General features: G+C 47.3%; 114 protein-coding genes, 16 tRNA genes, 2 rRNA genes, 1 pseudogene and 1 riboswitch (1 of these 134 running past the window's edge). Of the genes and pseudogenes, 38 read left to right on the top strand and 95 right to left on the bottom strand.

Annotated features, from left to right (window positions below):
- A protein-coding gene (locus tag BR62_RS0112770) for an ABC transporter ATP-binding protein (RefSeq protein WP_007409231.1) crosses the window boundary here: on the bottom strand, window positions 1–444 show its beginning. The gene continues 453 nt to the left of window position 1, outside the view; the window shows 444 of its 897 coding nt (coding positions 1–444); the start codon lies at window positions 442–444; its stop codon lies beyond the left edge, outside the window.
- Window positions 445–549: 105 nt separating this feature from the next.
- Between BR62_RS0112770 and BR62_RS0112765 the strand changes: the two genes are divergently transcribed.
- Window positions 550–735 (top strand): YhzD family protein, encoded by a 186-nt coding sequence (locus tag BR62_RS0112765; RefSeq protein ID WP_032871098.1) that lies wholly within the window; start codon window positions 550–552, stop codon window positions 733–735.
- A gap of 24 nt (window positions 736–759) precedes the next feature.
- On the opposite strand, the gene BR62_RS0112760 is transcribed toward BR62_RS0112765, so the two are convergent.
- Window positions 760–1,527: an enoyl-CoA hydratase gene (locus tag BR62_RS0112760; RefSeq protein WP_032871096.1), complete on the bottom strand. Its 768-nt coding sequence runs from the start codon at window positions 1,525–1,527 to the stop codon at window positions 760–762.
- A gap of 183 nt (window positions 1,528–1,710) precedes the next feature.
- On the opposite strand from BR62_RS0112760, the gene BR62_RS0112755 reads away from it, so the two are divergent.
- Genes BR62_RS0112755 through BR62_RS0112745 form a run of 3 tightly spaced genes read left to right on the top strand, consistent with a single transcriptional unit; the run spans window position 1,711 to window position 3,811 of the window.
- Window positions 1,711–2,064, top strand: a complete 354-nt coding sequence (locus BR62_RS0112755; protein ID WP_032871095.1) for a hypothetical protein — start codon at window positions 1,711–1,713, stop codon at window positions 2,062–2,064.
- A 27-nt stretch (window positions 2,065–2,091) separates the two neighbouring features.
- Window positions 2,092–2,589, top strand: coding sequence for a cation:proton antiporter regulatory subunit (locus BR62_RS0112750; RefSeq protein WP_007409234.1), 498 nt, complete (start codon window positions 2,092–2,094; stop codon window positions 2,587–2,589).
- A 7-nt stretch (window positions 2,590–2,596) separates the two neighbouring features.
- A complete protein-coding gene (locus BR62_RS0112745) occupies window positions 2,597–3,811 on the top strand; it encodes a cation:proton antiporter (RefSeq protein WP_003155266.1) in 1,215 nt (404 codons plus the stop codon).
- Between the two features lie 25 nt (window positions 3,812–3,836).
- Here BR62_RS0112745 and BR62_RS0112740 read toward each other — a convergent pair whose 3' ends face one another.
- The 3 genes from BR62_RS0112740 to BR62_RS0112730 form a co-directional block, all read right to left on the bottom strand.
- Complete coding sequence (locus tag BR62_RS0112740; protein WP_032871092.1) at window positions 3,837–5,126, bottom strand: lysine N(6)-hydroxylase/L-ornithine N(5)-oxygenase family protein; 1,290 nt, start codon at window positions 5,124–5,126, stop codon at window positions 3,837–3,839.
- A 102-nt stretch (window positions 5,127–5,228) separates the two neighbouring features.
- Window positions 5,229–6,731 carry a coproporphyrinogen III oxidase gene (locus BR62_RS0112735; RefSeq protein WP_007409236.1) on the bottom strand — a complete coding sequence of 501 codons (1,503 nt, stop codon included), beginning with the start codon at window positions 6,729–6,731 and terminating at the stop codon, window positions 5,229–5,231.
- A 112-nt stretch (window positions 6,732–6,843) separates the two neighbouring features.
- Window positions 6,844–7,710 carry a Cof-type HAD-IIB family hydrolase gene (locus tag BR62_RS0112730; RefSeq protein WP_012117197.1) on the bottom strand — a complete coding sequence of 289 codons (867 nt, stop codon included), beginning with the start codon at window positions 7,708–7,710 and terminating at the stop codon, window positions 6,844–6,846.
- Window positions 7,711–8,093: 383 nt separating this feature from the next.
- Between BR62_RS0112730 and BR62_RS0112725 the strand changes: the two genes are divergently transcribed.
- Complete coding sequence (locus BR62_RS0112725) at window positions 8,094–9,233, top strand: DNA alkylation repair protein (protein WP_007409238.1); 1,140 nt, start codon at window positions 8,094–8,096, stop codon at window positions 9,231–9,233.
- Between the two features lie 39 nt (window positions 9,234–9,272).
- Here the strand turns inward: BR62_RS0112725 and BR62_RS0112720 are convergent, their stop codons facing one another.
- Both BR62_RS0112720 and BR62_RS0112715 read right to left on the bottom strand, forming a co-directional pair.
- Entirely contained in the window at window positions 9,273–9,623 is a 351-nt protein-coding gene (locus BR62_RS0112720) for a YlbF/YmcA family competence regulator (RefSeq protein WP_007409239.1), read from the bottom strand.
- 85 nt (window positions 9,624–9,708) lie between these two features.
- Window positions 9,709–10,842, bottom strand: a complete 1,134-nt coding sequence (locus tag BR62_RS0112715; RefSeq protein WP_032871089.1) for a DUF445 domain-containing protein — start codon at window positions 10,840–10,842, stop codon at window positions 9,709–9,711.
- Between the two features lie 237 nt (window positions 10,843–11,079).
- On the opposite strand from BR62_RS0112715, the gene BR62_RS0112710 reads away from it, so the two are divergent.
- The 6 genes from BR62_RS0112710 (at window position 11,080) to BR62_RS0112690 (ending at window position 15,123) form a co-directional block, all read left to right on the top strand.
- Window positions 11,080–12,171 (top strand): YheC/YheD family endospore coat-associated protein, encoded by a 1,092-nt coding sequence (locus tag BR62_RS0112710; RefSeq protein ID WP_012117192.1) that lies wholly within the window; start codon window positions 11,080–11,082, stop codon window positions 12,169–12,171.
- Window positions 12,161–13,519 (top strand): YheC/YheD family endospore coat-associated protein, encoded by a 1,359-nt coding sequence (locus BR62_RS0112705; RefSeq protein ID WP_015239497.1) that lies wholly within the window; start codon window positions 12,161–12,163, stop codon window positions 13,517–13,519. Before BR62_RS0112710 ends, BR62_RS0112705 begins: the two co-directional genes overlap by 11 nt.
- 82 nt (window positions 13,520–13,601) lie before the next feature.
- Complete coding sequence (locus BR62_RS0112700) at window positions 13,602–13,817, top strand: YheE family protein (protein WP_012117190.1); 216 nt, start codon at window positions 13,602–13,604, stop codon at window positions 13,815–13,817.
- Between the two features lie 223 nt (window positions 13,818–14,040).
- Entirely contained in the window at window positions 14,041–14,247 is a 207-nt protein-coding gene (locus tag BR62_RS0112695) for an alpha/beta-type small acid-soluble spore protein (protein WP_014417315.1), read from the top strand.
- A gap of 101 nt (window positions 14,248–14,348) precedes the next feature.
- A complete protein-coding gene (locus BR62_RS19880) occupies window positions 14,349–14,474 on the top strand; it encodes a hypothetical protein (protein WP_007610363.1) in 126 nt (41 codons plus the stop codon).
- Window positions 14,475–14,502: 28 nt separating this feature from the next.
- Window positions 14,503–15,123: an NAD(P)-dependent oxidoreductase gene (locus BR62_RS0112690; RefSeq protein ID WP_007409246.1), complete on the top strand. Its 621-nt coding sequence runs from the start codon at window positions 14,503–14,505 to the stop codon at window positions 15,121–15,123.
- Between the two features lie 39 nt (window positions 15,124–15,162).
- Here BR62_RS0112690 and BR62_RS0112685 read toward each other — a convergent pair whose 3' ends face one another.
- Entirely contained in the window at window positions 15,163–17,184 is a 2,022-nt protein-coding gene (locus BR62_RS0112685) for a multidrug resistance ABC transporter ATP-binding protein/permease BmrD (protein WP_032871087.1), read from the bottom strand.
- Complete coding sequence (locus BR62_RS0112680) at window positions 17,181–18,938, bottom strand: multidrug ABC transporter ATP-binding protein BmrC (protein ID WP_007409248.1); 1,758 nt, start codon at window positions 18,936–18,938, stop codon at window positions 17,181–17,183. The genes BR62_RS0112685 and BR62_RS0112680 overlap by 4 nt, the downstream gene beginning before the upstream one ends.
- 421 nt (window positions 18,939–19,359) lie before the next feature.
- Here BR62_RS0112680 and BR62_RS0112675 point away from each other — a divergent pair, with 421 nt between their 5' ends.
- Entirely contained in the window at window positions 19,360–19,860 is a 501-nt protein-coding gene (locus BR62_RS0112675) for a universal stress protein (RefSeq protein WP_015417134.1), read from the top strand.
- Between the two features lie 38 nt (window positions 19,861–19,898).
- Here BR62_RS0112675 and BR62_RS0112670 read toward each other — a convergent pair whose 3' ends face one another.
- On the bottom strand, window positions 19,899–20,450 hold the full coding sequence (locus BR62_RS0112670) for a hypothetical protein (protein ID WP_032871085.1): 552 nt from the start codon (window positions 20,448–20,450) through the stop codon (window positions 19,899–19,901).
- A gap of 108 nt (window positions 20,451–20,558) precedes the next feature.
- On the opposite strand from BR62_RS0112670, the gene BR62_RS0112665 reads away from it, so the two are divergent.
- A complete protein-coding gene (locus tag BR62_RS0112665; RefSeq protein WP_012117186.1) occupies window positions 20,559–21,143 on the top strand; it encodes a TetR/AcrR family transcriptional regulator in 585 nt (194 codons plus the stop codon).
- 41 nt (window positions 21,144–21,184) lie between these two features.
- Here BR62_RS0112665 and dat read toward each other — a convergent pair whose 3' ends face one another.
- Complete coding sequence (gene dat / locus BR62_RS0112660; RefSeq protein ID WP_014417308.1) at window positions 21,185–22,036, bottom strand: D-amino-acid transaminase; 852 nt, start codon at window positions 22,034–22,036, stop codon at window positions 21,185–21,187.
- A 256-nt stretch (window positions 22,037–22,292) separates the two neighbouring features.
- On the opposite strand from dat, the gene BR62_RS0112655 reads away from it, so the two are divergent.
- Window positions 22,293–23,141 carry a polysaccharide deacetylase family protein gene (locus BR62_RS0112655; protein WP_020955576.1) on the top strand — a complete coding sequence of 283 codons (849 nt, stop codon included), beginning with the start codon at window positions 22,293–22,295 and terminating at the stop codon, window positions 23,139–23,141.
- A gap of 32 nt (window positions 23,142–23,173) precedes the next feature.
- On the opposite strand, the gene BR62_RS0112650 is transcribed toward BR62_RS0112655, so the two are convergent.
- The 3 genes from BR62_RS0112650 to BR62_RS19580 all read right to left on the bottom strand — a co-directional run bounded on the left by BR62_RS0112650 (window position 23,174) and on the right by BR62_RS19580 (window position 25,352).
- Window positions 23,174–23,905: an NAD-dependent protein deacylase gene (locus tag BR62_RS0112650; protein WP_369878810.1), complete on the bottom strand. Its 732-nt coding sequence runs from the start codon at window positions 23,903–23,905 to the stop codon at window positions 23,174–23,176.
- Between the two features lie 63 nt (window positions 23,906–23,968).
- Window positions 23,969–25,084 (bottom strand): mechanosensitive ion channel family protein, encoded by a 1,116-nt coding sequence (locus BR62_RS0112645; protein WP_007409256.1) that lies wholly within the window; start codon window positions 25,082–25,084, stop codon window positions 23,969–23,971.
- A gap of 163 nt (window positions 25,085–25,247) precedes the next feature.
- On the bottom strand, window positions 25,248–25,352 hold the full coding sequence (locus BR62_RS19580; RefSeq protein WP_003155299.1) for a YhdX family protein: 105 nt from the start codon (window positions 25,350–25,352) through the stop codon (window positions 25,248–25,250).
- 169 nt (window positions 25,353–25,521) lie between these two features.
- On the opposite strand from BR62_RS19580, the gene BR62_RS0112640 reads away from it, so the two are divergent.
- From BR62_RS0112640 to crcB, 3 genes are read left to right on the top strand one after another with little or no spacing between them, the layout of a single operon-like run.
- Window positions 25,522–26,238, top strand: a complete 717-nt coding sequence (locus BR62_RS0112640) for a glycerophosphodiester phosphodiesterase (protein ID WP_007409257.1) — start codon at window positions 25,522–25,524, stop codon at window positions 26,236–26,238.
- Between the two features lies 1 nt (window position 26,239).
- The gene (locus BR62_RS0112635; protein ID WP_032871083.1) at window positions 26,240–26,635 is read left to right on the top strand and encodes a fluoride efflux transporter FluC; all 396 of its coding nucleotides are present in this window, start codon (window positions 26,240–26,242) and stop codon (window positions 26,633–26,635) included.
- A complete protein-coding gene (crcB, locus tag BR62_RS0112630) occupies window positions 26,632–26,991 on the top strand; it encodes a fluoride efflux transporter CrcB (protein ID WP_007409259.1) in 360 nt (119 codons plus the stop codon). Before BR62_RS0112635 ends, crcB begins: the two co-directional genes overlap by 4 nt.
- A 13-nt stretch (window positions 26,992–27,004) precedes the next feature.
- On the opposite strand, the gene BR62_RS0112625 is transcribed toward crcB, so the two are convergent.
- The 3 genes from BR62_RS0112625 to BR62_RS0112615 form a co-directional block, all read right to left on the bottom strand.
- Window positions 27,005–28,393, bottom strand: a complete 1,389-nt coding sequence (locus tag BR62_RS0112625) for a hemolysin family protein (RefSeq protein WP_032871080.1) — start codon at window positions 28,391–28,393, stop codon at window positions 27,005–27,007.
- A 229-nt stretch (window positions 28,394–28,622) separates the two neighbouring features.
- Window positions 28,623–29,867 (bottom strand): beta-ketoacyl synthase N-terminal-like domain-containing protein, encoded by a 1,245-nt coding sequence (locus BR62_RS0112620; protein ID WP_020955571.1) that lies wholly within the window; start codon window positions 29,865–29,867, stop codon window positions 28,623–28,625.
- A 32-nt stretch (window positions 29,868–29,899) separates the two neighbouring features.
- Window positions 29,900–31,084 (bottom strand): pyridoxal phosphate-dependent aminotransferase, encoded by a 1,185-nt coding sequence (locus BR62_RS0112615; RefSeq protein ID WP_015417125.1) that lies wholly within the window; start codon window positions 31,082–31,084, stop codon window positions 29,900–29,902.
- A gap of 179 nt (window positions 31,085–31,263) precedes the next feature.
- On the opposite strand from BR62_RS0112615, the gene BR62_RS0112610 reads away from it, so the two are divergent.
- A complete protein-coding gene (locus BR62_RS0112610; protein WP_007409263.1) occupies window positions 31,264–31,689 on the top strand; it encodes a MerR family transcriptional regulator in 426 nt (141 codons plus the stop codon).
- Between the two features lie 61 nt (window positions 31,690–31,750).
- Entirely contained in the window at window positions 31,751–33,085 is a 1,335-nt protein-coding gene (locus BR62_RS0112605) for a hemolysin family protein (protein ID WP_007409264.1), read from the top strand.
- 45 nt (window positions 33,086–33,130) lie between these two features.
- On the opposite strand, the gene BR62_RS0112600 is transcribed toward BR62_RS0112605, so the two are convergent.
- A complete protein-coding gene (locus BR62_RS0112600) occupies window positions 33,131–33,730 on the bottom strand; it encodes a lysophospholipid acyltransferase family protein (RefSeq protein WP_007409265.1) in 600 nt (199 codons plus the stop codon).
- A 240-nt stretch (window positions 33,731–33,970) separates the two neighbouring features.
- On the opposite strand from BR62_RS0112600, the gene sigM reads away from it, so the two are divergent.
- From sigM to BR62_RS0112585, 3 genes are read left to right on the top strand one after another with little or no spacing between them, the layout of a single operon-like run.
- Window positions 33,971–34,462 carry an RNA polymerase sigma factor SigM gene (gene sigM, locus BR62_RS0112595; RefSeq protein WP_003155312.1) on the top strand — a complete coding sequence of 164 codons (492 nt, stop codon included), beginning with the start codon at window positions 33,971–33,973 and terminating at the stop codon, window positions 34,460–34,462.
- On the top strand, window positions 34,455–35,528 hold the full coding sequence (locus BR62_RS0112590; protein ID WP_032866193.1) for an anti-sigma factor: 1,074 nt from the start codon (window positions 34,455–34,457) through the stop codon (window positions 35,526–35,528). The genes sigM and BR62_RS0112590 overlap by 8 nt, the downstream gene beginning before the upstream one ends.
- Window positions 35,516–35,806: an anti-sigma-M factor gene (locus BR62_RS0112585; RefSeq protein WP_003155315.1), complete on the top strand. Its 291-nt coding sequence runs from the start codon at window positions 35,516–35,518 to the stop codon at window positions 35,804–35,806. The genes BR62_RS0112590 and BR62_RS0112585 overlap by 13 nt, the downstream gene beginning before the upstream one ends.
- A 36-nt stretch (window positions 35,807–35,842) precedes the next feature.
- Here BR62_RS0112585 and BR62_RS0112580 read toward each other — a convergent pair whose 3' ends face one another.
- From BR62_RS0112580 to BR62_RS0112565, 4 genes are all read right to left on the bottom strand, one after another.
- Window positions 35,843–37,198: a sodium-dependent transporter gene (locus tag BR62_RS0112580; protein ID WP_032871078.1), complete on the bottom strand. Its 1,356-nt coding sequence runs from the start codon at window positions 37,196–37,198 to the stop codon at window positions 35,843–35,845.
- A gap of 114 nt (window positions 37,199–37,312) precedes the next feature.
- Window positions 37,313–38,716, bottom strand: coding sequence for a branched-chain amino acid transporter BcaP (locus BR62_RS0112575; RefSeq protein WP_012117176.1), 1,404 nt, complete (start codon window positions 38,714–38,716; stop codon window positions 37,313–37,315).
- Between the two features lie 333 nt (window positions 38,717–39,049).
- Entirely contained in the window at window positions 39,050–39,919 is an 870-nt protein-coding gene (locus BR62_RS0112570; protein ID WP_007409269.1) for an SDR family oxidoreductase, read from the bottom strand.
- Between the two features lie 79 nt (window positions 39,920–39,998).
- Window positions 39,999–41,102, bottom strand: a complete 1,104-nt coding sequence (locus BR62_RS0112565; protein ID WP_032865267.1) for a citrate synthase/methylcitrate synthase — start codon at window positions 41,100–41,102, stop codon at window positions 39,999–40,001.
- A gap of 109 nt (window positions 41,103–41,211) precedes the next feature.
- Between BR62_RS0112565 and BR62_RS0112560 the strand changes: the two genes are divergently transcribed.
- Window positions 41,212–42,087, top strand: coding sequence for a LysR family transcriptional regulator (locus BR62_RS0112560; RefSeq protein WP_007409271.1), 876 nt, complete (start codon window positions 41,212–41,214; stop codon window positions 42,085–42,087).
- Between the two features lie 68 nt (window positions 42,088–42,155).
- Here the strand turns inward: BR62_RS0112560 and BR62_RS0112555 are convergent, their stop codons facing one another.
- Window positions 42,156–42,980: a C40 family peptidase gene (locus BR62_RS0112555; RefSeq protein ID WP_007409272.1), complete on the bottom strand. Its 825-nt coding sequence runs from the start codon at window positions 42,978–42,980 to the stop codon at window positions 42,156–42,158.
- A 458-nt stretch (window positions 42,981–43,438) separates the two neighbouring features.
- Here BR62_RS0112555 and BR62_RS0112550 point away from each other — a divergent pair, with 458 nt between their 5' ends.
- On the top strand, window positions 43,439–44,818 hold the full coding sequence (locus BR62_RS0112550; protein ID WP_032871076.1) for an alkaline phosphatase: 1,380 nt from the start codon (window positions 43,439–43,441) through the stop codon (window positions 44,816–44,818).
- Between the two features lie 37 nt (window positions 44,819–44,855).
- On the opposite strand, the gene BR62_RS0112545 is transcribed toward BR62_RS0112550, so the two are convergent.
- Window positions 44,856–46,262 carry a SpoVR family protein gene (locus tag BR62_RS0112545; protein WP_015239476.1) on the bottom strand — a complete coding sequence of 469 codons (1,407 nt, stop codon included), beginning with the start codon at window positions 46,260–46,262 and terminating at the stop codon, window positions 44,856–44,858.
- Between the two features lie 169 nt (window positions 46,263–46,431).
- Between BR62_RS0112545 and BR62_RS0112540 the strand changes: the two genes are divergently transcribed.
- From BR62_RS0112540 to BR62_RS0112530, 3 genes are all read left to right on the top strand, one after another.
- Window positions 46,432–47,946, top strand: coding sequence for a mechanosensitive ion channel (locus BR62_RS0112540; RefSeq protein WP_032871073.1), 1,515 nt, complete (start codon window positions 46,432–46,434; stop codon window positions 47,944–47,946).
- Between the two features lie 132 nt (window positions 47,947–48,078).
- Window positions 48,079–48,513 (top strand): nitric oxide-sensing transcriptional repressor NsrR, encoded by a 435-nt coding sequence (gene nsrR, locus BR62_RS0112535; protein ID WP_007610306.1) that lies wholly within the window; start codon window positions 48,079–48,081, stop codon window positions 48,511–48,513.
- 179 nt (window positions 48,514–48,692) lie between these two features.
- Window positions 48,693–50,147 (top strand): peptidoglycan endopeptidase LytF, encoded by a 1,455-nt coding sequence (locus tag BR62_RS0112530; protein WP_015239474.1) that lies wholly within the window; start codon window positions 48,693–48,695, stop codon window positions 50,145–50,147.
- Between the two features lie 44 nt (window positions 50,148–50,191).
- Here the strand turns inward: BR62_RS0112530 and BR62_RS0112525 are convergent, their stop codons facing one another.
- Window positions 50,192–50,515, bottom strand: a complete 324-nt coding sequence (locus BR62_RS0112525) for a DUF3889 domain-containing protein (protein ID WP_007610300.1) — start codon at window positions 50,513–50,515, stop codon at window positions 50,192–50,194.
- Window positions 50,516–50,705: 190 nt separating this feature from the next.
- On the opposite strand from BR62_RS0112525, the gene BR62_RS0112520 reads away from it, so the two are divergent.
- Window positions 50,706–50,948 (top strand): YhdB family protein, encoded by a 243-nt coding sequence (locus BR62_RS0112520; RefSeq protein WP_003155335.1) that lies wholly within the window; start codon window positions 50,706–50,708, stop codon window positions 50,946–50,948.
- Window positions 50,949–50,961: 13 nt separating this feature from the next.
- Here BR62_RS0112520 and BR62_RS0112515 read toward each other — a convergent pair whose 3' ends face one another.
- The 13 genes from BR62_RS0112515 to BR62_RS0112455 form a co-directional block, all read right to left on the bottom strand.
- On the bottom strand, window positions 50,962–51,486 hold the full coding sequence (locus BR62_RS0112515) for an NADPH-dependent FMN reductase (protein ID WP_032871071.1): 525 nt from the start codon (window positions 51,484–51,486) through the stop codon (window positions 50,962–50,964).
- The gene (locus tag BR62_RS0112510; RefSeq protein WP_012117168.1) at window positions 51,486–52,130 is read right to left on the bottom strand and encodes a response regulator; all 645 of its coding nucleotides are present in this window, start codon (window positions 52,128–52,130) and stop codon (window positions 51,486–51,488) included. Before BR62_RS0112510 ends, BR62_RS0112515 begins: the two co-directional genes overlap by 1 nt.
- Window positions 52,130–53,257, bottom strand: coding sequence for a GAF domain-containing sensor histidine kinase (locus BR62_RS0112505; protein ID WP_032871069.1), 1,128 nt, complete (start codon window positions 53,255–53,257; stop codon window positions 52,130–52,132). Before BR62_RS0112505 ends, BR62_RS0112510 begins: the two co-directional genes overlap by 1 nt.
- A gap of 145 nt (window positions 53,258–53,402) precedes the next feature.
- Window positions 53,403–55,145, bottom strand: coding sequence for a phospho-sugar mutase (locus BR62_RS0112500; RefSeq protein ID WP_032871067.1), 1,743 nt, complete (start codon window positions 55,143–55,145; stop codon window positions 53,403–53,405).
- A gap of 139 nt (window positions 55,146–55,284) precedes the next feature.
- Window positions 55,285–56,952 carry a glycerol-3-phosphate dehydrogenase gene (glpD, locus tag BR62_RS0112495; RefSeq protein WP_003155341.1) on the bottom strand — a complete coding sequence of 556 codons (1,668 nt, stop codon included), beginning with the start codon at window positions 56,950–56,952 and terminating at the stop codon, window positions 55,285–55,287.
- A 138-nt stretch (window positions 56,953–57,090) separates the two neighbouring features.
- On the bottom strand, window positions 57,091–58,581 hold the full coding sequence (glpK, locus tag BR62_RS0112490; RefSeq protein WP_007409284.1) for a glycerol kinase GlpK: 1,491 nt from the start codon (window positions 58,579–58,581) through the stop codon (window positions 57,091–57,093).
- A gap of 16 nt (window positions 58,582–58,597) precedes the next feature.
- Complete coding sequence (locus BR62_RS0112485; RefSeq protein WP_007409285.1) at window positions 58,598–59,425, bottom strand: MIP/aquaporin family protein; 828 nt, start codon at window positions 59,423–59,425, stop codon at window positions 58,598–58,600.
- Between the two features lie 172 nt (window positions 59,426–59,597).
- Complete coding sequence (locus tag BR62_RS0112480) at window positions 59,598–60,173, bottom strand: glycerol-3-phosphate responsive antiterminator (RefSeq protein WP_007409286.1); 576 nt, start codon at window positions 60,171–60,173, stop codon at window positions 59,598–59,600.
- Between the two features lie 16 nt (window positions 60,174–60,189).
- On the bottom strand, window positions 60,190–61,542 hold the full coding sequence (locus BR62_RS0112475) for an aspartate aminotransferase family protein (RefSeq protein WP_096335154.1): 1,353 nt from the start codon (window positions 61,540–61,542) through the stop codon (window positions 60,190–60,192).
- Between the two features lie 244 nt (window positions 61,543–61,786).
- Complete coding sequence (locus BR62_RS0112470; RefSeq protein WP_032871064.1) at window positions 61,787–63,325, bottom strand: bifunctional GNAT family N-acetyltransferase/carbon-nitrogen hydrolase family protein; 1,539 nt, start codon at window positions 63,323–63,325, stop codon at window positions 61,787–61,789.
- On the bottom strand, window positions 63,318–64,007 hold the full coding sequence (locus tag BR62_RS0112465) for an HAD family hydrolase (RefSeq protein WP_003155347.1): 690 nt from the start codon (window positions 64,005–64,007) through the stop codon (window positions 63,318–63,320). Before BR62_RS0112465 ends, BR62_RS0112470 begins: the two co-directional genes overlap by 8 nt.
- 127 nt (window positions 64,008–64,134) lie before the next feature.
- Window positions 64,135–64,557 (bottom strand): CBS domain-containing protein, encoded by a 423-nt coding sequence (locus tag BR62_RS0112460; protein ID WP_007610283.1) that lies wholly within the window; start codon window positions 64,555–64,557, stop codon window positions 64,135–64,137.
- Between the two features lie 135 nt (window positions 64,558–64,692).
- Window positions 64,693–65,082, bottom strand: coding sequence for a DUF5365 family protein (locus BR62_RS0112455; protein ID WP_032871063.1), 390 nt, complete (start codon window positions 65,080–65,082; stop codon window positions 64,693–64,695).
- 109 nt (window positions 65,083–65,191) lie between these two features.
- Between BR62_RS0112455 and BR62_RS0112450 the strand changes: the two genes are divergently transcribed.
- Window positions 65,192–66,100, top strand: a complete 909-nt coding sequence (locus tag BR62_RS0112450) for an RluA family pseudouridine synthase (RefSeq protein ID WP_007408447.1) — start codon at window positions 65,192–65,194, stop codon at window positions 66,098–66,100.
- Here the strand turns inward: BR62_RS0112450 and BR62_RS0112445 are convergent.
- Both BR62_RS0112445 and BR62_RS0112440 read right to left on the bottom strand, forming a co-directional pair.
- Window positions 66,097–66,693, bottom strand: a complete 597-nt coding sequence (locus BR62_RS0112445) for a class D sortase (protein WP_032871062.1) — start codon at window positions 66,691–66,693, stop codon at window positions 66,097–66,099. The genes BR62_RS0112450 and BR62_RS0112445 overlap by 4 nt on opposite strands.
- Window positions 66,690–68,744: a 5'-nucleotidase C-terminal domain-containing protein gene (locus BR62_RS0112440; RefSeq protein ID WP_032871061.1), complete on the bottom strand. Its 2,055-nt coding sequence runs from the start codon at window positions 68,742–68,744 to the stop codon at window positions 66,690–66,692. Before BR62_RS0112440 ends, BR62_RS0112445 begins: the two co-directional genes overlap by 4 nt.
- 192 nt (window positions 68,745–68,936) lie before the next feature.
- Here BR62_RS0112440 and BR62_RS0112435 point away from each other — a divergent pair, with 192 nt between their 5' ends.
- The gene (locus BR62_RS0112435) at window positions 68,937–69,602 is read left to right on the top strand and encodes a spore coat protein (protein ID WP_007408445.1); all 666 of its coding nucleotides are present in this window, start codon (window positions 68,937–68,939) and stop codon (window positions 69,600–69,602) included.
- Here the strand turns inward: BR62_RS0112435 and BR62_RS0112430 are convergent, their stop codons facing one another.
- Window positions 69,603–70,505 carry a hypothetical protein gene (locus tag BR62_RS0112430; protein WP_007408444.1) on the bottom strand — a complete coding sequence of 301 codons (903 nt, stop codon included), beginning with the start codon at window positions 70,503–70,505 and terminating at the stop codon, window positions 69,603–69,605. It abuts the gene before it with no gap.
- A 120-nt stretch (window positions 70,506–70,625) separates the two neighbouring features.
- A complete protein-coding gene (locus BR62_RS0112425) occupies window positions 70,626–71,165 on the bottom strand; it encodes a YhcN/YlaJ family sporulation lipoprotein (RefSeq protein ID WP_003155362.1) in 540 nt (179 codons plus the stop codon).
- Between the two features lie 144 nt (window positions 71,166–71,309).
- Between BR62_RS0112425 and BR62_RS0112420 the strand changes: the two genes are divergently transcribed.
- Window positions 71,310–71,888: a hypothetical protein gene (locus BR62_RS0112420; protein WP_032871060.1), complete on the top strand. Its 579-nt coding sequence runs from the start codon at window positions 71,310–71,312 to the stop codon at window positions 71,886–71,888.
- Window positions 71,889–71,957: 69 nt separating this feature from the next.
- Here the strand turns inward: BR62_RS0112420 and BR62_RS0112415 are convergent, their stop codons facing one another.
- Window positions 71,958–73,349, bottom strand: coding sequence for an L-cystine transporter (locus tag BR62_RS0112415; RefSeq protein ID WP_015239461.1), 1,392 nt, complete (start codon window positions 73,347–73,349; stop codon window positions 71,958–71,960).
- Between the two features lie 151 nt (window positions 73,350–73,500).
- Here BR62_RS0112415 and BR62_RS0112410 point away from each other — a divergent pair, with 151 nt between their 5' ends.
- Window positions 73,501–74,580, top strand: a complete 1,080-nt coding sequence (locus BR62_RS0112410) for a GGDEF domain-containing protein (RefSeq protein ID WP_015239460.1) — start codon at window positions 73,501–73,503, stop codon at window positions 74,578–74,580.
- A gap of 16 nt (window positions 74,581–74,596) precedes the next feature.
- Here the strand turns inward: BR62_RS0112410 and BR62_RS0112405 are convergent, their stop codons facing one another.
- The gene (locus tag BR62_RS0112405; protein WP_020955557.1) at window positions 74,597–75,427 is read right to left on the bottom strand and encodes a MetQ/NlpA family ABC transporter substrate-binding protein; all 831 of its coding nucleotides are present in this window, start codon (window positions 75,425–75,427) and stop codon (window positions 74,597–74,599) included.
- Between the two features lie 382 nt (window positions 75,428–75,809).
- Between BR62_RS0112405 and cspB the strand changes: the two genes are divergently transcribed.
- On the top strand, window positions 75,810–76,010 hold the full coding sequence (gene cspB, locus BR62_RS0112400; protein WP_003155376.1) for a cold shock-like protein CspB: 201 nt from the start codon (window positions 75,810–75,812) through the stop codon (window positions 76,008–76,010).
- A gap of 91 nt (window positions 76,011–76,101) precedes the next feature.
- Here cspB and BR62_RS0112395 read toward each other — a convergent pair whose 3' ends face one another.
- From BR62_RS0112395 to queG, 18 genes are all read right to left on the bottom strand, one after another.
- Window positions 76,102–77,049 carry an ABC transporter permease gene (locus BR62_RS0112395; protein WP_032871056.1) on the bottom strand — a complete coding sequence of 316 codons (948 nt, stop codon included), beginning with the start codon at window positions 77,047–77,049 and terminating at the stop codon, window positions 76,102–76,104.
- The gene (locus tag BR62_RS0112390) at window positions 77,042–77,959 is read right to left on the bottom strand and encodes an ABC transporter ATP-binding protein (protein WP_012117151.1); all 918 of its coding nucleotides are present in this window, start codon (window positions 77,957–77,959) and stop codon (window positions 77,042–77,044) included. Before BR62_RS0112390 ends, BR62_RS0112395 begins: the two co-directional genes overlap by 8 nt.
- On the bottom strand, window positions 77,960–78,676 hold the full coding sequence (locus BR62_RS0112385) for an ATP-binding cassette domain-containing protein (protein ID WP_025284469.1): 717 nt from the start codon (window positions 78,674–78,676) through the stop codon (window positions 77,960–77,962). It abuts the gene before it with no gap.
- Window positions 78,666–79,043, bottom strand: a complete 378-nt coding sequence (locus tag BR62_RS0112380; protein ID WP_012117149.1) for a GntR family transcriptional regulator — start codon at window positions 79,041–79,043, stop codon at window positions 78,666–78,668. Before BR62_RS0112380 ends, BR62_RS0112385 begins: the two co-directional genes overlap by 11 nt.
- Before the next feature lie 2 nt (window positions 79,044–79,045).
- A complete protein-coding gene (locus BR62_RS0112375; protein ID WP_012117148.1) occupies window positions 79,046–79,813 on the bottom strand; it encodes a hypothetical protein in 768 nt (255 codons plus the stop codon).
- A 118-nt stretch (window positions 79,814–79,931) separates the two neighbouring features.
- On the bottom strand, window positions 79,932–80,303 hold the full coding sequence (locus BR62_RS0112370; RefSeq protein ID WP_003155385.1) for a hypothetical protein: 372 nt from the start codon (window positions 80,301–80,303) through the stop codon (window positions 79,932–79,934).
- A gap of 12 nt (window positions 80,304–80,315) precedes the next feature.
- A complete protein-coding gene (locus tag BR62_RS0112365) occupies window positions 80,316–80,849 on the bottom strand; it encodes an NAD(P)H-dependent oxidoreductase (protein WP_003155386.1) in 534 nt (177 codons plus the stop codon).
- 24 nt (window positions 80,850–80,873) lie between these two features.
- Window positions 80,874–82,469 carry an MFS transporter gene (locus BR62_RS0112360; protein WP_003155387.1) on the bottom strand — a complete coding sequence of 532 codons (1,596 nt, stop codon included), beginning with the start codon at window positions 82,467–82,469 and terminating at the stop codon, window positions 80,874–80,876.
- A gap of 40 nt (window positions 82,470–82,509) precedes the next feature.
- Window positions 82,510–83,175 (bottom strand): HlyD family secretion protein, encoded by a 666-nt coding sequence (locus BR62_RS0112355; protein ID WP_007610259.1) that lies wholly within the window; start codon window positions 83,173–83,175, stop codon window positions 82,510–82,512.
- Between the two features lie 36 nt (window positions 83,176–83,211).
- Window positions 83,212–83,676: a MarR family transcriptional regulator gene (locus BR62_RS0112350; RefSeq protein ID WP_003155389.1), complete on the bottom strand. Its 465-nt coding sequence runs from the start codon at window positions 83,674–83,676 to the stop codon at window positions 83,212–83,214.
- 180 nt (window positions 83,677–83,856) lie between these two features.
- Window positions 83,857–85,041, bottom strand: a complete 1,185-nt coding sequence (gene yhbH, locus BR62_RS0112345) for a sporulation protein YhbH (protein WP_032871054.1) — start codon at window positions 85,039–85,041, stop codon at window positions 83,857–83,859.
- A gap of 190 nt (window positions 85,042–85,231) precedes the next feature.
- Entirely contained in the window at window positions 85,232–87,127 is a 1,896-nt protein-coding gene (gene prkA, locus BR62_RS0112340; protein WP_003155391.1) for a serine/threonine protein kinase PrkA, read from the bottom strand.
- 358 nt (window positions 87,128–87,485) lie between these two features.
- Window positions 87,486–88,196: a hypothetical protein gene (locus tag BR62_RS0112335; protein ID WP_032871052.1), complete on the bottom strand. Its 711-nt coding sequence runs from the start codon at window positions 88,194–88,196 to the stop codon at window positions 87,486–87,488.
- 11 nt (window positions 88,197–88,207) lie between these two features.
- Window positions 88,208–88,921 carry a polymer-forming cytoskeletal protein gene (locus BR62_RS0112330; protein WP_007408429.1) on the bottom strand — a complete coding sequence of 238 codons (714 nt, stop codon included), beginning with the start codon at window positions 88,919–88,921 and terminating at the stop codon, window positions 88,208–88,210.
- Window positions 88,912–89,544 (bottom strand): YhbD family protein, encoded by a 633-nt coding sequence (locus tag BR62_RS0112325; protein WP_007408428.1) that lies wholly within the window; start codon window positions 89,542–89,544, stop codon window positions 88,912–88,914. The genes BR62_RS0112330 and BR62_RS0112325 overlap by 10 nt, the downstream gene beginning before the upstream one ends.
- A 138-nt stretch (window positions 89,545–89,682) precedes the next feature.
- Window positions 89,683–90,165: a tRNA (uridine(34)/cytosine(34)/5-carboxymethylaminomethyluridine(34)-2'-O)-methyltransferase TrmL gene (gene trmL, locus BR62_RS0112320; RefSeq protein WP_007610253.1), complete on the bottom strand. Its 483-nt coding sequence runs from the start codon at window positions 90,163–90,165 to the stop codon at window positions 89,683–89,685.
- Between the two features lie 36 nt (window positions 90,166–90,201).
- Window positions 90,202–91,113: an amidase domain-containing protein gene (locus BR62_RS0112315; protein WP_032871050.1), complete on the bottom strand. Its 912-nt coding sequence runs from the start codon at window positions 91,111–91,113 to the stop codon at window positions 90,202–90,204.
- 75 nt (window positions 91,114–91,188) lie between these two features.
- Complete coding sequence (gene queG / locus BR62_RS0112310; RefSeq protein ID WP_032871047.1) at window positions 91,189–92,349, bottom strand: tRNA epoxyqueuosine(34) reductase QueG; 1,161 nt, start codon at window positions 92,347–92,349, stop codon at window positions 91,189–91,191.
- 84 nt (window positions 92,350–92,433) lie between these two features.
- Here queG and BR62_RS0112305 point away from each other — a divergent pair, with 84 nt between their 5' ends.
- The gene (locus BR62_RS0112305; RefSeq protein ID WP_032868261.1) at window positions 92,434–93,057 is read left to right on the top strand and encodes a hypothetical protein; all 624 of its coding nucleotides are present in this window, start codon (window positions 92,434–92,436) and stop codon (window positions 93,055–93,057) included.
- Window positions 93,058–93,146: 89 nt separating this feature from the next.
- Here the strand turns inward: BR62_RS0112305 and BR62_RS0112300 are convergent.
- Window positions 93,147–93,220 (bottom strand) — tRNA-Gly (locus BR62_RS0112300).
- A 189-nt stretch (window positions 93,221–93,409) separates the two neighbouring features.
- Here BR62_RS0112300 and BR62_RS0112295 point away from each other — a divergent pair.
- Window positions 93,410–93,613, top strand: coding sequence for a helix-turn-helix transcriptional regulator (locus BR62_RS0112295; RefSeq protein WP_003155407.1), 204 nt, complete (start codon window positions 93,410–93,412; stop codon window positions 93,611–93,613).
- Window positions 93,610–94,077, top strand: a complete 468-nt coding sequence (locus BR62_RS0112290) for a hypothetical protein (protein WP_015417091.1) — start codon at window positions 93,610–93,612, stop codon at window positions 94,075–94,077. Before BR62_RS0112295 ends, BR62_RS0112290 begins: the two co-directional genes overlap by 4 nt.
- Window positions 94,078–94,097: 20 nt before the next feature.
- Here BR62_RS0112290 and rpsN read toward each other — a convergent pair whose 3' ends face one another.
- The 6 genes from rpsN to BR62_RS0112260 form a co-directional block, all read right to left on the bottom strand.
- Window positions 94,098–94,367, bottom strand: coding sequence for a 30S ribosomal protein S14 (gene rpsN / locus BR62_RS0112285; RefSeq protein WP_032871044.1), 270 nt, complete (start codon window positions 94,365–94,367; stop codon window positions 94,098–94,100).
- A gap of 174 nt (window positions 94,368–94,541) precedes the next feature.
- Window positions 94,542–95,678: an FMNH2-dependent alkanesulfonate monooxygenase gene (gene ssuD / locus BR62_RS0112280; protein WP_021494886.1), complete on the bottom strand. Its 1,137-nt coding sequence runs from the start codon at window positions 95,676–95,678 to the stop codon at window positions 94,542–94,544.
- 24 nt (window positions 95,679–95,702) lie between these two features.
- Window positions 95,703–96,536, bottom strand: a complete 834-nt coding sequence (locus tag BR62_RS0112275; protein ID WP_032871041.1) for an ABC transporter permease — start codon at window positions 96,534–96,536, stop codon at window positions 95,703–95,705.
- The gene (locus tag BR62_RS0112270) at window positions 96,536–97,525 is read right to left on the bottom strand and encodes an aliphatic sulfonate ABC transporter substrate-binding protein (RefSeq protein WP_032871038.1); all 990 of its coding nucleotides are present in this window, start codon (window positions 97,523–97,525) and stop codon (window positions 96,536–96,538) included. Before BR62_RS0112270 ends, BR62_RS0112275 begins: the two co-directional genes overlap by 1 nt.
- 15 nt (window positions 97,526–97,540) lie before the next feature.
- Window positions 97,541–98,308: an ABC transporter ATP-binding protein gene (locus BR62_RS0112265; protein WP_025284460.1), complete on the bottom strand. Its 768-nt coding sequence runs from the start codon at window positions 98,306–98,308 to the stop codon at window positions 97,541–97,543.
- Between the two features lie 222 nt (window positions 98,309–98,530).
- Window positions 98,531–99,466 (bottom strand): amidohydrolase family protein, encoded by a 936-nt coding sequence (locus BR62_RS0112260; protein ID WP_032871035.1) that lies wholly within the window; start codon window positions 99,464–99,466, stop codon window positions 98,531–98,533.
- 256 nt (window positions 99,467–99,722) lie between these two features.
- On the opposite strand from BR62_RS0112260, the gene katA reads away from it, so the two are divergent.
- Window positions 99,723–101,168 carry a catalase KatA gene (katA, locus tag BR62_RS0112255; protein WP_032871032.1) on the top strand — a complete coding sequence of 482 codons (1,446 nt, stop codon included), beginning with the start codon at window positions 99,723–99,725 and terminating at the stop codon, window positions 101,166–101,168.
- Window positions 101,169–101,239: 71 nt separating this feature from the next.
- On the opposite strand, the gene BR62_RS0112250 is transcribed toward katA, so the two are convergent.
- From BR62_RS0112250 to BR62_RS0112225, 6 genes and pseudogenes are all read right to left on the bottom strand, one after another.
- A complete protein-coding gene (locus BR62_RS0112250) occupies window positions 101,240–102,205 on the bottom strand; it encodes an ABC transporter ATP-binding protein (protein ID WP_032871029.1) in 966 nt (321 codons plus the stop codon).
- A complete protein-coding gene (locus BR62_RS0112245; RefSeq protein ID WP_032871027.1) occupies window positions 102,198–103,184 on the bottom strand; it encodes an ABC transporter ATP-binding protein in 987 nt (328 codons plus the stop codon). The genes BR62_RS0112250 and BR62_RS0112245 overlap by 8 nt, the downstream gene beginning before the upstream one ends.
- Entirely contained in the window at window positions 103,181–104,086 is a 906-nt protein-coding gene (gene opp4C / locus BR62_RS0112240) for an oligopeptide ABC transporter permease (RefSeq protein ID WP_032871024.1), read from the bottom strand. The genes BR62_RS0112245 and opp4C overlap by 4 nt, the downstream gene beginning before the upstream one ends.
- A 12-nt stretch (window positions 104,087–104,098) precedes the next feature.
- Window positions 104,099–105,055, bottom strand: coding sequence for an ABC transporter permease (locus tag BR62_RS0112235; protein ID WP_032871021.1), 957 nt, complete (start codon window positions 105,053–105,055; stop codon window positions 104,099–104,101).
- Between the two features lie 68 nt (window positions 105,056–105,123).
- Window positions 105,124–106,849 (bottom strand): annotated as a pseudogene (locus tag BR62_RS0112230) (ABC transporter substrate-binding protein).
- Window positions 106,850–106,851: 2 nt separating this feature from the next.
- Window positions 106,852–107,031 carry an FbpB family small basic protein gene (locus BR62_RS0112225; RefSeq protein WP_032871018.1) on the bottom strand — a complete coding sequence of 60 codons (180 nt, stop codon included), beginning with the start codon at window positions 107,029–107,031 and terminating at the stop codon, window positions 106,852–106,854.
- Between the two features lie 258 nt (window positions 107,032–107,289).
- Between BR62_RS0112225 and BR62_RS0112220 the strand changes: the two genes are divergently transcribed.
- Window positions 107,290–108,645, top strand: coding sequence for an FAD-binding oxidoreductase (locus tag BR62_RS0112220; RefSeq protein WP_025284453.1), 1,356 nt, complete (start codon window positions 107,290–107,292; stop codon window positions 108,643–108,645).
- A 40-nt stretch (window positions 108,646–108,685) separates the two neighbouring features.
- On the opposite strand, the gene thiC is transcribed toward BR62_RS0112220, so the two are convergent.
- From thiC to BR62_RS0112120, 20 genes are all read right to left on the bottom strand, one after another.
- Window positions 108,686–110,458 (bottom strand): phosphomethylpyrimidine synthase ThiC, encoded by a 1,773-nt coding sequence (gene thiC / locus BR62_RS0112215; RefSeq protein ID WP_032871015.1) that lies wholly within the window; start codon window positions 110,456–110,458, stop codon window positions 108,686–108,688.
- 121 nt (window positions 110,459–110,579) lie between these two features.
- Window positions 110,580–110,690: riboswitch (TPP riboswitch) on the bottom strand.
- A gap of 49 nt (window positions 110,691–110,739) precedes the next feature.
- A complete protein-coding gene (locus BR62_RS0112210) occupies window positions 110,740–111,438 on the bottom strand; it encodes a Type 1 glutamine amidotransferase-like domain-containing protein (RefSeq protein ID WP_032871618.1) in 699 nt (232 codons plus the stop codon).
- 85 nt (window positions 111,439–111,523) lie between these two features.
- A complete protein-coding gene (locus tag BR62_RS0112205; protein ID WP_032871012.1) occupies window positions 111,524–113,095 on the bottom strand; it encodes a Na+/H+ antiporter NhaC family protein in 1,572 nt (523 codons plus the stop codon).
- A gap of 146 nt (window positions 113,096–113,241) precedes the next feature.
- Window positions 113,242–113,323: transfer RNA gene (locus tag BR62_RS0112200), tRNA-Leu, on the bottom strand.
- 245 nt (window positions 113,324–113,568) lie between these two features.
- A tRNA-Leu gene (locus tag BR62_RS0112195) sits at window positions 113,569–113,657 on the bottom strand.
- A 14-nt stretch (window positions 113,658–113,671) separates the two neighbouring features.
- Window positions 113,672–113,746 (bottom strand) — tRNA-Gly (locus tag BR62_RS0112190).
- A 53-nt stretch (window positions 113,747–113,799) separates the two neighbouring features.
- A tRNA-Gln gene (locus BR62_RS0112185) sits at window positions 113,800–113,871 on the bottom strand.
- A gap of 9 nt (window positions 113,872–113,880) precedes the next feature.
- Window positions 113,881–113,956: transfer RNA gene (locus BR62_RS0112180), tRNA-His, on the bottom strand.
- Between the two features lie 29 nt (window positions 113,957–113,985).
- Window positions 113,986–114,059: transfer RNA gene (locus BR62_RS0112175), tRNA-Trp, on the bottom strand.
- A gap of 8 nt (window positions 114,060–114,067) precedes the next feature.
- Window positions 114,068–114,152: transfer RNA gene (locus tag BR62_RS0112170), tRNA-Tyr, on the bottom strand.
- Window positions 114,153–114,163: 11 nt separating this feature from the next.
- Window positions 114,164–114,236: transfer RNA gene (locus BR62_RS0112165), tRNA-Thr, on the bottom strand.
- Window positions 114,237–114,239: 3 nt separating this feature from the next.
- Window positions 114,240–114,315 (bottom strand) — tRNA-Phe (locus BR62_RS0112160).
- Window positions 114,316–114,325: 10 nt separating this feature from the next.
- A tRNA-Asp gene (locus BR62_RS0112155) sits at window positions 114,326–114,402 on the bottom strand.
- A gap of 7 nt (window positions 114,403–114,409) precedes the next feature.
- A tRNA-Met gene (locus BR62_RS0112150) sits at window positions 114,410–114,486 on the bottom strand.
- A 7-nt stretch (window positions 114,487–114,493) separates the two neighbouring features.
- Window positions 114,494–114,569 (bottom strand) — tRNA-Val (locus tag BR62_RS0112145).
- A gap of 10 nt (window positions 114,570–114,579) precedes the next feature.
- A tRNA-Glu gene (locus BR62_RS0112140) sits at window positions 114,580–114,651 on the bottom strand.
- A 36-nt stretch (window positions 114,652–114,687) separates the two neighbouring features.
- Window positions 114,688–114,778: transfer RNA gene (locus BR62_RS0112135), tRNA-Ser, on the bottom strand.
- Window positions 114,779–114,783: 5 nt separating this feature from the next.
- Window positions 114,784–114,858 (bottom strand) — tRNA-Asn (locus BR62_RS0112130).
- A gap of 9 nt (window positions 114,859–114,867) precedes the next feature.
- Window positions 114,868–114,983, bottom strand: a 5S ribosomal RNA gene (gene rrf / locus BR62_RS0112125).
- Window positions 114,984–115,083: 100 nt separating this feature from the next.
- Window positions 115,084–115,343: ribosomal RNA gene (locus BR62_RS0112120) — 23S ribosomal RNA — on the bottom strand; the annotation flags it as partial.

The following is a 115,343-nucleotide window of genomic DNA, read 5'->3' as shown; positions in this document are numbered from 1 at the left end:
AGGCTTATGCAGGACGGCCGAAATGAACTGGATTTTCTGCTGGTTTCCTTTCGACAGCTCTTCGACTTTCTTATTCTTGTAATCTGTAATGCCGAACCGCTCGAGCCATGTCATGAGCTCTTTTTCCGCCTCTTTTTTGCCCATTCCTTTTAATCTCGCCAAATAGACAAGCTGGTCACTCACCTTCACTTTCGGATACAGCCCCCGCTCTTCCGGGAGATAGCCGATTTTTTCACTGATGGAATAATTGACCGGCTGCCCTTTCCAGGTGATATGCCCGTCAGTCAGGCTTAAAAGACCTAAAATCATCCGAAAGGTCGTCGTTTTTCCCGCGCCGTTTGCGCCGAGCAGCCCGAACATTTCCCTTTCAGGTATTTGCAGGTTCAAATTGTCAACAGCGGTAAAGCTGCCGAATGTTTTCGTTACGTTTTCAATTGTAAGCACGAATCCAACTCCTTCCTTGACCCATTATATACTAATAATGGGTAAAAATTAATGGAGGATTTTAAATTCTTTATCAGAATATCATTCTATAAAGGGGGTGACATGATGGGACAATATGTATTGACCGCATTCCATGCGTCGGGAGAAACGCTGCTGAATGAACGGATCGAAGCGGATAATGAGGCGGAGGCGAAGGCCGCCGGAGAGGCTTTATTGAAGGAAAAAAAGCTTAAGAACAGTACTCATCGCTTGGTAAATGAAGCCGGAAAGCTGATTTTATTCCACAGATAACAGAAGCTTTCCGGCTTCTGTATGTTACCGGTTAAATTGCGGCGTCCGTTTTTCTAAAAAGGCGCGGATGCCCTCTTTATGATCATCCGTTTTTCTCATATTTTCCTGGGCCTTTCGTTCAAGAGACAAAACATCTTTTAACCGGCTGATATGGAGGCTCTGATAAATAGCCTTCGTTTCAATCATCGCTGACAGCGGCGCATGCAGCAATCGGTCGATATACTGTTGTGCCCCCTCCGCAGGGCCGCCGCTGAACAGCCCGTCGGCAAGCTTGAGCCGCACCGCTTTTTCAGCAGGCAATTTTTCACCGCTCCAAATCAGTTTTTTCGCTTCGATCTCACCGACGCGTCTCATTAATAAATAATGGCCTCCTCCATCGGGAACCAATCCGATGCCGATGAAATTCATCGCGAGGCGGGCGTTTTCTTCAGCGAGCACCACATCGGCGCACAGCGCGAAACTCAGCCCGAGCCCCGCCGCAGCTCCGTGGATGGCGGCTATCACAATTTTTTTCATATCATAGAGCGTCAGTGTAATGGATTCGATCATTTTCATGAGCCGTTCATATTCTCCTGAATCATGATCAGACGTCATCATCTGGATATCACCGCCCGCAGAAAATCCCCGGCCTTCCCCCCGCAAGAGGACGATAAGCGCTTCGCTGTCGGCGGCCATCACGCATGCATTTTCCAATTCCCGGAGCATTTGTTCATTCAGCGCGTTGTAACTGTCAGGCCGGTTCAGCACAATCTCTGCGATCTTTCCCTTTTCTTCATAACGAATATACTGCATGTTTACACCCTCCTTGTATCCGCTTACATATTTTGTTCAAATGATATATTCCTTCCTCCGAAGCGAAACTCCTTTATTTTTCAAGGTCAATAGATACCGAAAAATGCATATCATTTGAAACTGAACATACATTTTTATATAGTGAAATTGATATACAAAACAAAAGGGGGAAAAACGCCGATAATGAAATATGTGATACTCAGCTTGTTACTGAGCTTTTTTATGGTGCTGTTCCCCCCTTCGGATGTCGCTCTTCCTTCCCAATTGGTGACAGAAACAGACAGCCATGTACAAATTTCGGTTTACCCGCAGGAAACGGATTCGGCAAAGACGCCGGTTCACACCAAAACCGCTCCGCAAGGCCTGTCAAAAGGATACGGTGCGTTATTCCGGATGATCTCCCTGTTATCTGTCAAACCTCTTGATCAATTCATTGATTCCACAATGGAAAGGACATGTGCCATTCCGATACAATACCAGTCAAATTACCTCCGGCATCAGAAAATTTCTCATTGCCAATCTGTATTTACGATGTAAAAACAGTATATTCCGGAGGGATTTTTTATGAATATTAAAGAAAACGATCTGCCCGGTATCGGGAAAAAATTCGAAATCGAAACGAGAAATCATGAAAAAATGACGATCATCATTCATGATGACGGCAGGCGGGAAATTTACAGATTTGATGACCGCGACCCTGATGAGCTTCTGGCAAGCATTTCACTTGATGATGCGGAAGCAAGACAGATTGCCGCGATTATCGGCGGTATGGTGTATAAACCGCAGGCGCTTGAATCGATTGAAATGGCGTTCAACGATCTGATTATCGAATGGTTTAAAGTTGAAAAAGGGGCAAAAGCGGCAGGGCGGACGCTCGGCGAACTGGATGTGCGGCAGAACTATGACGTGACGGTCATCGCCATCATTAAGCATAACCGGAAAAAGCTTTTAAACCCGGGCGCTGATTCGCTCCTTGAAGCAAACGATACACTCGTCCTCTCAGGTGAAAGAAAGCATCTGAAAAAGCTGATCCAAGACTTCCTCTCCAGAGACGGAGTGTGATCTGTTTATGGACCATCTCGTATTTGAAGTCGGTACGGCGTTAGTTCTTGTAGCCATTGCGAGTGTCATCGCCAATAAAATTAAATTCTCGATCATCCCCTTCCTGATCATTTTAGGAATGCTTGTCGGGCCGCACGCACCCCAAGCGGGCATCATTGACCTGACGTTTATCGAAAGCCGGGAAGTGATTGAATTTTTTGGACGGATGGGCGTCCTGTTCCTCCTCTTTTACCTCGGGCTTGAATTCTCGGTCGGAAAATTAGTCAAATCCGGACGTTCAATCGCCGCCGGCGGAACGATTTATATTCTGATTAATTTCAGTTTAGGGCTGATATACGGCTTTATCACGGGCTTTTCCTTTTTGGAAGTGCTTGTATTGGCGGGCGTCATCACGATATCATCAAGCGCCATTGTCGCAAAGGTGCTTGTTGACTTAAAGCGCACGGCCAATCCGGAAACGGAGCTGATTCTCGGCATCATTATGTTTGAGGATATCTTTCTGGCGGTTTACTTATCGGTCGTTTCCGGGCTTGTTCTGGGAGACGCGACGTCTGTCGGAGGCGCGCTGATGTCAATCGTGATCGCTTTCGGATATATGCTGCTGTTTTTCATTGCCGCCCGAAAATTGCCGCCTCTGCTGAACAAGCTGCTTGATATCCGTTCAAACGAGGTATTTGTCATCGTCATTTTCGCCGCGCTCTTTTTCATTGCCGGCTTTTCCGAAACGATTCATGTCGCTGAAGCGATCGGCGCGCTCTTGCTCGGACTCGTGTTTTCGGAGACGGCCCATTCTGACAGGATTGAGCATCTTGTCGTGCCGTTCCGTGACTTTTTCGGGGCCATGTTTTTCTTCAGCTTCGGTCTCAGCATTGATCCGTTTTCACTCGGAGATGCGGTATGGCTTGCCCTTGGCGCCGTTCTGCTGACGATTGCCGGAAACTTTATCGCCGGCATGATCGCCGGGCGCCGGGCGGGGCTTTCTCATAAAGCATCGTCTAATATCGGGCTGACCATTGTGTCACGCGGCGAATTCTCCATTATCGTCGCAAATCTCGGCATCGCCGGCGGCCTGTCCGCTTCACTTAAACCTTTCGCCGCCTTATATGTTTTGATACTGGCCATCTTCGGCCCTTTGCTCACGAAAGAATCGAAGCGGATATATCTCCTGTTGAACAGCGTGTTCAAATGGAAGACGCCTGAAAAGAAGCCGCAGAAATCATAAAAAAAACTGACCTCTTCATAAGGGGTCAGTTTTTTTGAGCGGGAAGAAATTGCTGAAAAGCCGTTTTTTTATTAATGGAGAAATGCTCTTTTCCCAGAATGGTATTGATGATTTTTTGGTTTCTGTAAACAGACAGCTTCAAATTCGTAGCGCCCGTTCCGTGAGCATGATCAAGATTCGTTAATGTGAAAAAATGATGCCGCCTGTCGTCCTTAAAGACAAGACGGGAATCGGCCGTCACTTTAAACCGTTTCTCATCCTCCCATTCGATATCGGGGGCAATTGCCGTAAACCATTCCGGAATATGAGGTTTAAAACCGGTCGCCAATATCACTTTTTCTGAATCGGCCGTAAAGGTTTCATCCATCTGCCATTGATGAAAGCTCAGTACGCAGCGCCCGTTTTGCTTTTCAATTTTTTCAAGCTCCGCCATCGGCTGAATATACACGTCAGGCGAACCTCCGCTGATCGATCTGTGATACAGGGCATCGTAAATGGCGGCAAGTGTGTCAGAATCAATGCCGTGGCGCAGTCCGTCCAGCTCAGGGAGCGTGTTCAGCCGTTCTTTAAAAGGCAGGCTGTTAAAATATTCCACATAATCAGGTGTAAACATTTCCTGTCCGAGCTTGGCGGTTTCCAATTCTCGGAATCCGGCGGAGCGTGTCACCCATTGCAGCCGGCTGCGGCGGTATTGTTCATCGTGCAATAAGTCAGAAAAGATCTCCGCGGCGCTCTGTCCGGAGCCGACCACTGTAATTGATTCGGCGCCGGCGAGCTCGTCTTTCCGAAACAAATATTCCGTGCTGACCATCGTGTCCTGACGCGCTTCGTCAGCAATCTCTGCGGGAATAAGCGGTTCAGACCCCGTCCCCATGACGAAATGCTTCGTTTGATAGACACTGATGCTTCCGTCCTCAATGTTCTTGACGCTGACGTCATAATGTCCGCCGGCATTTTTCACGCCGATTACCTCTGAGCCGAAACGGCATGATTTGATTTCTGAAGCCGCCCAGCTCAAATAGTCGTTAAATTCCCGTCTCGGAATATCAAATTCATTAAACGTATAAAACCGGTACAGCCGGTCATGTTCATGGAGAAAGTTTAAAAACGTGTAGCGGCTTTTCGGATCGGCGAGCGTGACCAGGTCCGCCAGAAACGCCACCTGTAAATCCGTCCCTTTAATTAATAGACCGGGATGCCACGCAAATTCTTTCTTTTTATCGAAAAAAAGAGCGTCTGTTCCGGGTATATCCTCTAACAATGCGGCAAGCCCTAAATTAAACGGCCCGATTCCCGCTCCTATGACATCATACATATTATGCACCTCTTGCGAATAACAGTCTGATAGTCTTTTCCCGTTTTTACAGACGGTTAAACATAAAAAAAACGGCACGCTGATTCCGTGCCGTTTTTGATATTATAATGCAGATTTGACGAACATCTCATCTAAGTATTTGATTTTCTCTTCTGTATAATGCTCGAATCGGTCATTATATGATTTCGGATCTTTCGGATTGGCGAAGTGCGTGATTTTTCCGGTTTCCGGATGAATGAATTTGCTTGCCGCGCCGCAGCCGATACCGATAATCGTCTGCACTTCTTCCATAATCATAATGTTGTAGATGCTTTCCTGACCAGGGAAGGAGTATCCGACATTTTCAAGGTTTCCGAGAATGTTTTTCTGCCGGTACAAGTAGTACGGCGTATAGCCGTGCTCTTTTGTCCAGCGGACGGCGTCATCCATCATGCGGGACACTTCCTGTCTGTCGGCAACTTTATACTTATGCTTGTTTCTCGTCATTTCTGACGCCCGTTTAAAAGAAAGCGTATGAACGGTCAAAGATTCAGGCATCAGCTTTTCCGTTTCCTCAAGACTGTGCCTGAACTCAGCCGTCCCTTCTCCCGGCAGGCCGATGATCAGGTCCATGTTGATGTTGTTCATGCCGTGTTTGCGGGAAAGATGGTATTTTTCGATGGTTTCTTCAACTGTATGATGTCTGCCGATGGCCTTAAGCGTTTCGTTTTCATAAGATTGCGGGTTGATGCTGATTCTGTCAATCTTATACTTATTTAAAACGGCCAGCTTTTCCTCCGTAATCGTGTCGGGTCGGCCCGCTTCAACGGTAATCTCCCTGATATTCGCGACATCCGGGAAAGAGCGGACCATTTCTTCATATAAAAGATCCATTTCCTCAGCGGTAATGCTTGTCGGCGTGCCGCCGCCGAAATAAATGGTCGTCACTTTGATATCATGCCGCTTCAGCCATTCTCCGATTTTCTGCATTTCATAGTGAAGCCCCCATAAAAAGGAGCCGACTCTTCCCGCCTGTCCTTGAATGGCATAAGCCGGAAACGTGCAGTAGGCGCATTTTGTCGGGCAGAACGGGATGCCGATATATATGCTGACTTCATCTTTGACCCGGTACAGATCGGGAACCGCAGCGAGCTGACGGTCGACAATCTCCTGCATCAGATTGATTTTTTCATCATGGATCAGATAATCTTTTTTCAGATCGGCATGCGCCTCTTCTTTTGTCAGGCCGCTCTGCAGCTTTTTATGAAGAAGTTTAGTAGGCCTGATGCCGGTTAAGATTCCCCATTTTTGTGTCATGCCCGTATGCGATTGAAGAAGATTTAAGTAGACGTACGACAGCGTGTTTTTCACCTGTTTAAATACTTCTTTTTCGCTCCATCCGGCAAGAAGCGGTTTCGTGTGATGTTCCTTTTCGCCGGTTCCTTTGATTTCTCCGGATACCGACACGCTGTCTGCATCTTGAGAAATGGCAAGTGAGATGACGAGATCAGAGGGTTCCTCCGTTTCGCCGTACGCAAGAACACACTCTTCAAAAAATAAATTCGCGATGTTTTGCAGCGGACGATGCAGCCTGTCATCCGTGATGCCGTCTATTTTTATTTGCAATGTGATCACCTTATTTTTCAGATTCAAAACTTTCTTTAGTGTACAGAAAGAACAGGCTAAAATCAATCCGCGAAAAAGCCGCAGACCGGCGGTTCGCGTCTGCGGCTCTTGATTACGGCCGTTTCATATGGAACTTATCGAGAAAGCCTTTGCGGTGCTGCATGCGGAAATATTCCTTAATCATATAGGCGACTCCCTGTTCATCATTTGACCTTGTCACCCAGTCCGCTTTTCTTTTTAATTCATTTGAGGCATTCCCCATCGCGACGCCGAGACCGGCCAGCTCGATCATCGGCAGATCATCTTCCTGATGGCCGATAGCCACAACCTCTTCCATTGAAAGCCCGAGTTCAGCGGCGACCATCGAAAGTCCGCTTTCTTTTGAAACCCCTTTAGGCACGATGTTCAGTTTTTCTCCGTTGACGCGGATCACATCGACGGCCGGGAATGCTTTCATTATCGTATCCGTTATATCAGCCTGCAGGCCATCTTCGGCATGCACTTCAATGACGGGCGCTGAAACCGGCTCATCAAGGAGCAGGTCACTTAATGATTCGACAAACTGCACCGGATAAAAAATCGGGTCAGACGGATGAATCATCGTTTTCCCGACCAGATTGGAGTTCACTTTCTTCTTGTTTCCGATCGAATATTTTTCGTGAAGAAGCCGGATATTGCATGGATAGCTTTCCAGCACCTGAACAATATTAAACGTGTGATCTTCTGATATTTTCTTTTCAAAAAACGGCTCATCTATTTTTTCAGAAATGTATGCGCCGCTGTGGGTAATCAATTTCGCATTCAGCTTTAATATTTTCGCCACTTTTTGAGCGGAGCGAAAATGGCGGTTTGTGACCAGTGTGACGTAAATTCCTTTTTTCTTGACGTATTCGATGGCATCCTTTGTCGTCTGATGAAGTTTGCCGTTGGAGCGAAGAAGCGCTCCGTCTATATTTAACGCCAGCATTTGTTTTGACACAGAGAAGTCCCCCTCCTTGATGACTGTACTTGTCATTAGGATATGACCCTGTCTCTTTGTTTAGAACAACCTTTTCTCCGCAGCAAAAAAGCCTGCCTCAAGCAGACTTTGAACTGTCGTTTTGTTGGGATACGATCGATTTGCTGCCTTCTCCCCAATGTGTATTTCTATTTACGAAATATATCAGGAACCCCTTATTTGACCGTTGATGCGCTCGTTTCACTTACTCTCTGTTGCTACCCCTTATCATACCAGGCAGTATAGGCGACCGTATCCTTAGATCATCTGTAAGTGTAGGCGCTTTCAGAGTTATTATCTCAATTATATTGTTAAAAAACAAGGGTTTTTTTAACTAAAAAAATCAGAGGAAATATCTATGCTGAATGTATGATAAAGTTGAAAGAGAACATACATTCCCATATAATAAAAGAAAAAAAGCGGTGACTGTCATGTCTCTATTAAAAGATATTTATAACGAAGAATTTGCAGAAGCACTTCTGAACAGAATCAAATCGGCGTATCCGGCTTTTGAGCGGGACAAGTGCCGGGCGCTGATGTTTCAGGAAGATTGGCCCGGACTGACGTTAAAACAGCGAATGCGCCGGATCACAGACTCTTTATATGAAACACTGCCGAAGGATTACATACGGGCGCTTGACGTCTTATATGAGACAGCTCCCCACTTCTCAGGGCTCGCCGGGATTATTTTTCCCGATTATGTCCAACAGTACGGAACGGATCACTGGGACGAATCAATGAAGGCGCTTCAGTATTTCACTCGTTTTTCCACTTCCGAATTTGCGGTCCGCCCGTATATCAGGCTTGACCGGGTGCGGATGTTCAAAGAGTTCCTTTCCTGGACGGAGCATCCGGACGAACATGTCAGAAGGCTTGCCAGCGAAGGCTCAAGACCGCGCCTGCCATGGGGAATCTCCATTCCGGCTCTTCTTGAAGATCCTTCTCCGATTCTCCCTGTTCTGGACCGCTTGATGCAGGATGACTCGTTATATGTCAGAAAAAGCGTGGCGAATAACCTGAATGACATCTCCAAAACACATCCGGATCTTCTGGCACAGATCGCAGCCGAGCGGTTCGGAAGCTGTCCGCACACGGACTGGATTTTGAAGCACGCCTGCAGGACACTGTTAAAAAGAGGAGACAAACAGGCGCTTGCGGTTTTCGGGTTTGAAGACGCCTCCCGGATTTCATTGGAACGTTTTACACTGAATCCGGAAACGGCCGCCATCGGAACAAGCATACATTTTTCTTTTCAGATCCGCTCATCCGCCCGGCAAAAAGTCAGGGTTGAATACGCAATTGATTTTGTAAAGAAAAGGGGGCACCGCAGCCGCAAGGTGTTTAAGATGTCGGAGTCCGCCATGGATAACGGAGACGTAAAAGCCTTCAGCAAACATCATTCCCTTAAAGATTTAACCACCCGCAAGCATTATCGGGGAATTCACACTCTGTCTGTCATCATTAACGGAACGGTAAAAGGTTCGCTTGATTTTTCTGTTGAATAAAAAAAGCCCCTCCATTTCATAGATGGAGGGGTGTGGAGCTTATTGCGGGCTGCCGTAAAGCTCTTCAAGAGGTTTCATAATGATTTTGTTTAACTCGCCGATCAGCATGCTCATGCGCTGTTCCGCTTCCATCAGCTGAGAAATCAATTCATGCTGCTGTACGAGAGCCACCGTTTTTTGTGCCTGCTCTACCTCTTCCTGAGTGATTTCTTCACCTGACATCTGTTTCTGCTGCAGCTGCAGCTGTACATTGCGGAAGTTATCAAACATGCGTTTTGCGGATTCATCTGCGTTTACTTGATCATAAAGCCCTCTCAGACGGCTGTATTCATCACTGTTTCGCAAAGCTTTTTCAAGATCATATGCTGCATCATAAAAATGAACTGCCATAGTAACCGCTCCTTTCTTCCTTTCGGACATACCACTCCACTATAACAGACTGCGGAGCGACTTTCATCATCGGCGTATGTTTTCCTTAGAAAAGAATGACAAACAAAGCCTGAATTGCTCCGATTATCCCGCCGAGCAGACCGCCTAAATACGTTATCATCTTAAATTCTCTCTTGGAAATCGACAGCACCATTTCCTCCAGCCGTTCAACGGGAAACTGATCAACCTGCTCTTTGACCACTTCCTCAAGACGCAGCCGTTTCAGCACATCCTCCAAATGAGCGGCAATACTGCCGAGTGCCGCATCAAGCAGCTTCGGCGCGTACGTTCCCGTAATCTCCCCTTCATAACGGGAGATGATGTCACCGAGCCGGCATTCGAAAAAGGGCGCGGTTTGAAGTGCGGCCAAAACCCGCTTTTTCATGCTGAACAGCAGATCTTTCGCATTCCACTTTTCATCGGCCTCATAAAGTGTATAAGATTTGAGCTTGCCCCATTCTTGAGAAAGCAGATCAGCCAGAAGCTTTTTCGTTTCCTCATTGCGCAAAAACTTTAACAGCTCAGGCAGCACACGGTCTGCCAAGCTTGAATTGCCGAGGAACATCTGCACCATGCTGCCGAGCATCCCCCGGGAATTCAAAAAGTCGTCAATCATATTTCCGAGCCTGTCTTTCCCTTCTTCGCTCTCAAAATAATCAATGCTCCGCTTCAGAATATAATCTGCGGCCAACGGGACTTTTTCATCCAGCTTTTCCTGAAGCTCATCAGGAAGCCAGTCTTTTATGGCGCGGTGCTCATATTTCCGGTACAGTTCCGAAAGCTTTTCATCGGTAAAACGGTCAATCCAGGCATCCGTCTTTTCCTGCGGATTCCGGATGCCCGCGGCGGCCAAAGCTTCGTGCACCGTCATCTCGGAAGCGGCCATTTTTTGTGTGAATTGTTCGGCGAAAAGAAGCGCCTGGTTTTTAACGGTATCTGATAAAAGCCGCTTTTTTATTCCTTCCGGGGTTAAAAGGTGGTTCGTCACCATGAGCCCCATTTGTTTTGCCAATTCATCCCGCCTTTTCGGGATCAGCCCCGGCGTAAACGGAACCCGTTTTCCGAACAGGTAATACGGCCGGTACGGACGAAATAACATCTGAATGGCAAGATGATTCGTCACCGCGCCGATCGCGGCTCCGATCACAATCATAAATAGAAACGTTCCTGCTATGCCCATTCCTTTTCTTCTGCCTCCATCTTATGTTCTATTTTCTTGATGATATATCTATTCGTATTATAGAGGCTGGCGTGCATGCGGGCAAATGAAGAACCTGAATTGTTGTTTGTGAGGAATAAGGCAAGATGCTGTTTCGTACTCTTTACAGTAGATCATCTTTTATGATGCGCTTAGCATATTTATTGGATGGAAGGGCCGTTCCATCAGCGGCTTTTTGAATAAAGGGGGAGTAATAATATGACAACACTCGGTTTTATGTCTGTATCCCGCCGGCACGAAGAAGATTACGCCGGGGAATTGGCTGAAAGAGCGCCTCAATATAATGTGCGCTTAGCCCGCTTTACACCGTTTGATATATTTCCGGATTCTTTGCGCGTGAAAGCGCTCGTCTATCACCCGCAAAGCGGAAAGTGGAACGAAACGGAAATCGATATTCCCGAATATATTTACGACCGCTGTTTTTACGGAAAATCCGCTGAAGCGCAAAAAGCCAAACCGATCGTCGAATGGCTGAAAAAATATCGGAAAACGGAATTTATCGGCCGGGGGCTTCCTGATAAATGGACGGTCACGGATGCGCTCCAAAAGCATCATCTGATCAGTCCCTATATTCCTGAAACGGCCGAAGTCAGCCGCTATGAACAGGTGCAATCATACTTAGCCAAGGAAAAAGCATGTATACTTAAGCCCGCTTTCGGCGCGGGAGGCAGAGGCATCATCCTGCTTGAAACAGGCAAAAAATCAATTACGGCCACTTACTATATCGGAAAAAACAAACAAACAAAATCATTTTCCAATCACGTGTCTTTTAAGTCTTGGTGCAAAAAAGTGCTGCAGCACCGCTATTTGCTTCAATCCTACTTAAATATCCAGGATAAAGAGCGGCATCCGTGCGACATCCGCATTTTCATGCGCAAAACGGAGTCAGGCGTTTGGGAAACGGTCGGAAAAGCGGTCAGAAGGGGTTATCAGAACGGTCTTTTATCTCATTTGCCAGGAGGATCAGAACCGATTAAGTTTGACACATGGTTTGAGGAAATTCCGAGAAAGCAGCAGGCCGTTTTATTGGATGATGTCTTTTCGATCACCCAATCCGTCCCTTATTTCCTTGATGAACGGTTCGGGCCGCTGTTTGAGCTGGGGCTCGATATTTGTTATGCCAAAGACGGACGCATCTGGCTTTTGGATGTCAACTCAAAGCCGGGACGGAAAGCTATTTTAAGCGTGGCTCCGGAGGCGAAAGAGGATTTGTATACGAGTCCGCTGAGACGCTTCCGCGAACTTCAGTCACAGGAAAGCCGGAAAGGAGTATTACCGCGTGAATCATAAAGGGATGATTGTCGGCATCGATAAAAAAAGCAAAAATACGCTGTTTCTCCCCTCCTCCATGAAACGGGAAGGGCTTTTATCCGCTGCCTTCGGGACCAAAGTTGTCAAATGCCGTGTAGCCTTTTCTCAATCACTTGAAAAAAGCGCGCTCCTTTCTGAAGATTTGTTTGAGGAGCTGTTGATACCGCATAAAAGCCGGGCTGACTTTCTCATACACGGCCAGACGGTGCACATCGGACCGCTGATCGGCGTTTTCACAGCCGGGTTCACATCATCGCCGTCCCGCCCATTAAGAGACCGTACAGCCTTCTTTTCCAAGATGCTCTCTCTTCATGAACAGGCGAACGGATATTGTTTCGTTTTCGGGGCCCATCAGATCAACTGGGAAGAAGGCACCGTCCAAGCGCTGATTTATAAAGAAAACAGCTGGAAACGGACGGCCGTCCCGCTTCCGAATGTCGTATATGACAGGCTCCCCAGCCGAAAAACGGAAGAAGTTCCGCTTTTACAGCAGACAAAACAGAGGCTGATGAATGACTATCAGATTCCGTGGTTTAATCCGCAATTCTTTAATAAATGGGACATTCATAAGCTTCTGGAAAAAAACAGTCTCACCGCTTCACTACTGCCAAAATCTGTCCTGCACCCGAATGCGGAAGCGTTAGAGACGTTATGCAGCACGTTTGACACCGTCTATATCAAACCTGCAGACGGCGCACTCGGAACGGGGATTTACAAGGTGGAAAAAACAGATGCCGGCTTATCTGTCAAACACACGAATGAGGAAAAAACGGTGGTGACGGCAGAGTATTCAGATGCGGCATCCTTCATGACATCATTTAAAGAAAACAATGACCCGTCCGCATTTTTAATTCAGCAAGGCATTGACCTGATCCGGCTGGATGGGCGTCCCGTCGATTTCAGGGTGCACACGAACAAAAACGCCGAGGGGAAATGGACAGTGACGGCCATTGCAGCAAAAATTTCCGGTGAAAACAGCATCACGACGCATCTCGCAACCGGCGGAGAAGTCAGGACGTTAGCTGAATTATACGGCGATCCGCGAGAGAGAGTCGGCATGATGCGGAAACTTTCAAAAGCCGCCTTGGCGGTCAGCCGCGTGTTAAATGAGCACATTGAAGGTTTTATCGGCGAAATCGGTTTTGACCTCGGCGTCGATCATTCAGGGAAAGTTTGGATGTTTGAAGCCAATTCCCGCCCCGGGCGCAGCATTTTTTCCCATCCGAAGCTGAGATCGGTCGATTACCTGACAAAACGGAGAAATTTTGAATACGCGTCGTATTTATCAGAACGGTCCATCACCGCCCCGGAAAAACTTTGGCGGTGAGGCCGTCTTTTTTTAGGTTTACCCGGGACAGGCATTGAACGATGAGCTACAATGAACAAGATCAACATTTCCCATAAGGAGCGTGAACGTCATGATTTCGCACTTCAGCTGGAAACCGTTATTCAAAAAAGAGAAACTGCCCGGATGGCGGATTTCATTTTACTGGCAGGGTACGCATTACGAAGGGATTTACCATAAGTCCGGAGACATTGAATGGGGACACACACATCCGGGAAAAGAAGAACCGGCTCTCGTAAAAGAGCTGCATGAATTAATGCTTTATCACATATATGACTGAAAGCTAAAAGCTCAGCCGCATCAGGCTGGGCTTTTCTTTTCCTTCCGCTATTTACCACACCGTTTTCCGAATGAGATGCCGTTTGATTCACCATAATACGTAGTACAAAGCGGCAAACAGCATTGGGTGAAGCCAAGCTGGCAATGGTTTTCGTTCCGAAAATCATCGGCTGGTGCAATTCCAGCAAACCCAACCATACTACTTTATAAAGGAGATCATACAAATGGCAAACAACAACTCTTCAAACCAACTAGTAGTACCCGGCGCTGCTCAAGCAATCGACCAAATGAAATACGAAATTGCTTCTGAGTTCGGCGTAAACCTTGGCGGAGAAACAACTTCTCGTGCAAACGGTTCTGTCGGAGGAGAAATCACTAAACGTTTAGTATCTTTCGCACAGCAGAGCATGGGCGGCCAAGGCGTACAATAACTCAATAAATGGCTTACAGAAGGCGCGGGATACCGCGTCTTCTTTTATGCCGTCACCCTTTTTTCCTATTCCACATACCCTAGGAAAAAAGGAGGGAAAACATGTCATTCATTGCCTCAGTCAATTGGGAGCTGTTTCAGTTCGTAAGTGTTTCTTTGGTCAATGAATATGTTGCCCACCATTTCCCGTTTATTCACAGGTATTCTTTTCCCCGCTGCTTTGAATGATATAATGAGCGGCGAGGAGGTTTTTTACATGAACATCGCTTTACTCGGAGCAACGGGAAGAGTCGGACAGGCTTTTATAAAAGAAGCGCAGAAACATGGACACATGGAGATATTCGCTCTTGTCAGATCAGCCGGAACAGTCCTTCCCATTCCTGAAAAACAAATCATAACAGGGAATGCGAGGCGGCGGGAAGATGTAAGCCGATTGATTTCCAAAGCGGACACAGTCGTGAGCTGTCTCGGCACGGACGGTGACGATACCCTTTCAGCCGCTATGACCCATATAATAGACAGCATGAAACGGCATCATGTTCAGCGTCTGATTACGATCGGCACCGCGGGTATCCTTCAATCACGGCTTATGCCTGATCAATACCGGTTTGAATCGGCAGAATCAAAACGAAAATCAACAAGAGCCGCAAAGGAACACGCCCGCGTATACGAGATGCTGCTGGCAGACGATCTTGACTGGACGATCATTTGTCCCACCTACCTTCCTGACGGAGACGCTGCCGGAGTTTACCGGTTCGAACAGGATCGCCTTCCTGAAGACGGCGCTGAAATCACCGTCGGAGACACGGCGCACTTTCTGTACCGTGAGCTGATCAGCCCGCAGTTTGTCAGAAAACGGGTGGGACTGGCTTACTGAATGAAAAAAAGGGCGAATCTTTAGATTCACCCTTTCCGATTACACCGCGGACTTCGCCGTTCCTTTCTGCAATTCATACATTTGGTGGTACTGCCCCTTTTGCGCCATTAATTCGTCATGGCTTCCCTTTTCAATAATGCGGCCCTTTTCCAGCACGAGAATCTGGTCTGCGTGTCTGATCGTGGAAAGCCGATGGGCGATAATAAATGTCGTGCGCCCTTCTTGAACGACTTGCAGCGCTTTTTGAATGACTGCTTCTGTTTCGGTGTCAATGTGCGCCGTCGCCTCATCCAAAATTAATATGGCCGGATCGAACACAAGCGCTCTTGCAAAAGAAATCAGCTGACGCTGGCCTGAGGACAGTGTGCCGCCTTTTTCGGTAACGGGCTCTCTGATGCCCTTAGGCAGGGATTGCAGAAGACTTGCGGCGCCGACTTGGCGAAGCGCTTCTTCCGCCTGCTCCAAAGAAATACGCTGATCATCGAGTGTCACATTGGAGCCGATCGTGCCCGAGAAAAGATACGGGTCTTGCAGCACAATGCCCATATGCGACCTCAGCTCCTGCCTCGACATGCCGTATATGCTTTTATTATCCAGCAGGATATCTCCTTTTTGGGCATCATAAAAACGGAACAGAAGATTCAGGATGGAGCTTTTGCCGGACCCTGTATGGCCGACGAGGGCGACCGTCTCCCCTTTTTCAGCTGTAAAGCTGATGTGTTTCAGCACCTCTTCTCCCTTTCGATATCCAAAAGAAACATCGCGGAATTCCACAGTTCCTTCAGCCTTTCTGTCTGCGGGAGCGCCTTCTTCTTCTGTTTCCTCCTCCTGTAAAAGCTCGAATACTCTGGCGGCAGAGACACGGGCCAATTCAAGCTTCGAAAATTGGTTGACAATCCCCGTAACCGGCTGGAACAAACGGTTTAAATAATCAACAAACGCGTATAAAACGCCGATCGAAACAATTCCGGCCACACTCAGACTCGCGCCTCCGAAATACCATATCAGCCCGACAAACGCCAGATTGCGCAACACATTGACAAGACTGTGGGACATGAGGGAATTTAAGGACAGCATTTTGTTTTTGTAGCGAAAATGAGCTTCATTCAATTCTTCAAATTCCTTCATCGTTTCCTTTTCGCGGCGGAACGCCTGAATAATCGGCATTCCTTGAATGGATTCGTTCATTTTCGCATTGATGTTACTGTTAATGGAACGGATTTTTTGGTTGAAGACGGATGCGTATTTGCGGTACACAACCGACCAGATCATTAAAATCGGAATAATCAGCAGGCAAACGGCGGCCAGCCTGACGTCAAGCATAAACAGCGCCGTAAAAATGCCGAGCATATAAACGCCGCTTGTGATAAATGTCGACAGCACCGTTACATATAAATCCCTGACCGCTTCTGTGTCATTCGTAATGCGGGCCACGACTTTTCCGGCAGGCAGATTATCAAAGTAGCGGATCGGCATTTTCTGAATGTGTGAAAATACATCCTGCCTCATGCGCTGTATGATCCGGTTCGCTCCCATCTGCAGCAGATAATGCTGGCCGTAATGAAAACATACGGAAAACATGAGCAGTCCCGCGTAAATGGCGGTCAGCGTCAGCAATCCTTTTATTTCGGGACGGTAAAATTGAAAAATCTCCTGTCTTGATAACGTAATGGCGGGATATGACCTGCTTTCTTTACCGTTTGATATTGTCAGCCGGCCGTCAGACACCGAACGGTTTCCGTCAAAACTGACGGGACGGTCAACAAAATAGTAGCCCGCACCGACTTGATAAATGTGCGCCTCTCCGGTTTTGTCCGTCCCCGGTTTGAGCCGGTCCTCCCTCACATAATCATGCCCCCGGAACCTGACGGCGCCCGGATCGTCCGCAGAGGCTTTAACCCATGTTTTTTCAATGCCGAGAATGTGGTCGTCAATCATTTTTTTTCCGATAAACGGGCCGGTCAGCTCAGTGCCGACCGCAATAATGAGCAGGACGACCGCCCATATCAGCAGCTTCTTATATTGAAGCGCGTAATTCCATAATCTTCTCCCGGTCTTCATGCGCCCGTCCCCCCTTCTTCAAGAGAGGACAGCTGCTGCCTCTCATATTGTTTTCGATACCAGCCGTTCTGCGCCAATAGCTCCCGGTGCGTGCCTCTTTCAGACACCCGGCCTTCATCCATGACGAGAATGAGATCTGCGTGTTCAACTGCCGAGAGCCGGTGGGTGGTGATAATCGTTGTTTTATGCCGGCGTTTTTTACGGATGCTGTCAATGATGGCGGCTTCCGTTTTCGCGTCTACGGCAGATAGCGAATCATCTAATATGAGAATGTCAGGATCGGTCAAAAGCGCTCTCGCAATTGAGATGCGCTGCTTTTGTCCGCCAGAGAGCGCTACGCCCTTCTCGCCGACAAGCGTCTCAAGCCCGTCGGAAAGCATGCCGATATCGTTTTCAAAATGCGCATCTTTCAGCGCGCTGCCGATTTCCTCTTCGTTTGCATCCTGCCGGCCGTAAAGCAGATTCTCTTTTACAGTCTTCGAAAATAAAATATGATCCTGCGGCACATAGCCGATCCACCCGCGGAGCTCCTCAAGCGGAATCTCCTGAATCGGAACGCCTGTAAACGTGATTGCTCCCGCACCGGGCGGATATTCACGCAACAGCTGCTTAATGATCGTCGTCTTTCCGCTTCCCGTCTTCCCGACGATGCCGAGCGTCTGCCCTTTTTCTACGGAAAAAGATACATCAGAAACCGCCGGTCCCGCTCCGCTCGGATACGTGAAAGTCACTTGTTCAAAAACAAGACGCCCGGGCTCCTTGATGCCGGCGGGGTGCTTGGGTCCTGTCACGTCTGGCTCATAGGAAAGCGTCTCATTGACACGATCCAAGGAGGCATTTCCGCGCTGCATGATATTGATTAATTCTCCGATCGCAAACATCGGCCAGATCATCATTCCGAGGTACACGTTAAACGATACCAGCTCTCCCAGCGTCAGCCGGTTTTGAAAAACGAGATAAGCGCCGTAGCCGAGACCGATGAGATAGCTGAGGCCGACGAGAAGTTTTACAGTCGGTTCAAAAAGTGAATCGATAAACGCCACCTTCATGTTTTTCTCATATACATCCGCCGTCATATCACCGAACCGGCTGACATCATTTTTTTCCTGTACGAAAGCCCGGATGACCCGGACGCCGGATACCGACTCCAGCACCTTGTCATTTAATGATCCGAAAGCATCCTGCGCTTCCGTAAACCGCTCATGGATCTTTTTTCCGTACAGGCTGACCGCAGCCGCCATTATCGGCAGCGGAATAATCGCGGCAAATGTCAGCTTCCAGCTGATGAGAAGCCCCATTGTCAAAAATATCGTCAGCATATACATCGTTGAATCAACGAGCGTTAAGACCCCAAAGCCCGTCGTCATACTGACGGCCTGCAAGTCATTTGTCCCCCGCGCCATTAAATCGCCCGTTCTGTATTTCTCGTAAAACGGCGGTGACATTTGAAGAAGCCTTCCCATCAGCTTTGAACGGAGAATCTTCTCCATGACATTCGCCCCGCCGAAAAGCTGATACATCCAAAAATAAGACAGTAAATAGACGGCTGCCGTTAATGCGAGAAAAACACATATGTAAAACAGCATCCCGCTTTTTGTAAACACGCCCGCCTTCATATCGTCTATCGCGTTACCGAGAAGTTTAGGCGGAAACATTTCAATGACATTCACAATCAATAACAGAACAATCGCTGTCGTATAGCGCAGCCAATAGGCTTTAAAAAACCACGCGAGCTTTTTTAATACAGTAAACAAATACCGTCATCCCCTTTCATCAATCAGCCGCCCTCAAGCTTTTCCGGATTGTTTTTCATTGTTTTCGCTAATACCGCCACATGCATCACACCTGTCTTTCTTTCATTTTTTTGTATAAAAAAAGACATGAAGCCTCAGCTCCATGCCTCTTATTATTATAAATAAGGTACAGACCCGCCGTTTATGCGCGACTGCCCCGTTTTTAAGCAAATGTTCAGAAAACGGAAGCTGTATGGGAGTCACGCCGGTATTCAGCTGAAGATGAGTTGACAAGCTTTAGTTTTGACATGATCCATACCTCCTTTTTCCCTATATTGTTCCTTCATCATATAAACAAATCCTTTTTTTGTCAATGCAGGTTTTACATTTCTGCCATTCGGGTATTGTAAAACAAACCTTTTTTACTGAAAGGATGAGGCCGATGTTTCACGCGGACCGGTTGATAGCAGCTTTTGACGGAAGTGATGATAGTAAAAAAGCGCTCCAAAAAGCCATAGACCTTTCAAAAACATTTCACGCGGATTTAACGGTCGTACATTCCCACAATGCAAAAGATACCCAGACGATTGTTGATCCCCCGAGGCCGGGAGCCGGGGCAACGTATATCGGCGGCGGGATTGCAAGCGTTCCTGACCCGCTCCAGGCGGAAAGAATCTCCCCTGATCCGATGATTTATGAAGACCGTACGGAAGAAATCGTTGCGGAAGCGAGAATGCTGATGAACGAAAGCCAGATTGACGGGGATATCGACATTTTAGAAGGTGATCCCGCTGATGCCATTATCGAGCATGCCGACCGTATATCGGCGGATTTGATCGTCATGGGGAGCCGGGACCAGAACAGGCTGAAAAAACTTTTATTCGGAAGCGTCAGTGAAAAACTGTCATCGAAATCCGATATTCCCGTGCTGATCGTAAAATAATTCTTTCTGTAAAGCAGCTTAATCAAAAGCTGCTTTTTTTACAGCTCCCGGCTGTTTCTTCTTTTTTTCGGCATCACAAAAAAACTCGCCATGATCAAAAAATCGATGCATAATACGACAGACCAGCCCTTTAACAGCTTGCTGAGAGCTTCGGTGCGGGAAGCGTCCTGAATGAGAAATACCGTTCCGGCTAAAAGAACGCCGCCGATGGCAAACGCTAATACATGTCTCCCCCACCCTTTTGCATAATGTTTGGCATAATCCAGCCCGTACCGCTTGACCGGTCTTGCCCCTTCCTTGACCACATAATAGCGGAACCGCTCATCCGCCCATTGAATCATGCTTTTCCCGAAGGCGACAGACACTCCGATATAAATGGCCGCCACCGCATGCGCCATAGTCGCCGCCGCCCCTCTGTATAAATCAGCTGCGGCCGCCAGAAACAGTACGGCATCCAATAAAGGAATGAGAGCGAAAAAAAACATTCCGAGCTTTTGCCGCCTGAATATATAGCGCGCCGCCAATCCAAAGATGACAGCCGCCCAAAAAGCAGCCTCACAAATGACAATCAACCAAGCAATCGCGTTCAATCCGGTTCCCCCTTATCGTTTTCTAAAATGCATTGTATCACTGCTTTTTATTTAATACAACTGTATTACAAAATTGCAAGAAAAAATATTTCCTGTTACACTGGAACCATGCCTAAAATAATCGATCATGAAAAAAGAAGAAAACAAATAGCCGAAGCCACTTGGCGGACGATTTTGGAGCGGGGAATGGAAGGAGCGACAGTGAGAAACATCGCCCAGGAAGCGGGTCTTTCTTTAGGCGCGCTGAGGCACTATTTCACCACCCAGGATGAGCTTTTAGGGTATGCGATGACACTCGTAAAAGAAAAAGCGGCCGCCAGAATTAACGAAGTTGCCATGAAAGATCTGCCGCCGAAAGAAAAAGCGGTGCGTCTGATGCTTGAAATCATCCCGACAGATGAAGAAACGATGGCTGAAATGGAGGTATGGTTCGCTTTCACAGCTTATGCCAGACATAAGGGAGAAGAGTTTCAACCCCAGCAGGACGGGATCTTAGCATATATCCGCGGTCTGATTGACTGGCTGGATGAAAATAAGCTTCTGAAACCGAATCTTGATAAAGAGATCGAAGCGGAGAAAATGTACGCCATCGCCGACGGATTGGCGCTGCATGCCATGCTTGAACCTGAGCGTCTTTCAAAAGAGAAGATCTCCCGTGTGCTCGTGCAGCATATCGAATCTCTTTTTATCTGACTGAAGCAAAAAGGCCGGATGTGTTCCGGCCTTTTTTCAGCTTATGACTGAACGCCGAGCTCCTGCTGAATGTGCGACTGAAAAGCCTCCTGAATCGTTTTGGCTACAGGTCCCGGCGCTCCGCTTCCGACCGGTTTCCCGTCAAGGGTTACGATAGGGATTAATTCAGCCGTCGTTGACGAGATGAAAATTTCATCCGCATCCCTGAGTTCGTCTTCGGTAAGAGCCTTCTCCCGCACCTCAATCCCGTTTTCTTTCATCAGCTCTAACAGTTTCATCCGCGTAATGCCGTTTAAAATCAGCTCATTTGCAGGATGCGTCCGGACAGTGCCGTTTATGACGGCGTATACATTGGAAGAGGTTCCTTCCGTGACCGCTCCGTCCCTTATCAGCACCGCTTCATAAGCGCCTGCTTCATAGGCTTTTTGTTTAATCATCACATTATACAGTAAATTCAGACTCTTAATGTCACACCTCAGCCAGCGTTTGTCTTCCGCCGTTATGGCCTGCGCTCCGGCTTTTTGTTCATTTTCCGGTTTTTTCACTGAAAAGGTGTATGCAGTCGTCTGCGGTTCCAAACCTTCGTCATACTGGTGCTTGCGCGGCGCCTTCCCTCTCGTCGTCTGTATATAGACCCCGCCGTCAATGAGTTTGTTTTCCTGTACAAGCTTTTGCAGATCCCATTCTATGTCCTCTGCGGAGAACGGCAGGGTGATGCCGATTTCTGCGGCGCTTCTGAAAAGACGGACGATATGCTCACGCAGACCGAATAAGGCACCGTTATACACTCTGATGACCTCATACACACCGTCACCGAATTGATATCCGCGGTCCTCAATATCAACTGCCGCTTCTTCACGATCAATCAACTGGCCGTTTACTAATGTCTTCATGTAAACCCTCCTCATCGTTATCTGCCGTGATGTGCATTCTCAGCTGTTATTGTCAACTATTCTATCATACTGAACGAGCCGGCTGCGGAGTTTATTTTTTTCTTAAAATCTTATTATTCGACATCTTTTCTATGTCTTTTCCAGTTTTGTTCCTGTATACTTGATTCGACATACATATGCTGTTAACTTATGGCACTTCGCAAGCCTCCGCTGTTATCGGCATTATGCAGAAACTTATGCTACTGGAGAGATTGTTATGCGCAACACAAAAGAAGGTGCTTCCCCTTCTCTGTTTTCATTGGCTTTTAAACTTACGAGTTTAGCAGTTTTGTGCGGACTGCTTCTGGTAATCGTCATAATGGGATATTCCGCTTCCGCCGCAAAAAACAAACAGGTCACCGTGACCGCAAACGGGCAGCTTCGGGATGAAGCAGAAAGCCTGCGGCTGAAAAATGATTCTCCCGACGTCTTAATGAAACATTTGCAGAGAGAGCGTGACCCAGGAAAAAAAACGGTATATTTAACCTTCGACGACGGGCCGTCTCCATATACTGAACAGCTGTTGAATGTATTGAAGGCAAATGGCGCAAAGGCCACTTTTTTTATGCTTGAACCGCGGATGAAAGCCTATAAGCATTCCGTGCAAAGAGCGAAGCAGGAAGGAATCGCGCTCGGCCTGCACGGCGTGACGCACGATAATCACCTGTTTTATCAAACACCGACATCACCGCTGAACGAAATGCAGCAGGGACGCGATACACTCGAGGCAATCACCGGAGTAAAAACGGATCTTGTCCGCACGCCTTACGGCAGTAAACCGTCATTGACGGATGCCCAGATTAAGAATCTCGAAAAAGACGGATTCGTGTACTGGGACTGGACGATAGACAGTGAAGACTGGAAGTACAAAAACGCACGGTACGTGCCGGAAGTATTGAATCAGCTCGCATATTTGGAAAGCGTTCATACGAGCAGGCCGCATGTCATTTTAATGCACGATCTGCCTGCGACGGTGCACGCTTTGCCGAGCCTGATCCAAAAACTGAAAGCCCAGGGCTACTCCTTTGATGTTTTGACGGATCAAATGATTCCCGTCCATGAATAAGAAAAGCCGGATCTGTATATGATCCGGCTTTTTTATGTCGCGGCGCTGATCCGTTTTGCAAATTCACCGATCTTCTCATGGATGACAAGATCAAATAAATGGTCGCAATATGTCGGCTCAAGGTTAATGATCACCTGCTTCAAACCGGGAATCCGGCCCGCATCCTCAGGGACAAACCTTGCCGGCGCCACTTCAAGCGAAGTGCCGATCACAAGAAGAAGATCAGCTTTATCAAGCTTTTCATAAAGGGTTTCAAAATGCTGAACGAGATCGCCGAACAGCACGACATCCGTTTTTAATACGGTGCCGCATACCGCATGATCACCGATTTCCGCCGTACATTCCGGCACTTCGTCCTTCAGCAGATGAGAAAGCCCGTAGCGCGCTCCGCAGCGGGGGCATGCGGCGGTCTGAATTGAACCGTGAAGCTCATAGACACTGCTGCTTCCCGCTTTCTTATGCAGCCCGTCAATATTCTGCGTGAAAATGTCTACCTGCTTTCCCCGCTTTTCAAGATCCGCCAAATACGTATGGCCGGCATTCGGCTCATAACTTCCGCTCATTTTCATCTGAAAGAGCTGTTTGAATTTAGGCCAGAATTCACGCGGACGGCGTTCAAAGGATTCCCTGCTCATCGCTTCCATTCTGGAGGTGTCTTCGGTCCATATACCGCCCGCCGAACGAAAATCAGGAATGCCGGATTCCGTGCTCATTCCCGCTCCCGTCAGCACCACGATACGTTCCGCCTGATTGATCAATGTCATAAACGCTTCCACTCTTCCACCGCCTTTTCTTTTTATCATATCATGAAAAAAGAACGGCGCCTGTTATGCCCGTTCTTTTTCTCCGGAATGATCCTTCACATGAACCGGATCATCGTGGCTTTTCTGTTTTACGAATACATTCTGGCCCGGATAGGCGAATTCCACGCCTTCCTCAGCAAAAATATCAATAATCCGGCGGTTGATATCCTGCCGCACGTCCAAGCTTTCCGCCCAGACGATGGTCTTTGTGTAAAAGTTGAAAAACAGATTATAATAGCTGTCCGCAAACACGTCAAAGTTAACCATAATCGTATCATCATGCACGCCTTCATGTTCACGAAGCATTTCTCTGAGCCTTGTGATGCACCGCTCTAAACGATCAATCGGCGTCGCATAAGAAACACGAACGGAAAACGTGACCTGGCGCTTCGTCATCCTCGTCCAGTTTGTGATGGCTTCCATGGACAGCGTTGAATTGGGCACGGTAACAAGCGCCCCCTGCGCCGTCCGGAACCTTGTGCTTCGGAATGTGATATCTTCAACGCCCCCCGTCACAGATGACGTCTCGACCCAGTCGCCGATCGTAAACGGCTTTTCCGTAATGATGATAATGCCGCCGAAAAAATTGCTGATCGTATCTTTAGCCGCAAGCGCGAAGGCCAATCCGCCAAGTCCGAGTCCGGCCACGAACCCGTTTACATCATAATTGAATTCCTGCGCGATCACACTGACGCTGAGCGCGAGAATGACAAAGCGCAGCACCTTGGATAAAAACGGCGCCAAAATGTCATCCATATCAAGCTCAAAACGCTGATTGACTTTATGAAATAAAAACGAAGACGCCGATGTCAGATTGCAAAGCCCCCAGGCGATCAGCGCAACGATCAGAGAGCGGTACAATTTTTTGACAATGTCCATCTGCCCGTCTAAAAACGGCGAATACTCAATCGCCAAAAACAGACCCAGCGCCACGAAAAACCATCTGGCCGGCTTGTCAAACGCTACGGCAATCTGTTTGAATATGTCGGTTTTCGGCTTGTTCGCCAATTTGTAAATGAGCTGAAAAAAGTATTTGACAAACAGTTTTCTCAAAACGAGAAAAGCCGCTAAAATTCCGATGCTGATACTGATCTGCAAAATATGGTCAAGAGTAAAAAAGCTCTGAAATTGTGTCATCATGGCATATGCTCCTTTGTCTTGTCGAAAATCTATTATACTAAAACATTCGGACATCAGCTTCTTTTAATGTCTTTAGGCAGCCTGAAAAACCCCGGCATCAGAGCACAGCCGGGGTTTTTCACACATTCGTTCATCTTTCAGCCAGATACAACAGGGTCAGGCACTATTTCTTCTTTGATTGTGTCTGTTTCAGGAGAGTCGCTTTTTGGATTTCAGCATCGGTTTCGGCCTTAATTCTTTCTTCCACTTTCAATCTCCCTTTTCCCATGATCTCGCCTCCTTTTTGCCATTATAAATCATCACTGCGGATTGTAAACCGAAAAAAGCACTATCTTTATTCCAAAAAAATACTGTTTCGCACATTCACCAGTTTGAATCGCTGTGCATATACGAATCTGATATAATAACAGAAATGCCCATGAGGGGAGCTGACAAGCTTGTATACCATCGCTCATCGCGGCGCATCCGGTTACGCGCCCGAAAATACATTTGCGGCATTTGATATCGCTGCCGAAATGAACGCTGATTTCATTGAGCTTGACGTCCAGCTCACAAAAGACGGCCAGATTGTCGTCATCCATGATGACAAAGTCGACCGGACGACGGACGGCTCCGGTTTTGTAAAAGATTTTACGCTGAAGAAGCTGCAGTCTCTGGATGCCGGCAGCTGGTATGGGGCTGAGTTTAAAGGGGAGCGGATTCCCCTGCTCGAAGAGGTTCTGAAGCGTTATCATTCTGAAATCGGATTTTTAATTGAACTGAAAGGGCACGTTTCTCAAGTCGGTCTTGAAAAAGCAGTCGGCCAGCTGTTAAGCAGGTTTTCCTTTTCCATCCACCCTATCGTTCAATCATTCAGCCTCAAGTCAATTCAGACCTTTCACGACATGTATCCGTCCGTTCCGACTGCAATAATTGCAAGACCCAGCTTCGGGATGTTTTCCAAAAGCCAGCTGGCCGCCTACAAATCAGCCGTAAATTATGTCAATATTAAATATACCCGCCTGAATCGGTTCTTGATTTCCACCGCTCACAGACACGGCCTGAAAGTATTTGCCTGGACGGTCAGAAATCAAAAGACGGCCGAAAAACTGCAAATGATGGCAGTTGACGGCATTGTAACTGATTTTCCGGATTTTATTTCTAAGGATGGCTGATATGAAACAATATATCGCAATTTTTATCGGAGGCGCGCTTGGCGCATTGCTCCGCTTTGAAATGAGCGCGCACATTCCCAGCGGTTCTTTCCCGGCGGCCACTTTCCTCGAAAACGCGGCGGGAAGCCTTTTACTCGGTCTTATTACGGGTTTATTCATCATTCGGGCTAAACGCCCTCTTTTGACCGCCTTTTTAGGAACCGGTTTTTGCGGAGGTTTCACGACGATGTCAACCTTCGCAAAAGAAACCATTTTTCTGCTGCAATCGTCTCCCGCAGCGGCTTTTTGTTATGCTGCCGCGACATTAGTCTCTGGCATTGCCCTTGCATGTGCCGGCATTTTCTGGGGACGGCGGATTGCCCTTCACGCAGCGGGAAGGGGGCATGATACGCCATGACGATCGTCCTGATGCTTATCGCAGCGGGTATCGGAGCGATATTACGTTCTCTGCTGGGTAAAACAATTTCAGAAAGAACAAAAGGTTTTCCGATTCCGCTTGGCATGGCTGCGGTCAACCTGCTCGGCTCCTTCGGCCTCGGCATGTTCACCGGCCTGGGCCTGGATAATCCTTCTGCCGGCATCATCATCGCGACGGGCTTTTTCGGTGCGTTTACGACCTTTTCCACGTTCAGTATTGAAGCCGTGCAGCTGATGATGAACAATCGCATAAAGGAAAGCCTGCTCTACATCGCTGTTTCAGCAGCCGGAAGCCTTTTGGCGTTCTGGTGCGGCTTTGTTATGATATCCATTTAAAAAAACCTTGAGCTTATTTTTCGCTCAAGGTTGCGTTATGAAGCATGACCGCTTCAGGCACGGGCAGCTGGCGGTTTATTGTTCCCTGACCGCCCGGGCGGCCCTGTTCTTCTTTGAGTTCAAGCTGTTTAATAAACCGGCCGTCCATTTCTAATATGAGGGCAGTGTATCCCCCGATTTGTATCGACTCACCCGCACAGATGTCAATATTCCGTTTCAGCACAAGACCGCCGATCGTGTCGACTTCCTCTTCAATCCCTGCGCCGAGAAGATAATTCACCTGATCAATCCGAACCTTTCCGTCCAGCACATAATGGCGTTCGGACAGCTTTTGAATCTGCGGCTGTTCGTCCTCATCAAATTCGTCTCTGATATCGCCGACGATTTCTTCAAGGATGTCTTCGGTCGTCACAAGACCGGACGTTCCGCCGTATTCATCAGACAATATCGCCAAATGAATCCGTTCTCTCTGCATTTTTATCAGCAGGTCGTGTATCGGGATCGTCTCGATGACTTCAATCACCGGGCGGACGTAAGACGTGATGGATACTTCCGCTTTTTCATCTTCTGTCATAAACAGCAGATCTGAAAAGAGATGCTTCGTATTGATCATGCCGATGACACTGTCTTTGTCCCCGTCCGTTACGGGCCAGCGCGTATATTTGTCTTTCAGCATCATATCAAGCATTTCCGGAACGTCCATATCAGTGGAGACAGCCGCAATTTCTTTTCTCGGAATCATGATTTCCTTGGCGATCCGATTATCAAAATCAAAAATTTTATTCACAAATGTATATTCAGACGGATTGATTTCTCCGTTTTTTAAACTTTCTGACAGCAGGATCCGCAGCTCTTCTTCAGAGTGGGAGCCTTCATGCTCAGATGCCGGCTTTAATCCGGCCAAACCGGTCAGAATTCTCGCGGAGCCGTTCAGCACCCAAATAAACGGGAACATGAACACGTAAAATAACCGAAGCGGTCCGGCAATCCATAACGTCAGCTTTTCAGCTTTTTGAATCGCAACCGTTTTAGGCGCAAGCTCACCGACGACGACATGCAGAAACGTAATCAGCCCGTACGCCGCAGCAAAAGAAATCACATGCTCAGCAGAATCCGGCAGCCCCATACCCTGAAACACAGGATGAAGCATCCGCTCAAATGCAGGCTCTCCCAGTACGCCGAGCCCGATGGATGTGAGTGTAATGCCAAGCTGCGACGCGGATAAATACTCATCAAGATCCGTAATGATACGCTTTGCGAGCACCGCCCGTCTGTTCCCTTCTGAAATGAGCTGATCGATTCTGGATCTTCTCACTCTGACGATCGCAAATTCACTCGCCACGAAAAATGCCGTTAACGCAATGAGCACACCGATTAAAATCAAACTGTCAATATCGTCCATTTCACCTTATCCCGAATTAAAGGATAAGGACGTCACCTCCTGATTTCATCGTTTTTTCTTAAGCGAGAGGAACGAAATGGGTGATTGACTACACAGAGGGCCCCATCCTGCCACCTCCTAAGTCAAAGCATGATTGTCATTTGTATAGTTTATTGTATCACAACTCCATTCTTTCATCATTTTCAGATTTTTATCATATAAAAAACAGCCTTCAAAAAGAAGGCTGCCGTTATCTGCTTTGGAAATGATTTTCTAAACAAAGCGCCGTATTAATCCCCCCGAATCCCATGCTTAAGCTTAACGCATGGTGTACGGTATGGGCGCTCGGCCCGTCGGTCACCCACTGAAATGAATCGTCAATCGGCTCCGTTAAGTTTCGGATCGGATGAAGTTTGTTTTCCCGCATTTGCAAGAGAGCAGCAATGATTTCCACCGTTCCGGCCGCACTCAGACCGTGTCCGGTAATCGATTTTGTCGCATTAATCCGCGCGTGCGACAGGCCGCTTTCAGAAAGCGCCCGGCATTCAGTCTTATCACCGATCGGCGAACCGGTGCCGTGCGGGTTAATGTAATCGATCTCTTTTGCTGAAAGACCGGCCCGCTCCAGCGCCTGGCGGATCACCGTCATTTCGCCCTCTGCTGAAGGATTCGGGTTGCGGTTCGCATCAGAAGCCATCCCCCAGCCCTTTAAGCCGGCCCACGAACGCGCGCCCCTCTGTTCGGCAGATTCAGCGCGTTCCAGCACAATCGCCCCGCACGCCTCTCCGAATATAAACCCGTCCGTATGCCGGTCAAACGGGCGGCAGGCGGCTTCAGGCCGTTCAGCGTATGTATCAGTGCCCATCGCTCCCAAAGAACGGAGAGCATGACACTCCATGTACGACAGATCGGCCAGCGCCCCGATCACGATGCACCGGTCAAACAGGCCGCCTTTGATTCCTTGAGCAGCCTGAATAACCGCCGCCTGGCCGCTTGCCGACGCGCCGCCGACCGTAAAGGCCGGCCCTTTTATCCCGAATTGCTCCGTACAAAGCCCCGACAAATCACTATCCATAAAAGAAAGCCCGTATGTCGGATTTACAAATTGCGGCGTTTCACCGTTTTTCTCAAAGGCCTGCAGCAATTCGCGCTGCGTCATATTCGAGCCGCCGATGATCAGACCGGTGCGGCTGTGATCAGCGCCGTCTAATTGAGCGTCATGCCACGCTTCATATAAAGCGATAAGCGCCGTCTTTCCTGATAATGCGGCCCTTCGGTACAAGCGCTTCGACAGCGCGTCCGGCGGCGTTAATTCGCTAAGCTCCGCGCCGATAAACGAACTGCCTTTCTGCCGGCCGGGCCGTTTCATCACATCAAAGGCGTGCCGCCCCTCCATAAGCGCATCGAGAAACGCCTCCTTGCCTTGTCCGACCGCGGTTAAGACTCCGATTCCTGTAATGCTGATGTCTGACGTGCCATTATTACTCCTCGACATTTGTCCGTTCTCCCATCTTTATGTATTGGAAGCTATGAAGAAAAATCTTGATACAGTGCTTTGAAAATATCGCGTGACTGTCTGATCTGTTCTGAAGGCACGCTGAAAGATAATCGGAAATAGCCGCTTTTTCCAAATCCGCTGCCGGGTACGATCAATAGTTTGTATTTCTGTGCGGCATGCATGCAGAACGCCACCTCGTCTTCAATCGGTGATTTCGGAAAGACGAAAAAGCCTCCTTTCGGCATTTCAAATTCGAAGCCGGCTTCTGTGAGGATGTCCACCATAAGGTCTCTCCGCTTTCTGTAAGGTTCAGCGTCAATCGAAAGATCATCCATTTTCGCCACGGCACGCTGCATCATGACCGGAGCGTTCACAAAGCCGAGCGTCCGGTTGCAGAAAACGAACGCATCCGTCAGAAGATCGCCCTCAGGCATTTGGGCGTCTGCCGCGATATACCCGAGCCTTTCCCCCGCAATGCCGAGATCTTTACTGAACGAACTGACTAAAATCACGCGGTGATACGCCTGAAACGGATTCGCCTGCTCTTCTCCGTAGATCAGCTGGCTGTACGGTTCATCAAATAAAATAAATATGCTTTGGCCGTTCCGCTCTTCGGCTTCTTTTAATAAGGCGCCCAATTCGTTAAGGTTTTTCTGGCTGAGCACAGTCCCCGTCGGATTATGCGGCGTATTAACGATCAGTCCTTTCGTACGGGGGGTGATCGCACCTTTAACCGCTTCAATATCAATCTCAAATGAGTCAGTCAGCGGGCAGATGACGGGTCTGCCGCGGTAATTTTCAACATACGCTTTATATTCCGCAAAATAAGGCGAAAGAAGGATGACTTCTTCCTCCGGGTTTAAAATGCTCTTCAGCGCGACATTCAGCGCCCCGCCGGCTCCGACCGTCATGACTGTATGCCTGGCGGAAATTTCTGTCTGAAACCGCTCTGACAAAAAGCGCGCAACCTTTTCTCTCGCCTCCGGAAGCCCCTGGTTTTGTATGTATCCGTGCCGCCCTGTTTCAGCCGCTTCGCAAAGCGCCTTTTTAAATGTTTCAGGCGGCTCCGCAACCGGATTTCCTATTGAAAAGTCAAACACCTTATCGGCGCCGAACTCTTTTTTCAGCCGAGCGCCTTCATCAAATAGTTTGCGTATCCATGACCCTTTCTCCAGATTCTGTGTCACTTCCCGTGATAAACCGGCCACTGTCATCTGTCCCTTCTGTCTTTTTCTTCCGTCTCTATTTACAATGATTATGAAAGATTTACATGGCGCAGTCAACGCTTTTTCAGACAGCCCGCCGCGCCGTTTCAGGAGAAAGACGGAAAACAATAAACTTGTGCAAACTCCCCTTCATATATTAAACTATTCTCATAACTATAACGTGATGGTTGGGGAGGGATTTAGATGGGGCTGAGACTTATCGCATCAGTGAATTAGCAGAGCTTGCCGGTGTAACGAAACGCACGGTGGATTACTACACAAACCTCGGGCTTTTAAAGCCTGACAGGTCTTGTTCGAACTATCGTTACTACGATACACTTGCACTTAATCGGTTAAAGTTTATAGTCGCTTGTAAAAAGCAGCGATTGGCCCTGTCTGATATAAAAGATCGACTGGAGAACCAGTTTCCCTCTTCAGCCCTGCCTGACGATATTGGAAATCTGGCATCGGAAATTGATCACATGAATCAAAACATCTCCGTGATCTTGAATCGGTTTGAAAAGCTTGAACCAGAGGAGCGCGCCCAGCTGAAAAAAAGGCTGGCTCCTGAAAAGCTTGCAGTGCTTCAATCATTTATGCTGCTGTTAAGTTAAACCATTATCTTACTAACAGGAGGTGTTACCTTCATCTTCCCAAAAGGAGTGAAGGTTCTAATTGGACATTGTGAATTTGATTTTAGTCGCGGTTTTAATCGCGCTGACGGCATTTTTCGTAGCATCTGAGTTTGCGATAATCAGAATCAGAGGCTCACGGGTTGACCAGCTTATAGCAGAAGGAAATAAAGCCGCAATCGGTGTCAAAAAAGTGACCACGCATTTAGATGAGTATTTATCGGCGTGCCAGCTCGGCATAACATTGACTTCCATCGGTCTTGGTGTCTTAGGCGAATCAACGATTGAACGCTTGCTTCATCCGCTTTTCACAAAGATAAACGTACCCAGCTCATTATCGCATATTATTTCATTTATTCTCGCCTATGCGATCATTACATTCTTACACGTGGTCGTGGGAGAGTTGGCGCCGAAAACAGTCGCCATCCAGAAAGCGGAAGCCGTTTCAATGCTGTTTTCGAAACCGCTCATTTGGTTTTACCGCATCATGTTCCCGTTTATCTGGCTTCTGAACAACTCCGCCCGTCTTTTAACGAAGGCGTTCGGTCTTGAGACGGTGTCTGAAAATGAGCTTGCCCACTCTGAAGAAGAGCTGCGCATCATTTTATCTGAAAGCTATAAAAGCGGTGAAATCAACCAGTCTGAATTTAAATACGTGAACAAAATCTTTGAATTTGACGACAGACTTGCAAAAGAAATCATGATTCCGCGTACGGAAATCGTCAGTCTGCCGCATGATATCAAAATTTCTGAAATGATGGACATCATTCAGATTGAAAAATATACCCGGTACCCTGTCGAAGAGGGTGACAAAGATAATATTATCGGCGTTATTAACATTAAAGAAGTGCTGACCGCCTGCATCAGCGGCGAAGTATCAGTCGACTCGCCGATTACCGATTTTGTCAATCCGATCATCCATGTGATTGAGTCGGCACCGATTCACGATCTGCTTGTAAAAATGCAGAAGGAACGGGTTCATATGGCGATTCTGTCGGATGAATACGGCGGAACCGCGGGGCTTGTCACCGTTGAAGACATTATTGAAGAAATCGTCGGGGAAATTCGTGATGAATTTGATATCGATGAAATCAACGAAATCCGCAAACTCGGCGACGGCCATTACATGCTTGACGGCAAGGTCCTGATTGATCAAGTGAACGAACTCCTCGGCATCCATTTGGAAAATGACGAGGTCGACACCATCGGCGGCTGGTTCCTTACCCAGAAATACGACGTCGAACAATACGACTCGATTATCGAAGAAGGCTGTGAATTTATCATTAATGAAATTGACGGCCACCACGTCGCATATATCGAAGTGAAAAAACTGGCGTTTGATGAACTGCTGGAAACCGCCGAACAAAAAGAAGCATAACAAAAAAGCTTGCGCGTCTGATACAGACGGCAAGCTTTTTTTCATTTACAGTTGTTCAAGTTTTTTCTCAAGCTCTTTAATTCTGGCATTCAGCTCTTCTGTCATGGCCGCAAGCCTCTCCTTCGGCGCAAGATCGGAAAAGTCCTCCAAAAAAATCGGCTCGCCGATGATAAGCCGCATTTTTCCCTTTTTAAACAGCGCTTTTCCCGTAGACGGCCCTTTATATGCGGCCGGAACGAGCGGCGCTTTTCCCATTTGGGCGATGGTCACGGCCCCTCTTTTCAGCGGGACGTCTTCTGATGTTCTCGTACCGCTCGGAAAAATCCCGACAATCTTTCCTTCCTTCAGAAGCTTAATCGGCGTTTTAATGCTGCTTGGGCCCGGATTTTCACGGTCAACCGGGAACGCGTGAATCTTCTTCAAAAAACGTCCGATCCACTTTTTCTGAAACAGCTCTTTTTTCGCCATATAATGAATCTGATGGGGCAATATCCCGACACCGAGCGTGAGGACGTCCACCCAGCCCGCATGCGTGCACGCGATAACGAATCCTTTATCAGACGGAAGATTCTCTTTATTGTACACTTTCACTCCTCCGCGCAGGGATAGAATGCATTTGATGGCATTTGCACAAAACTTATACATAACGCACTTCCTTTGTTGTAATGATCAAAAGTGTTCTCTCTCTCTATTATAACAATATTTTTTATTACCTGGTACTAATAATTATATTTTTCCTCCGCCGATCTCTATCTTTTATGACGGATTTTGGGTACTATAGAGAAATGGTGTTTGATGAGGTGAAAATGAATTTAAGCCGTTTGCATGGAACGTGCAACTTTAAACCTTTCTTATGCGTGTATAACATAGAGGGGAGAAAAGGCAGTGACGATCGATGAAATTTACCAAATGTATATGAATGATGTTTACCGGTTCCTGCTCTCCATGACAAAAGACAAGCATCTCGCTGAAGATTTGCTGCAGGAAACCTTTATGAGGGCATACATACACATTCACTCCTACGACCACAGCAAAGTAAAGCCATGGCTTTTTCAAGTGGCGAGAAATGCGTTTATAGATTATGTCAGAAAACATAAAAAGGAAGTGACCATTTCCGATGACTTAATTGGGAGCCTTTTTCAGACGGCTGTTCAAAGCCCGGCTCATCAGATTGAAATCAAGGAAGTGCTGACAGGGTATATGTCCGAACTTCCCGACAATTATCGGGAGGCCTTAACACTGTATTATTTAAAAGAACTGAATTACAAAGAAGCATCCCATATTATGAATATTTCAGAGGCTAATTTTAAAAGTGTTTTATTTCGTGCCAGACAGCGGCTGAAAGCACTTTATAATAGAGGTGTTAATGATGAATGAAGAATTTAAAAAGCGTTTTTACCAATACAAAAATGGAGAAATGAGCGACCGGGAAATGGCCGCCTTTGAAGAAGAGCTGGAAAAGCTGGAAGTCTATCAGGAGTTGATTGAAAGCGAAATGCAGGACGACCGGGAATGGGACGTCGGCATCAGCCCGGAAAAACAGAAGGCCATTTTATCATACGGAAAACGCAAATCGTATTTGCGGATTTCAGTTCTCGCCGTCATCTCCACTTTGATGATTTTGCCGCTTTGCACATTAGGAAGCTACCTCTATTACGGTCTGGGAGGAAAAGAAAGCACCGGCAATCAATTAATGGAGACCGCGGCAGTGACGGTGGCGACCACAATGCCGAACGTCCTCGTCGATACCTCCGGACTGAAAAGCCAGGTGAAGCTGTTTGGAATGAATACGGAATTTCCGCTGCAAAAGCAGATCGGCACAAAAACGAAATCCGTCGGCGGAGAACGGATTGAAATGTTTTTAGATACGGTCAAATCGCCTGCCGTTAACTACTATGATCTAGACGCGGCACAGGCAAAGCATTATTTCGCCCATCCTTCCGGTTTAAAGGAACGCACGATTGAAAAAGCCGGACAGACATTAAAAAAATTGCCTGAAGGAAGCGTGGCGGAGGTCTATCTTTCTTATGACAGGGCCTATCCTTCTTCTCAAATATATTCGACTTTTAAAAAATACGATGTGAAGTTTTTATGGAACGCGGTCGAAACGGAGAAAAATCTGAAAGACAGTCCTTATGCAGAGCCGTTAGGATTTCCCGGGAAAGATTCCAAGATGGTGTCCTCTTTCGAAACGCAAGGACAGACAGACCGTGAACAATTTATCAATGCCCTTGAATTTATGTCCCGCCATAAAAAATGGGCGCATGCAATATCGAAACGCAAAGACATGAATCTTGGCAGCCGAATCGACTATGTTGAACATCACGGAATGAACGTATACGGCTCTGTCGTGACGGGGCCGACAAAAGAAATCGAACGTCTGCTGAAAAACAAAACAGTAAAAGCAGCAAACATCGGTGAGGTGGAATTATGGAATTGGTAAGAATTTTTAAAGAGCATAATGTTTTCGGCTGGATATCAGTCGGTACCGCGATTTTGTCGCTGCTGCTTTTGAACGTGGCAATCATCAGCAATGTGACTTTCTATTCTTATCAGATGCTGCCGTTTGCGATGGCCGCCGTGCCGTTCGGCATCATTGAGCTGTTTATTAAAAAAGGACGGACGGGCCCGGGACTGCTCGGTGTCATTCTCAATCTGTTCGTCATTGTCTGTGTATATACGATCGTTGCGGTTGATACGAATCTGCAATTCGGTTTTTAAACATAAAAACAGGCCCTTTTACGGGGGCCTGTTTTTTTAAAATGAAAGAACGCCGATTAAATGCAGCAATACGACGATGATAGCCAGCGGCACGAGATATTTCAGAAGGAAATACCACACCTGAAAGAAACGATAGCCGATGGCGGAACCGCTTTTCATCTCGGCAAACAGCTCCTGCTTCGGTATTTTCAGCGGGACGAAGATTGATATTAATAAAGCGCCGAGCGGAATCAGCACATTGCTGACGGTGAAATCCGCAAGATCAAAAAACGTTTTTCCGAACAAATGAACATCACCGAGAACACCGTATGATAAACAGGACGGAATTCCGACTAAGAAAATGAGCAGACCGCTTGTCCACGACAGCTTCTTTCTTTTCGTTTCATCACCTTTCCCCACAGTCGCCACGATAATTTCCACCATCGAAAAGGCCGAAGTCAGCGCGGCGAAGAAAAAGACCGCCAAAAAGCTGATAAAAAACAGCGAGCCGAACGGCAGCCGGTCAAACACAGCCGGCAGCACGGTAAACAGCAGTGTAGGCCCTTCATCCGGTTTAAAGCCGAACGAAAAAACCGCCGGGAAAATGGCCAGTCCCGCAAACAGCGTAACGAGCACATTCATCATAACAATGGAACCCGCCGAACCCGGAAGATTTTGGGTTTTCGACAGGTACGAACTGTATGTCACCATGACCGAAACACCGAGCGTTAATGTAAAAAACGCCTGTCCTAAAGCATATAGGATGGATTCCGGCGTCAAATCTTCAAAGTGCGGAACCAATAAAAATCTAATCCCCTCAACGGCATGATCGAGCGTGACTGATCGCAGCACAAGCAATAGAAACAGCACGAATAAAATCGGCATCAGCACCGCACTGACACGTTCAATCCCTTTCTGCACGCCTTTTGCGACGACCGCCACCGTCATGATCATAAATACAAGCTGCGCAATGAGAGTCTGGATCGGATTTTCAATGACCGTCCCGAACACCGTGCCGTACTGCTCCTGAGTGAGCCCGGATAAAGAACCGGTAACGGCTTTTAACACATAAAGCAAAATCCACCCGCCGACAACACTGTAAAAAGACAAAACTAAAAAACAGGCCGCCACACCCACATAACCCGTAAGGTGCCATACCGACTTCGGCGCGGCTTGTTTGTAGGCATCAATCGCATTTGTCTGGCTCCGTCTTCCGAAAATAAATTCACCGAGCAAAAGCGGATAGCCTAAAAGCACGGTAAAGAGGACGAATATAAGAAAAAAAGCGCCTCCCCCGTTCGTACCCGCTACGTAAGGGAACTTCCAAATGGCTCCCAGGCCGATCGCCGAACCGGCAGCGGCCATAATAAATCCTATTTTTGAGGCCCATTGAACCCTTTTTTGGTCAGACACGACTTTCCACTTCCCTTCCGCCCTATATTATCCCTTATTCGCTGCGATAACTTAAGCCCATTTCAATATGTTTCATTATTCCGAAAAATAAAAAGGAGCGGCGGGTGCCGCTCCTTACAAATCCCCGTTTAATTTCGAATGCTTTCTCGAATATAAGAAATAAATCACCAGACCGATGATCAGCCAGATAAAGAAACGGAATATGGTGGTGGCGCCGAGGTTAATAATCAAAAACACGCAGAACAGAATGGACAATATCGGAATAAAGGGAACCCCCGGACATTTAAAAGCCCTTGGCAGATCAGGCTGTTTCTTTCTCAATACGATAACCGCCACGGAAATCAGGACAAATGCGGCAAGCGTGCCGATGTTCACCAGCTTCGCCAGTTCATCAAGCGGGACGAGCGAGCCGAGTAATGCCGACAGGATGCCGAACACCCACGTCACCACGTGCGGCGTTTTATGCTTCGGATGGACTTTTGAAAGCGCCCCCGGCACCAAACCGTCACGGGACATGGCAAACATCACCCTCGTCTGCCCGTACAGCATGACGAGCATCACCGTTGTCATCCCCAACACTGCGCCGATATCAATAATCCCGGCCACCCAATTCTGTCCGGCCATCTGCAGGACGAGAGACACGGGATGGTCAACGCCTTCAAAGCGGGCAAACGGAACGACGCCCGTCATAATCGCCGATACGGTCACATACAGCACGGTGCAGACGATTAATGAAAAGATAATTCCTTTCGGCAGATCCTTCGCCGGATTTTTCGTTTCTTCAGCGGCGGAAGAGACGGCGTCAAAACCGATAAAAGAGAAGAAAACGAGCGCCGCGGCACTGAAAACACCGCCGAATCCCATCGGTATAAACGGCTGCCAGTTGTGAGGTTTGACATATACGGCCGCAACGGCGATAAACAATAGAACAACCAGAACCTTCAAAATGACCATAATATTATTGACCCGCTTCGATTCTTTAATGCCTAAATAGAGAAGGAATGTAATCGCAAGCACGATAACAAATGCGGGGAGATTAAAGAATGTGACCGTGCCTTTAATGGATCCCGGCGCGGCCGTTAATGCGGTCGGAAGATGAATGCCGAAGCCCGCCAAGAATGATTGAAAATAGCCGGACCAGCCGACCGAAACCGCGCTGACGGCGAGCATATATTCCAAGATTAAATCCCATCCGATGATAAACGCGAGAAGTTCACCCAGTGTCGCATAAGTAAACGTGTAGACGGAACCTGAAACCGGGACGCTTGAAGCAAATTCGGCATATGACAAAGCCGCAAATAAACACGCAAGAGCGGCGATGACAAATGAAACAGTCAGCCCAGGCCCCGCCGTGACAGCGCCTGTTCCGGTTAATACAAAAATCCCCGTTCCGATGATGGCCCCTATCCCCAGAAGGGTCAAATCAAAGGCCCCTAACTCTCTTTTCAGCGACTTTTCCCCGCTCGTTGCGGCAAGCAGGTCCTGAATGCTTTTCTTTCTGAATACGCTCCCCTTCATCTGCTTCACTCCTTGTAAACCAATATATGTTAGAATATTCAGATAACAATAGCAATAATGACTAAATTCTTATTTTTCGCATGAAATGTTTCAGCACATCATTCCTTTCTCCTATGTCATATTATAGCGAAAAATATAAAAATGAAAATAACTTTTTTGAAAATTCTATATATTATTTTTAGTTTTCATAAAACAGAACTCAGCGGATTCTCCACTGTGAAATATTAACATTAGTGATTCAGCTGGCGACTTCCATCTTTTAAAAATCGTATTCATATGTACGTTCAAATAAAAATCCCGCCCTTTTTAAAAGCGCGGGATAAGACTTGCGTATTATGTTGAAATAAATCTGCCGCCATTTACGTGAATGGTTTGCCCCGTCATATAGGAAGATTCGTCTGAAGCCAGAAGCACGTAAGCTCCGGCGTGTTCCGCAGGCTGTCCCGGTCTTCCCATCGGAGTGTCCAGACCATGCTTTTCCACCTTTTCTTCAGTAAACGTTGCCGGAATCAGGGCGGTCCAGATCGGGCCAGGGGCCACCGCATTTACTCTGATCCCCTGATCGGCCAATGACATCGCCATTGAACGCGTAAAGGAAACGATGCCGCCTTTCGTGCATGAATAGTCGATCAATGATGTGTCTCCCTGATAAGCGGTAATAGACGTTGTATTAATGATGGCGCTCCCTCTTTGCAGGTGGGGCAGCACGGCTTTTGTCATATGAAACATAGAAAACATGTTTGTACGGAATGTCTTCTCCAGCTGTTCAGCTGTAATATCAAGAATCCCGTTTTGCGGATGCTGCTCAGCCGCATTATTAACGAGAATATCTATTTTTCCGTAGTGATCTAAGACTTGCCGGACCGCCTTCTGACAATGCGCCTCATCACCGACGTCTCCCGGAATTAACAGGCATTCGGCCTGGTATTCTTCCGCACGCTTTTTCGTTCTCTCGGCATCGGCATGTTCGTCTAGGTATAGGATGGCAAGATCCGCCCCTTCCTTCGCGTAAGCGATCGCAGCCGCTGCGCCGATGCCGCTGTCTCCGCCCGTGATGACGGCGACTTTTCCTTTTAATCTGCCAGACCCTTTTACATCCGGGTCCTCCAAGAGCGGTTTCGGCTCCATGTCTGACTCAATGCCGGGCTGGCGCTTTTGCACCTGCGGCTTTTGTCCTTCCGTCTGTCTGTCCATCGGATTCATATTCTCACACTCCTGCAATTGGTATTACTGAGACGATACCACGCAGCGCGGGGAGTTAAACGGACAAATATGCCGGTAATTAAAGCTGCTGAGCCGTTTCGGGAAAAGCGCCGGTGTATTTCGCAGACGGCCTGTAAATCATGTTGTCAGCGGACTGTTCAAGCACGTGTGCGCACCAGCCTGCCATTCTGCTTGCTGAAAAGGTCGGCGTAAACAAATCATTGTCGACATCAATGGCCTGCATCACAGCCGCTGCGTAAAACTCCACATTCGTATACAGCTTCCGTCCGGGCTTATATTGCTCTAACAGGCGGATGGCTTCCTTCTCCACATAAAGCGCCAAGTCAAGCGACGGATCATTTCCCGCCACTTCTTCAGCCTTTATGCGCAGCGCTTCCGCCCGCGGGTCTTTTGTTTTGTACACCCTGTGCCCGAAGCCCATCAGGCGTTCTCCCCTCATAAGCTTCGCTGCCAAATACGCTTCTGCATTTTCTTTTGTCCCGATGTCTTCAAGCATTTTCGTGACGCCTGAAGGCGCGCCTCCGTGCAGCGGCCCTTTCATCGTACCCAGTGCGGCAGTGACGGCAGACACTAAGTCCGATTCAGTCGAAACGGTGACTCTCGCTGAAAAAGTCGATGCATTCATCCCGTGCTCCATCGCCAGAATCATATATGTTTCAAGCGCTTTCTTTTGGGCTGCGGACGGCTGCCTGCCTGTCAGCATATACAAATAGTTTTCAACGTGTCCGTATCGCGCCTCAGGTGACAACGCTTCCTGCCCTTGTTTACGGCGGTATCTGTACGCAATAATCGTCGGTGTGACGGCAATCAGTTTAATCGCTTCTTCCGGCTTGGGCGGATAGGTAAATGAATCTGTGCCCAAACCTGAAACAGCCGTTCTCAGCACCGCCATGTCGTCCATTTCATCCGGAAGCGTTTCCAGTAAGTCGATCAAATGTTTCGGAAGCCCGCGCTCGGCTGCAAGTTCTTCCTGAAACGCAAGCAATTGCCGCTCATCAGGAAGCGCCCCGTTCAAAATGAGATACGCCGCTTCTTCAAAACTGAATTGCAGCGCGATATCCTTCGCATCATAGCCGCGATATATTAAATGCCCCTTTTCTCCGTCAATGTGGCTGATAGCCGTTTCTGCACAAGTAATCCCTTTCAATCCACGATAAATCAATTTCATTCCCCCTTATCCTCTTTCTGTTATTATAGTAAATATAATATTTAAAAAATAATGAATATTTTTAAGGGAATTAATTAAAACTTTTAATCAGAGGAGTGCATCTATGGATTTTAAATGGCTTCACACCTTCGTCACCGCGGCAAAATATGAGAATTTCAGAAAAACGGCGGAAACGCTTTTTTTATCTCAGCCGACCGTCACCGTTCATATAAAATTATTAGAGAAAGAAATCAGCTGCAAGCTGTTTCAGCGAAGCGGCCGGAAAATACAATTGACCGAAGAAGGAAAAGCATACGTGCCGTTTGCCATGAGGCTTTTGGAAGACTATGAAAACAGCATGGCGGAACTGCACAGGGTGCGCCAGGGCTACTCGCACACGCTGACACTCGCTGTTTCGCCGCTTATCGCCGACACCGTTCTCCCGTCTGTCATGAAGCGTTATACAGAGGACAATAAAGAAACCGAAATGACGGTCACCATTTTCGAATCGGAAGAAATCGCCTCTCAAATCAGAAACGGCTCAGCCGATATCGGACTGAGCTGCTTAAAGGTGCAATCATCTTCCCTCACTTGCCGCCCCCTGTACAATGACCCCGTTGTCCTCGTCGCGCCGCCCGGCCGAAAACCCGGAACAGGGAAGGCGGATGAAGTGAAAGACCTGTTCGGACAATATCTGCTTTTGACCCATAACCATCCTGACTATTGGGATGATTTGCTCCGCCAGGTCAGAATACAGTTCCCTTTCGTCAGGACAATGAAGGTGACACAGACGCATATTACGAAACGATTTATTAAAGAGGGGCTGGGTGTCTCATTTCTGCCGCTGTCAGCGGTACGGGCCGAACTCGCCGCAGGCAGCATGATTGAAATTCCGTGCGAATTCGCCCAGATGCCGAGCGCGGGCGCGTACGCCATCGCCCTCTATGAAAATGAAAAAAAGAAAACCTTTTTAGATTTTTTATCACATTTTCATTTTTAGGTGAAACAAATGGAGCTCTGTCCCGTCTAAATAAAAAACCCGTTCTGATGAACGGGTTTCTATCGCTGCTAGAATCTTTTCGCGCCAAGATAGCGAGGTTTCCAGTAGCTGTTATTCAGATCACTTGTTGTGACGCCGTCAGAACCGGCATGGATGAACTTGTTGTTTCCGATGTACACACCCATGTGTGAAGGGCCGGCCTGATATGTTGTAAAGAAGACGAAGTCTCCTCTTGACGGGCTGGACACGCTCTTCATTGAGCTCCAGTATCCCGCAGTGCTCGTTCTGCCGACACTCGTCTGTTTGTTTAACAGGTACCAGATAAATCCGCTGCAGTCAAAGCCGGAAGTCGTTGTTCCGCCCCATACATACGGCGTGCCGATTAAAGATTGCGCATCAGAAATCAGCTTGTTTACATTCAGGCTCGTCTGTGCAGCATTATGGCTGGATGAAGGCTGCTTTGATGACGAAGATCCTGAAGACGTTGAACCGGAAGTTGATCCCTTTACTTTAAGAACTTGTCCGATGCGGATCAGGTCCGTTTTTAAACCGTTTAAACTTTTTAATTGGTTTACCGTCATTTTATATTTATTCGCAATTTTCCAAAGGCTGTCGCCTTTTACGACTTTATATGTAGACGATGATGACTTGCTGCTTGAGCTTGAACCTGAGGATGATTTACCGTTAATCGAAAGCGTCTGACCGATGTAAATGATATCCGATTTTAATTTGTTCTCAGATTTAATGGAATTAATTGACGTTCCATACCGATTTGAAAGTCCCCATAATGTATCGCCTTTTTTTACCTTAATCGTTTGCGCAGATGCCGCGCCCGCAAACAAAGTCGTCCCCAAAACCACTGCCGTTGTTGCTGTAACAAGTTGCTTTTTCATATTTTCCTCCCTGAATGATTCTATCTATTTTATGTGTCTCTTTTTTAAAGTTTTTATCTGTTTCCTATTATAAGGTTCAATTTCCACTAGAAATAGACTTGACTTCCCGTGACAAATTTCTTACTAATTCGTTTTAGAAAAAAGTTTTTAAGGGTATTAAATATTTCAATTTGATTTCAAACGTGACGAAAAACGAGTCAATTTGTCATGTTTTTTTCCTGTGATCCTCGTATTTTGGAAAAACAAAGCAGTTTATTTTCCAAATAACCCCTTGTTAAAAAAAACCTCGACTTTTTCAAAAAAGTGAATGGTTTTCACTCTTTCTTGAAAACATAAGTTACACCGGAATTTACATTTCTAACAATGTTTCACCTGAAATTTACAGGAGGAACAGGCGCTCTTTACAAACACCCCCTACCATTAGACATGCAGACACGATTAAAGGAGGACGAGTGAGAATGAGTCTATTTAAACAGGTTCGATCAAAACTTCTGCCGGCGGCAGCCGTATCCGTGCTGACAGCCGGTCTGATTGCGGGCGCGGGGCTTCAGCACTCCGAACAGGCTGCGGCAAAAAAACAGCCTGACAAAAACGAAATCAGAAACGTCATCTTCATGGTCGGCGACGGAATGGGCGCTCCCTATATGAACGCCTATCGTTCGGTCATTAACAAAGGAAAGCCTTCGGATGGCATGAAACTGACGGCATTCGACCCCAATCTCACCGGTATGATGATGACTTACCCTGACGATCCTGATTCCAATATTACCGATTCCGCGGCGGCAGGCACGGCAATGGCCACGGGTGTGAAAACGTATAACGCGGCGATCGGAGTCGATAAAAAAGGAAAGCGGGTAAAATCCGTCCTCGAAGAAGCGAAACAAAGAGGGAAATCCACCGGACTTGTCGCAACTTCGGAGATTGCGCACGCCACCCCTGCGGCATTCGGAGCCCATAACAAATCCCGAAAGAACATGGATGACATCGCAAGCAGCTACTTTGATGACCGCATCAACGGAAAACAGAAAGTCGATGTGCTCCTTGGAGGCGGCAAGTCAAACTTTATCCGTAAAGACCGCAATGTAACAAAGGATTTCAAAAAAGCGGGATACAGCTACGTGACATCAAAACAGGAGCTCAAAAAGGATCGTAATAAGAAAATTCTCGGCCTGTTTGCCGATGGCGGACTCGACAAAGCAATCGACCGATCAAACGCCGTCCCTTCATTAGAAGACATGACAACGGCGGCGATCGACAGGCTGAACAAGAATAAAAAAGGGTTTTTCTTAATGGTCGAAGGCAGCCAAATTGACTGGGCGGGACATGACAATGACATAGTCGGCGCAATGAGCGAAATGAAGGATTTTGAAAAAGCGTATAAAGCAGCGATCGCATTTGCCAAAAAGGACAAACATACGCTTGTCGTTGCCACGGCTGACCATACCACCGGGGGATTGACGATCGGTGCGAATGACGATAAAAACTGGCATGTTGAACCGATTCTTGCCGCCAAAAAAACCCCGGCATTTATGGCTGACCAAATCAAAGCGGGCAAATCCGTATCTTCCGTGCTTGCGCGTTATACAGACCTGAAATGGTCAAAAGCGGAAATCAAACAGATCGAAACGGCCGCAAAACAGGATGCTGACAAGGGGGCATACAAAGCGATTATTAAGCTCTTTAATGCGAAAACCAACAGCGGCTGGACAACCGGCGATCATACGGGCGAAGAAGTTCCCGTTTACGCATACGGTCCGGGAAGAGAGTCATTTACGGGGCTTTTAAACAACACGGATCAGGCCAAAAAGATCTTTCACATCCTGAAACACGGAAAATAAAAAAGGATGCGGGGGTTTCCCCGCATCCTTTCTTCTTTTACAGATATCTCCGGTGCACTCCTTTGCCGTCATACGAAAACATCACTTCTCTGTCTTCAAGAACAGATTCGATGTGCACGCTCCTGCCCCACAGCTGGTACAGATACGGCAGCACTTTCTCCAAATATTTCAGATCAAGCTCAATTCCCTCATACCAATGTTTAATATAAAGCTCATTATTCTTCAGGTAATCCCCGTCATTGACGGTCAGATAAGGAAATCCCCCGTTGACCCGCATGTTCACGAGCTGGTCGCGCACGGCCTTCCATTCTTTGTCGATCACTTTATAGTCCCTGCCCTGCTTTTGGAATAAATACAAATCCTCACGCATCACGAGATCTTTCGTCAAATAATTGCGGATAAATGATATATCCGATTCAATTTCCCTGACCTCAAACATTTTCTCGCGTCCGGAACCGGGCTTTACTCCTGTTTTTTTCATTTCATCTGTCGGGTTGTCATAACGCTCTTCGATGTCTTCAAAAATTTTCAGCCCTAAATAATACGGGTTGATTCCCGTTTTTGACGGCTGAACGACGCCTGCGTTCAGCTTCGCAAATTCGATGGCTTCATCTGAAGTCAGGTCAAGCTCGCGGATAATCCGCTGATGCCAATAGGATGCCCAGCCTTCGTTCATGATTTTCGTTTCCAGCTGAGGCCAGAAATACAGCATTTCTTCTCTCATCATGGTTAAAATGTCACGCTGCCACGGTTCAAGCTCCCGCGAATGTTCCTCGATAAACAGCAGAATATCTTTTTCCGGCCGGGGCGGAAACGGTTTTTTCCCTTTTTTCTTTTTCACCTGCTTCGGCTTATCCATTCCCCATAAATCATCGTAAGGCGATGGCGCGGTTTCTTCTTCGTCCTCCTCTTCGTCATCGACGCTCCACAGCAGCTTCGGCCTGACGAGCGACGGATCGATATGCTCCTGAATCGCCAGAATGGCATCTAAAAAGGACTCCACCTCTTTGATCCCGTGAATTCTTTCATAATGCTTAATCCGCTCCGCCGCAGCCGCCATACTCTCAACCATGTCCCGGTTCGTATTTTGAAAGCGGCAGTTATGTTTGAAAAAATCACAATGGGCAAGAACATGGGCTACAATTAATTTATTTTGGATCAGCGAATTGCTGTCCAGCAAAAAAGCGTAGCAAGGGTTGGAATTAATGACAAGTTCATAAATTTTGCTCAAACCGAGATCATAATGGAGTTTCATCTTGTGAAATTGTTTGCCGAAACTCCAGTGGCTGAATCTCGTCGGCATGCCGTACGCGCCGAATGTATAAATAATCTCAGCCGGGCAAATTTCATATCTCATCGGGTAGAAATCAAGGCCGAAACCCTTCGCAATGTCGGTTATTTCCTCAATTGCCCGCTGTAAACCTTTTGTCTCCTCCGCGTTCAACCGAATCCCCCCTACTTGGACTTATTTATAATGTATGACCCCTCCTCTCAAAAGATGAAATAACAGACCGGTTTCCGGCTGAAAACTTTCGGCACATCCGCCCCGTTTGCTTTATATGTAAGTGGGTAAAACACACACCATACCCCAAAAAGAAAAGGAGCGATTCTACTTGAATACAGCAGACATGCTTACGACGTATCTCAGCAAACTCCCGAATCTGATCATCGCACTGCTCGTCCTGCTTATCGGCTGGGGCATTGCCAAAATCATTGAAAAAGCCGTATACAAAGGCCTGCAAAAAACAAAAATCGACGACAGGCTGTTCGCCGAAAAAAAGCCGGCGCGCTATTCCTCAGAAAAAGTCATCAGTAAAGTCATTTATTTTATCGCATTAATCATCGTTTTTATTCTATTCTTTAACATTCTGCATCTGACAACCGTGGCTTCGCCTTTTGTCAGCATGCTGTCAGCGATAACGGCGGCTGTGCCGAGCATTTTAAAAGCCGGCCTGATTCTGCTCGTGGGCTGGGCGGCCGCTTCGCTTTTCAGCTATCTCGTCAAAAAAGCGGGCATGAAACTCGCTGAAAACGGCCGGCTCAGAAAATGGACAATGGTGTCTGAAGAAGCGGAGATGAGCAGATCCGTTACGGCCGCTTCACGAATCGTTTTTTACTTCGTCTTGCTCTTGTTCCTGCCCGGCGTCTTGGCCGCTCTCCAGATCAGCGGAGTATCAGGGCCGTTTACAAATATGATCCAAAGCGTTTTGTCCTTTATACCGAAATTATTCGCCGCGGCGCTGATTGTTTTAATCGGCTGGCTTGTTGCCCGTCTCGTCCGTGATATCGTCACAAACTTTCTGGCGAGTATCGGCACGGAAAGGCTCGCCGCACGTATGGGGCTTTCTATTTATCTGAAGGATACAAGCCTGTCGGCAATCATCGGAACGATTGTCTACGTGCTGATTTTCATTCCGGTGATCATTTCTGCGCTTGACCGGCTTGATGTGGCGGGTATTTCTGAACCGGCGTCAGCCATGCTGCACACGGTCTTCACAATGCTCCCTAATATCATCATCGGTATCGTGCTGATCATCGCCGGCATCTGGATCGGAAAATGGGTCAACAGCATTGTATCCGGGCTCTTGCACCGGGCCGGTTTCGACTCTCTTCTCGGTAAAATGGGTTTTGAACAGACGGGTACCCCGAAGCTGACGCTTTCTCAGACGGTCGGCATGATTGTTCAGATCATCATCGTCCTGCTGTTTACGGCAGAGGCGCTGCAGCTTGTTCATCTCGAATTTCTCGTCGTTATCGCAACAGGTATTATCGCTTACCTGCCTAATGTTCTGGCCGCTGTATTTATTCTCGGAATCGGACTTTTGGCCGGACAGCTCGTCAGCAGACTGCTTGCCGGCATGCTGAGCGGAAAGGAATTCAGATTCCTGGCGCCGCTTGCGAAATATACCATTATCACTCTTTCAATCTTTATGGCGCTGGATCAGCTCGGTGTCGCCGACACGATCGTAAATGCCGCGTTTATTCTGATTCTGGGCGGTTTCGCGCTTGCCTTCGGACTTTCATTCGGTCTTGGCGGAAAAGATTTCGCCTCCCGTTATCTCGCAAAATTGGATCGCAAAATTGAAAAACATCAATCGGCTGACGATCGTAAGCCGCCGATGTCTTAACGAAAAAAACGTGCGCTCAGAAGGAGCGCACGTTTTTTTTTGAGTTAAGGGGGCAAATTCCTTTTTTTTCATTTTAGATTCATATATGATAGACTGTAACAGAAGCAAAATCTCTTTTTTCGAGGTCATTCTATGAAATTAACGAACTATACCGATTATTCTTTACGCGTTTTGATTTTTTTGGCTTCCAGACATTCCGACGAACTTTCCAACATAAAAGAAATCGCAGATACTTATTCCATCTCTAAAAACCACCTCATGAAAGTCATTTACCGCCTCGGCCAGCTCGGGTATGTCGAAACGATCCGGGGCCGGGGAGGCGGAATCCGTTTAGGAATGACACCGGAAGACATAAACATTGGAGAAGTCGTTCGAAATACAGAAGACGACTTTAACATCGTAGAATGCTTTGACTCCAAAAAAAATCTCTGTATCATATCTCCCGCCTGCAACTTAAAGAACCTTCTGAATGAAGCCCTGCAAGCTTACCTGGCCGTTTTAGACAAATATACGTTAAGGGATCTGGTCAAAAACAAAGAGGAGATTATGAGACTGCTCAGAAGCTGAAGGAATGCCCGCATTCCTTCTTTTTTTTATGCCGGCATAAGAAAAAAGGACTATTTCTATTAATATGATAAACGATTGCAGACAAGTGCCGATATAAAGATTATCATTACTGATATCCTCACCTTGCGGCTGCAACGAATGGGGATAGTAAAATCATCGCAGGAAAAGGGAGATTCATTATGAAAAAAAAGGTAGCGGTCGGTTTGACTGCATCTGCGATCGTCGGGTCTGCGTTAGCTGTAACACCGGCAGAAGCACAAACGATTAAGGTTAAAAGCGGAGATTCATTATGGAAGCTTGCCCAAAACTACAATACAAGCGTGGATGCCATTACATCAGCGAATCATCTAAAATCCACCGTTATTTCTATCGGGCAGACACTCAACATTCCTAACGGCAAATCAGATTCCGGCAGCAAAAAGCCATCTTCAAAGAACAGCGGCACGACTAAAAGCGTTTATACAGTGAAAAGCGGCGACTCGCTGTGGCTGATCGCATCTGATTTTAAAATGTCCGTACAGGAACTGAAAAAGTTGAACGGTCTGACAAGCGACTTAATCCGCGCCGGACAGAAGCTGCAAGTGACGGGGAAAGTTTCCTCAAGCACCGATCAGAAAAAAACCGCTCCTGGCAGCAGCTCAAACAGCAGCAAAAAGCAGTCATCATCTTCCGGGACGTATAAAGTCAAACTCGGCGATTCACTATGGAAGATCGCAAACAGCGTCAATATGACCATTGCGGAACTCAAAGTATTAAACAACTTAAAAACGGATACGATCTACGTAAACCAAGTCCTGAAAACAAAAGGAACGTCTTCTTCGGGAAACACGCCGTCAAAAGACAATTCAAACCAAAATAAAAACCAGACGCAAACGTCCTCCTATACAGTAAAAAGCGGAGACTCACTCTGGAAAATCGCAAACGCATACAACATGACGGTTCAGCAAATCAGAAGCATCAACAAACTGACGTCAGACATGCTTCGGGTCGGACAAGTGCTTAAGCTGACCAAAACGTCATCTTCCGGCTCTTCGTCTTCACCGTCAACTCCGAACCAGTCCGGAGATACAGGGAAAACCACTACATATACCGTGAAAAGCGGGGATTCTTTATGGGTGATTGCCCAAAAGTTCAATGTGACCGCCCAGCAGATCCGCGAGAAAAACAATCTGAAAACAGATGTTCTTCAAATCGGACAAAAGCTGACGATTACCGGGCAGCAGACAAACACAACACCGAATCAGTCCGGCAACACAGGCGGCACAGGTTCAACAAGCGCGAAGATTAATGTAATGATCGATGCCGCAAAAGCTCAGCTGGGCGTACCGTATGTATGGGGCGGGACGACGCCGAGAGGCTTTGACTGCAGCGGTTTCATTTATTACGTTCTCAATAAGGTCACTTCTGTATCCAGACTTTCAGCCGCAGGCTACTGGAATACGATGACATCAGTCAGCCAGCCGGCTGTCGGTGACTTTGTCTTTTTCTCAACTTATAAAGCCGGACCTTCCCACGTCGGTATTTATCTCGGGAACGGCCAGTTTATTAATGCCAACGATTCGGGTGTCGTTATTTCCAGCATGAACAATTCCTATTGGAAACAGCGCTACCTCGGCGCAAAACGTTTCTTCTGATATCTGACAAGCTGTACGGCCTCAATTAGGCTGTGCAGCTTTTTTTACAGTCTGAAAATATTAATGCTGATCACATGTTTTGTCACGGGATGGAAATACACTTCAGCACGGGATGAAAACGTTTCTTTTGTTGTTTGCACCGTTACGCGAAACACATCTTTCGTCTGTTCCCGGTTCACTTTTGTACGGCCCATGTACGAATAATCGGTAAGCTCGGCCCCCTTGTATTCACGTTCAAGCTGGTTCCATGCGAGCTGCTCCCATTTTTCAACTGATGGATCAAGGTGTTCTGTATGCCCTTTTTCAGCGATCGAGGCAATGAGAATGCCGCAAAACAAGAGGGCAAGCGCAAATGGAAGGGATTTCATCTTTATGTTCTCCTGAGTCGTTTTTTGTCAATCTTAGCGTGTCCAAAGAAGAGACGGATATGCGGTTTTATTTTATGTCTCCCTCATATTGCTATGCCGCTGTGATAAGGACACCAACTTTTCCCCCGTTGCATCGGTCTTCGGCGGCATAAACTAACGGAGAACTTCTCATTGAAAGGAGAAGCGTTAGATGGATCATGCCGATTATGACAAAGCCTTGTATTACACACACCGGTCTCAATGGGACAATTTGTTAATATTGATGGTTCGTACAAAAGATGATTTATTATCAAAGCGTATTGAGCACTTTCTGCACGCGTATCATTTCGAATATGATCATGCGGTGCTTGAAAAAGAGCTGTATTCCCTTCTCGGGTATATTGATCATGCGACAGAGCTCGCTTATGAAGATCAATTAGCCATGCTGACATAAAACAATCCCGGCGTCAGACGCCGGGATTTCTTATGTTTGTGAACATATTCAGCTCTTCGATCATCTCTTTTAGGCTGACAGCCATATCCTCAGATACGGTCCGGCGCTCCATGTCGATGTGAATCGGGTCTAAGACCAGCTGTTTCGGGATGACATTTGCATAGACGCCCCGCATGACCGTCCGCATATTCGCCAGCGCGTTCATGCCTCCTTTTCCTCCGCCCGCCGCAGCAATGATTGCCACCGGTTTGTATGCCCAGTGATCGCTGCTTAAAAAATCGATGGCGTTTTTTAAAGCGCCGCTCATGCCGCTGTGATACTCGGGAGATAATAAGACGACGGCCGCCGACTTTTTCACCTGCCGCCTTAACTCTTCCACTGCAGGCAGCTCGTTCTGTTCTTCTTCACCGTTATAAAGCGGCAGTTCACTTTCGCTCAAATCAATAAAATCGGTATGAAACCGATCACTTATATAAGAAGCGGCAATTCTAGTCCGCCCGTTTTTTCTCGGTGTTCCGCTGATCACTAATATGCTCATCATTTTACCGCCTTTCCAAAAACATTATATTTTACCGCATACAATGCCGCCTGCGTCCGATCGGAAAGATTCAGCTTTGACAGCAGGTTGGACACGTGGGTCTTCACTGTTTTTTCTGAAATAAACAGTGCCGCCGCAATTTCCTTATTGCTTTTCCCTTTGGCTATTTCTTGAAGAACATCTTTTTCACGGGGGGTCAGCTGATCATATTTTTCCTTATCCTGATCATCCTGAACCATATGGGTCAGCACGTGAGGCACAATATCCGCCGACAGCCGGTAACGTCCGGAATACACTTCCCGAAGCGTTTTTACTAAATCATCGGGCTGGGCGTCTTTCAGCTGATACGCTTTTGCGCCGGCTTTAAGGGCGGGAATGACATGCTCCTGATCAGAATAGCTCGTCAAAACGACGATACTGATGTCCGGAAATCGTTCCGCCGCAATTTTTGCCGCTTCTATGCCGTCCATATCAGGCATTGATAAATCCATCAGAATGATGTCCGGCTCCGTCTTTTCAGCTTGCTGAAGCGCTTCAGCACCGGTGGACGCCTCACCGACAACTTCAATGTCTTCCTGAGTGGCGAAGAAATAGCGCAGTCCTTTGCGGACAACGTGATGATCATCAGCAATCACAATTTTCATCAATCAGACCTCCTGTCCCGAAACGGAAGCCGAACGGAGACAATCGTTCCGGCGCCAAGCTCGGATTGCAGTGTAAAGCGGCCGCCGATTGCTTCAGCCCGCGCTTTCATGCCGGCCACGCCGAGCGATGGGAGCACAGCATGCGCATCAGCGCTGAAGCCCGCTCCACGGTCGCTAATATGAAGCTCAGCGCAATCCGGCTTTTTAACGGCGGAAATGATAACCCGGTCCGTTCCCGCATGCTTTTTACAGTTATTCAAGGCTTCCTGGGCGATCCGCCAAAGCGCGTGTTCCTGTTCATCTGTAAGCTCCAGCTCATCCTCCATTTCACAAACGGCTTCCAGGCCGATAAGAGCGGCATAGCTTTTGATCGACGCATACAGCCCTTTCGTCAAACTTTCCGGCTTCAGCTGCCAAATAAGCGCCCTCATTTCTGTTAGCGCATCATGAGACAGCTCTTGAATAAACGTAATCATCTGCCGGAGCCGATCATCATCTGTAAAGCTCTTTGCGGCTTTTGCCGTTAAGCTGACAGAAAACAGCATTTGATTGACGGAATCATGCAGCTCTTGCGCAAGTCTGCTTCGTTCCATCAACAGGGCGTTCTGCTGCTCAAATTCGGCCAATTTCATCCGCTGAATCGCCGTTCCGATTTGAAATGCAACCGCTTCAAGAAGATGCAGTTCTTCTTCGTTGAAAAATGTCTTTTCGCTTGCGGCGACGTTTAATAAACCGAACTTCCGGCCGCCGTCCTCAAGCGGTACGGTCGCATGATGGGTAATGCCCTCTGTATCGCGGCAGTTCGTCGTCTGTTCCGCGAATTCAATCCGTTTACAATTCATTATGTTTACGGCCTTTGTCAATCCGCCATTGCTGAATTTGGTCAGACAATAGCATTCCCCGCTGCACATGAGTGCATTTTCCCGCTGACCGAGAGCCGGCGGTAAATAAGCGGATGCGGCGAGCGTATAAGATCCGTCCGGCTCAATCAGAAAAATCCACCCTGTCTGCAGCCCGGTCAGGCTGAGCAGTTCGCGAAGCACTTTATCAAGCGCTTCCTTTAGATCGTGGCTTTGGTTTAAGGTTTCCGCAATCGCTTTTAACGTTTCTACCGTCGTTTTCGTCAATTTCCCTCACTCCGGCCAATCAGAATTATCCATATTATATCAATTCTTTTCTGTATATTCCTTTGTTTTCAGCATGAATTTTCCTCATACTTTCGGATGAGGCGTATAAAAAAACCGCCGGATGTCGCTTCCGGCGGTTTGTTGTTTATTTCGTTTTTTCCACTATGCCATCTACCGTTTTCATGACGGCTTCAGATAATGCGGCAAGACGCTGTTCGCTGTCTTGTAAAGAAGTTCCCTTCACGGCGAAATAGAACTTCACTTTCGGCTCCGTTCCCGATGGACGAAGGCAGAACCAAGAGCCGTCTTCAAGGAAATATTTCAGGACATTTGACTTCGGCAGATCAATATCTTCTTCATGATGATCGGCAAATACAGTCCGTTTTCCCGTTGAATAGTCTTCAGCCTGCGTGATTTGTTTTCCGGCCATCTGCTTCGGCGGATCGTTTCGGAAGGAAGTCAGGATAGCGGAAATCTGCTCTGCTCCCTGTTTTCCTTTTAATGTCAATGACTTCAAGCCTTCACGGTAATAACCGTATTCTTTAAAAATGGACAGCAGCGCGTCATAAAGCGACATGCCCTGCTTTTTATAGAAGGCGCATACCTCGACGGCTAACAGCGCAGCCTGGATCGCGTCTTTGTCACGCGCGAAATCGCCGATTAAGTAGCCGTAGCTTTCTTCATACCCGAACTGGAACGTGTATTGGCCTGATTTTTCATATTCTTTGATCTTTTCACCGATAAATTTGAAGCCTGTCAGTGTGTCAACCGTATCTAATCCGAACGATGAAGCGACGACGCGGCCCAATTCGCTCGTGACAATCGTTTTCATGACGACACCGTTTTCAGGAAGGGCGCCCTGTTTTTTCTTCTCGGAAAGCAGGTAATGCAATAAAAGCGCGCCTGTCTGGTTTCCCGTCAGCACTGTGTACTTGCCTTCGCTGTTTTTTACGGCAATGCCGAGACGGTCGGCATCCGGGTCCGTAGCGACGAGAATATCAGCGTTTTGTTCTTCTCCGAGTTTAATGGCATATTCGAAAGCCGCGTGCTCTTCCGGATTCGGCGATTTGACGGTTGAAAAATCCGGGTCCGGCAGCTCTTGCTCCTTCACGACGGTGACGTTTTTGTAACCGAGTGCTTCAAGACCGCGGCGCACCGGTTTATTTGCCGTGCCGTGCAGCGGAGTGAACACGACGCTGACATCCACTTCATCCGAAAGCTCGGGATGTACGGAGATGGAAGTCAGTTCTTCAGTATACGGTTTATCAATTTCTTCACCGATTATTTTAATCAAACCTTTTTCTTTCAGCGACTGTTCATCTTCAACTTGAATCGTTAATTCATTTTCTATGGCATTCACTTCCGCAATGACGATGTCCGCTTCTTTCGGCGGCAGCTGTGCGCCGTCATCGCCATACACTTTATATCCGTTATATTCAGGCGGGTTATGGCTGGCCGTCACGACGATACCGGCATAAGCGTTCAGCTTTCTCACCGCAAAAGACAGCTCAGGCGTCGGGCGGAGCTCATCAAATACGTATGTTTGAATGCCTTGGGAAGCAAGGGTTTTTGCAGCTTCCATCGCAAACTCAGGAGATTTATGACGGGAGTCGTATGCGATCGCAACCCCTCTTTTTTTCGCGTCTTCCCCCTGTTTTGCGATATACGCTGCAAGTCCGGCGGATGCTTTGCGGACCGTGTAAATATTCATCCTGTTCGTACCCGGCCCGATTTCTCCTCTCATGCCTCCTGTTCCGAACTCAAGATTTTTGTAGAAAAAATCTTCCAGCAGCTGCTCGTTTCCTTCTGCGTCCGCCAATAATTTTTTCAATTCTGAATCTAATTGTTCGGCCTGATTCCAGCGTTCGTAACTCTTACTCCAACTCATGTTCGTCCTCCTATAATTTCAGCTTATGACCATATTTTAATATGAAGCGGCTGCCCGTGTCACTTGATAACTTAACCAAATGCTTTATGTAAAAAGATAAAAGAAGGGCTCATGCCTTTTCGGCACAGCCCTCCGGTTATTATTGTTCGAGCGGAACAACCGCGTCGTGCAGCAGCGTATTTAACCACTCAGTGTGTTTTTCTTTCGTTTCGTCATTCCATTGGAATCGGTCGCTCATGTAATCAATCACGGCCGTTTTATACGTTTGCACCCATTTGATGTCGAAGAACAGTCTTCCCGTTCTGCGGACGAAGAAATCGGCAGGTGTCGCAGCCATTTCTTCTTCGATGCTGTAAGCCGCTTCAGCCAAAATGTGAACCGGAATCTGGCGTTTTTCCGCTTCGTCTTTCAGACCTTCAATCCGGCTGAATACATTTTCAACGTTAGAGCCGTATCTGATGGCTAACTGCTTAGCGGTTTCCTGTGATAAACCGATTTTCAAGCCGTCTTTTGTCTTTGCTTCCACAAATGACTCGAAGTTTTTAGAGCCGCCGACATGTCCGCCGGAAATCGGCATCGTCTTCGTCTTGCAGCCGCCGAAGTCCTGGCCGCCCTCTTCTTTCAAGCGGTCGCGGACAAGATCGACAATGTGCTCAGCCATTTTACGGTAGCCCGTCAGTTTTCCTCCGGCGATCGTAATCAGGCCTGATTGAGATGTCCAGATTTCATCTTTACGGGAGATCTCAGACGGGTCTTTCCCTTCTTCGTGAATAAGCGGTCTGAGGCCGGCCCAGCTTGATTCAATATCGTCCGCCGTAATGTTCAGTTCCGGGAACATATAATTGATGGAGCTGACGACATAATCGCGATCCTGCACCGTCATGCGCGGGTGCTCAAGTTTTTGTTTGTAAACCGTATCGGTCGTACCCACGTATGTTTTTCCTTCACGCGGAATGGCGAACACCATCCGGCCGTCCGGCGTATCAAAGTACACCGCCTGTTTAAGCGGGAATACGGATTGGTCGAATACGAGATGGACCCCTTTTGTGTGCTGAAGATGTTTTCCGCTTTTGCTGTGGTCTTTTTCTCTCAGCTCGTCGACCCACGGACCTGTCGCATTGACGATTTTTTTGGCGTAAACTTTGTATTCCTTGCCTGACAGCAGATCTTCAATTAAAACGCCGACAACTTTTCCTTTTTCATAAAGCAGTTCTTTCACTTTAGAATAGTTGACAGGCTCCGCACCGAATTTAACGGCTTCTTTCATGACTTCAATCGTCAGTCTCGCATCGTCCGTCCGGTATTCTACATAATAGCCTCCGCCTTTTAAGCCGTCTTTTTTGACGAGCGGCTCTTTTTGCAGCGTTTCTTTAGCAGACAGCATGCTTCTGCGCTCTGATTTTTTTACTCCCGCTAAATAGTCATACACACGCAGGCCGATGGAAGTAGAGAATGAACCGAACGTGCCGCCTTTATGAAACGGCAGCAGCATCCATTCCGGCGTCGTGACGTGCGGGCCGTTTTCGTACACGATGGCACGTTCCTTACCGACTTCTGCAACCATTTTGACTTCAAATTGCTTCAGATAACGCAAACCGCCGTGGACAAGCTTTGTGGATCGGCTTGATGTGCCGGCCGCGAAATCCTGCATTTCGCTCAAAGCGACTTTCATTCCCCTTGAAGCAGCGTCAAGCGCCGTACCGGCACCCGTAATACCTCCCCCTATAATAAACAGATCGTATGTTTTTTTAGTCATGTCTTCCAGCATATGATCCCGTTCCAAACTTGAAAATTGGTGATTCATCATTACGTTTCCTCCTTGTTGTCACGGTATAGAAAAAGAGACCACAACAGCCAAAGCGCATGTCATCACTTTGGTGCTGTGGTCTCTCCTCATCTCAGGACCGTTCCTATTAACTTGTTTTCAGTATACCACATTTTTATCTTATTTAAAAGCCATAGCTGCATTTACTGCTTTTTTCCATCCGCCGTACAATTCATCGCGTTTTTCATCTTCCATTTCCGGTTTGAATTGCTTATCAAGGTTCCATTGATCAGCGATTTCAGTGCTGTCCTTCCAGTAGCCGACAGCGATTCCGGCCAAATACGCAGCACCGAGCGCCGTCGTTTCATTAATTTCCGGACGTTCGACCGGCACATCAAGCAAGTCGCTTTGGAACTGCATGAGGAAGTTATTTTTTACCGCTCCGCCGTCTACACGCAATGTTTTTAAAGAGATGCCTGAATCAGCCTCCATGGCATCAAGCACATCTTTCGCCTGATAAGCGAGAGATTCAAGCGTAGCCCGGATAAAATGCTCCTTCGTCGTTCCGCGTGTCAGGCCGAAAACTGAGCCGCGCACGTCACTGTCCCAGTACGGTGTGCCTAATCCGACGAAAGCGGGCACGACATAAACACCGTCAGCGGAATCCACACGCTCTGCGTATGTCTCGCTTTCTTTTGAATCTTGGAACATCCGCATGCCGTCTCTCAGCCATTGGATGGCAGAACCTGCGACAAAGATGCTTCCTTCCAGTGCATACTCGACTTTTCCGTCTAATCCCCAGGCGATTGTCGTCAGAAGGCCGTGATCAGAAGTGATGGCTTTTTCTCCGGTATTCATCAGCATAAAGCAGCCTGTGCCGTATGTGTTTTTCCCCATGCCTTCTTCAAAGCACGCCTGACCGAACAGCGCAGACTGCTGGTCTCCGGCCGCTCCCGCAATCGGAATGTTTTTACCGAAGAAATGATAATCAACCGTTTTCGCGTACACATGAGAAGACGGTTTCACTTCCGGCAGCATTGATTTCGGCACGCCTAAAATATCAAGCAGCTCGTCATCCCATTTTAATTCATGTATATTAAACATCAGCGTTCTTGAAGCGTTGGAATAATCCGTTACGTGCGCCGCCCCTCCGGACATTTTCCAGATGAGCCATGAATCAATCGTTCCGAACAGAAGACTTCCGTTTTCCGCTTTTTCCCGCGCGCCTTCTACATTGTCAAGAATCCATTTGACTTTCGTTCCTGAGAAATAAGGGTCGATCAAAAGTCCCGTTTTTTCTCTGAATGTATCATTATATCCTTTTTCACGAAGCTCTTCGCAAATGCCGGATGTTTGTCTCGATTGCCAGACAATCGCATTGTATACCGGCTTTCCGGTATCTTTATCCCATACGACCGTCGTTTCCCTTTGGTTCGTGATGCCGATACCGGCAATTTGATCAGCGCTGATTCCGGACTCGGAGATCACAGTCGCGATAACGGCGAGCACCGATCCCCAGATTTCGTTCGCATTGTGCTCCACCCAGCCCGGCTGAGGGAAATGCTGTGTGAATTCCTTTTGAGCGGAATGCACGATTTTTCCTTCTTTATTAAAAAGAATCGCTCTTGAACTTGTTGTGCCTTGGTCAATTGATAAAATATAGGTCTCCATGATGCCGCTCTCCTTTTTAAATATATTCAGAATTTGATAATGTTTTCTGTGATTGAGATTTCTTGGTATAAAGATAAAGTATGAAAAGCACTACAACCATTATAACGCTTACAAACCAAAAGCTAGGTGTCACATTTCCTTTAAACGCGGCATTGTAAAATACGCCGCCGAACGCACCGCCCATGATCGGACCGATTACGGGAATCCAGGCATATTTCCAATTTGACGGCCCTTTTTTCGGAATCGGCAAAAAGGCGTGAGCGATTCTCGGCCCCAAATCCCGCGCAGGGTTGATCGCATATCCGGTCGTCCCTCCAAGAGAAATCCCGATGGCAACGATGAGGAATCCGACAATCAGCGGGTTCAGCCCTTTTGTAAATTCATTCGCTCCGATTGCCAAAATGCCGAGCACAAGCACAAACGTACCAATGACTTCACTTATCATATTCCCAAATGTATGAGGAATACTCGGGCCGGTCGAGAAAACGCCCAGTTTAGCGGCCGGATCATCCGTCGCCTTCCAATGCGGCAGATAATGAAGGTACACAACAACCGCACCGATCATTGCTCCGATCATCTGTCCCGCAATATAAACAGGTACCTCTTTCCAAGGAAAGCTGCCTTCAAGCGCAAGGCCTATCGTTAAAGCCGGATTCAAGTGGGCGCCGCTGATGCTGCCGACGGCATATGCCGCCATGGCTACTCCCAATCCCCAGCCGAATACAATAACAATCCATCCGGATTGGTATGAAAGCGATTTCTTTAAATTGACTCCCGCACAAACGCCGCCGCCGAAAATAACAAGCAGCATTGTACCGATTACTTCTCCCCAAAATGCTGTCATCATCATTCCTCCTAAATGACATAATAGCAGGTTTGACAGAGTTATAGAGAATAAAAAACCCACAACAAACCGCTTTACGCTTTATTGCTTCCGTAAAGAGCTGTTGTGGGTCTCCGGGTCTCCATCACATAGTATTAACCTAGGTCTATTGTAACAATGGGTGTAAGCGGTGTCAATCTTTTTTTGTCATAGAATGTTCATATTTAGCCCATAGGTCGGTGTCTGAAGTCGTCACGGCCGTGGCTCCTGCCTGCAAGGCGTTTTCAACGTCCTGCTCCGTGCGGATGAAGCCGCCGGCAAAAATCGGAATCCCCGTCATTTCTTTAATTTCTCTGATTAAAGTCGGAACGATGCCCGGGAGAACCTCGATAAAGTCAGGCTTATGCTTTCCGACGAATTCCATGCTTTTCTCCATGGCGCTCGTATCTAAGAGAAACAGACGCTGGATCGCGTATATTTTCTTTTGTTTCGCTTTGACGATGACTGATGATCTCGTCGAAATGATGCCCGCGGGCCGGATATCCTGGCAAATGAACTCCGCACCGTATTCATCATGCTTAATGCCGTGGATTAAATCGACGTGAACCATCAGAAGTTTTCCGTGTTTTTTCGCTTCATTCACGACACCTTTTAATTGACCGAGGTGGATATCTAAAATGACGCCGTATAAGAACGGACTTTCTAAAAATGCATCGAATTGCTTCATGTTCCGGATTGCCGGTAGAATCTGCTGGTTGTGAAAACTCATGTTTTACTCCTTTACATTAAAAATCAATGCTCAGCACGCTTTCCTTGACGGTCGAAATGATGAAAGAGAGCTCCTCGTCCGACAGGCAAAAAGGCGGAGACAGCTGAATGACATTATTATATCCCGCTACAGTATCGCCATTTTTCCCGACAAGCAGGCCTTTTTCTCTGCACGCGGTGATGACGTGCTGCACAAGGGCGGCATCAGCGGGTTCCTTCGTGATTTTGTCCTTGACGAGCTCAATGCCGGCAAGAAGGCCCTTGCCCCGTACATCTCCGACCGCCGGATGTTCTTTGAGCGGCTCAAGCTCACGGAGCAGCCTTTCTCCAAGCTCCCGGGAGCGGGCGATCAGATTTTCGTCCTCCATCAATTGCAGGTTTTTCAAGGCCAGAGCGCAGGCTGCCGGATTGCCTCCGAATGTATTCACGTGCCGGAAGCGGCCGTACGGCTCACCGCCCGAATACGCCTCAAAAATCTCCCGTTTTACTGCCGTTGCCGACAGCGGCAGATAAGCGCTCGTAATGCCTTTTGCCATTGTGACGATGTCCGGTGAAACGCCGTAATGCTGAAATCCGAACGGCTCTCCCGTGCGGCCGAAACCGCAAATAACTTCATCACTGATCAGAAGCGCGCCGTGGCAGCGGCAAATGTCCTCTACCTTTGCCATATACCCGTCCGGGGGCATCAGTATCCCTCCGCCTGTAATAATCGGTTCCATAATAACGCCGGCAATCGTTTCGCTTAACTCCCACGTCATGATCCGGTCGATTTCATGCGCGCTTTCCAATGTGACGGCATCGCCGGGATTCCGATAGAGATCAGGCGGCGCCGCGTGCAAAAAACCTTGTGAGAGCGGCTCATATTTATACTTTCTCTGCGCCTGGCCGGTAGCGGCGAGCGCCCCCATCGTATTGCCGTGATAGCCTCTGTACCGGGAGATGAATTTGAAGCGGCTGTGATCGCCGTTTTCAATGTGGTATTGGCGGGCAATTTTGAACGCGGTTTCATTTGCTTCCGATCCGCTGTTGGAAAAGAAGATTACATAATCGCCGCCGAGCCATTCATTCAATTTTTCCGCAAGCTCAATCGCGGGTTGATGGCTTTGGGTCAGCGGATAATAAGGAAGCTCCTTCAATTGGCTGTAAGCCGCATCGGCAAGTTCCTTTCTGCCGTATCCGATATTGACGCACCACAGGCCTGACATGCCGTCCAAATACCGTCTGCCGTCAATGTCCGTAACCCAGGCGCCTTCCCCTTTTTGGACGATTATGCTGTCATCCGGCTCCGCCCCTTTCATCGCGTGCCAAATCAGCTCTTTATCCTTTTGTTTGAGTGACTGATTTTTTTGTACATGTTCCACACCGCTCATCTCCCTTTCAATATCATTGCACTGTATCGAAAGCTGCCCGGCTTCTGACGCCGATTCTCTTGGTGAAGTTTTCCTCTTAATAAGAATATAAAGGCGCGGCATGGGCGAGTCAATAAAGCGGCGGCAATTAAAAAAACGCTTTCTCCCAGAAAGCGAAAGGGCTACAAGAGCATATCCCGAAACCGGGGCCGGTGCAAGTGTTTTTATAAAAAAACCCGCCCCTTAAGCGGAGCGGGCGTTTTTTTTATTTCAGATGCGTAATCCGGTAAATATCTTTGCGCCGGTCTTTCAGCTGGCGCACGGTTCCGTTTTCACGCTGCCTTCTTAAGATTTCAAGGTCCACGTCCCCGATCACGACCATTTCGATATTCGGATTCGTTTCACCGACGATTCCGTCTCTGGCAAATTCAAAATCAGACGGAGCAAAAATGGCTGACTGCGCGTATTGAATATCCATATTTTCTGTTTGCGGCAGGTTTCCGACCGTACCTGAGATGACGGTGTAAATTTGGTTTTCAATCGCTCGCGCCTGAGAGCAGTACCTTACGCGCAAGTAGCCTTGGCGGTCTTCAGTGCAGAACGGCGTAAAGATAATTTTCGCCCCTTGATCCGCGGCAATTCTCGCAAGCTCCGGAAATTCGATATCGTAACAGATCTGAATGGCGATCTTTCCGCAGTCCGTATCAAATACGCGCACCCTGTCTCCGGCGCTGATGCCCCACCATTTCCGCTCATTCGGCGTAATGTGAAGCTTATATTGTTTTTCAATCGTGCCGTCACGTCTGAATAAGTACGCGATGTTATAAATTTTCCCCTCTTCTTCAACGAAGTGGGAGCCGCCGATGATGTTGACGTTATATTTCACCGCGAGATCTGTAAAGAGGCTGATATAGTCCTCGGTATATTCGGTAATCCTCTGAATGGCCAGACTCGGAGAACGCTCCTCGAGGAAAGACATGAGCTGCGTCGTGAAAATCTCCGGGAACACTGCGAAATCAGATCTCGCATCGGAAGCCACATCGACATAATATTCAACCTGATTGGCAAATTCCTCGAAGGAGTAAATCTTTTTCATTTCATATTGAATGACGCAGATGCGCACCGGAAATGCCGATTTGTAATAGCGCTTCGATTGCGGCAGGTAATCGACATTGTTCCATTGCATTAATGTCGCATATTTAATGGACGCGGTGTCATCCGGGAGATAATTCGGATTGATCCGCATGAGCGTAAATCCGTTCATCAGCTGGAAAGAAAGCACCGGATCATAAATCTGATGGCGCGTCACCTGTTCGACATAAGCTCTCGCCGTCATTTCTTCCGCATACTTATGATAATTCGGAATCCGCCCGCCGATAATGATGCTTTTCAGATTCAATCGTCTCGCCAAGTCTTTTCTCGCCTCATACAGCCGGTGTCCGATTTTCATCCGTCTGTATTCCGGGTGAACCATTACCTCAATCCCGTACAGATTCAATCCGTCCGGGTTGTGGTTCGTGATATAACCGTCGTCTGTAATGTCCTGCCACGTGTGGCGGTCATCATATTCATCGAAATTGATGATCAGGCTTGAGCATGAACCGATAATCTCCCCTTCATACTCGGCGCAAAACTGACCTTCCGGAAAGTGCGCGAGATGGCTGATTAAATGCTCAGGCTCCCACGGCTCCATCCCCGGAAAACAATCCTTTTGCAGCTCAATAATTTTGTTGATATCTTTCTCTTCCATATTCCGTATGACCATTTTCTTTTCAAAACGGGTCAGATCAAGTTTCTCAGACAATGCTGCTTCCCCCTGCCGGTTCGTTTTGATCGTTCAATCGCTGTAAGAGTAATTCAAGTTCCATTTCCGCCATCGATTCCAGTCTGTGATCGTATTCTTCAAATAACAGGGCGCTTGTTACCTTATTCGGGACGATGACACATTTCATGCCGGCCCGTTTGGCTGCGATTGAGCCGTTGACCGAATCCTCAAAGGCCAGACATTCAGATGGTTCAACGCCTAAATGTTCCGCAGCTTTCAGATATAGTTCCGGATTCGGCTTCACTTCTTCTACGTCGTCAGCCGTCTGAATCACTTCAAATTCATCAAACAGGCCTAATTCCTTCAGATGGCCCGATACCCATTTAAAATCTGAGCTGGACGCGAGCCCCACTTTCAATCCTAATTCTTTTGCCGCGGCTAAATAAGCCTCCACCCCGGGACGCGCCGTTTCCGTCTTCATCCGCTGTTCGAAGCGCCCGCGCCTGATCGCCGTCAGTTCATCATGATCGAGCTTTCTTCCCAGCTGCTCCTCTAAATATGCGAACGGCTTAAACCCCGCGGCCGTTCCGATCACCTTTCCCCAGACGGATAAAGGCAATGTTGAACCGTGTTCTTCAAACATTTCCTGCAGCACTTCATATTCATGGGTTTCTGTATCTAAAATTAACCCGTCAAAATCAAAGATTAATGCTTTTATCAATGGTTACAGCTCCTTTAGCTAAACGTACTGACCTATGTATACACTATACCGTGAATTTCTTTCGCGTTCAAAATGTAACATTCTCACGGAAAGAAGAGCCTGCATGAGTGCAAGCTCTCTTCATCCGTTACTGTGTGTTTTGACTGGAAATATTGGAAAGAGCTGCTCCCGCAGACTCATTTGAACGCTGATCGACCGCTAAGTCTCCAAGCGCAACGATCCCGACCAGATGATTTTGATCGACAATGGGAAGGCGGCGGATTTGGTGTTGGGCCATCAGATGTGACGCCTCTTCAAGACTCATTTCCGGGTTTCCGGATACAACTGTAGAAGACATCACGTGTGAAACAGGTGTTTGGCCGTCGCGGCCTTGAGCCGTTGTTCTCAATGCGATATCACGGTCTGTCAGCATTCCTTTTAATTCCCCTCCGTCAACGACGGGAATTGCTCCGACATTATGCTGGTGCATCAGCGCAGCCGCTTCCTGAATCGTTTGATTGGGAGAAACGGTAGCCACGTGGGTAGTCATTGATTGTTTGATTGAACTCATTGTAAAGCACCCCTTTCGACATTTATTATGCTCGGGGATTTGTCTCATTATAAAGGGAGTTAGAGGAAAGAAATTGTGGTATCATGTCAAGGAAGCAAAAAAGAGCCTGTCAAAAGGCTCTTTATACCCGTCAGATCAGCCTTCTGTACCGCAGGCTTCTGATCCGGCCCCTGTCTCGAAAGCATCATAGGTAAAGGGAAAATTCATTCCGCATTCATTCAGCAAAGCGCAATTTTTATCAAACAGCGCCCGCTCTTTGACGTCATATACCGGGTGCGGCTTTGACAGCATGATATGTACCGTTTGCAGACAAGCCATAATTTGAAACGCTTCTTTTAAAGTTCCTTGGTAACGTTGGTTTTGTAATGATAATACGCCCCTTTTTTTAAAGCGCTGAATTTCCAGTTCGGAGAAATAAAGAGGAAAGACATTTTGAAACAATTCAGAGGAAAGCTCTTGTATCGCGCTTTCTTGTCCGTCAGTCGCTGCGTTCACAATTCTCACATCAATCACCTTTCTTGCCATGTGAATATCCTTAATCTTTATCAAGAATAGCATAGAAAAAAACGCGAAAGCTAAGGTAAGTGTTTCCTATTGAAACAGCCGCTTTCCGCTTGAAAAGGAGCTTTATGATATGAAACAAAATGACCGCGGTCTGGAACTCCTGATTACGGAAAAGCACGCCGGACAATGGCTGTTTTCAGTCCTGAAATCTGAATTCCAGGCGTCAAAACCCGTAATTACGGAATGGATGAACCAAGAAAGCATTCAGGTGAATCGAACATCCCCGAAAAACAACATCATACTGAAAACCGGAGATCGCTTATTCATTGATCTTCAGGAAAAAACGGGTTCTTCGGTGACTCCGGAATACGGAGAGCCGGACATTTTATTTGAGGACAATCATATGCTGATTGCAAATAAGCCGGCGGGAATGCCGACTCATCCAAATGAAGAGGGTCAGACCGGCACCCTCAGCAACCTGATCGCTTACCATTTTCAAATCAACGGCGAGCAGGCGAAAGTGCGCCACGTTCACCGTCTTGACCGTGACACGTCAGGCGCGGTCGTTTTCGCGAAACACCGCCTGGCCCATGCAATCCTTGACCGTCAGCTCGAAACCAAAACATTAAAACGCACCTATATCGCCGCGGCGGAAGGAAAAGTCACGCCTAAAAAAGGCACGGTTGACTCGCCGATCGGCCGCGACAGGTCACATTCCGTCAGACGGCGCGTCTCACCCGGCGGACAAGCCGCCGTCACCCATTACAAAGTGAAAGGCTATCATCCCGGTGCGCAGCTTACATTGGCAGAGCTTGAACTGGAAACCGGGAGAACACATCAAATCAGGGTGCATATGGCAAGCATCGGCCATCCGTTGGCGGGCGATGACCTGTACGGCGGAAGCAGGACGCTGTTTCACAGGCAGGCGCTTCACGCAAAAAAAGTCAGTGTCGTCCATCCGATCTCAGGAGAAGAAATCGTTGCCGAGGCGCCGATGCCGGCTGATCTGGCTCATTTTACCGAAACGTATTTTTCTTAAACAGGGTCGGCATATATAATATATCGTTTCGGCGCATTTCCAATGTAAGAAAACGGGTAGCAAGTGGTCAGGATCAGTTCCTCCCGCTTGTGCTGAAGGGTGATGACAGATGTATCATCCCGGCTGACGATTTTTGTACGGCTGATTTTATAAGAAAACGTGCCGTAAGACAAAATCACGTTCAGTCTGTCTCCTTTTTTCAGTTCGCCGGTCCGGCGGAACACCGTGTCCCTGTGGCCGGATAACACAATTTGGCCGTGATCGCCCGGATAATAGCTGTCCTTATAATGTCCGACGCCTTTTGCTAAATCATCTGCGTCAGTCCCTTCCACGATCGGGAGCTCAGCGTCGATTTCAGGGATTTCTAAAATGCCGCTTGCCTCCCCCGTTTCGGGGTGAAATTCTTTTTTGCGCTGTGCCAGCACGGCGCTTTTTGTTTCGTTCTTTTCCAAGACAGGTTCTGTTGCTTTTTTTGCTTCTTCAAGCGATTGGTTCGTTTTCATATGTGAATCAATGATCTTCCAGCTTCCGTAACATGTGATGATGATACCGGCGATGATGACGAGAAGCGGAATATGTTTCAGTTTGTTCATCGTGTGCGGGTTCCCCTTTTCTTTCTGAAAAGCCAATATACGCCGGCACCCGTGATCACCAGGCCGGCCAATGCCGTCTGATGGCTGCCCGCTGAAGTATCAGGCAATGGGCGGCCTTTTTGTGTGCCGCTTTCAGTCTGATTTGTGCTTTGTTCCGAATTTGCGGCAGACGCCGGACGGGATTCGGGAATTGACTGCACTGTATCAGATGCTGTTTCTTTTACGACAGGACGTTCAGGTTTTTTGGTTTGATCAGGCTGTTCTGCTGCATCCGGTTTTTTAGCGGGTTTATCCGCTTGCGGTTTTTCTCCTTTATCAGGCCTGGTGCCGCCCGGTGTTTCCCCGCTTCCCGGCTGATTGCCGGTGTCATCAGGTGTTTCGGCGGCTGATGCCGTGCGGATGCGGCCGTCGGTTTGATAAGAAATCGGCGCGGAAAAGCTTTTGACATAGTCTACTGTCGCTTCCAAATCCTCAGGCCCCGTCACCGGATTCTTGCCGAGTTTCCCGATCGGACCGTATTTTGCCCCCGCTGCCGTTGCCATAAATTGATTGACTGTTACTGTATATCCTTTTTCGGGCTGTATGTCTGTCCCGTCCGCCATCTTCATATCAACCGCTTGTCCGGTTTCCGGGTTCCATGTATAGGAAAATCCGCTGATGCTGTAATCCGGTCCGTACACCGGAGAAATTTGCGCGTTAATGATCTCCCGCAAATCTTTTCCTTTGATTTCAAGCTTCGTCAGCACATTGCCGAACGGCTGTACATTATAAAGGTCTCCCCATGTGATCGGCCCTTTTTTTAAGCCGTCCCGGATGCCTCCTCCATTCATAAGCGCAAAATCGGATTTCATCTTCGCTTTCATACCGTCGGCAATCAGATTTCCGAGCGCCGTGTCGCCGTCATTTGAATACCCGCCCGTTATATCATGGGCCGCTTCCCCGACTGCTTCGCTGATAATCGGTTTCACTTTCTCTTCATATTTGCTTAATATGCCTGCCGCAGCCGGGTCAGGCTTGATTTTGCTTTGATCGATATATTGGATTTCCGCTGATTTTTTCACGATATCCTTCGACTCTTTATCAAGTTCAAGATCCGCGATTCCGATTGCTTTTCCGTATTCAAATGCCTGCACGATCAGCTTGCCGTCGATTTCTCCGTTTACGACTTTATGATTGTGCGCGGCGAAAATCACATCAATCTCTGAGTCTGTTCCGCTTGCAAGCTTTGCGGATTCTCCCGTGATTGCTGAGCCATTTTGTTCAGCAGACATATGGGCGAGCACGGCGATTGCTTTAATTCCTTTTTTCTTCAGGTCAGCGGCGGCGTCATTGACAGCCTTTACCTCATCCGTAAACGTAATATTTTTAATTCCGTCCGGGATGACCATGCCTGCCGCCGATCTGGTTACAACCCCGATAAATGCGACCGGAATTCCGGAAACGTATTTAATTTCATACGGCGGCAGAAAGGACTCCCCTGACTTCAGTTTACAGTTGGCGCAGACGAGCGGGAAATTTTGGCCGTCATAACCGCTTGTCCCCTTACCGTCCGGATGATCTCCTCCATTGATGATCCGTTTAAGCTCATTCGTTCCTTCATCGAATTCGTGATTGCCGACAGTTCCGACATCAAAACCGATGTCTTCCATCAATTCTACTGTCGGTTCATCCTGAAAAAGGGCTGACACGGGAGAGCTGCCCCCGATCATATCGCCCACATGCACGACAAAGGCGTGTTCTTTCTCGGCTTTCGCCTTTTTAATGTACGCTGCGGCGTAGTCCATCCGCCCGAAAGTGCCATCCGGTTTACCGTCTCCGTTAAGGTCAAGCTCATATTGCTGATCAATTTTTCCGTGCAGATCATTCATACTGATGATTCTGAGCGGGACACGGCCGGAGTCTTCTGTCTGCTGTTCTTTATACGCTTTATCCATTCCAGCTTCATTCAGTGATCCTGCTTGTCCGATTGCTTCCGCATCTTTCACGCTGAACATCAAAAAACAAACCGTCAGCAAACAGCACGTAAGACGCATACCCCTTTTTTTCTTCATTCATTTCCCCCCTGTCTTCTAAGAAATACGTTAGCTTATTTTCTTAAAAATCACATCACTTTTTTGTAAAGATTGTCTTCACTGGCGCAAAATAGTAAATAATCCCCACGTAACGAAACAGGTCTTGATGTATAACGGATCGGCTTTTTTCACATCTTAATGATGATTTGACATGAAGGAGGAAAACAACCAGTGGAACAGCAGCAGAATCAGCAGCAGCCGCCAGTAAATCAAGGGATCCCGGGTTCACCGCAAGTGAATCACGGAGGACATGAGCTTTTCGATATGCATGAAGTGCTGGCCGGAACAGTCGGCGTTTTGGATCAATTTATGATGCTCAGACAGTTTATACAGGATCAGCAGCTGGCCGACATCCTTGACCGCCAGTATCAATTCATTCTCGGACTCTATAATCTGACGGCAGAATGCTTTAAGACCGGCCAAAAGCCTTCTCAGGAAACGTCGACATATATGATGAAGGAACAGAACCAGGCCGTCTACGGTATAAAACCGACTCAGCCGAAAAAACCGAATCAATCATTAAATGATGTCAAAGATCTCGGGATCAGCGGCCATATGCTCGGCCTGATTAAAGCTCAAGCTTCTCTCTTGACGATGAGCTCGCTTGAAATGACCAATCCCGTCACTAGAAGAGTGCTCTCCGCCCAAATTCAGCAATATGTCGAAATGGCGTATGAAATCTTCTTATACCAAAACAAACACGGTTATTATCAGGTTCCTCAGCTCAATGCACAAGATATGCAGACCATGCTGAATTCATTTGCGCCGGCCCAGGGACAGCCGCAAATGCCTCCGATTAAAGGACAAATGGGACAGCAGCAGCAAAACCTCCATTGATTAAAAAACGGCGTTGGAAACCTGACTCTCCAATGCCGTTTTCTTTTTTTCATATGCTTTTGTGAAATCATGTTCAAATCGTTTCAGGCTTTCTTTCGTAGCCGCTTCAAAGCCTTTTTCAAAATCCTGTGTTTCGGCGGTTTTGTTGATAATGGTTAAGATAATGCCTTCTCCGAATGTTTCGGTTAAGTCCTTTATCATATAGAAGCTTTGCAAATAGACATCTGTTTCATATTCCATACGCGATTTCTGCCATTTTCGGTCGGTCGTTAATTGATCAAACGGCACGACGGAAAATGCAATCGGATCAATGACTACATCATAATGCGCGACCCACTCGCTCAGCCCCTCATGAAACCAAAGCGGAAATACAGACGTATCCGTCCCCAATTGCCGCGTTTTTTGATGAAACGCGTAGTGTGTATATTCATGTATAATCAATTGCTTATACATGAAAACGGCCAGCTCATCTTTTTTCAAAAGCTGTTTTTTCTCTTCAGGCAAAAGCCCCATCATCTGCTCCTGTTCTGAATAAAAACCGACTACATTTTTCAATCCTGAATATTGCTCCATTTCAGCTTCATCTGAAAAGAAAATGAGTTCAAGTGGCGCTGCACCTTTATAGCCGACAATGATTTGATTGATACGCTTTGCGTGGTCCAGCGCAAGCTTGGTCAGATCCAAGAGCGGCTTTTCATCCGCCGTATAGTAAATCGCTGTATGTTTGTAAATTTCTTTATTCATGTGTTCAGTCACTTGTTCCTTCGTCGGAACAGAGCGGCTGTTTTGGCCTGACAGGACGTACATCATACTTACTGAAACGGCTGAACTGACAGCCAATATGACAAGGACTCCGCACAGGATCAGAGTGAATGCCGCCCGTTTCCCCATGCCGTCACGCAAACAAGCTCCCCTCCCCGATCCTTTCATTTTCATCTCATTCTTTACTTTATGCTCAGGAGCGCTGGGTCGTGACGGCAGATAAAATAAAAAAGCCGCAGCAAATGCGGCTTTTCCATTCATTTATTTATTGGGGTTTGGGAATACACGCTGCACCATTTGGCCGAATTCATCAAACAGACCGGATACAGGATGTCCGTTTTGGATTCGTTTTCCGTAGCCTTGCATGCGTTCAACGAAGTCCGGGTTCGCTGATACATATACAGTCCGGACATGTTTATCGGCTGATTTCACCTTATCGGTAATCTTATTTTTTAAATGGTTGGCGATGGCGCCTTTTTGCCCGTTTGTCAAAACAACGGCAACATATGCGCTGTTTCCGGCAACGATCACAGTCGCATTTTTAACCTCTTTTAAATCAGTCACCTTGTCGGCGGCTTTATCAGCCACTCTCAGGTTACGATTGTCATTGTGATCGGTGTTTTGATTATGACGGTTCACTGTATTCATATTTGTCGCACCGTCGTTAGGCGTGTTGCGGTAATTTACATTCTGGGTGCGGTTGTCATTTCGTTTTCCTTCTCCTTGGTTCCCCATACTGCACCCTGCGGTAATCAGCATCGGCAGAAGAAGGGCAGAGATAACTGCTTGCTTTTTTATCATGTGAATTCCTCCTTTCTCACTTTACGTATAGGTTTTTCTATTCGGCGGGATTTATGCACGCCGTTTGCATTCTGAGCGGTTTGGATAAATATCAGAAGGAAAGGGAAAGGTAAGCGTAATCAATTGAATGAGGAGGGATTTAACTTGTTCAGAAAAAAAAGCGGCATCAGCCCGACAGCGCTGCTGATCGGATCATCGATTCTGATTGCAGCTTTATCACCCGAAATCCGCCGGAAAATCTCCGGAATGGTTTCAGGCCGAATGCAGCATAAAGATGGTACACACTCCATGCAGCCTGCTGACCTGATTCAACAAGCTTTCGGCGGGGAATCCGGCGGACAGCAGCACAAAGACAAAGCGCGGCATTCACAAACCGGCTCCACGCAGCCTGCCGAGCTGATCAAACAGGCGTTCGGCGGCGAATCCGGCGGAAGGCAGCACGCAGACAAAGCCCGGCATTCACAAACCGGCTCATTGCAGCCTGCCGAGCTGATCAAACAGGCGTTCGGCGGGGAATCCGGCGGACAGCAGCATGAGCAGACTTCCCGCAATCACGCCGGCTCATCCCATACGGACGGACAGGCAGACCGCAGCCGCAGTAAAGAAACTTCGCCGAAGCCTCACTATACCGAGCCGATTCACTTTGAAGAAAGCGCGGTGAATGTTTTAAATGACAGCACCGTGATGAATATGCTGGAAGAAATTGAACCCGGAAATCATTAGAAACGAAAAAAAATCCTTCATTCGTTCAACGATGAAGGATTTTTCGTTTTAGTGCTATCTGCTTTTTTATTAAGCTTCTTCAGTTTCAATGACGATTGTGGAATCATTGTACACCGCGGTATCGGTTTCCTTCGTCATTTTACTTGTTAACAGCCCTGCGGTCATACTGCCGCTGACATTTAAGGCGGTGCGCCCCATGTCAATTAACGGCTCAATTGAAATGAGCAGTCCGGCAAGCGCCACAGGCATGTTCAAAGCGGATAGGACGAGCAGAGCCGCAAATGTCGCGCCGCCTCCCACGCCTGCTACACCGAATGAACTGATTGCCACGATGGCGATGACGGAAATGATAAATCCCGGTTCAAACGGGTTTTGCCCCACTGTCGGCGCAATCATCATCGCGAGCATCGCCGGATAAATGCCGGCACAGCCGTTTTGACCGATCGATAAGCCGAATGAACCGGCGAAGTTTGCAATGCCTTCCGGTACGCCCATGCTTTTTTGTGTTTTAATATTGAGCGGCAAAGCCCCTGCGCTTGAACGGGACGTAAACGCAAACACCATAACCGGAAATGCTTTTTTCACGTATGTGATCGGATTTAAACCGCTGAACGTGATCAGCAGCAAGTGAATGATAAACATGGCGATAAGCGCGGCGTATGAAGCGATCACAAACATCCCCAGTTTCGCAATGCTGTCGATGTCGCTTGTCGCGATCGTTTTGGTCATAATCGCCAATACCCCGTAAGGCGTCAGTCTTAAAATTAATGTCACGACGCGCATAATAATCGCGTAAACCGCATCGACAATTCCGCTGAATGTCGCTGCGTGCTCCGGCTGCTTCCGTTTCACGCCCAGAAAAGCGATGCCGAGGAAAGCGGCGAAAATAACGACTCCGATGGTGGAAGTCGGTCTGGCTCCCGTGAAATCAAGAAACGGATTCCCCGGCAGAAGCTCAACGATTTGCTGAGGCAGCGTTTTGGCCGTCATATCCTCAGATTTTTGCTGCAGCTCCTGACCCCTTGATAACTCAGTGCTCCCCTGGTCGATATGAACGGCTTTCAGATCAAAGGAAAGCGCCGAAACAATTCCGACTGCCGCGGCAATTGCTGTCGTAGCAATCAAAATTCCGATGATCAGTCCGCTGATTTTCCCGATGTTATGGGTCAGTTTCAGCTTCGTAAATGCGCCGAGAATAGAAATAAAGACTAGCGGCATGACGATCATCTGAAGCAATTTGACATAACCGCCGCCGGCGATATTAAACCAATCGGCCGTTTGTGTCACGACATGTGAGGCCGGCCCGTAAATCAATTGCAGCGCAAAACCGAATACAATGCCTAATCCGAGTGCGGTAAAGACACGTTTAGAAAAGGAAACGTGTTTTTTTTGCATCACAAACAGACCTGCTATAAACAAAAACAAAATAAAAACATGTAAGATTACAAATAAATTCTCCAAAACAGGTAAACACTCCCTTGCTCATTATCCTTAAACACTATATTACATCAATTCCGATCGGTCAAGTAAGAATTGACAATATATGTATTTTTATTGATTTTTCTCTTTTCTTTCCATCCTTTCTTTAGTAACTTATATAAGGGTGATTGTTATGCTGAAGGAACTGTTTCTTAATTTGACGATTTTAATCACATTTAATTATCTCTTCACCGTTCTTTTTAAAGAGTCGCTTTCACATAAAGAAGACCGTCCGATGTTTCAATTACTGAAGGGGACGGTCTGCGGGCTTTTAGGGGTTTTTCTGATTGCTTTCGGCTTTTCTTACTCCGATTCCATCATTGATCTCAGAAATATCCCCATTATCATCGCCGCTCTTTACGGAGGCTGGGTGTCTACAGCAGCTGCCTTTATCATTATCGTGGCAGGCCGTATCCTGATCAATTTCAATGCCAGCGCCATTTATTCTATCGCCGCAGTCGGCATGATTGCGATACTTTCTGTGGCCGTATTCAGAGGAAAAAAGCCGAATCACAAAAATGCGTTCGTTATGCTGCTCTTTTCAAATGTTATTATCACCCTGACGCTGCTGTTACTTATGCCTGAACAGCCTGCCGGGGCCCTCGTTTATTTTTGGCTCATTTCTACCTTGGGCGGAATGCTGTCGCTGTATATCATTAAACACGAAGCCGATGCCCGCCTTTTGTTCAAGCAATACAAGTTTCAAGCGAATTATGATTTTCTGACGGGGATTTTTAATAAGAGAAAATTCGAGGAAGTCTCGCGCGTTCTGTACGATCGGGCGTCTCAATCCCCCTCGTCTCAGCTCGCGCTTATTTATTTGGATATTGATCACTTTAAGCAGATCAATGACCAATACGGCCATTATGAAGGGGACCAAGTGCTGAAGGAACTGGGGGCGCGCCTGAGGTTCTTACTCAGCAGTTCTGATCCGTCAGCCCGCATCGGCGGGGAAGAATTTGCCGTGCTTATGCCCAATTGCACGTATACAAAAGGGCTTCACCTCGCAGAAGAAATCAGGCACACGATTGACGCGAACCCGATTCTGCTGACGAGCGGAGATACAATTCCCGTGACCGTTTCCCTCGGCATCGCGCATTATCCGACAAATACATCGGATCCTCAGACATTGCCCCTGATCGCGGACCGGATGCTGTACAAAGCGAAAACATCAGGGCGCAATCAAGTGTGCAGCACTGAAAAAAAAGAATGATCGCCCGAAGAGGAAATCATTCTTTCTTTTCAGTGAGAAAGCCGCCCCTCAGGAAAACAGGAATCAGGCTGCCCTCATATTCTTTTTCAATAAACGCCGCGGTATCATCTGATTGATACAAAGACAGGAGTTTTTGCATCCGTTCATCATCTTTATCCTCAGCCCTGACGGCGACCAGATGAATATACGCTTCCTTCATTTGCGCCGATCGGATCAGCGCGTCCTTCTCCGCATGAAATCCTGCTCTTTTCGCCTCGCTTTGACTGAGAACTGCTGCGTCAGCATGTTCCGCCGCCTGATATGCGTTCTTTTTTGTTTCCGTTTTTAAGGTCAGATGCTTCGGGTTGTCCTTGATCATATCAGTTGAACCCGTACCGGTGAATCCCTTTTTCAATGTCATCAGTCCGGCCTCCTGCATGAGAAAAAGCGCCCTGCCGAAGGCCGCCGCTTCACCAGGCACGGCAATGACCGCTCCGTCCGGTATATCCTCCAGCCGTTTATGTTGCTTGGAATACACCCCCAGCGATGCCGCATATGTCGTTCCTAAAGGAGCCAGCTTCTTTTTCACATGAGGCGGCAAAGATTGAAAATAAGAAACGGATTGAAACGCATTGGCATCGAGATCCCCGCCCGCAAGTGCCAAATCGGCCTCGGCATAATCCGAAAACATTACCAAAGAAAGCTGCAATCCTTCCTCACCGGCTTTTTTCGCGACAAACTCCCAGATCGATTGATCAGATCCATTGATTCCGATAGTAATTGTCCGGTTCCCGTCAGGATAATGGCATGAAGTAAGTGACATGATCAAAATGAAAAGAAACAGACTGTTTATAAGCCGCAGATTCAAGTTGACCTACTCCCTATCTATTTTTATGTACAGAAGCTGCACCATGGTATTCGGGCTCATGATTACATACAATACCGATTAAAAAAAGGGTTGTCAATTGCTTCCTTAAGAGGCTGCAAAGCGGTTTTTATCAGCTGAAAATGGGCTGTTCTAGTCTCAAATCTGATTTCCGTATCAGAGCGTTCCCCTCTTAAAACATGTTATTTCGAAAAAAGTTACATTTAGCAGTTGTTTTTTCTTCGAATTACTGGTAGAGTAAAGGTAATTATTTTTGTTCGAACTATCTTTAAGAAGAAAGTTTTGTAAGAGTTTTCGTCTTGGAAGTTTGTTTTAGAGCAAGAATAGTGAATTTAAGCGTTATGTCGCTTTAGGAGGAAATTTCATGTTAGAAGGTAAAGTAAAATGGTTCAACTCTGAAAAAGGATTCGGATTCATCGAAGTAGAAGGTCAAGACGATGTATTCGTTCACTTCTCTGCTATTCAAGGCGAAGGCTTCAAAACTTTAGAAGAAGGCCAATCTGTTTCTTTCGAAATCGTTGAAGGAAACCGCGGACCACAAGCTGCTAACGTAACAAAAGCATAAATTGTTTAAAAACCCTGCCGGTGTACGCCGGCAGGGTTTTTTTCTTCTAAAACGAAAAGCTGTTTTGCAAAGGCAAAACAGCTTTTTTATATCAGGTGGCAATATCGCGTTTTAAGAAGACGCCGAATGCGAGCGCCAGAAAAATAACGAAGTAAATCACAAGCATCACAATAGAAAATGTCATCGTCATCCCCTCTACTAAAGGAGTCCCGTTCATATATTGCGACAAATCCGTGTTCGCGAATAAAATATATTTGGTCCATTCAAATTTCGTGGCAAGAAATACAGTCGCCGTGTTTCCCATAACCAATAGAAAAATAGAAAATCCGACCGCTAATGAGCTGTTCCGGAATACCGCAGACAGCATAAACGCCATCGTCGCAAGCATAAAAGCGGAGACAGATTCATAGATATATGTTTTAGCGAGGAAGGCGATGATATTTTGCTCAAAAACATGGCCGTCTTTGTATACGAGATGAATATCAGCCGCAGTATCTCCCCCTGTACCGAAAAAGACCAATCCCAACAGAGCGGAGCCGGCAAATAAAATCACAAGCATCAGCAGTCCGAACAGCAGCACCGTCATATATTTAGAAAGCAAAATCTGAAAACGGCTGAGCGGACGGATAGCCAGCAGCTTGATTGTCCCCCAGTTGAACTCATTCGCCACGATGCCTGCGGCAATGATAATCGTAAACAGCCCGGTCAAAACAGTCATCATCGAAGAATCAGCTACGTATGACCACACTGTGTACCCTGTATCCTCAGGGATGTTATGATCCATACGGTATTGATTTATCGCGACATTCTGTTTCAGGTTATCAATGAGCGTCTGGTTTCCGGTTTCCTTCATCTGCTGTTTCATTTCTTTGTTTTCGGCCTGGAGCTCCTGTTTCCAATTCGGATTGGCTTCGCTCGAGGTGAAATGGTTTGACAGAAGCGCAAAACCGATCATCGAAACGCCTAAAATTACAATCATAGCCCACGTGCCGACGCGGCTGAAAATTTTTATCCATTCATTATAGATCAGCTTAAACATATTGAACCTCCTCTTTCGTCCCGCCGGTAATCTCCAAGAAACGGTCTTCCAAAGATTTTGTCATGATTTTCACTTCATATAAGCGGATGTTTTCACGGACGAGCAGTGAAATCACATCAGGCACTTCCTGTTTTGACAGCTTGATCTCAATGCCGTTTGTCTTCTTCACACAGTCAAACTGACTCAGAACGGCAAGAGCCTCTTCTCTTTGTTCAATATGGAAGAAGTATGTATCTTTATCCTCTTTTCCTTCATCCCTTACTTTTTGAATATCGACAAGCTCCCCTTTTTGCAGAATGCCGATTCGGTCGCACATTAACTCCATTTCTGACAGCAGATGGCTTGAGACGATGACAGCCATTCCTTTTTCACGTGTCAGCTTTTTCAGATGGTCCCTGATTTCCCTGATGCCCGCGGGATCAAGGCCGTTTGTCGGTTCATCCAGAATCAGCACCTTAGGATTATGCAGCAGGCTTTGGGCGAGGCCGAGACGCTGTCTCATTCCGAGAGAGTAGGTTTTTACTTTGTCATGTATTCTGTCCTGCAACCCGACGAGCTCGATGACCTCATCTATTTTTTCTTTCGTAACGCCTTTTACCATCCTTGCGTACTGCTGTAAATTTTTATAACCGCTCAGGAATTTGTACAGCTCCGGGTTTTCCACGATGGCTCCGACGTGCCTGACCGCTTTTGCATAGTTTTTCGTAATGGATTCCCCGCAGATTACGATGTCTCCCTGAGACAGTTTCATTAATCCGACCATCATTCTGATCGTAGTGGTTTTCCCCGCTCCGTTCGGCCCTAGAAACCCAAACACTTCGCCCGCCCGGACGGAGAAGCTCAGATCATGAATAATCGTTCGTCCTTTTATCGTTTTCTTTACCTGTTGCAGTTCTAATACCGTTTCCAATTAGAATCCCCCTTCTATTTCGTGCGCCTGCATGACGCTTCTGTACCATTGCAGCACGGACATTCCTTCCTGTTCCCGAATTTCTTCGACCTCGCGCCGTTCAGCGATTTTCCCTTTTATGAAAACCATCACTTCGTCTAACAGCGTCTCAATCTCGCCGATCTCATGCGTGGCGATGACGACGATCTGGCTGTCAAAATCAATATAAGATACGAGACTGTTGACAATCGATTCTCTGACCGCCGGATCAAGACCTGAAAACGGCTCATCTAGCAGAATGACGGATGCTTTTCTCGACAGGGCCAAAACGATTTTCAGCCTGCCCCGGCTGCCTTTGGACAGCTCTTTTATCTTCTGCTTCGCTGAAAGATTCATTTCCGTTAATAGGTTATGTGCTTTTTCCAGCTGAAAATCCGGGAATTGCGAATGATAAAATGTGAGCATATCACCGACGGTCGTCCGGGCGAAAAACATATCATGTTCGGTTAAATAAGCCGTACGAAACAGCATGTTCCTGCTTACTGCGCAGTCTCCGATCCGGACGGCGCCCGAGGTCGGGAACGCAAGCCCGGCAAGCATTTTAAGCGTTGTTGATTTACCGCTTCCGTTCGGCCCTAAAATTCCGTAGATTTTACCCGGAGACAATGAAAATGATACATCGCTGACCGCGAGCCTGCGGCCGTATTTTTTTGTTACGCGTTCAAAATCAAGATTCATCGTTTGCTTCCTCCGCATATTGTTTGATCCCGTCGATCATTTCCTCAGGAGATAGCCCCAGCTCCGCCATTTCCTGAATAAAGCGTTTGAAAACGTCTTTAGTCAGCCTGTCTTTCAGCTCCGCTTTCAGATCGGACCTTTCCGCTATAAAGGTTCCCTGTCCTCTTCTCGTCTCCACGATCCCCAGCCTTTCCATTTCACTGTACGTTCTTTGTATCGTATTCGGATTCACTTTCATCTGTACGGCCATCTCCCTTACGGACGGCAGTTTGTCCCCCGGTGAAAGCTCACTTCGGATCAGCCGGTAATATACACGATCGGCAATCTGCAGATAAATCGGCTTGGATGACTGAAATTCATTCTCCATCATTACACCTCAACCTTTCGATTCAGCAGCATAGAGGCCAGTGCGAGACAGAGCGCCGCAAGCACGATCACTGCCAGGAAGCTGAAAAGCGAGATGTGGACGGCCTTCAGCTCCACCGTCCAGCCGGTCAATTTTGTATAGTGAAAATCAAAATCCGCATACACTTTTACCGGCCATAAATCATGTTGAGATGAAGTGAAAGGCGTAATGATTTTATCGTCAATATAGGTCCAGACAAACGCAAGCACGATGCAGATCACCCAACGGAGGACGGGAACATGTTTTAATGAGTGAAAAACAGTCCAAAAGACGGCCACGATCACAGATAAATATGCTGAACTGATCAGCAGGTAAGCATTCAGTCCGGTTAATGTGCCGGCCAGGGGAATGGTGTGTTCCAGCGCTCCTTTTGCAGAAAGCATCCGGTACATCCAAATGCCGTAACCGGTCAGCGCCAGCTGCCCGATCAACTGATACAGCAGTGAGGCCGTCAGCTTGGAAGCCAGCAGATAAAATCCTCCATTCGGATTGTAAAGCCACAGCTGATTTTTTCCTTCTTTATGAAGGTGATAGTACATAAAAAGCGGCGCTACAAGAAATTGAAAAAACCCCATTGCCGTAAAAAAGCCGAAAATGACGAGCGGTTCTTTCTGACGGGCAGCGATGACGTGGGCTGCAAACGCCCAGCAAATCATGCCGCAAAGCCACACCGCGAGCCAAATCCATGAAACTTTCGCATCTTTTTTCAGCAAACCTAAAAACGATGTCATTCTTTCTCTCTCCATTCGGATCAAGTGTATGAGTAACATAGTACACTAGATCATCACGTATTACAATATCTTCAATAAAAAAAGACAAATCCGCTCTTACGCAGATTTGCCTTTTCAATTACTTCTTTTTGTTTTTTAAGGAGAGCAGCGCATCACGATAGCTGCTATCCTGCATTTTGCCGCCGCTATCAGGATCGTTTGGTTCCTGATCCGTCTCAGAAGTCTTAAACTTCTGAAGCGCCTGACGGTACACATCATCGCCCATTGTATTCTTTTTCTCACGGGGAGATTCAGATTTTACAACGACTGGAGCATGCTCGGCTGAGCGCTCCTCGGCCGGATCATGCTTTTCCGGCTGTTCGGCTGTAGTGCCGATCGCTTCTCTCTTTTCTTCTTTGACATCCTGTCCTGCAGAAGTGCTGCGGACATTGAATGTGATAAGAAGTGCAATCACAATGACAGCAGCAATAACCGCTATAATAATGGCCATATAACCCTCTCCTTACTGTCGTCCGGCAGTTAGATTACCTGTGACTTGGCTGACACGTCTGCCAAGCGCACGGCCTAATTGAAGGCCTTCTTCCGTCATCAGCACATCGCTGTCAACCGGGCATGTGACGCCCGCGCCGTAGTAAGAGCCGTACAGCGCGTTTTCAGGAACGTTGCCGGGAAGTCCGACAACAATCATGCCTTGGTGAAACATAGGAGTGATCAGATTGTGCATTGTCATTTCTAATCCGCCATGTGTTGTCGCCGTCGTACAGAATACGGCACCGACTTTATCAATCAGCTCGCCTTCAGCCCACAGATAGCCGAGTCTGTCGATCCACGCTTTTAAGCCTGAACTGATGGTGCCAAAGTGTCCCGGGCATCCCCAGATAATGGCATCCATGTCTTTCAGCTTGCGGATGTCTGCTTGATCGACATGGTCGATCAGGACTTCAGCCTCAGCGTTTTCTCGTGCTCCTTCGGCAATGGCTTCAGCAAGGTGTTTTGTATGTTCGCCTTCACTATCGTACACTACGTAAATTTTCATTCAGGAAACCTCCCATTCAGATGATTAAGATTCCTTCACTTCTTTAGGGGCCGGAAGCAATGACAGCTCCTCTTTTTTCTTCGCCCGCTGTTTGTCTTTCCGTACGTCACGCAAGAACAGGCTCAGGACTACGCCGATAACCGCAAAGATCGTCGCCCACATAAACGCGTCATTAATCCCCATAACGTTGGAATTAAGTGAAGCTGTTTTGTAGAGATAAGAATAAACGGTTTGTTTCGCCGCATCAAGCGACATGTTCATGTTGACCATTAAATTCGAAACCGCGCTTTGGAACGACTGCATGAAGCTTGGATCAGCCGTGCTCGTTTTATCCGCAATCTGCGAATAGTGCATTGTCGTACGGTTCGTATAAATCGTTGTGATCAAACTTGTTCCGATTGAACCGCTGATCTGGCGGAGCGTGTTGCTCATCGCCGTGCCGTGGCTGTTCAACCGTGCCGGAAGCTGGTTCATTCCGGCTGTCATAACAGGCATCATTAACAGTGACATACCGAATGCGCGGATGGCATAGACAAGCATAATGTGCGTGTAAGGTGTGTCAATTGTCAATTTTGTGTACTGGAATGTCGTTGCGACCGTGATGACCAGCCCGATAATCGCAAGCGGTCTTGGACCGATTTTGTCAAACAGAATACCGGAAATCGGCGACATGATCAGCATGACAATCGCGCCCGGCAATAGCAAGAGGCCCGATTGCAGCGCCGTAAAGCCGACTAAGTTCTGCAGGTAAATCGGAAGCAGGAACATTCCTGTGTAAAGCGCAACGGTAATAATGATGTTAATCACACTGGAAAGTGAGAAAATATCATATTTAAATACCCGGAAGTCGAGCATCGGTTTTTCAGAGCGCAATTGCTGAATGACAAACGCGGCAATCGCGATGACACCGACAATGACGGTAGACAGCACGATCGGATCTCCCCAGCCGTCGCTGCCCGCTTCACTGACTCCGTAAAGCAATGAGGCAAATCCGACAATGGATAGAATCGCACCCAAGCTGTCGAGTTTGATTTTTTGCGGTTCCACCAAGTTCTTAAAGAGGAAGAACGCTATGATAATAACGATTGCCCCGATCGGAACAAGGCCGTAGAACATAATGCGCCATGTGTAATGCTCGATGATCCAGCCGGAAAGAGTCGGTCCGACCGCCGGAGCAAACATCATCGCAAGACCGAAAATCCCCATTCCTTTCCCCCTGCTTTCAGGCGGGAAGATAAGCAGAATGGTTGTCATGACCAGCGGCTGCAGGATACCGCCGCCGACCGCCTGAATTAACCGGCCGATCAGCATGGTTGAGAAGTTAGGCGCGATTCCGCAGACTAACGTTCCCGCTGTAAAACAGAACATGGCTACGAGAAAGAGGCTTCTCTGTCCGAACCGGGTAATTAAGAACGCAGATAACGGAATCAAAACACCGTTGACCAGCATGTATCCGGTCGTAAGCCACTGAATCGTCGTCGCACTCACACCGAACTCGGTCATTAAGTGCGGCATCGCCACGTTAAGAAGCGTTTGGTTCAAGATCGCCAGGAATAACCCGGCCATAAGCACAATAAGCAATGTTTTAGGACTTTTTACTTGATTATCTGATTTAGCCACCTAAGACAACCTCCCTTCATGGTTTGATGACTGATCTGTATTATTCAGAGATTTTTACAGATGCGTTCATACCAGGAAGCACCTTGTCAGATGGGTTGCTGAGTGAAATTTTAACAGGAACTTTTTGCGTTACTTTTGTGTAGTTGCCGCTTGAGTTTGAAGAAGGCAGCATATCAAATGTTGAATTTGTCGCATAACCGATTTCTTCTACTGTTCCGTCAAATGTTGTATTAGGGTCGCCGTCAACAATTACGTCTACTTTGTTTCCTACTTCAATGTCTCTAATGTCTGTTTCTTTAATGTTTGCAGTGATGTAAAGGTGTTTCATGTCAATTTCCTGGGCAATTGTCGTACCGGCTTGCACCATTTGGCCGTTTTTCACTTCGTTTTTCACGATTGTTCCATCCATGATGGCTTTTACGTCAGCATTTTGCTGTCCTTTGATTTTTGCAACAACGTCGTTTTTGCTTACTTCTTTCCCCTCATCAAGGTTCCAGTCAGTTACTTTACCCGCAGCAGGAGCTGTGATAGCAGCCATGTCGCCGGCAACTTTTGCTTCATCGGTTTTTACATAGTGTGTGCTTTGATAATAGTAGTAAGCACCTCCGCCTATAATTGCAAGAACAACAATCAAACCGATAATGTTGGTCAGAATTAAACGTCCTCTGTTCATTTTGTTTTCTCCTTTCGTTTCTTCCTCTATCATTTTGTGGAATGATGATAAAAATATGTGGGGATTTTTTTATTTTCCGTTTTTCACTGCACAGCCGTTTGCAAGCTTCGTTAAACTTTCCGCAAGCTTGCGCAGGTACTGCAGTTCAGCGGTATTGAGCTGCCGGTATAAGACCGCCGCTTTTTCGGCATATTGAACAGCAGCTTTCTTTAGAAGTTCTTCCCCCTCTTCGGTTAACTGAATCATAACAACACGCCGGTCGTCGTGATAGTCGCTCCGAACCATTAGGCGGCGCTTATACAGAATATCGGTCATTCTCGTGACAGACGCCGGTTTCAGATCAAGCGACAAAGCCAGCCTTGAAAGCTGCGTGCTTTTGCTCTTATGTATTTTGAACATCAGCAGATACTGCAGCACTGTAATATCAAAAGGTTCAAGAACTGTCTCCAGAATCATTTTCTGCTTTTTGTAAATCGATCTGGAAGTATCAAACAGTTGTTCAAAACTGAGCAAAGCGAGCTCTGATTCAATCACCGTATTTTCACCTCATTCCCTTAATAATAGTTCACAAGATAAAATATTAATAAATGAAAGAAGGTTTGTAAAGAGAAAAGTTTCATTTTTTAAGGATTTTTTTTATGCCGTTTTTTCTCTTTATTTTTAATTTAAAAAAGCCGGGTGAAGAACCGCGGCCGCACGATTCTTCACTCGGCTTTATATTTCATACGATGCTTTGCTTACACCGGCTTCCTCATTTTTAAAAAAGCTTTTCAGCGCTTGAAATACGTCTGATTTCTGTTTCAGGATGTAGTATTTAAATTTATCATCTTTGACATTTTTATAGGCGGACATGAGGGTGGAATGCCTGTTATATTGATTGACCTCACCGTAACAGAACAGGTTCGATTTTTTCATGATGTCATTGACGAGCTTTACGCACCGGGCGTTATCCGAAGTCAGGTTATCTCCGTCTGAAAAATGAAAGGGATAGATATTGTAGCGGGCGGGGTCATATTTTTCATCAATTAATTCAAGAGACTTCCGGTAAACGGAGGAACAGATGGTGCCCCCGCTCTCGCCTTTCGAGAAAAAATCTTCTTCCGACACAACCTTCGCTTCCGTATGGTGGGCGATAAATTCGATATCAACCGTTTCATACTTTGTCCGTAAAAATCGTGTCATCCAAAAAAAGAAGCTCCTCGCCATATACTTTTCCCATACGCCCATCGAACCGCTTGTATCCATCATGGCTAAAACGACAGCTTTCGATTCCGGCTTCGTCACATCATTCCATGTTTTGTATCTCAGATCTTCCGGATAAATAGGGTAAAACGACGGCTTGCCTGTCATGGCGTTTCGTTTATAGGCCGACAGCATCGTCCTTTTCTTATCGATATTCCCTGTCAGCCCGGTTTTCCGGATATCATTGAACTCGATATCGGTATGGACGATATTGTCCCTTTCCTTTTGCTGCAGATTCGGCAGTTCTAATTCCTGAAACAGCGCTTCTTCCAGATCCATCAATGAAACTTCCGCTTCATAATAATCCTCGCCTGCCTGATCGCCGGCTCCCTGGCCTTTTCCGGCCCCCTGCTTTTTATCTGCGCCGTCTCTTGCGACGACATCGCCGACTTCGCTGTCGCCGTCGCCTTGGCCGACATGTTTATTTTTATCATAGTTATAACGGATTTTATATTCATCAAGCGAACGAATCGGGATTTTCACGACATCTTTTCCGTTGGACATAATAATGCTTTCCTCAGTAACAAGATCCGGAAGGTTGTTTTTTATCGCTTCCTGTACTTTCTTTTGGTGGCGCTGCTGGTCGTCAAAGCCTTTGCGATGGAGGGACCAGTCTTCCTCTGAAATCAAAAAATTTCCGCTGTCATTACGGGACATGAATTCCCCTCCTTAACCGTTATGGTCGTTTTACATGTGTATGCCGGCTTGGTCCTGTTTATGAAACAAGTCCGGCGAAAAGATTTATTTTTATATTATGCCGGCCGGACTCTCCAATTGACAAACAATTGCGAAAAACAGACAAAAGAACCCGTCCTTTTACAGACGGGCCTCTCAATGAAATCAAACATCAGCGGTTTAACAAGCTTCCGACATATTTCAGCAGTTCATTAGCGCTAGTCGAATTATAGCCGTGTTCATCTATTAACCTTGCCACTACCTCATTGACCTTTTTAAGCTGCTGCTCATCCGGCGTTTTGGTTGAGGTCGTAATTTTCACCACGTCTTTTAAGTCTGCGAACAGCTTTTTCTGAATCGCTTCGCGGAGTCTTTCGTGCGAATTATAGTCAAAGCGTTTTCCTTTTCTTGCATAGGCGGATATGCGGATTAAAATTTCTTCGCGGAACGCTTTTTTCGCGTTTTCTGAAATGCCGATCTGCTCTTCAATGGATCTCATCAGTTTTTCATCAGGATTCATTTCTTCACCCGTCAGCGGATCGCGGAGCTTATTTTTATTGCAGTACGCTTCCACATTATCTAAATAATTGTCCATGAGAGTTTTCGCGGATTCTTCATATGAATAGACGAACGCCTTCTGCACTTCTTTTTTAGCGATGTCATCGTACTCTTTCCTGGCGGCGGAAATAAAATTCATATACCGCTCTTTGTCCTCGGCGGAAATGGACGGATGCTGGTCAAGTCCTTCTTTTAAGGAACGCAGCACATCAAGTGAATTGATCGATTCCATATTTTTTCTGATAATTGTTGAGGAAATGCGGTTGATGACATAGCGCGGGTCAATTCCGCTCATTCCTTCATCATGGAATTCCTTCTTCATATCCTCCAGATCAACGGAATTGTAACCTTCAACGCTTTCTCCGTCATAGAGCCTCATTTTTTTGACGAGATCAATATCAGAGCGGTTCGGTTCCTTCAGCCTGGTCAAAATAGAAAACATCGCGGCCACTTTTAATGTATGGGGGGCGATGTGTACGTCAGAAACATCACTTTCAGAAATCATTTTTTCATAAATCCGTTCTTCCTCTGACACCTTTAAATTATAAGGAACAGGCATCACGATGATCCTGGAGTGAAGGGCTTCATTTTTCTTATTGGCAATAAACGAGCGGTACTCCGTTTCGTTCGTATGCGCAACAACCAATTCGTCGGCTGAGATGAGCGCAAACCGTCCGGCTTTGAAATTCCCTTCCTGCGTGAGTGACAGAAGGTGCCACAGAAATTTTTCATCGCATTTCAGCATTTCCTGAAACTCCATCATTCCGCGGTTCGCTTTATTTAATTCACCGTCAAACCGATAAGCGCGCGGATCTGATTCTGATCCGTATTCGGCAATTGTTGAAAAATCAATACTCCCCGTCAAGTCGGCGATATCCTGTGATTTCGGGTCAGACGGGCTGAAGGTTCCGATTCCGGTACGTTTATCCTCCGAGAAGAATATACGTTCAACCTTTACATCCTCAATTCTGCCGCCGTATTCTTCTTCAAGCCGCATGACATTAAGCGGAGAAAGGCTGCCCTCAATTCTGATGCCGTATTCTCTGTAGAAGTCGTCGCGCAGATGATGGGGAATGAGATGGAGAGGATCTTCATGCATCGGGCAGCCTTTAATGGCGTAAACAGCGCCGTTGTCTGTCAATGAGTAGGCTTCAAGCCCTTTTTTCAGCATGGTGACAAGAGTTGACTTTCCGCCGCTGACGGGTCCCATCAATAGTAAAATCCGTTTTCTTACATCGAGCCGCTTGGCAGCCGGGTGAAAGTATTCCTCCACGAGCCGTTCCAGAGATTCCTCAAGGCCGAACAGCTCCCGCGAGAAAAAGCTGTATGTCTTTTTACCGTCATCCTCCTCGATTCCGCTGTCTTTTATCATATTAAAAACGCGAGAATGAGCAGACTGCGCGACCAATGGATTTTCTTTTATGATCTCCAAATAATCAGCGAACGTCCCTTCCCATTTGAGACGCTGCTCTTCCTCTCTGTACTTTTCAATTTTCTTTAATATATCCATAAGAACCTCCTCTATCATGGTTAATGCACTAGAAATAAGGTACTTTGTTACAATCTATGCGGTGACGTGATAATACATGCTTTTCGTTTCTTAAAAATAAAGACGTTATAAGGCCGTCATTGACAAGGGTCCGGTGCACCGTTCATAATGAAAGAAATACAGTTTCATCCAGACTCGGACATCAAATGGAAAAGCAAAGAGGAGGAGAAATGATGAAAACGATCATTTTACTTGGGGTCATTCTCACTTTTTTAGTATCCATTTTTACGGCGGGTTACGACAGCAAACCTGAAAACAAATAACGGCAAAAGGGTGCTCTTTATGAAGAGCACCCTTTCCTGTACAACATAACAATGTTTCATATTTGAATATGTTCTTGGACAGTTGATTTTTCATGAGATTTGCAGCTTGTTTGATACTCGATTTTTCCGATTTTGCAGCCCGGGCCGATTTCCACATGCTTTCCTCTGACGATGTCCGCTTCCGTGTATTCGAGGTAAATTGCGTCTCCTTCGATCAATTCAGCAGAAAGCGTGCCGGCTTTCCGTTTAAGAAAACCGGGTTTCCGTCTGACGGTGATCGATGTGCCGCCGATTTCTTTCACGCGGCTTCGGTCATAACGCAAATGGATGTTTACGTCCCCCGCGTTTAACAATCCCGCCACATTGATACATCCTGTTACATGAAGCAGCTCCGTCTCGCAATCGCCGCCGACGGTGAGACTGCCTTTTATATGACACTGCTCTCCCGCGGCCCCGCCGCCAATTTCAGCAAGTCCTTTCAGCCTCATCGTGGCGAAACGCACGGAGCCGCCGACTTTCAATGTGCCGATCACATTTGCTGAACGTGCTGATAAATCTCCTGCAACTTCATGCTCTCCGAAAATTTTCAGCCTGTTGATCTCGGCATCTCCGAGAAAAAGTCCCGTACCGAATATCCGGCAGCGTTCGCTTTGAAGTCCTTCGCCGACAGTTCCTTCCCCTTTAATGCTTACATTTTGGTAGGAACCGCCGGAGGCGTGTCCGGCTCCGTACATTTTTAAATGACTCAATTTTTTTGTCGTTTCCATCGCAGCTCCTCCTATCGTTTCACGACTTTGTTAACCAAAGCGGAAGGATCACATGTAAAATCGCCGCTGTATTCCACAGTCCCAATGGTGCAGCCTGCGCCGATCTGTACATGATTTCCGCGGACTGTCTTCGCGTTCGTGTCCGCCAATTCAATGATGTCACCTTCAATCAGCTCTGCTGTCAGCACCGGGGCCGGCATCAGCTTAAAACGCGTAAGCACGCTCTTTCTGCTCATCACTTTCAAATGGCGGCATCCAATTTCTTTCACTCGGCTCTCTCCCGCCGTCAGCTTAATACTGACTTCATCGGCATTCAGCAGGCCGCCGATCTTGCATTTGCCTTCCGAACGGAACGTCTCTGTCTCGCAATCGCCTTCAATCCCGGCTTTCCCGGATATGAAAATATCATCAGCTTTCACACCGCCGCCGAAAGATGAAAATCCCGCGACGTTCAGCCGCTCCGTTTTGACATCACCTTTAATGACACCCGTTCCGTTGATACGGATGGATTCAGCTTCGGCACTGCCGGAAATTTTCCCCGAACCGCTGATCGTCAGCGTTTGCGTCTTGACATGTCCGTCTGTTTTTCCGCTGCCGTTAAACAAAAAGCTCGCGCACTCCACATCACCTGACACCGTGCCGCTTCCGTTGATCTCTACTGTATGAAAACGGCCTCCTTTTGAACTTCCTGAACCGTTGATGATTAATTTATCTGTTACTTCCATTGATGGTCCTCCTGCATCCATTTCGTTTTTAATTCTTCCGATGCCGCAGCAAGCGCCACCCGTTCAACCACTTTGACAGTCGGTTCAAATAAAATATGTTCCGCGTCTGCGATGAAGCACGTCGTTACGCCAAGCTTTCGGAGCATGACAAGCTCCGTATTTGCTTTCAGTTCGGAAGCCTCATACGTTTTCAGCACCCCTGCCGCCAATTTTCCTTCCTCAAGGCTGATATTGCCCGATCGCAAAAGTCCTTCAAGCACATATAAAGACAGCAGCGCGCGGGACGTGAATGTCACGCCGTCTTCGCCATAAACTTGCAGCGCGGCTTTTGAAATCAGTCCCTTTTGAAGCAGCTCCGCAGACGTTATATTGACATCAGTCATTTGCGGAGACAGCATTTCTCTCATTTCATCCAAAGACAGATTTTCTTTCATTTTCTGTATTTTTGAGATGCGTTTTAATATTTCCGCTCTCGGAAAAAATGTTTCCTGGCCTGTAAATGTTGATTTTCGGATAAACCATTCTTCAGGAATTAAATTTTTCCGTTTCCAGCGGTACAGCTGCCCGTATGAAATTGATGTTTCTTCCAGCAATTCTTTTTTAGAAATCAGTTGTTCCTCCATGAATCCAGCTCCTTCGATGAATGCATTGTAACATAACACTGTTACGTTGTTAAGCCTGGAAATATAAAAATGCTGTGAACAGCTGCTGTCCGTCTTTTTTATTCAATAAAAAAAACGCCCGGATGCGGGCGTTTTTTCTCACGTCAAATCTCTGTAATTTTGCTGGCGCAGCGCTTCATATACAAGAATCGCGGCCGTGTTGGACAGGTTTAATGATCTCACATGCTCGGTCATCGGCAGACGCAGGCAGCGGTCCATATTGTTTTCGATCAATTCTTTCGGAAGTCCGCTCGTTTCTCTGCCGAATACGAAGAAAAAGTCTTCCTCCGTATTTGAGTAATCAAATGATGTGTGCGGCTTTTGGCCGAATTTTGTAATGAAGAAAAACTTTCCGTTCTCATATGCCTCAAATAACTCTTCCAATGAATCATGATATACGACGTTGACGAACTCCCAATAATCGAGTCCGGCGCGCTTCAGCATTTTATCATCGGTCGAGAATCCGAGCGGGCGGATCAAATGAAGCGTTGTGTCTGTTGCCGCACAAGTACGTGCGATATTTCCCGTATTGGCCGGGATTTCGGGTTGATATAAAACGACATGTAATGCCACGATGTTCACCTCTGTTTTTTATTCCGCCCACCATTATATCATTAATTACTCTTTTGTCGTATCATCCGTAATATGAAAAAACGCATATCTGATGGAAGGAGTATACGCCGTTGAATCCTCATATGACCAATATCTCATTCTGCTGTCATACGTTTGGGCATTGACAAGCGGCATATTGCTTTTATCTTTCGCGACCACGATCGCCGTATGATTAAAACGGCCGTCCCCTTCAAAATCATAGCAAATAATATCTCCGGGCATCAGTTCTTCAGCTCTTGATACTTGCACCGAGCGAAGCCCTGCCTTGGATTGGGCCAGATACATCTTCATCGAATGCGCGACCGTCCAGCTGTAGCTCCACGAGCTTGCCTTCATCCACCAGCCTGAGCCTCTGTTCGGATGCCCCCGCATCGGTGCTTTTCCGGCATGTAAACATTGGGAAATAAAATTGGTGCAGTTGTCGCTGAAATTTTTATAAGCGGGATTTCGTTTATTCCAAAACTTCTCCGCATACTGCACGGCAGCCAGACGGTCATATTGAAACGCCCGCCCGAAATCTTCCCGTTCACTCCGCTCATATTCAATTACACTGTTTCCGTCAGAAAATCCCGCCGGTTTTTTCTTTACTTCCCGGTCTTTAATCAAAAGCCGATCATAGAGAAATGCAGTCCGTTCCTCAATCTGCTCTTCTAAGTAAAGGTGTCCGTTATGCTCCTTGCACAAATATTCGAAATGAATCGTGTACATGACGCATAACGTGCCGTCGTCCTCAAGGCTGCTTTTGACAATGACGGCTTTTGCCTTCGCTTTCACGATGTCAACTTTCCGTTTTTCAAACAGCTCTTTTTTTCTCGTCAGGACCTCAAGATCGCCGGGCTGCCCATTGTGCCTCATCTCGGTTCCGTTGATTAAATAATGAAGCCGGGCCTCCGCTAAATCTTCAATAATATGCTTCAAGCGCTCCACCCACCATACTGTTTTATAAAGAAAAACACTTGAACTCACGCCAAGTGCTTTTTCTCTATACATATGTCAGGACCGGCCGGTTTTAGTCTTATCAGAAACCGATAACAGCTCCAGTCCCTTTTCAATTTCCCGTATAGCTTCCTCATCCTGCTCCTTTTGAAGCGCTTTTTCTAATTCCCCCGCATAATCAGGATCACCGATTTTCCCGATGGCCCAGGCGGCCGTCCCCCTGATAACGGGGCGTGGATCTTGGTGCATCAAGGCCGTTAATTCCGGAAGAGACGAGGCATCTTTAAAATGAGCCAAAGCTAAAATCGCATTCCGCTGTATCGGCTTTTTGCCGCGCCATGATCCCGATACATGTCCGAATTTTTCTTTGAATTCGCGGTTGCTTATGGTCAAAAGCGGCTTTAACAGCGGCTTTGCGATTTCCGGATCAGGCTCCATCTGCGGATGAAGATGAAAATCTTTCCCCTTATTAATCGGACAGACCGTCTGGCACGTGTCACAGCCATACAGACGGTTTCCGATTTTCGTGCGGAACTCATCCGGCAAAAATCCCTTTGTCTGGGTCAGGAACGAAATACAGCGCTGGGCGTTAAGCTGTCCGGGATTGACGAGCGCGCCGGTCGGACACGCGTCTAAACATTTTGTGCACGTACCGCACATATCTTCAATCGGCACATCCGGTTCAAAGGGCAGATTGGTGATCATTTCAGCCAGATAGACGTAAGAGCCGTATTCAGGCGTAATGATCATGCAGTTTTTGGCGCTGAAGCCGATTCCCGCCCGTTCAGCCACGGCCCTGTCGGACAATTCCCCTGTATCCACCATTGACTTTGTGCGGATATCCTCATGTTTGCTTTGGAGAAAATTCTCCAGCAGATCAAGCTTTTCCCTCAGCACGTCATGATAATCCTTCCCCCAGGAAGCTCTGCAAAAAATGCCGCGCCGCCCGTCCCTCGTGCTCCTCGGCGCATCTTTCATTTTGGAAGGATACGCAAGGGCGATGGCGACGATTGATTTGGCTTTCGGGAGAAGCAAAGACGGAGTAACCCGTTTTTCAATATCCGGCTCTTCAAAACCGGATAAATAGCCGAGTGATTCCTGAAGAATCAGCCGGTCCCGCAGACTGTCGAACGTATCAGCCGTCGTAAACCCGATTTTGTCGACTCCGATGCTTTTGGCGTATTCGATTAATTCCTCTTTCAGTTTATGAATATTCATTTTTTGCACAGCCTCCTTTCTTTGTGATCAGGCTCCCGCACAGGTATAATAGAGTTTTATCATCCCGAAATGGAGTGAACACACTTGAACATCAGTTTAGATCCACTTATTGCTGAACGGGTGCCGGGGATCAAAGCGGCAGCCGTCTTATATGAACAGATCGAAGTCGGGCCTGCTCCGCAAATGCTGAAAGGCCGCCTCCGTTTATTTCAAGAATCTCTTTACTTTGATTATGCTGACGGGGGTATAGAAGAGCAGCCTTTTGTAAAAGAGTGGGCGCGTATAATGGAACAGCTCAGTCCCGCCTTTTCAGGACAAAAAACGCCGATGGAGCTTATGCTCGGCGATATTTCCCGGGAACGATTCATTGAAAGTGTGAATTCAGCCCATGATACCATACTTTTTTTCTCCTTGAAATATTCATTGCCTATCATGGCGTATGATGCCGCAGAAATAGATCAACCAATTTCAATTACGATCGGAGAAAAAGAAAGCGTACTGTCTTTCTCCGGCCCGGACGGCGTTTTCGGCGACTTCACCGGACATATCAATACACGCCCTGTCACGCCCGGCACAAAGAAAATGCTGCAGCTGATCTTTTTCCCGCCTTCATTTCATGCCGACGCGGCGGATGAGCTGCTATCATCCTTAACAAAAATGTTTGAACAAATTCACGGAGGCACGCATACCGTCTCTTGGCTTTCATAAAAAGACACGCCTTCGTGTCTTTTTTCACATAAAAAAACGCAATACTTCGTTTATCAGAGAAACGAAACACTGCGTTAATAACGTATGTATGGAGCGGGTGATGAGAATCGAACTCACGACATCAGCTTGGAAGGCTGAGGTTTTACCACTAAACTACACCCGCATTAAAATTATTTTTTGTCAGTACCGATTTGATGTTTCTAATATTACATGTTTATTTTTTTTTCGTCAAGGGAATGTTAAAAAATTTGTCGAAAAAAATTCTTTTTTTGTCCACATGTTAAGTTGGGTTTACATTTTGTTAAGAGTCTCATACAATATAAAAAAGAAAAAACTTGAGGTACGCCTGATGATGAAAAATAAAGTAAAAGAGCTGAGAGCCAGATTCGGCTATTCTCAGGAAACGCTCGGAAAAGAAGCCGGAGCCACCAGACAGACGATTGCAGCGATTGAAAAAGGAGATTATGTGCCTTCACTTTTATTGGCGCTTAACATCTGCCGGGCTTTCTCCCTGCCGATGGAGGAAGTTTTCTGGCTGGAGGAGGAGAAAAAATGAGTTTGAAAAGAAAAGCGTGTTTTCACCTTGCACTCTACGGATTGGCCTGCTGGACGCTTATTTCCTTTATGGAAGCGGCGCCGCGGATCGCTCAGTTTTTCCAAACGGAGGGGAGCGGTTCATTTGAGCTGAATATCACGCCGTTTCTGCTGTTTACCGTTTGTACTGCATTATATATCTATACTGAAAAGAAAAAACGGAACGGCAAAAAGCACAGGCTTGTACCCGATGAATTTGAGGAACAGGATGAAAGAGAACGGATGATGACGGCTAAAGCTTGCCGTTCCTCGTATATCGCCGTTTACTTCTCATTGCCGGCCGCAGCCGTTCTGCTTTTGTTTTATCCGCTGATTCAGCCGCATCTTCCCTTTTTTCCGATTCTTTTGATTTTCATTCTGATGATGATTCAGCATTTGGCTTATGTTTTCACTTTTCATAAGCACGGCAAAAACTCCGGTTCATGACAGATCCGGAGTTTTTTACGTTACCAGCTCGCTTTTTTCACCCCGGGAATCCGGCCTTTATGCGCCAGCTCCCTGAATGCGATTCTGGACAGTTTAAATTTTCTCATATATCCGCGGGGCCGCCCCGTCAACGTACAGCGGTTATGAAGCCTGGCCGGAGCAGTATCACGCGGCAGTTTGCTCAGCGCTTCCCAGTCTCCTTTTGCCTTTAATTCTCTTCGGATGTCCGCATATTGTTCAACAAGCTTCTGCCGCTTGAGCTCTTTGATCACTTTTGATTTTTTTGCCATTTCAGCACTCCTAACAAATCGTAATAATTACGTTTTGTATCATATCATCCATATGAGCATCGTGCAAGCTAAGCGCATAAAAAGGCGGGTGAATACCCGCCTTCACTGCTGGCATTTCCCCGGAAATGAATCCGCAGAAAGCGCCCGCCGTCAATTATCCGCCTTGCGACGTCATCAGACTGTCGCTTTATTTCCTCTTGCAAAATGGTCGTTTCCCATTGCTTCACCCAGTCTGCGCTCAAGCTTTTTAGTCCGTTCATTCTGAAACGGCAGAAGCGGAAACACGAGTTCAGCCAGATAATAAGCTTCTTCCAGATGCGGGTAGCCTGAAAAGATAAACGACTCAATGCCGAGTGCCTGATACTCTAAAATTCGAGCAGCGACAGTCTGCGGATCACCGACAAGCGCCGTGCCCGCTCCGCCTCTGACCAGTCCGATGCCGGCCCAGAGATTCGGGCTGATCTCAAGCTTCGAGCGGTCACCGTTATGGAGATCGGCCATCCGTTTTTGTCCCGAAGAATCAGCGCGCCGGAGCGCAGCCTGCGCTTTCGCAATCGTCTCTTCGTCTAAGTGGCTGATTAATCGTTCAGCCGCTTCCCATGCCTCTTCCTCAGTCTCCCGGACAATCACGTGAAGTCTGATGCCAAAACGCATCGTCCTTCCTTCCTTGGCAGCCTGTTTTTTAACGGTTTCAATCTTTTCTTTTACCTGCTCCGGCGGCTCTCCCCATGTTAAATAGACATCTGTATGTTTCGCCGCAGCCTCAATTCCCGCCTGTGATGAACCGCCGAAATATAATGGCGGATGCGGAGACTGTTTTGGCGGAAACAGCAGATTGCTGTTTTCCACTTTAATATGGTCCCCTTCATATGTCACCGTTTCGCCCCGCATGAGTCCGCGCCAGACGGTTAAAAATTCTTCAGTCGCCTTATAACGTTCATCGTGGCTGATAAACATGCCGTCTCCCGCCAGTTCATAAGGATCTCCGCCCGCTACGACATTTACGAGCAAACGGCCGTCTGACAGCCGATCCATTGTCGACGCCATTCTCGCGGCGACAGACGGCTGCATCAGTCCCGGACGGACCGCCACTAAAAATTTCAAGTCACTCGTTTCCCCCGCTAAAGCGGCAGCCGTCAGCCACGGGTCTTCACATGATCTCCCCGTCGGCAGCAGAACCCCCGTATACCCGAGTCTGTCCGCCGCCTGTGCCACTTGCTTAAAATAAAGATGATCCGCCGTTCTCCCTCCCGTTTGCGTCCCTAAATACCGGCCGTCACCATGCGTCGGAATAAACCAAAGAATCTCCATATGAATCTCTCCTTTTTTAATAGGTTACCCTTCATAACTGTTCCGCCATTTTAATAGTTTCCGTTCGAGCATTCTGACCAATGCATCTGTCAGCTTGCCGACAGCCGCAAAAATGATAATGCCGACAAACACCTTATTTGTCTGTGAAAATTGTCTGGCATCCATAATCATATAACCGACGCCCTCGCTCGATCCCATCAGTTCCGCCACCACAAGACCGAGCCACGCAATGCCTAGAGAGAGCCTGATGCCTAGCAGGATATTCGGCAGAGATGCCGGAAGAATTAATTTCGTCATCTGCTGATACCAGTTAAATTCCAGCACCCGCGCGACGTCAAACAGCTTCGCGTCCACACTGCGGATTCCAAGAAACGTATTAATGTACACGGGAAAAAAAGCCCCCAATGCGATCAGCAGAATTTTTGATGTCTCATCAAATCCGAACCACAAAATGAACAGAGGAGTCACGGCCAAGTGCGGAACCGTTCTGAGCATTTGCAGAGACGGATCAAGATATGCTTCCGTCCGCTTTGAGAAACCGACCAGCAGCCCGAAAACAAGGCCGAGGCCCGCGCCAAGCAGAAATCCGGCAGCCGCCCGGTATAAGCTGATCTCTAAATGACCCCAAAGTTCACCTGAAAGAAGAAGTTCCTGAAACGTCTGCAAGATGACGACAGGTGACGGGAGCACCGTTGTCGAGACGATGCCCAGACTTGCGATAACCTGCCATACTGCGATGACCGCAGCCGGGAGTACAACCCCTTTCATCCATTGGTATGAATACTTCCGGGATCTTGCCAGAGCTTTCTTTTCTGATTGGCTTATTGCGCCGGCAGCCGTTGATGCTTCTGCTTTCATTACTTGCCATCCCCCGTTTCAAGCGCTTTTTTAATAAATGAATTGTCGACAACGTCTTTTACATGAATTTTCTTATGAATCGCTTTTGTTTGATATTGAAAATCAGCGGTTTCCTGCTGGGCTTTGACAATATCATCATTGATCGGTTCATTGAGAGGCTCAGTATTGTTAAGCACGTTTCTGACGACTTTCGGATCAAGATGTTTGATTTTCGCATATAAAGAGACAGCTTCATCTTTGTGTTCCTTTTGCCATGCAACTGCTTTATTGAACACTTTCAGAAATCGGACAACCTCATCCGGGTGTTCTTTGGAAAATCCCGTTCTGACTAACGTGAAACCGGGAGAATATAAATCTGTGCTTTCTCCGTTCGCCAATATTTCCGCCCCGTGCTGCAGCGTTTCAATTGACAAATATGGCTCCCAAATGGACCATGCGTCAACTGATTTGTTTTCAAAAGCGGAAACCGCCTCATCAGGCTGAAGCTGGATGATGGTGACGTCATCGGCGGAAAGCCCCGCTTTATCTAAAGCTTTATAGAGAAAATCAAAGCCGCTGCTGCCTTTGGCTACAGCGATTTTTTCACCTTTCAATTCTTTCAGGCTCTGAATCCCGCTGCCCTTGTTTACGAGAATGCCATTTGCCTTTAACCCGTCCTGAGACAGACCGATCTCTTTAAAATCAATTCCAGCCGCCTGACCGGAAATGACCGGTGAATTGCCGACCTGGGAAAAATCAAGCTTATCGGCGGCAAGACCTTCAAACTGCGGAGGACCGCTTTGGAATTCGACCCATTTTACTTTTATTCCGTCTTTTTTGAAGGCCTCTTCAAACCAGCCTTTTTCCTTGGCAATGAGAAGCGGGCTTAAACTCTGCTGGATGCCGATCCGGATTTCTTTCACCGTTTTCCCGCTCCCTCCTGTCCCGTTTGCACTGCATCCGGCTGATATCATGACTGCTGCGGCTAAAAGAATGATGATTTTTTTCACTTCGCTTCGTCCCTTCTATATCCCGGATCCATCCGCAAACCGGAGGTCTTCCGTTTTCTCAAACTCAGAAAGCACCTTCTGCCGGACGGCCTGAAAATCCGCTGACGTCCGATTGCGCGGATGCGGAAGCTGAATCGGCATCAGGCTGTGCAGCCGGCCGGGCTTTGCCCTGAGGATCGCCAGCTTATCGCCTAAATAGACGGATTCATCAATATCATGCGTGACCAGAATCATCGTCGTTTTTTTCTCGCGCCATATATCAAGCAGCACATCCTGCAAATGTTTTCTCGTAAAAGCGTCAAGCGCCCCGAACGGTTCATCTAAAAGCAGCACCTCCGGCTCGCGCAAAAGGGCTCTGGCGATGGCAACCCGCTGCGACATGCCGCCGGATAATTCGCGCGGATAAGCGTTCTCCGCTCCCTGCAGCCTGACAACCTCAATCAGATCATCCACTTTTTTCCGAATGGCCGGGTCGTTCATATTGAGATCGGCAGCGATGTTTTGTTTTACCGTCAGCCAGGGAAACAGCCGGTGCTCCTGAAAGATAAATCCCTGCCGGATGCCCGGTCCCGATACATTGCGGCCGTTTATTGTGACAGAGCCTTTATAATCGGTATCAAGACCGGCAATCAATTTTAAAAGCGTGCTTTTGCCGCATCCGCTCGGCCCGATGACAGTCAAAAATTCTCCCGATGCAATTGACAGCTCAATATCATTCAGCACCGGCGTTTTCCGGCCTTCATGCTCAAAAGCTTTTTCTTGTATGCTGATGGTTACAGCCATCTGTCTTCCCCTCTCTTTCTGCCGCGTGCGATCGAAAAACAAAAAGGCCCCCATCTCCGATTGCTTGCAGAGATGGGAGCCTTCGGCGGTCCGATCGGCAACCCGTTTGTTTTTAAATTTGAATATCATGTTAATTCAAATTATTCCGACTTGTCAACTGTTTTTTATAAGGATTAAAATACGCCCTCCGGCATAACCCTGCCAGAGAGCGCATCGGCTGTATCACGTATTTACTTCCTTTTCTTGGCGGGCGATTTTCAATAATGTCCGCGCGTTGTTGCCGAAAATGTTCTCTATATCTTCTTCCCGCATATTGATTTCCCGGCAGGTCCTCACCTGCTCCTGAAGATATCTGTATACATATCCTCTCGGAAATCCGTTCGAATCCGTCCCGAAGATGATCCGTTCAGCACCGATTAATTCAGATGTCTTCCGAAACAGAATTTCCAAATCAAGCGGGTACGGCATCCACCTCATCCACTGATTTGAGCCGGACGTGTCAATATACACATTCGGGCAGCTCCAGCACAGCTGCAGCAGTTCCTGATAATATCCGGCGCCGAAATGCGGGATGATGAACGGGATATCAGCATACTCTCTCGCGACGCGATAGATGGAGAGCGGGTTGATGTTGCGATGGCTGACAATGCCCCCCGCTCTTCCTAAAAGCCCGAAGTGAATTAATACAGGCAGCCTTTTGTCAGCTAAATACGTCCACAGCTTTTTCAGCGACGGATCATGAAAATCGATGTCTGTCAGCGGCCCGAACAGTTTATATCCTTTCAGACCGAGCCCTTCTACCGCTCTTTTCAGCTCTTCATACGCATCCTCCCGCTCCAAAGGATGATATGCAAATCCGGTAAATCTCGCGGGATTGGCTTGAATAAACGCCGCCATCCGGTCATTGCTCTCTGCTGTTAAAAAATTCAGAACGTCAATGCCATACTTATCTAATTCATTCTCCCATCTTGTCATCAAAGCGATTTCGCCGTCATTGCCCTCAACATCATGCGGATCAGGAAAATCCCAAGTCAGATTCATTCTTTCTGACCGCTCCCGGTTATAATCGGAAAATGTCTTATCGTTTTTGCCGAAATAAAGGCTGTACGGCAGATGACCGTGAATATCGACAGGTTTAAAATGCTGCCGGAAAAGCATACAATCGCCGCCTCCCTTACCGCCTGACAATAAAAAAAGGCCCTTATCCAGTGAAGAATAAGAGCCTCTTGTGTCCAAGTCAGCGGTTTCTATTTTTTCTCATCTTAAACCCATTATTCCCGTCAGTCAAGTATGCTTTCAAACCCAAACCCTTTTTTCGATAATAAAAATAATTATTTTATAATCATTATAAAATAATATTGACTTTTTAATGATAGGTGATATTATGTTTTTATAAATCTAAAGAGGTGATCACATGAGTTCAAATAAATTGACAACCAGCTGGGGCGCTCCTGTCGGAGATAACCAAAACTCAATGACGGCCGGCGATCGCGGTCCTGCTTTAATACAAGACGTCCATCTGCTTGAGAAATTGGCGCACTTTAACAGAGAACGCGTTCCCGAGCGTGTCGTTCACGCAAAAGGCGCGGGCGCACACGGTTATTTTGAAGTCACAAATGACGTTACAAAATATACGAAAGCCGCATTTCTGTCAGAAGTCGGTAAACGCACGCCGCTCTTCATCCGTTTCTCAACCGTTGCGGGCGAACTGGGCTCTAGTGACACAGTGCGCGACCCGCGCGGATTTGCCGTTAAGTTTTATACAGAAGAAGGAAACTACGACATCGTCGGAAACAATACACCCGTGTTCTTCATCCGCGATGCCATCAAGTTCCCTGACTTTATCCATACACAAAAAAGAGATCCGAGAACACATCTGAAAAACCCGACGGCCGTTTGGGATTTCTGGTCTCTGTCACCGGAATCCCTGCACCAGGTCACCATTCTGATGTCAGACCGGGGCATTCCGGCGACTCTTCGCCATATGCACGGATTCGGAAGCCATACATTTAAATGGACAAATGATAAAGGCGAAGGCGTCTGGATCAAATATCACTTTAAAACAGAGCAAGGCGTGAAAAACCTTGATGTTAATACAGCCGCAAAAATCGCGGGCGAAAATCCCGATTACCATACGGAAGATTTGTTCAATGCGATTGAAAACGGCGATTTCCCCGCATGGAAATTATATGTTCAAATCATGCCGTTAGAAGACGCAAACACATATCGCTTTGATCCGTTTGACGTCACAAAAGTATGGTCTCAAAAAGACTATCCGCTCATTGAAGTCGGCCGCATGGTTCTGAACCACAATCCGGAAAATTACTTTGCGGAAGTAGAACAGGCGACGTTCTCTCCCGGCACATTAGTCCCCGGCGTCGACATCTCACCTGACAAAATGCTTCAAGGCCGGTTGTTCGCATACCATGACGCGCATCGCTACCGTGTCGGCGCGAACCATCAGGCGCTGCCGATCAACCGTTCCCGCAATGAAGTGAAAAACTATCAGCGTGACGGACAAATGCGTTTTGATGATAACGGCGGCCGCTCCGTCTATTACGAGCCTAACAGCTTCGGCGGCCCGAAAGAGTCACCTGAAGATAAACAGGCGGCATATCCTGTATCAGGTTTCGCTGACAGTGTAAGCTATAATCATCATGATCATTACACACAAGCCGGCGACCTGTACCGCCTGATGAGCGAAGAAGAGCGCGCGCGCCTTGTCGCCAATATCGTCAGTGCGATGAAACCTGTGGAAAAAGAAGAAATTAAGCTGCGCCAGATCGGCCACTTCTACAAAGCTGATCCTGAATACGGCAGACGCGTTGCCGAAGGACTCGGACTGCCATCACCAAAATAACATCAAAAAACCTGCCGGTCTGCCCGGCAGGTTTTTCCTGTTTATTATCAATAAAACCGTTTTTTTCTCAATTATACGAAGTGGCATGCCGCAAAATGATGAAGCCCTTTTTCTGACAGCGCCGGACTTTTCTCAGCACATATCTTCTTGGCTGCCGGGCATCTCGTTCGGAATTTACAGCCTGAAGGCGGATCAGAGGGGCTCGGTATATCACCCTTTAAAATTATCCGCTCCCTTTTCGCTCCGGGATCAGGAACAGGCACGGCTGATAACAGCGCTTTCGTATAAGGGTGAAGCGGCCGTGAAAAGAGCTCCTCCTTTGACGCGTATTCCACAATCGTCCCTAAATACATAATGGCGACCTTCGTACATAAGTGCTCCACCACGCTTAAATCATGAGAAATGAACAAATATGACAGCCCGTGCTGTTTTTGAAGGCTGCTGAACAAATTGATCATCTGCGCCTGGATGGAGACATCTAACGCCGCCACGGGTTCATCCATAATGATAAATTGCGGCTTGAGCGCCATCGCTCTTGCAATCACGATCCGCTGCCGCTGCCCTCCGGAAAATTCATGCGGATAACGGTCGATAAAGTTTGCGGAAAGTCCGCAGGCTTCAAGAACTTCCGCCGCTTTATCACGCGCGTTCCGCTTCACCGCCAATTGATGCTCGATCATCGCTTCACCAATGGCTTCTCCGATCCGGCGCCGGGGATTTAAAGAACTGAATGGATCTTGAAAGATGAGCTGCGCTTCTGATCTGAAAGTTTTGAGCTCGCGCCGGCTCATCCGAAACACATCACACCCCTGAAAAAACACCTCTCCCGCTGTTTTTTCATGAAGCCTCAAAATGGTCTTGCCGATTGATGACTTTCCGCTGCCCGATTCTCCCGCTAAGCCGAACACTTCTCCCTTTTCTATCGTAAAACTGACACCGTCAACCGCTTTTACGGGATTTTTGCGGGTCTTTCTCATCCCCCCATGCTCCTCGTAATATTTTTTCAGCCCCTTGACCTCCAGCAACACATCACTCATCTGCTTTCTCCTCTCTGTAAAGCCAGCACGCCGCCTGATGCCCCTTCCCGAATTCAGTAAAATGCGGGCTCGATCTCCGGCATATTTCCGTGCTGTGTTCACATCGCTCCGCAAAATAACAAGACGATCCCGACAGGTCCGCAAGCTCGGGGACCTGCCCCGGAATGGTGTACAGCATCTCCCTTCTTTGACCGATAACCGGCTTGGCCGCGAGCAGCCCTTTCGTATACGGATGCTTCGGATCAGAAAACAGCTTTGCAACCGGTCCTTCCTCCACAATTTTTCCCGCATACATGACAATCACATAATCAGCCATTTCAGCAACCACGCCAAGGTCATGAGTAATGAATAAAATAGACGTGCGGAATTGCTTTTTCATATCCCGCAATAAATCCAATATCTGCGCCTGAATGGTTACGTCAAGCGCTGTCGTCGGCTCGTCGGCAATGATCAGTTTCGGTTCGCAGCTAAGCGCGACAGCCGTCATGATGCGCTGCAGCATGCCGCCGCTCAGCTCATGAGGATATTGGTGCATAACCTGCTCGGCATGCGGGATCTCCACTAACGTGATCAGTTCAACGGCCTTCCGCCATGCTTCTTTCTTACTCAGCAATAAATGTTCGCGAATCGGTTCGGCCAGCTGCTCACCGATTGTAAACACCGGATTCAAAGATGTCATCGGTTCCTGAAATATCATCCCGATTTCGCTGCCGCGGATTTTCTGCATGTCTTTTGGTTTCAATTCCAACAGGTTACGTCCGGAAAAATGCACCGCTCCCCGTTCGATTCTCCCCGACTCGGGAAGAAGCTGCATAATGGACAATGACGCCATGCTTTTCCCGCAGCCGGACTCCCCTACAATACAAACCGTTTCCTCCTCATGTATCGTAAAGCTGACATCGTCCACGGCCCTTACCGCCCCCTCCTCTGTATAAAAAGCCGTTTCCAAATGCCTTACTTCTAAAAGCGGTTTTTTCATTTCATTTTCACCTGCCGTTTTACCTTAGGATCAAAAGCGTCTCTTAAACCGTCTCCAAGCAGATGAATCGCCACAACGGTCAGAAAAATGGCCGTTCCCGGCGGAATCCACAGCCACGGGCGGAGTGTAAAATCCATAAAATGATTCGCCGCTTCCATCATGTTTCCCCAAGAAGGTGTCGGCGGAGCAACGCCAAGCCCGAGAAAACTCAGCGCCGATTCACTCAGCATCGCTCCCGCCACATGCAAAGTCGCCGCTACCAGTAATAACGGCAATGTATTGGGAAGCAAATGATAGAGGATTTTCCGTTTATCACTAAGCCCCAAAACTTCCGCGGCCATCATAAACGGCTGCTCCTTCAGCGACAAAATCTGTCCGCGTACAAGCCGCGCCAGACCGGGCCATCCGATCAAGCTTAACATCACCATAATCAGGTACATTCTGTATTCAGAAGGCACTTTCCACTCCGACATCACCGCAGCCAAAATCAAAAGCAGCGGCAGGCCCGGGATGGACATGAGCATATCAGCGATGCGCATAATGATCATATCAGCGGCTCCCCGATAAAATCCGGCCGCAGCCCCGAATAAAGAACCGATGACAAGCGACAGCACCATTGAAGCAAGCCCCACGGTCAGAGAAATCTGACCCGCCAGCATCAGCCTCGTCAGCACATCTCTCCCGTACTGGTCAGTTCCCAGCCAATGATGGATTCCCGGCTGCTGATTGGCATTTGAAATATCCGTCCGATCTGTTATGTACGGAGAAAAAGACGGCCCGATAAAGCACAATAAAAACATAAAACATAAGAAAAGAAGACTGATGACCGTCAGCTTATGCTGCAGCAGGCGGCGGTACGTCTGCTTCCAAAGAGAAGGCGGCACGCCTTTTTGTTTTTTCATTCCGATCACCCCCTATTTCAGCCTGACCCGCGGATCAACCGCGGCATAAGCGATATCCGCCAAGAAGTTCCCCACAATCGTTAAACAAGACAAAAACAAGGTAAACGCCATCAAAACCGGATAATCACGATAATGCACAGATTCCAGCTGAATACGTCCGACACCCGCCCACCCGAAAATCTGTTCAATAATGATGGCTCCGGAAAACAGTCCCGGCAGTTCAAAAGCAAGCAGGGTGATGGCCGGAATGAGCGCGTTTTTCAACGCATGTTTCCAGATGACGGTGCGCTCTTTCAATCCCTTCGCTCTCGCCGTTCTGATATAATCCTGTCTGATCACGTCCAGCATGCCGGAGCGGAAATACCTTGTCAGCGAGCCGATGCCGAGCATAGATAAAATCACGACCGGAAGAATCATATGTCTGGCGGCTTCAAGCACGTACGAAAAACCTGTACTCGTGCTTCCGGTATCAATCATCCCGCCGACGGGCAATATTTTCAAATCCACCCCAAACCACTTAATAAACAGAAGGCTGATAAAAAAAGACGGGAACGCCATGGAAGCAAAAACAAGAAACGTCACGATCCCGTCAAACCATGAGTATTTCCTGACAGCGGATATGACACCCGTTATCATCGCGGCTGACCATGTGACAAGCAACGCCAAAAACGCGACAAAAAACGAATTCCAGACATATTTCCGAAGCAGTGACAGGACGTTCTCCTGATATTTCAAAGAAAACCCAAAATCTCCGCTGAGCACATTTCCGAGCCATGTCACATAGCGCTGCCAAATCGGCTGATCCAGCCCGTAAAGCGCTTTTAACTCCTGCGCTCTTTCAGGAGTCAGGTTTACATTGGAATCAATATAGTCGCCCGGCAGCATGGCGAATAAGAAAAAAATAATAAAGGACGTACCAAATAAGATCACAAGCATTTGAATGAATCGTTCTGCGGCATACCGTTTCACAAAAAGCCCCTCCTTTCCGCTGAAAGGGCAAAATCCCCAGGATGCACCGGGTATTTTGCCCAACCGTTCTATTGAATTGAGACATTTGAGAGACTTGAACTGATTCCAGAATAATTGTCAGGCTCAAGCCCTTTTATTTTTCCGCTGACCGCCCTTGCGCTCTGACGGTAATGAATCAGAATGTAAGGCGGGTTTTCCCCGAGCTCCCGGTACAGCTGGTGATAAATCTCTTTTCTTTTGCTGATATCAAGCGTGCCGGCTCCTTTCTCTATCAGCCGGTCCGCTTTCGGATTGGAATATCCCGTTACATTATTGGGATGGCCGGAAGCCAGCTTTTCCACCGTGTCATTCGGATCAAGAATCTGCGAGGTGGAAACGGCGGCAAGGTCATATTGTTTGTCATTTATTTTCGCTACTTCTGTATTAAAATCCATCACTTCCGGTTTTAATGAGATTCCGATGTCCGCGTAATTTTCTTTCGCGATCGGGATGAAATCATCATCCGCTTTAGACGTGTAATAGCTGATTTCAAGCTTTTTGCCGTTTTTTTCACGTACACCGTCTTTGCCCGTTTTCCAGCCTGCTTCATCGAGAAGCTTTTTGGCTTTTTCAGGGTTAAACGCGTACCGATTGACATCTTTGTCATCATAAGCCCACGAAACCGGAGACACCGGCACATTCGCGACTTCTCCGTAGCGTTTAAAGCGGACATCGACGATTTTTTGACGGTCAAGCCCGTAAATAAGCGCTTGGGACACTTTCTTATCTCGAAAAGGCGGACGCTTGTGATTGACGTACACAAGCCCGTAATCATTCACGACAGATACGCTTATATTGGCAAAACCGAGACTTTTTAAATGCTGAACCGTATCATCATCAGGTGAGAAAGAAGCGTAATCAAGGTCACCCGTTTCAAACAGCTGAAGGGAAGTTGACGGATCGATAATTTTATAAATCAGCTTTTCCGTTTTCGGTTTTCCTGCATAATAGTGTTCATTAGCCTGATAGCGTATTTCCTGTCCCGGAAGGTATTCTGTAAATTGATAAGGTCCCGCTCCGAGCGGTTTGGCATAAAGCTCTTTTAAATAGTCCAGTTTGCCGAATTGATAATTCTTTCCGTAGTAGGCTTCTGACAGCACCTGCCCGCCTAAAAGAAGCAGCGACTTCGCACTGACTTTCTCAGTCGTGATTTGAATGGTTCTGTCATCAAGGACGCGAATGCCCTCTATCGTCTTTGCCTTTCCTTCTTTGTAAGCCTTACCGCCTTTAATATAAGCCGTGGTGATATCTTCATAGCCCGCATATGCAGGATCATGCAGCAGTGTTAAAGTGAATGCGGCATCCTTTGCGGTCAGCGGTGAACCGTCGCTGAAAACGAGATTTTTTCTTAAACGGAACGTGTATGTAAGCTGATCTTTGGAAATTTTCCAGCTTTCCGCAAGAGCCGGGGCGGGCAGGCTTCCCCGTTTTATCCAATTTGACTAACGGTTCAAAAATAGGATCTGTCGCATTTCCGTCCCAGCCGTTTTCGTAAAAGTACGGCAGAAACACACCGCCCGGCGCGGAAATCCCAGCAACAAAAGTGTCAGTTCTGGCTTTCGATTTAGCGGGAATCGCCGCCGGATGAGAAGCTTTAAATTCCTTTGTCTTGACATGGGCAATACGTGTTTCTTCCTTTTTATCCGCCGCAGATGACGGTTCTTCTCCGGCACTCCCGAACGCGCACCCTGATAACATGATGGATACCGACAGCGCGAGTACCGTTGTTTTTATCCTCCATTTTCTCTCCTTCATCTTTATCGAACCCCCGCATGCTTTTCATCTATCTTTATATAAATCTGCTCCATCTGTTCCTCATTTCTCATAATCTCCCGTTTGTTTTTCTCTACAAGCAGTTCGAAATTCAATGTGTGTTTTCTATACTTTTTTCGTTTTTTGCTCTTTTTGAGCACATGTGATACCTTTTTTAACGCCACTTTTCATCCCTCCGCTTTTCATTTCATTCATGACTTTCACGCAAAAAAGGCCCTTATCTGTTTAAAAGATAAGAGCCTTCGGTGATCCGATCAGCCATCGTTTGGAAATATGTAATGATTATGTTAATTCATACAATCCCTACCTGTCAACTACAATTTAAAATATCGTTTCCTTCCGGGGGTTTTCCTCATACACTCTCTCATTTTTCCGCATATGCTAGAAAACATAGCAGAGTACAAGTGAAAGTGAGTGAGAATGTGGAAAAGACAACATTGACCGGTCGCATCGTCAAAAAAGATGACCCGGACTATAATGCTGCGAGAACCAATATCAATTTAAGCCTGCAAAGATATCCAGACATCATTGTGTTTTGTCAAAACAAACATGACGCCCTCAATGCGGTGAGATGGGCGCGTGAGAACAATGTGCCTTTCCGTATCAGAGGCGGAAGACACAGCTACGAAAATTTTTCCCTGTTAAATGACGGACTAGTCATTGATCTCAGTGAAATGAAGAAAATAAGAGTAAATGAGGATAAGCGGCTGGTCTCGATTGAAGCGGGAGCCGAATTGGGGGAAGTCTACCGGACACTCTGGCGGTACGGCTTGACCCTTCCTGCGGGAACCATTGCGAATGTGGGAATCACGGGGCTGACGCTCGGGGGAGGAATCGGATATTTAACAAGAACTGCCGGACTTACTTGCGATCGTCTCCTCCAGCTCGAGATGATCATAGCGGACGAAAAAGCGGGTGCTGACTTGATCACAGTCAACCGTTCAAAGCACTCTGATCTATTTTGGGCGTCTCAGGGAGGAGGGGGAGGCAACTTCGGCATTGTCACATCCATGATGTTTAAAGCCGTGCCGATCTCGTGCGTGTCTGTTTTTTCTGTCACTTGGGGCTGGGATGATTTTGAGGAAGTATTTAACACATGGCAGCGCTGGGCTCCATTTACAGACAACCGGCTTACCTCATCAATTCAGTTTTGGCCTAAGGAAGTCAACCGCATAGAAGCCCTCGGTCAATTTACCGGGACAAAGGATGAGCTGAAAGAACTGCTGGCTCCGTTAATGAAAGCGGGAAAACCGGCAAGCGGCATGGTCAAGACAGTGCCATTTATTAAAGCGGCAGCCTTTTTTAACAGCCCGGGAGGAAATCAGCCGCAAAAGATGAAGCGGTCAGGATCCTTTATTGAAAAACCATTATCAACACGCGCGATTTCCACTTTAAAGCGCTATTTAGAGCACGCTCCGAACGAAAACGCCAGTGTGTGGCAGCAATCTCTCGGCGGGGCGGCCGGACGGATCGCTCCGGACCAAACGGCATTCTACTATCGCAACGCAATCATTGCCCAAGAATATATAACAACTTGGACATCTGCTGAAGAAGAAAGACAAAATGTCCGCTGGATTGAAGGACTGAGAACGTCCCTATCAAGAGAAACGATGGGAGATTACGTGAATTGGCCTGATAGAGAAATCAGAAACTGGCTGCAAACGTATTACGGAGAAAATGTTCACCGCCTCCGTCAAGTCAAAACGAAATACGATCCGGAAAATATATTCCGCTTTGAGCAGAGCATTCCGCCGCTTCGCCGTTCACCGTTTTTCTAAAAAAGATGAAGATGGGCAAACTCCATCTTCATCTTTTCTTTTATTGATATAAGCGGCTTCCCTTCTCTGCAAACTCTTTTGCTTTTTCTTTCAGCCCTTCGTTGACGGCCTCGTCTTCAGTAAGTCCGTTTTCCTTCGCATAATCACGAATATCCTGAGAAATTCTCATACTGCAGAACTTCGGACCGCACATCGAACAGAAGTGAGCCGTTTTTGCGCCTTCAGCCGGCAGCGTTTCATCATGATATTCCATTGCTCTTTCAGGATCAAGCGACAAATGAAATTGATCACGCCACCGGAATTCAAACCGCGCCTTAGACAGAGCATCGTCACGGATCTGTGCACCCGGATGCCCTTTAGCAAGGTCTGCGGCATGTGCCGCGATTTTGTACGTGATGACACCTTCTCTTACATCATCACGATTCGGCAGCCCCAAATGCTCCTTCGGCGTGACATAGCAAAGCATCGCCGTCCCGTACCAGCCGATCATCGCCGCGCCGATTGCTGAAGTAATGTGGTCATAACCCGGAGCGATATCCGTCGTTAATGGCCCGAGCGTGTAAAAAGGCGCCTCTTTACAAATTTCCAGCTGCTTGTCCATGTTTTCCTTAATTTTATGCATCGGCACATGACCCGGTCCTTCGATCATCACTTGCACATCGTGCTTCCACGCAATCTCCGTCAATTCTCCGAGAGTCTCCAATTCCGCAAACTGCGCTTCATCATTGGCATCCGCAATCGAACCGGGGCGAAGCCCGTCACCAAGAGAAAAAGCGATATCATAGGTCTTCATAATTTCACAAATTTCTTCAAAATGCGTGTACAGAAAGCTTTCCTGATGATGAGCCAGGCACCATTGCGCCATAATCGCCCCGCCGCGGGATACGATTCCCGTCGTGCGTTTAGCCGTTAACGGGACGTAACGAAGCAGTACGCCGGCATGGATGGTGAAATAATCCACGCCCTGCTCCGCCTGCTCAATCAATGTGTCACGATAAATGTCCCACGTTAAATCCTCGGCAATGCCATTTACTTTTTCAAGCGCCTGATAAATCGGCACCGTCCCCACAGGCACGGGGCAGTTGCGGATAATCCATTCACGCGTCGTATGAATGTCTTTTCCCGTGGATAAGTCCATCATCGTATCGGCGCCCCATCGAATCGCCCACGTCATTTTTTCGACTTCTTCTTCGATAGAAGATGTAACAGCCGAGTTGCCGATATTTGCATTGATTTTCACATGAAAATTCCGGCCGATAATCATCGGCTCGCTTTCCGGGTGGTTGACGTTAGAAGGAATAATCGCCCGGCCGCTCGCCACCTCTTCCCTGACAAATTCGGGAGACACATGCTCGCGAATTGCGATAAACTCCATTTCCGGCGTAATGATGCCTTTTCTCGCATAATGCAATTGTGTTACATTTTTCCCCGGCTTGGCCCGAAGCGGTTTCCGCTGTAGGCCGGGGTATTCGGCAGCATGATCTTCTTTTTTATAACCGTTGTCTTCAGGTCTCACGGTCCGGCCGTTATATTCTTCTACATCTCCGCGCCCGGTAATCCACTTTGTGCGGAGCGCCCCCAGCCCTTCATGAATATCAATCTGTACATCCGGGTCTGTATACGGCCCGCTCGTATCATAAACACGGACCGGCGCATTCTCCTCTTCCCCGAATGCCCCCGTAGTCGCACTCAGGCTGATTTCCCGCATCGGCACTCGTATATCGGGCGAAGAACCTTCTGCATAAACCTTTTTACTGCCGGAAAAACTCGACATAATGGAAATGTTCGCTTGCTGTACTGATTGATTTTGCATACAAATCTCTCCTTTATCATTTGAATAACAGAACCAAGCTCAGCACCAGCACAAAAAAACCGGGTTCAAAGAAGAACCCGGTTTTGCAGTCAGAAAGAAACTATTATTGTTTTCATCAACAATAATAAAACCTTTACTTCCCCACGCTGGTACGAACCAGATCAGGTCCAAAGGGTTAAGAAGCCGCCGCTTCTCTCTCAGCCCGCTCAGACGGGCACCCCCAGTAACTATTGATTTCGCTCTCATCGTAACATAAGTTGTGTACAAAAAAAAGCATATTATCAAAATTCAGATAACGGTACGGTCATAAGCTCTGTTTCCCGAACGCCTTTTTCGGTATTAAAAACCCGATAACCCTTTGCGGTTTCCCTGGAAGAGACAGCCCGGAACAGCTGACCGTCTTTATAATGAAGCGCAGCGCCGTCATCAGCGGCATAGCCCTCCCTGAGTTTCTTTTCTGAAATCAGACGGTGATACACCGGCCGGCGCTCCGCTTCTCCGTCATAGTGCGGACAAAAGCTTCCCGGCAAAAATCCTAAAGCTCTTAACTCTCTCAAATCTCCAGCCGAATCCGTCAATCCTTCTTCATACCAGCAAATCGCCCCGGCGCTGAGACCCGCCAACATGATGCCGTTTTCCCAAGCCTCACGAAGAATAAGGTCAAGCCCCCACTCTTTCCATAAGACAAGCATATTGCGCGTATTTCCGCCGCCGACATATATAATATCTTTCTTCATGAGAAAGGATCTGAGATCAGAACCCGGCGGTTTAAACAGCGACAAGTGATCCGGCTCACCCCGCAGCTTTTGAAAGGCCTGATAAAACCTGCCGATATAATTCTCCGAATCTCCGCTTGCCGTCGGCAAAAAACAAATTTTCGGCTTTGACCGCGCCGACTGCTCTAAAATATACTGATCCAGCATAAGATAATCCGGCTCCATGGAAAAGCCCCCGCCGCCCATTGCAATAATCTGCTTCAATGTCATCACCTCTTTTTTCCTCTAGTATAACAGCTCATAAAAAGGCTTTATCCCCATTTCGGATACCGCCTTTAAAAAGTATTTGTTATCTGAAAAATGAAAACGCACCGTATAACACAACGGAGATCCCCGCGGCGATAAGCGCCGGAACAAGCTTCGAACGGGCATACTTCACAACATCGATCCCCAACACCGTACAGGTTGTCACCGTATTATCACTGAGAGGAGAAGCAAACGCTCCAAATGTTCCGCTCGCAAACACGGCCCCGATCGCTAATAATAAACTGGTATGTGACTGAACCGCCAGCGTTACGCCGAGCGGCATTAAAAGCCCCCAAGTCCCCCAAGATGACCCGATAAAATAGGATATAACAGCCCCCAGTATAAAAAGAGACGGCGCAATAAACATATGAGGGATCCATGACGTTAAATGAGAAGTAACATATTCCGAGAATCCCAGATCTTCAGATACTGCTGTTACGGCCCAAATCAGCGATAACATAATAATAACGTTGACCAATTCGTTTCCGCCCTTAATAAAATGGGTAACAAGCTCGCCTGCATGAAAACGCTGAAACATAAAAAGAGCAAATGCTGCAATAACCGCTGCCAATAATGCGGTTAACATGACGCCAAGCATATCGCTTTTGATAAAAGCATTCAAAAACCCTTGTGCTTTTGAATGGCCGTCCCACCAACTGAGAAAGAGTGTTAATAGCAAAAACAGCCCGATCGGAATGATTAAATTCCACGGCCGAATCGGTGTTTCCTTAATATAAGCACGGTGCGCCGAATCCAGCTCCTCCTGCTGGTCAGCATGCTCATCACTTTTGAACATTCCCGTATGTTCACCGTGAATATCTGAGATCGTCCCTGTTTCCATGTTGAATGAACCTGAGCCTTTTGAAAGCAACACACCGCTGTTCCGCGGAATCGGTTCCGTATTTTTGTTATGTTTGCGAGCAGAAGTTTGTCCGCTCTTTTCTGTTTTTTCTAAGCTTTCGTCCGCTTTTTGTTTCTTAAAAAAGCAGTAATAAATTCCGACTACTATAATCACAATGGAGAAAAAATTGAAGGGAATACTTTTCACATACACCGTATAAGCCGGCTGATCTATTCCTGACGTTTTAAGGGCCTGTCCGATAATGGAAACCATGTAGCCGACAAATGCCGTTGCTATCGGAATCAAGGCAATGACAGGGTTTGCCGTAAACTCAATGGCATACGCAATTTTCTGTTTCGACAGGTCCAGACGCTTGCTTAAAGCTTTCATGATCGGTGCAATTGTGACGATGCGAAAGTCCGGTTCACTGAACGTGCCAAATGTCGACAGCCATGCAAGCAGCATCGCACCTTTTTTGGTTTTAACTTTTTTACTGATCAAATGGACGAATCCTTTTATCCCGCCGGTCAGCTTTATAATCCCTACAAGGCCGGCAAATGAATATAGAAACACAATGATTCTAATATTATTGGTGACGACAATGTTGCTGATTACATATTGAACCATATGCTCAATCCCGCCAAGCAAGCTGGGATGCAAAAGATAGCTTCCGACCAGCAAACCGACAAACAGGCCGGACTGCACTTGCTTTGTAATGATTGAAATGGGAATGACCAGACTAAATGGGATAAGACAAGCCCAAGTCCCTTCCATAAAAAACACCTCTTTCAAAGAACTTCTTGTTAGTATCTTTGAAAAAAGCGGATTTATACAATTGCTCGCGTATCATGTTTTCACAAGCCTTGGAGGATATTTTCACACAACAAAAAAGGCTTCTACATATTGTAGAAGCCTTTGTATACCGGTGGCCGGGGTCGAACCGGCACTCCAGAAGGAACACGATTTTGAGTCGTGCGCGTCTGCCAATTCCGCCACACCGGCATGTAATGCGTCGTGTTCAACCGACGTATATAAATATAACATGTATTTCATAAAACGTCAACGGTTTTAGCAAAGTTTTTTAAATGGTAATGCAGTATATACGATACAAGCAAGAAACTTATATTGATAGTCATTACGTTTTTATTATATAAAAAAAGTGATCTGCAATATGCAAATCACTCTCATATATGTTTTATAATGTGAAAACTGATGACCAATTTAACATAGTTCGTTCAAAGTTAAATTGGTGCCGAGGGCCGGACTTGAACCGGCACGGTAGTCACCTACCGCAGGATTTTAAGTCCTGTGTGTCTGCCAATTCCACCACCCCGGCGCGGATGGTATAGTTGGAGCGGAAGACGGGATTCGAACCCGCGACCCCCACCTTGGCAAGGTGATGTTCTACCACTGAACTACTTCCGCAACATGTAAAAGAACTTAATACATCTTATGCTGTTGTTTTTTAAAAAATGCAACTGGGCTAGCTGGATTCGAACCAACGCATGACGGAGTCAAAGTCCGTTGCCTTACCGCTTGGCTATAGCCCAATGATAAAATGGGGCGATTGATGGGAATCGAACCCACGAGTGCCAGAGCCACAATCTGGTGCGTTAACCACTTCGCCACAACCGCCATAATCTGAAGATGAATAAATAAAATAGTGGCAGGGGCAGTAGGAATCGAACCCACACCGGAGGTTTTGGAGACCTCTGTTCTACCGTTAAACTATGCCCCTATTTAAAATGGTGGAGGGGGGCAGATTCGAACTGCCGAACCCTGAGGGAGCGGATTTACAGTCCGCCGCGTTTAGCCACTTCGCTACCCCTCCATCATTTAGAGTGCCGGCCAGAGGACTTGAACCCCCAACCTACTGATTACAAGTCAGTTGCTCTACCAATTGAGCTAGACCGGCAAATGGTGGCTCGGGACGGAATCGAACCGCCGACACACGGATTTTCAGTCCGTTGCTCTACCAACTGAGCTACCGAGCCTTTTTATAAATGGCGGTCCGGACGGGACTCGAACCCGCGACCTCCTGCGTGACAGGCAGGCATTCTAACCAACTGAACTACCGGACCATTTTTTTGGTTGCGGGGGCAGGATTTGAACCTGCGACCTTCGGGTTATGAGCCCGACGAGCTACCGAACTGCTCCACCCCGCGATGATAATGGTGGAGGATGACGGGCTCGAACCGCCGACCCTCTGCTTGTAAGGCAGATGCTCTCCCAGCTGAGCTAATCCTCCATCATATAAGTGACCCGTACGGGATTCGAACCCGTGTTACCGCCGTGAAAGGGCGGTGTCTTAACCGCTTGACCAACGGGCCCTGGTATTTTTTCGTTTGTTATGTATTGATAATTAGTGGCGGAGAGCAAGGGATTCGAACCCTTGAGACGGGGTTACCGCCTACACGATTTCCAATCGTGCTCCTTCGGCCACTCGGACAGCTCTCCATAAATGGCTCCGCAGGTAGGATTCGAACCTACGACCGATCGGTTAACAGCCGATAGCTCTACCACTGAGCTACTGCGGAATGAAGTCTGCCTGGCGATGTCCTACTCTCACAGGGGGAAACCCCCGACTACCATCGGCGCTGAAGAGCTTAACTTCCGTGTTCGGCATGGGAACGGGTGTGACCTCTTCGCCATCATCACCAGACGTATTAGTGACATGTATTATTATACTATGTATTTCAGAAAAAGCAAGAGTTTTTTTAAAAATTCTCTCAAAACTAGATAACAGTAAGCATACATTCAAATTGGTTAAGTCCTCGATCGATTAGTATCTGTCAGCTCCATGTGTCGCCACACTTCCACCTCAGACCTATCAACCTGATCATCTTTCAGGGATCTTACTTCCTTGCGGAATGGGAAATCTCATCTTGAGGGGGGCTTCATGCTTAGATGCTTTCAGCACTTATCCCGTCCGCACATAGCTACCCAGCGATGCCCTTGGCAGAACAACTGGTACACCAGCGGTGCGTCCATCCCGGTCCTCTCGTACTAAGGACAGCTCCTC

The organism is Bacillus sp. UNC69MF (genome assembly GCF_000746035.1).
Lineage (GTDB): Bacteria > Bacillota > Bacilli > Bacillales > Bacillaceae > Bacillus > Bacillus velezensis.
The sequence above is the reverse complement of the archived record's forward strand: the minus strand, read 5'-3'. Positions and strand labels throughout refer to the sequence as shown.

Coding starts and splice junctions, on each gene's coding strand:
- BR62_RS0112515 (WP_032871071.1), bottom strand. CDS start 51,486: ATGAGCATATTAGTGATCAGCGGAACACCGAGAAAAAACGGGCGGACT.
- ssuD (WP_021494886.1), bottom strand. CDS start 95,678: ATGGAGATTCTTTGGTTTATTCCGACGCATGGTGACGGCCGGTATTTA.
- BR62_RS19580 (WP_003155299.1), bottom strand. CDS start 25,352: ATGGGAAAAGGGAGATTGAAAGTGGAAGAAAGAATTAAGGCCGAAACC.
- BR62_RS0112475 (WP_096335154.1), bottom strand. CDS start 61,542: ATGAGCGGTGTGGAACATGTACAAAAAAATCAGTCACTCAAACAAAAG.
- BR62_RS0112710 (WP_012117192.1), top strand. CDS start 11,080: ATGACAACACTCGGTTTTATGTCTGTATCCCGCCGGCACGAAGAAGAT.
- dat (WP_014417308.1), bottom strand. CDS start 22,036: ATGAAGACATTAGTAAACGGCCAGTTGATTGATCGTGAAGAAGCGGCA.
- BR62_RS0112615 (WP_015417125.1), bottom strand. CDS start 31,084: ATGACAGTGGCCGGTTTATCACGGGAAGTGACACAGAATCTGGAGAAA.
- BR62_RS0112485 (WP_007409285.1), bottom strand. CDS start 59,425: ATGACAGCATTTTGGGGAGAAGTAATCGGTACAATGCTGCTTGTTATT.
- prkA (WP_003155391.1), bottom strand. CDS start 87,127: ATGGATATATTAAAGAAAATTGAAAAGTACAGAGAGGAAGAGCAGCGT.
- BR62_RS0112560 (WP_007409271.1), top strand. CDS start 41,212: ATGGATTTTAAATGGCTTCACACCTTCGTCACCGCGGCAAAATATGAG.
- BR62_RS0112440 (WP_032871061.1), bottom strand. CDS start 68,744: ATGAAGAAAAAAAGGGGTATGCGTCTTACGTGCTGTTTGCTGACGGTT.
- BR62_RS0112525 (WP_007610300.1), bottom strand. CDS start 50,515: ATGAAATCCCTTCCATTTGCGCTTGCCCTCTTGTTTTGCGGCATTCTC.
- BR62_RS0112510 (WP_012117168.1), bottom strand. CDS start 52,130: ATGAAAATTGTGATTGCTGATGATCATCACGTTGTCCGCAAAGGACTG.
- BR62_RS0112765 (WP_032871098.1), top strand. CDS start 550: ATGGGACAATATGTATTGACCGCATTCCATGCGTCGGGAGAAACGCTG.
- crcB (WP_007409259.1), top strand. CDS start 26,632: ATGACGATCGTCCTGATGCTTATCGCAGCGGGTATCGGAGCGATATTA.
- BR62_RS0112715 (WP_032871089.1), bottom strand. CDS start 10,842: ATGGGCATAGCAGGAACGTTTCTATTTATGATTGTGATCGGAGCCGCG.
- BR62_RS0112635 (WP_032871083.1), top strand. CDS start 26,240: ATGAAACAATATATCGCAATTTTTATCGGAGGCGCGCTTGGCGCATTG.
- BR62_RS0112500 (WP_032871067.1), bottom strand. CDS start 55,145: ATGAGTTGGAGTAAGAGTTACGAACGCTGGAATCAGGCCGAACAATTA.
- BR62_RS0112260 (WP_032871035.1), bottom strand. CDS start 99,466: ATGCTTTTCCGGCAGCATTTTAAACCTGTCGATATTCACGGTCATCTG.
- BR62_RS0112675 (WP_015417134.1), top strand. CDS start 19,360: ATGTTTCACGCGGACCGGTTGATAGCAGCTTTTGACGGAAGTGATGAT.
- BR62_RS0112355 (WP_007610259.1), bottom strand. CDS start 83,175: ATGATAGAGGAAGAAACGAAAGGAGAAAACAAAATGAACAGAGGACGT.
- BR62_RS0112760 (WP_032871096.1), bottom strand. CDS start 1,527: ATGCAGTATATTCGTTATGAAGAAAAGGGAAAGATCGCAGAGATTGTG.
- BR62_RS0112750 (WP_007409234.1), top strand. CDS start 2,092: ATGAATATTAAAGAAAACGATCTGCCCGGTATCGGGAAAAAATTCGAA.
- BR62_RS0112575 (WP_012117176.1), bottom strand. CDS start 38,716: ATGAAGGGGAGCGTATTCAGAAAGAAAAGCATTCAGGACCTGCTTGCC.
- BR62_RS0112655 (WP_020955576.1), top strand. CDS start 22,293: ATGCGCAACACAAAAGAAGGTGCTTCCCCTTCTCTGTTTTCATTGGCT.
- BR62_RS0112375 (WP_012117148.1), bottom strand. CDS start 79,813: ATGACATCGTTTTTAGGTTTGCTGAAAAAAGATGCGAAAGTTTCATGG.
- BR62_RS0112550 (WP_032871076.1), top strand. CDS start 43,439: ATGAGTCTATTTAAACAGGTTCGATCAAAACTTCTGCCGGCGGCAGCC.
- BR62_RS0112330 (WP_007408429.1), bottom strand. CDS start 88,921: ATGGAAGTAACAGATAAATTAATCATCAACGGTTCAGGAAGTTCAAAA.
- BR62_RS0112745 (WP_003155266.1), top strand. CDS start 2,597: ATGGACCATCTCGTATTTGAAGTCGGTACGGCGTTAGTTCTTGTAGCC.
- BR62_RS0112570 (WP_007409269.1), bottom strand. CDS start 39,919: ATGAATCCGATGGACAGACAGACGGAAGGACAAAAGCCGCAGGTGCAA.
- BR62_RS0112245 (WP_032871027.1), bottom strand. CDS start 103,184: ATGAAAAAACCGCTTTTAGAAGTAAGGCATTTGGAAACGGCTTTTTAT.
- BR62_RS0112520 (WP_003155335.1), top strand. CDS start 50,706: ATGGATCATGCCGATTATGACAAAGCCTTGTATTACACACACCGGTCT.
- BR62_RS0112690 (WP_007409246.1), top strand. CDS start 14,503: ATGAACATCGCTTTACTCGGAGCAACGGGAAGAGTCGGACAGGCTTTT.
- BR62_RS0112460 (WP_007610283.1), bottom strand. CDS start 64,557: ATGAGTTCAATCAAACAATCAATGACTACCCACGTGGCTACCGTTTCT.
- yhbH (WP_032871054.1), bottom strand. CDS start 85,041: ATGTCCCGTAATGACAGCGGAAATTTTTTGATTTCAGAGGAAGACTGG.
- BR62_RS0112205 (WP_032871012.1), bottom strand. CDS start 113,095: ATGGAAGGGACTTGGGCTTGTCTTATCCCATTTAGTCTGGTCATTCCC.
- BR62_RS0112275 (WP_032871041.1), bottom strand. CDS start 96,536: ATGAAAGCAGAAGCATCAACGGCTGCCGGCGCAATAAGCCAATCAGAA.
- BR62_RS0112585 (WP_003155315.1), top strand. CDS start 35,516: ATGGAATTGGTAAGAATTTTTAAAGAGCATAATGTTTTCGGCTGGATA.
- BR62_RS0112530 (WP_015239474.1), top strand. CDS start 48,693: ATGAAAAAAAAGGTAGCGGTCGGTTTGACTGCATCTGCGATCGTCGGG.
- katA (WP_032871032.1), top strand. CDS start 99,723: ATGAGTTCAAATAAATTGACAACCAGCTGGGGCGCTCCTGTCGGAGAT.
- BR62_RS0112740 (WP_032871092.1), bottom strand. CDS start 5,126: ATGTATGATGTCATAGGAGCGGGAATCGGGCCGTTTAATTTAGGGCTT.
- BR62_RS0112590 (WP_032866193.1), top strand. CDS start 34,455: ATGAATGAAGAATTTAAAAAGCGTTTTTACCAATACAAAAATGGAGAA.
- BR62_RS0112445 (WP_032871062.1), bottom strand. CDS start 66,693: ATGAACAAACTGAAACATATTCCGCTTCTCGTCATCATCGCCGGTATC.
- BR62_RS0112250 (WP_032871029.1), bottom strand. CDS start 102,205: ATGAGTGATGTGTTGCTGGAGGTCAAGGGGCTGAAAAAATATTACGAG.
- BR62_RS19880 (WP_007610363.1), top strand. CDS start 14,349: ATGTCATTCATTGCCTCAGTCAATTGGGAGCTGTTTCAGTTCGTAAGT.
- BR62_RS0112455 (WP_032871063.1), bottom strand. CDS start 65,082: ATGGCAAGAAAGGTGATTGATGTGAGAATTGTGAACGCAGCGACTGAC.
- queG (WP_032871047.1), bottom strand. CDS start 92,349: ATGAATATTCATAAACTGAAAGAGGAATTAATCGAATACGCCAAAAGC.
- nsrR (WP_007610306.1), top strand. CDS start 48,079: ATGAAATTAACGAACTATACCGATTATTCTTTACGCGTTTTGATTTTT.
- BR62_RS0112645 (WP_007409256.1), bottom strand. CDS start 25,084: ATGATGACACAATTTCAGAGCTTTTTTACTCTTGACCATATTTTGCAG.
- BR62_RS0112555 (WP_007409272.1), bottom strand. CDS start 42,980: ATGAAAAAGCAACTTGTTACAGCAACAACGGCAGTGGTTTTGGGGACG.
- thiC (WP_032871015.1), bottom strand. CDS start 110,458: ATGCAAAATCAATCAGTACAGCAAGCGAACATTTCCATTATGTCGAGT.
- BR62_RS0112755 (WP_032871095.1), top strand. CDS start 1,711: ATGAAATATGTGATACTCAGCTTGTTACTGAGCTTTTTTATGGTGCTG.
- BR62_RS0112370 (WP_003155385.1), bottom strand. CDS start 80,303: ATGGCCATTATTATAGCGGTTATTGCTGCTGTCATTGTGATTGCACTT.
- cspB (WP_003155376.1), top strand. CDS start 75,810: ATGTTAGAAGGTAAAGTAAAATGGTTCAACTCTGAAAAAGGATTCGGA.
- BR62_RS0112720 (WP_007409239.1), bottom strand. CDS start 9,623: ATGGCAGTTCATTTTTATGATGCAGCATATGATCTTGAAAAAGCTTTG.
- BR62_RS0112380 (WP_012117149.1), bottom strand. CDS start 79,043: ATGGAGAATGAATTTCAGTCATCCAAGCCGATTTATCTGCAGATTGCC.
- BR62_RS0112650 (WP_369878810.1), bottom strand. CDS start 23,905: ATGACATTGATCAATCAGGCGGAACGTATCGTGGTGCTGACGGGAGCG.
- BR62_RS0112325 (WP_007408428.1), bottom strand. CDS start 89,544: ATGGAGGAACAACTGATTTCTAAAAAAGAATTGCTGGAAGAAACATCA.
- BR62_RS0112385 (WP_025284469.1), bottom strand. CDS start 78,676: ATGAATCTTGATTTTGAACGCGTAACAAAAAAATACGGCCGCAGGCTC.
- glpD (WP_003155341.1), bottom strand. CDS start 56,952: ATGATGAATCACCAATTTTCAAGTTTGGAACGGGATCATATGCTGGAA.
- BR62_RS0112335 (WP_032871052.1), bottom strand. CDS start 88,196: ATGGAAACGACAAAAAAATTGAGTCATTTAAAAATGTACGGAGCCGGA.
- BR62_RS0112295 (WP_003155407.1), top strand. CDS start 93,410: ATGAAAAATAAAGTAAAAGAGCTGAGAGCCAGATTCGGCTATTCTCAG.
- BR62_RS0112620 (WP_020955571.1), bottom strand. CDS start 29,867: ATGTCGAGGAGTAATAATGGCACGTCAGACATCAGCATTACAGGAATC.
- rpsN (WP_032871044.1), bottom strand. CDS start 94,367: ATGGCAAAAAAATCAAAAGTGATCAAAGAGCTCAAGCGGCAGAAGCTT.
- BR62_RS0112365 (WP_003155386.1), bottom strand. CDS start 80,849: ATGAAAATTTACGTAGTGTACGATAGTGAAGGCGAACATACAAAACAC.
- BR62_RS0112265 (WP_025284460.1), bottom strand. CDS start 98,308: ATGGCTGTAACCATCAGCATACAAGAAAAAGCTTTTGAGCATGAAGGC.
- BR62_RS0112395 (WP_032871056.1), bottom strand. CDS start 77,049: ATGTTTAAGCTGATCTATAATGAATGGATAAAAATTTTCAGCCGCGTC.
- BR62_RS0112695 (WP_014417315.1), top strand. CDS start 14,041: ATGGCAAACAACAACTCTTCAAACCAACTAGTAGTACCCGGCGCTGCT.
- BR62_RS0112290 (WP_015417091.1), top strand. CDS start 93,610: ATGAGTTTGAAAAGAAAAGCGTGTTTTCACCTTGCACTCTACGGATTG.
- BR62_RS0112725 (WP_007409238.1), top strand. CDS start 8,094: ATGTATGATAAAGTTGAAAGAGAACATACATTCCCATATAATAAAAGA.
- BR62_RS0112425 (WP_003155362.1), bottom strand. CDS start 71,165: ATGATAAAAAAGCAAGCAGTTATCTCTGCCCTTCTTCTGCCGATGCTG.
- BR62_RS0112625 (WP_032871080.1), bottom strand. CDS start 28,393: ATGGACGATATTGACAGTTTGATTTTAATCGGTGTGCTCATTGCGTTA.
- opp4C (WP_032871024.1), bottom strand. CDS start 104,086: ATGAAAAAACAAAAAGGCGTGCCGCCTTCTCTTTGGAAGCAGACGTAC.
- BR62_RS0112410 (WP_015239460.1), top strand. CDS start 73,501: ATGCTGAAGGAACTGTTTCTTAATTTGACGATTTTAATCACATTTAAT.
- BR62_RS0112600 (WP_007409265.1), bottom strand. CDS start 33,730: ATGTATAAGTTTTGTGCAAATGCCATCAAATGCATTCTATCCCTGCGC.
- BR62_RS0112480 (WP_007409286.1), bottom strand. CDS start 60,173: ATGAGTTTTCACAACCAGCAGATTCTACCGGCAATCCGGAACATGAAG.
- BR62_RS0112665 (WP_012117186.1), top strand. CDS start 20,559: ATGCCTAAAATAATCGATCATGAAAAAAGAAGAAAACAAATAGCCGAA.
- BR62_RS0112450 (WP_007408447.1), top strand. CDS start 65,192: ATGAAACAAAATGACCGCGGTCTGGAACTCCTGATTACGGAAAAGCAC.
- BR62_RS0112685 (WP_032871087.1), bottom strand. CDS start 17,184: ATGAAGACCGGGAGAAGATTATGGAATTACGCGCTTCAATATAAGAAG.
- glpK (WP_007409284.1), bottom strand. CDS start 58,581: ATGGAGACCTATATTTTATCAATTGACCAAGGCACAACAAGTTCAAGA.